This is a genomic window from Streptomyces sp. NPDC021096 (assembly GCF_040641275.1).
Lineage (GTDB): Bacteria > Actinomycetota > Actinomycetes > Streptomycetales > Streptomycetaceae > Streptomyces.
This window is the reverse complement of sequence record NZ_JBFADG010000008.1, coordinates 1-113,413: the sequence shown is the minus strand read 5'-3', so window position 1 is coordinate 113,413 and position 113,413 is coordinate 1. Positions and strand designations below refer to the sequence as shown.

The 113,413-nt window shown below is 72.4% G+C and carries 101 protein-coding genes and 1 pseudogene (1 of these 102 cut by a window edge); 62 read left to right on the top strand and 40 right to left on the bottom strand.

Annotation, left to right across the window (positions count from 1 at the left end; translation table 11 throughout):
- The 4 genes from AB0G59_RS14490 to coxB all read right to left on the bottom strand — a co-directional run.
- Positions 1-396, bottom strand: partial view of an Ig-like domain-containing protein gene (locus tag AB0G59_RS14490; RefSeq protein WP_360911427.1) — the 5' portion only. It extends 852 nt beyond the left edge of the window; only the first 396 of its 1,248 coding nucleotides appear in the window; it begins with the start codon at positions 394-396; its stop codon lies off the left edge, out of view.
- Positions 397-512: 116 nt separating this feature from the next.
- Entirely contained in the window at positions 513-911 is a 399-nt protein-coding gene (locus tag AB0G59_RS14485) for a cytochrome c oxidase subunit 4 (protein WP_071963527.1), read from the bottom strand.
- The gene (ctaD, locus tag AB0G59_RS14480) at positions 908-2,635 is read right to left on the bottom strand and encodes a cytochrome c oxidase subunit I (protein ID WP_071963526.1); all 1,728 of its coding nucleotides are present in this window, start codon (positions 2,633-2,635) and stop codon (positions 908-910) included. The genes AB0G59_RS14485 and ctaD overlap by 4 nt, the downstream gene beginning before the upstream one ends.
- On the bottom strand, positions 2,632-3,603 hold the full coding sequence (coxB, locus tag AB0G59_RS14475; protein ID WP_360911425.1) for a cytochrome c oxidase subunit II: 972 nt from the start codon (positions 3,601-3,603) through the stop codon (positions 2,632-2,634). Before coxB ends, ctaD begins: the two co-directional genes overlap by 4 nt.
- A 347-nt stretch (positions 3,604-3,950) precedes the next feature.
- Between coxB and AB0G59_RS14470 the strand changes: the two genes are divergently transcribed.
- Entirely contained in the window at positions 3,951-5,336 is a 1,386-nt protein-coding gene (locus AB0G59_RS14470) for an aminotransferase class V-fold PLP-dependent enzyme (RefSeq protein ID WP_360911423.1), read from the top strand.
- Between the two features lie 123 nt (positions 5,337-5,459).
- Here the strand turns inward: AB0G59_RS14470 and AB0G59_RS14465 are convergent, their stop codons facing one another.
- A complete protein-coding gene (locus AB0G59_RS14465; RefSeq protein ID WP_360911421.1) occupies positions 5,460-6,434 on the bottom strand; it encodes a carbohydrate kinase family protein in 975 nt (324 codons plus the stop codon).
- 167 nt (positions 6,435-6,601) lie between these two features.
- Here AB0G59_RS14465 and AB0G59_RS14460 point away from each other — a divergent pair, with 167 nt between their 5' ends.
- Both AB0G59_RS14460 and AB0G59_RS14455 read left to right on the top strand, forming a co-directional pair.
- Positions 6,602-6,814: a hypothetical protein gene (locus AB0G59_RS14460; RefSeq protein ID WP_360911419.1), complete on the top strand. Its 213-nt coding sequence runs from the start codon at positions 6,602-6,604 to the stop codon at positions 6,812-6,814.
- 123 nt (positions 6,815-6,937) lie between these two features.
- Positions 6,938-8,464 carry a hypothetical protein gene (locus AB0G59_RS14455; protein ID WP_360911417.1) on the top strand — a complete coding sequence of 509 codons (1,527 nt, stop codon included), beginning with the start codon at positions 6,938-6,940 and terminating at the stop codon, positions 8,462-8,464.
- Positions 8,465-8,529: 65 nt separating this feature from the next.
- Here the strand turns inward: AB0G59_RS14455 and erpA are convergent, their stop codons facing one another.
- A complete protein-coding gene (gene erpA / locus AB0G59_RS14450; RefSeq protein ID WP_071963520.1) occupies positions 8,530-8,886 on the bottom strand; it encodes an iron-sulfur cluster insertion protein ErpA in 357 nt (118 codons plus the stop codon).
- A gap of 246 nt (positions 8,887-9,132) precedes the next feature.
- Between erpA and nadA the strand changes: the two genes are divergently transcribed.
- Positions 9,133-10,320 carry a quinolinate synthase NadA gene (nadA, locus tag AB0G59_RS14445; RefSeq protein WP_360911415.1) on the top strand — a complete coding sequence of 396 codons (1,188 nt, stop codon included), beginning with the start codon at positions 9,133-9,135 and terminating at the stop codon, positions 10,318-10,320.
- Between the two features lie 96 nt (positions 10,321-10,416).
- On the opposite strand, the gene AB0G59_RS14440 is transcribed toward nadA, so the two are convergent.
- From AB0G59_RS14440 to AB0G59_RS14425, 4 genes are all read right to left on the bottom strand, one after another.
- On the bottom strand, positions 10,417-11,103 hold the full coding sequence (locus AB0G59_RS14440; RefSeq protein ID WP_360911413.1) for a response regulator transcription factor: 687 nt from the start codon (positions 11,101-11,103) through the stop codon (positions 10,417-10,419).
- Positions 11,100-12,398 carry a histidine kinase gene (locus AB0G59_RS14435; RefSeq protein WP_360911411.1) on the bottom strand — a complete coding sequence of 433 codons (1,299 nt, stop codon included), beginning with the start codon at positions 12,396-12,398 and terminating at the stop codon, positions 11,100-11,102. Before AB0G59_RS14435 ends, AB0G59_RS14440 begins: the two co-directional genes overlap by 4 nt.
- 96 nt (positions 12,399-12,494) lie before the next feature.
- Complete coding sequence (locus AB0G59_RS14430) at positions 12,495-12,773, bottom strand: hypothetical protein (RefSeq protein WP_071963517.1); 279 nt, start codon at positions 12,771-12,773, stop codon at positions 12,495-12,497.
- A 48-nt stretch (positions 12,774-12,821) separates the two neighbouring features.
- Positions 12,822-13,619, bottom strand: a complete 798-nt coding sequence (locus tag AB0G59_RS14425; RefSeq protein WP_177337941.1) for a PspA/IM30 family protein — start codon at positions 13,617-13,619, stop codon at positions 12,822-12,824.
- Positions 13,620-13,900: 281 nt separating this feature from the next.
- Here AB0G59_RS14425 and AB0G59_RS14420 point away from each other — a divergent pair, with 281 nt between their 5' ends.
- Entirely contained in the window at positions 13,901-14,494 is a 594-nt protein-coding gene (locus tag AB0G59_RS14420) for a DUF3043 domain-containing protein (RefSeq protein WP_360911408.1), read from the top strand.
- Positions 14,495-14,595: 101 nt separating this feature from the next.
- Complete coding sequence (locus AB0G59_RS14415) at positions 14,596-15,309, top strand: methyltransferase domain-containing protein (protein ID WP_360911567.1); 714 nt, start codon at positions 14,596-14,598, stop codon at positions 15,307-15,309.
- Between the two features lie 61 nt (positions 15,310-15,370).
- On the opposite strand, the gene AB0G59_RS14410 is transcribed toward AB0G59_RS14415, so the two are convergent.
- Entirely contained in the window at positions 15,371-15,586 is a 216-nt protein-coding gene (locus AB0G59_RS14410) for a hypothetical protein (protein ID WP_071963514.1), read from the bottom strand.
- Between the two features lie 114 nt (positions 15,587-15,700).
- Here AB0G59_RS14410 and AB0G59_RS14405 point away from each other — a divergent pair, with 114 nt between their 5' ends.
- The 4 genes from AB0G59_RS14405 to AB0G59_RS14390 all read left to right on the top strand — a co-directional run bounded on the left by AB0G59_RS14405 (position 15,701) and on the right by AB0G59_RS14390 (position 20,574).
- Positions 15,701-16,900, top strand: coding sequence for a bifunctional adenosylcobinamide kinase/adenosylcobinamide-phosphate guanylyltransferase (locus tag AB0G59_RS14405; protein ID WP_360911406.1), 1,200 nt, complete (start codon positions 15,701-15,703; stop codon positions 16,898-16,900).
- A gap of 65 nt (positions 16,901-16,965) precedes the next feature.
- A complete protein-coding gene (locus tag AB0G59_RS14400) occupies positions 16,966-18,012 on the top strand; it encodes a nicotinate-nucleotide--dimethylbenzimidazole phosphoribosyltransferase (protein ID WP_360911404.1) in 1,047 nt (348 codons plus the stop codon).
- 79 nt (positions 18,013-18,091) lie between these two features.
- On the top strand, positions 18,092-19,858 hold the full coding sequence (locus tag AB0G59_RS14395) for a phosphatidylglycerol lysyltransferase domain-containing protein (protein WP_360911402.1): 1,767 nt from the start codon (positions 18,092-18,094) through the stop codon (positions 19,856-19,858).
- A complete protein-coding gene (locus tag AB0G59_RS14390) occupies positions 19,855-20,574 on the top strand; it encodes a hypothetical protein (protein ID WP_360911400.1) in 720 nt (239 codons plus the stop codon). The genes AB0G59_RS14395 and AB0G59_RS14390 overlap by 4 nt, the downstream gene beginning before the upstream one ends.
- Here AB0G59_RS14390 and AB0G59_RS14385 read toward each other — a convergent pair.
- Positions 20,541-21,278, bottom strand: coding sequence for a hypothetical protein (locus AB0G59_RS14385; RefSeq protein ID WP_071963509.1), 738 nt, complete (start codon positions 21,276-21,278; stop codon positions 20,541-20,543). The two genes, AB0G59_RS14390 and AB0G59_RS14385, sit on opposite strands and share 34 nt — an antisense overlap.
- A gap of 71 nt (positions 21,279-21,349) precedes the next feature.
- Between AB0G59_RS14385 and AB0G59_RS14380 the strand changes: the two genes are divergently transcribed.
- The 6 genes from AB0G59_RS14380 (at position 21,350) to AB0G59_RS14355 (ending at position 29,221) form a co-directional block, all read left to right on the top strand.
- Positions 21,350-22,147, top strand: coding sequence for an adenosylcobinamide-GDP ribazoletransferase (locus AB0G59_RS14380; RefSeq protein WP_360911398.1), 798 nt, complete (start codon positions 21,350-21,352; stop codon positions 22,145-22,147).
- 140 nt (positions 22,148-22,287) lie between these two features.
- A complete protein-coding gene (locus AB0G59_RS14375; RefSeq protein ID WP_360911396.1) occupies positions 22,288-23,811 on the top strand; it encodes a leucyl aminopeptidase in 1,524 nt (507 codons plus the stop codon).
- Positions 23,812-24,090: 279 nt separating this feature from the next.
- Entirely contained in the window at positions 24,091-25,479 is a 1,389-nt protein-coding gene (lpdA, locus tag AB0G59_RS14370) for a dihydrolipoyl dehydrogenase (protein WP_360911394.1), read from the top strand.
- A 49-nt stretch (positions 25,480-25,528) separates the two neighbouring features.
- Entirely contained in the window at positions 25,529-27,304 is a 1,776-nt protein-coding gene (sucB, locus tag AB0G59_RS14365; protein WP_360911392.1) for a 2-oxoglutarate dehydrogenase, E2 component, dihydrolipoamide succinyltransferase, read from the top strand.
- Between the two features lie 135 nt (positions 27,305-27,439).
- On the top strand, positions 27,440-28,063 hold the full coding sequence (locus tag AB0G59_RS14360) for a GntR family transcriptional regulator (RefSeq protein ID WP_360911390.1): 624 nt from the start codon (positions 27,440-27,442) through the stop codon (positions 28,061-28,063).
- 192 nt (positions 28,064-28,255) lie between these two features.
- Positions 28,256-29,221 carry a WYL domain-containing protein gene (locus tag AB0G59_RS14355; protein WP_360911388.1) on the top strand — a complete coding sequence of 322 codons (966 nt, stop codon included), beginning with the start codon at positions 28,256-28,258 and terminating at the stop codon, positions 29,219-29,221.
- Here AB0G59_RS14355 and AB0G59_RS14350 read toward each other — a convergent pair.
- Positions 29,212-30,141 carry an SDR family oxidoreductase gene (locus AB0G59_RS14350; RefSeq protein ID WP_360911386.1) on the bottom strand — a complete coding sequence of 310 codons (930 nt, stop codon included), beginning with the start codon at positions 30,139-30,141 and terminating at the stop codon, positions 29,212-29,214. The genes AB0G59_RS14355 and AB0G59_RS14350 overlap by 10 nt on opposite strands.
- 186 nt (positions 30,142-30,327) lie before the next feature.
- On the opposite strand from AB0G59_RS14350, the gene AB0G59_RS14345 reads away from it, so the two are divergent.
- From AB0G59_RS14345 to AB0G59_RS14335, 3 genes are all read left to right on the top strand, one after another.
- On the top strand, positions 30,328-30,846 hold the full coding sequence (locus tag AB0G59_RS14345; RefSeq protein WP_360911565.1) for a DUF4240 domain-containing protein: 519 nt from the start codon (positions 30,328-30,330) through the stop codon (positions 30,844-30,846).
- An 11-nt stretch (positions 30,847-30,857) separates the two neighbouring features.
- Positions 30,858-31,754 carry a TIGR01777 family oxidoreductase gene (locus AB0G59_RS14340; RefSeq protein ID WP_360911384.1) on the top strand — a complete coding sequence of 299 codons (897 nt, stop codon included), beginning with the start codon at positions 30,858-30,860 and terminating at the stop codon, positions 31,752-31,754.
- A 177-nt stretch (positions 31,755-31,931) separates the two neighbouring features.
- Complete coding sequence (locus tag AB0G59_RS14335) at positions 31,932-33,251, top strand: NAD(P)/FAD-dependent oxidoreductase (RefSeq protein WP_360911382.1); 1,320 nt, start codon at positions 31,932-31,934, stop codon at positions 33,249-33,251.
- 277 nt (positions 33,252-33,528) lie between these two features.
- On the opposite strand, the gene AB0G59_RS14330 is transcribed toward AB0G59_RS14335, so the two are convergent.
- Positions 33,529-34,986 (bottom strand): regulator, encoded by a 1,458-nt coding sequence (locus AB0G59_RS14330; protein ID WP_360911380.1) that lies wholly within the window; start codon positions 34,984-34,986, stop codon positions 33,529-33,531.
- Between the two features lie 255 nt (positions 34,987-35,241).
- On the opposite strand from AB0G59_RS14330, the gene lipB reads away from it, so the two are divergent.
- The 4 genes from lipB to AB0G59_RS14310 all read left to right on the top strand — a co-directional run bounded on the left by lipB (position 35,242) and on the right by AB0G59_RS14310 (position 38,417).
- Positions 35,242-36,039: a lipoyl(octanoyl) transferase LipB gene (lipB, locus tag AB0G59_RS14325; RefSeq protein ID WP_360911378.1), complete on the top strand. Its 798-nt coding sequence runs from the start codon at positions 35,242-35,244 to the stop codon at positions 36,037-36,039.
- A 97-nt stretch (positions 36,040-36,136) separates the two neighbouring features.
- Positions 36,137-37,090, top strand: a complete 954-nt coding sequence (gene lipA / locus AB0G59_RS14320) for a lipoyl synthase (protein ID WP_071965480.1) — start codon at positions 36,137-36,139, stop codon at positions 37,088-37,090.
- A 372-nt stretch (positions 37,091-37,462) separates the two neighbouring features.
- The gene (locus AB0G59_RS14315; RefSeq protein WP_360911375.1) at positions 37,463-37,723 is read left to right on the top strand and encodes a hypothetical protein; all 261 of its coding nucleotides are present in this window, start codon (positions 37,463-37,465) and stop codon (positions 37,721-37,723) included.
- A 10-nt stretch (positions 37,724-37,733) separates the two neighbouring features.
- Positions 37,734-38,417: a DUF4191 domain-containing protein gene (locus AB0G59_RS14310; protein ID WP_071965482.1), complete on the top strand. Its 684-nt coding sequence runs from the start codon at positions 37,734-37,736 to the stop codon at positions 38,415-38,417.
- A 104-nt stretch (positions 38,418-38,521) separates the two neighbouring features.
- Here the strand turns inward: AB0G59_RS14310 and AB0G59_RS14305 are convergent, their stop codons facing one another.
- Complete coding sequence (locus AB0G59_RS14305) at positions 38,522-38,989, bottom strand: RDD family protein (RefSeq protein ID WP_360911373.1); 468 nt, start codon at positions 38,987-38,989, stop codon at positions 38,522-38,524.
- Positions 38,990-39,187: 198 nt separating this feature from the next.
- Here AB0G59_RS14305 and glnA (AB0G59_RS14300) point away from each other — a divergent pair, with 198 nt between their 5' ends.
- From glnA (AB0G59_RS14300) to AB0G59_RS14245, 12 genes are all read left to right on the top strand, one after another.
- Entirely contained in the window at positions 39,188-40,597 is a 1,410-nt protein-coding gene (gene glnA / locus AB0G59_RS14300; RefSeq protein WP_071965484.1) for a type I glutamate--ammonia ligase, read from the top strand.
- A 353-nt stretch (positions 40,598-40,950) separates the two neighbouring features.
- A complete protein-coding gene (locus AB0G59_RS14295) occupies positions 40,951-41,238 on the top strand; it encodes a MerR family transcriptional regulator (protein ID WP_360911563.1) in 288 nt (95 codons plus the stop codon).
- Between the two features lie 324 nt (positions 41,239-41,562).
- Positions 41,563-41,766 carry a cold-shock protein gene (locus AB0G59_RS14290; RefSeq protein ID WP_046930152.1) on the top strand — a complete coding sequence of 68 codons (204 nt, stop codon included), beginning with the start codon at positions 41,563-41,565 and terminating at the stop codon, positions 41,764-41,766.
- Between the two features lie 97 nt (positions 41,767-41,863).
- Entirely contained in the window at positions 41,864-42,214 is a 351-nt protein-coding gene (locus AB0G59_RS14285) for an SCO5918 family protein (RefSeq protein ID WP_360911371.1), read from the top strand.
- A gap of 196 nt (positions 42,215-42,410) precedes the next feature.
- Positions 42,411-43,412, top strand: coding sequence for a sphingomyelin phosphodiesterase (sph, locus tag AB0G59_RS14280; protein WP_360911370.1), 1,002 nt, complete (start codon positions 42,411-42,413; stop codon positions 43,410-43,412).
- Positions 43,413-43,710: 298 nt separating this feature from the next.
- Positions 43,711-44,274 (top strand): winged helix-turn-helix domain-containing protein, encoded by a 564-nt coding sequence (locus AB0G59_RS14275; protein ID WP_360911368.1) that lies wholly within the window; start codon positions 43,711-43,713, stop codon positions 44,272-44,274.
- A 140-nt stretch (positions 44,275-44,414) separates the two neighbouring features.
- Entirely contained in the window at positions 44,415-45,674 is a 1,260-nt protein-coding gene (locus AB0G59_RS14270; RefSeq protein WP_360911366.1) for a sensor domain-containing protein, read from the top strand.
- A 36-nt stretch (positions 45,675-45,710) separates the two neighbouring features.
- On the top strand, positions 45,711-46,163 hold the full coding sequence (locus tag AB0G59_RS14265) for a cupin domain-containing protein (protein ID WP_360911364.1): 453 nt from the start codon (positions 45,711-45,713) through the stop codon (positions 46,161-46,163).
- The gene (locus AB0G59_RS14260; RefSeq protein ID WP_360911362.1) at positions 46,154-46,801 is read left to right on the top strand and encodes a response regulator transcription factor; all 648 of its coding nucleotides are present in this window, start codon (positions 46,154-46,156) and stop codon (positions 46,799-46,801) included. The genes AB0G59_RS14265 and AB0G59_RS14260 overlap by 10 nt, the downstream gene beginning before the upstream one ends.
- Before the next feature lie 39 nt (positions 46,802-46,840).
- Positions 46,841-47,461, top strand: a complete 621-nt coding sequence (locus tag AB0G59_RS14255; protein ID WP_360911360.1) for a rhomboid-like protein — start codon at positions 46,841-46,843, stop codon at positions 47,459-47,461.
- Between the two features lie 48 nt (positions 47,462-47,509).
- Positions 47,510-48,319: a tyrosine-protein phosphatase gene (locus tag AB0G59_RS14250; protein ID WP_360911358.1), complete on the top strand. Its 810-nt coding sequence runs from the start codon at positions 47,510-47,512 to the stop codon at positions 48,317-48,319.
- A gap of 84 nt (positions 48,320-48,403) precedes the next feature.
- Positions 48,404-50,338, top strand: a complete 1,935-nt coding sequence (locus AB0G59_RS14245; RefSeq protein WP_360911356.1) for a hypothetical protein — start codon at positions 48,404-48,406, stop codon at positions 50,336-50,338.
- A 7-nt stretch (positions 50,339-50,345) separates the two neighbouring features.
- On the opposite strand, the gene pulA is transcribed toward AB0G59_RS14245, so the two are convergent.
- On the bottom strand, positions 50,346-52,910 hold the full coding sequence (gene pulA, locus AB0G59_RS14240) for a pullulanase-type alpha-1,6-glucosidase (protein ID WP_360911354.1): 2,565 nt from the start codon (positions 52,908-52,910) through the stop codon (positions 50,346-50,348).
- 158 nt (positions 52,911-53,068) lie between these two features.
- Positions 53,069-54,448, bottom strand: a pseudogene (locus AB0G59_RS14235) (alpha-amylase family protein); the annotation flags it as partial.
- Positions 54,449-54,770: 322 nt separating this feature from the next.
- Here AB0G59_RS14235 and AB0G59_RS14230 point away from each other — a divergent pair.
- The 6 genes from AB0G59_RS14230 to AB0G59_RS14205 all read left to right on the top strand — a co-directional run bounded on the left by AB0G59_RS14230 (position 54,771) and on the right by AB0G59_RS14205 (position 61,665).
- On the top strand, positions 54,771-56,072 hold the full coding sequence (locus tag AB0G59_RS14230; protein ID WP_360911352.1) for an extracellular solute-binding protein: 1,302 nt from the start codon (positions 54,771-54,773) through the stop codon (positions 56,070-56,072).
- Positions 56,073-56,078: 6 nt separating this feature from the next.
- On the top strand, positions 56,079-57,023 hold the full coding sequence (locus tag AB0G59_RS14225) for a sugar ABC transporter permease (RefSeq protein WP_360911350.1): 945 nt from the start codon (positions 56,079-56,081) through the stop codon (positions 57,021-57,023).
- On the top strand, positions 57,020-57,874 hold the full coding sequence (locus tag AB0G59_RS14220) for a carbohydrate ABC transporter permease (protein ID WP_360911348.1): 855 nt from the start codon (positions 57,020-57,022) through the stop codon (positions 57,872-57,874). Before AB0G59_RS14225 ends, AB0G59_RS14220 begins: the two co-directional genes overlap by 4 nt.
- Positions 57,875-57,949: 75 nt before the next feature.
- Entirely contained in the window at positions 57,950-59,599 is a 1,650-nt protein-coding gene (locus AB0G59_RS14215; protein WP_360911346.1) for a glycoside hydrolase family 13 protein, read from the top strand.
- A gap of 25 nt (positions 59,600-59,624) precedes the next feature.
- Positions 59,625-60,701, top strand: a complete 1,077-nt coding sequence (locus AB0G59_RS14210) for a LacI family DNA-binding transcriptional regulator (RefSeq protein ID WP_360911344.1) — start codon at positions 59,625-59,627, stop codon at positions 60,699-60,701.
- A 55-nt stretch (positions 60,702-60,756) separates the two neighbouring features.
- Complete coding sequence (locus AB0G59_RS14205) at positions 60,757-61,665, top strand: phosphatase PAP2 family protein (protein ID WP_360911342.1); 909 nt, start codon at positions 60,757-60,759, stop codon at positions 61,663-61,665.
- Here AB0G59_RS14205 and AB0G59_RS14200 read toward each other — a convergent pair.
- The 6 genes from AB0G59_RS14200 to AB0G59_RS14175 form a co-directional block, all read right to left on the bottom strand.
- On the bottom strand, positions 61,653-64,748 hold the full coding sequence (locus tag AB0G59_RS14200; protein ID WP_360911340.1) for a bifunctional [glutamine synthetase] adenylyltransferase/[glutamine synthetase]-adenylyl-L-tyrosine phosphorylase: 3,096 nt from the start codon (positions 64,746-64,748) through the stop codon (positions 61,653-61,655). The genes AB0G59_RS14205 and AB0G59_RS14200 overlap by 13 nt on opposite strands.
- 44 nt (positions 64,749-64,792) lie before the next feature.
- The gene (gene glnA / locus AB0G59_RS14195) at positions 64,793-66,154 is read right to left on the bottom strand and encodes a type I glutamate--ammonia ligase (protein ID WP_190111817.1); all 1,362 of its coding nucleotides are present in this window, start codon (positions 66,152-66,154) and stop codon (positions 64,793-64,795) included.
- Positions 66,155-66,415: 261 nt separating this feature from the next.
- Positions 66,416-67,810, bottom strand: a complete 1,395-nt coding sequence (locus AB0G59_RS14190; protein WP_360911338.1) for a cytochrome P450 — start codon at positions 67,808-67,810, stop codon at positions 66,416-66,418.
- Between the two features lie 235 nt (positions 67,811-68,045).
- Positions 68,046-68,528: a hypothetical protein gene (locus AB0G59_RS14185; RefSeq protein ID WP_360911336.1), complete on the bottom strand. Its 483-nt coding sequence runs from the start codon at positions 68,526-68,528 to the stop codon at positions 68,046-68,048.
- 120 nt (positions 68,529-68,648) lie between these two features.
- Positions 68,649-69,521, bottom strand: coding sequence for an alpha/beta hydrolase (locus tag AB0G59_RS14180; RefSeq protein ID WP_360911334.1), 873 nt, complete (start codon positions 69,519-69,521; stop codon positions 68,649-68,651).
- Positions 69,522-69,570: 49 nt separating this feature from the next.
- Positions 69,571-71,046: an APC family permease gene (locus AB0G59_RS14175; protein WP_360911333.1), complete on the bottom strand. Its 1,476-nt coding sequence runs from the start codon at positions 71,044-71,046 to the stop codon at positions 69,571-69,573.
- Positions 71,047-71,708: 662 nt separating this feature from the next.
- On the opposite strand from AB0G59_RS14175, the gene AB0G59_RS14170 reads away from it, so the two are divergent.
- From AB0G59_RS14170 to AB0G59_RS14160, 3 genes are all read left to right on the top strand, one after another.
- A complete protein-coding gene (locus AB0G59_RS14170; protein WP_360911331.1) occupies positions 71,709-71,903 on the top strand; it encodes a hypothetical protein in 195 nt (64 codons plus the stop codon).
- Positions 71,904-71,992: 89 nt separating this feature from the next.
- Positions 71,993-73,609 (top strand): multicopper oxidase family protein, encoded by a 1,617-nt coding sequence (locus AB0G59_RS14165; RefSeq protein ID WP_360911329.1) that lies wholly within the window; start codon positions 71,993-71,995, stop codon positions 73,607-73,609.
- 118 nt (positions 73,610-73,727) lie between these two features.
- A complete protein-coding gene (locus AB0G59_RS14160; protein ID WP_360911328.1) occupies positions 73,728-75,482 on the top strand; it encodes an NAD+ synthase in 1,755 nt (584 codons plus the stop codon).
- 168 nt (positions 75,483-75,650) lie between these two features.
- Here the strand turns inward: AB0G59_RS14160 and AB0G59_RS14155 are convergent, their stop codons facing one another.
- The 4 genes from AB0G59_RS14155 to AB0G59_RS14140 all read right to left on the bottom strand — a co-directional run bounded on the left by AB0G59_RS14155 (position 75,651) and on the right by AB0G59_RS14140 (position 79,386).
- Positions 75,651-75,863 (bottom strand): DUF2277 domain-containing protein, encoded by a 213-nt coding sequence (locus tag AB0G59_RS14155; protein WP_360911326.1) that lies wholly within the window; start codon positions 75,861-75,863, stop codon positions 75,651-75,653.
- 33 nt (positions 75,864-75,896) lie between these two features.
- On the bottom strand, positions 75,897-76,946 hold the full coding sequence (locus AB0G59_RS14150) for an endonuclease/exonuclease/phosphatase family protein (protein WP_360911324.1): 1,050 nt from the start codon (positions 76,944-76,946) through the stop codon (positions 75,897-75,899).
- Positions 76,947-77,017: 71 nt separating this feature from the next.
- Positions 77,018-77,773 carry a TetR/AcrR family transcriptional regulator C-terminal ligand-binding domain-containing protein gene (locus AB0G59_RS14145; RefSeq protein ID WP_360911322.1) on the bottom strand — a complete coding sequence of 252 codons (756 nt, stop codon included), beginning with the start codon at positions 77,771-77,773 and terminating at the stop codon, positions 77,018-77,020.
- Positions 77,770-79,386 (bottom strand): MFS transporter, encoded by a 1,617-nt coding sequence (locus AB0G59_RS14140; protein ID WP_360911320.1) that lies wholly within the window; start codon positions 79,384-79,386, stop codon positions 77,770-77,772. The genes AB0G59_RS14145 and AB0G59_RS14140 overlap by 4 nt, the downstream gene beginning before the upstream one ends.
- Before the next feature lie 172 nt (positions 79,387-79,558).
- On the opposite strand from AB0G59_RS14140, the gene panB reads away from it, so the two are divergent.
- The 3 genes from panB (at position 79,559) to AB0G59_RS14125 (ending at position 82,441) form a co-directional block, all read left to right on the top strand.
- Positions 79,559-80,428 (top strand): 3-methyl-2-oxobutanoate hydroxymethyltransferase, encoded by an 870-nt coding sequence (panB, locus tag AB0G59_RS14135; RefSeq protein ID WP_360911318.1) that lies wholly within the window; start codon positions 79,559-79,561, stop codon positions 80,426-80,428.
- A 163-nt stretch (positions 80,429-80,591) separates the two neighbouring features.
- Positions 80,592-81,620: an ATP-binding cassette domain-containing protein gene (locus tag AB0G59_RS14130; protein WP_360911316.1), complete on the top strand. Its 1,029-nt coding sequence runs from the start codon at positions 80,592-80,594 to the stop codon at positions 81,618-81,620.
- Positions 81,617-82,441 (top strand): ABC transporter permease, encoded by an 825-nt coding sequence (locus tag AB0G59_RS14125; RefSeq protein WP_360911314.1) that lies wholly within the window; start codon positions 81,617-81,619, stop codon positions 82,439-82,441. The genes AB0G59_RS14130 and AB0G59_RS14125 overlap by 4 nt, the downstream gene beginning before the upstream one ends.
- A 31-nt stretch (positions 82,442-82,472) precedes the next feature.
- On the opposite strand, the gene AB0G59_RS14120 is transcribed toward AB0G59_RS14125, so the two are convergent.
- On the bottom strand, positions 82,473-85,934 hold the full coding sequence (locus tag AB0G59_RS14120; RefSeq protein WP_360911312.1) for a BTAD domain-containing putative transcriptional regulator: 3,462 nt from the start codon (positions 85,932-85,934) through the stop codon (positions 82,473-82,475).
- Between the two features lie 126 nt (positions 85,935-86,060).
- Here AB0G59_RS14120 and AB0G59_RS14115 point away from each other — a divergent pair, with 126 nt between their 5' ends.
- Positions 86,061-86,870, top strand: a complete 810-nt coding sequence (locus AB0G59_RS14115; protein WP_360911310.1) for a site-2 protease family protein — start codon at positions 86,061-86,063, stop codon at positions 86,868-86,870.
- Between the two features lie 33 nt (positions 86,871-86,903).
- Here AB0G59_RS14115 and AB0G59_RS14110 read toward each other — a convergent pair whose 3' ends face one another.
- Positions 86,904-87,098, bottom strand: coding sequence for a hypothetical protein (locus AB0G59_RS14110; RefSeq protein WP_071962719.1), 195 nt, complete (start codon positions 87,096-87,098; stop codon positions 86,904-86,906).
- 109 nt (positions 87,099-87,207) lie between these two features.
- Positions 87,208-87,921, bottom strand: coding sequence for an NADPH-dependent F420 reductase (gene npdG, locus AB0G59_RS14105; protein ID WP_360911308.1), 714 nt, complete (start codon positions 87,919-87,921; stop codon positions 87,208-87,210).
- Positions 87,922-88,055: 134 nt separating this feature from the next.
- Here npdG and AB0G59_RS14100 point away from each other — a divergent pair, with 134 nt between their 5' ends.
- Together AB0G59_RS14100 and AB0G59_RS14095 are read left to right on the top strand one after the other, a co-directional pair.
- Complete coding sequence (locus AB0G59_RS14100) at positions 88,056-88,667, top strand: hypothetical protein (RefSeq protein WP_360911306.1); 612 nt, start codon at positions 88,056-88,058, stop codon at positions 88,665-88,667.
- A gap of 111 nt (positions 88,668-88,778) precedes the next feature.
- Positions 88,779-90,092 (top strand): MFS transporter, encoded by a 1,314-nt coding sequence (locus AB0G59_RS14095; RefSeq protein WP_360911304.1) that lies wholly within the window; start codon positions 88,779-88,781, stop codon positions 90,090-90,092.
- 46 nt (positions 90,093-90,138) lie between these two features.
- Here the strand turns inward: AB0G59_RS14095 and AB0G59_RS14090 are convergent, their stop codons facing one another.
- Positions 90,139-90,357: a hypothetical protein gene (locus AB0G59_RS14090; protein ID WP_360911302.1), complete on the bottom strand. Its 219-nt coding sequence runs from the start codon at positions 90,355-90,357 to the stop codon at positions 90,139-90,141.
- A 66-nt stretch (positions 90,358-90,423) separates the two neighbouring features.
- On the opposite strand from AB0G59_RS14090, the gene map reads away from it, so the two are divergent.
- Together map and AB0G59_RS14080 are read left to right on the top strand one after the other, a co-directional pair.
- Positions 90,424-91,281: a type I methionyl aminopeptidase gene (gene map, locus AB0G59_RS14085; protein WP_360911300.1), complete on the top strand. Its 858-nt coding sequence runs from the start codon at positions 90,424-90,426 to the stop codon at positions 91,279-91,281.
- Between the two features lie 150 nt (positions 91,282-91,431).
- Positions 91,432-92,094 (top strand): biliverdin-producing heme oxygenase, encoded by a 663-nt coding sequence (locus tag AB0G59_RS14080; protein WP_360911298.1) that lies wholly within the window; start codon positions 91,432-91,434, stop codon positions 92,092-92,094.
- A gap of 67 nt (positions 92,095-92,161) precedes the next feature.
- Here AB0G59_RS14080 and AB0G59_RS14075 read toward each other — a convergent pair whose 3' ends face one another.
- Positions 92,162-93,730, bottom strand: a complete 1,569-nt coding sequence (locus AB0G59_RS14075; RefSeq protein WP_360911296.1) for an HtaA domain-containing protein — start codon at positions 93,728-93,730, stop codon at positions 92,162-92,164.
- A gap of 133 nt (positions 93,731-93,863) precedes the next feature.
- Positions 93,864-95,276, bottom strand: a complete 1,413-nt coding sequence (locus AB0G59_RS14070) for an HtaA domain-containing protein (protein WP_360911294.1) — start codon at positions 95,274-95,276, stop codon at positions 93,864-93,866.
- A 102-nt stretch (positions 95,277-95,378) separates the two neighbouring features.
- Between AB0G59_RS14070 and AB0G59_RS14065 the strand changes: the two genes are divergently transcribed.
- From AB0G59_RS14065 to AB0G59_RS14035, 7 genes are all read left to right on the top strand, one after another.
- Entirely contained in the window at positions 95,379-96,416 is a 1,038-nt protein-coding gene (locus AB0G59_RS14065; protein ID WP_360911561.1) for an ABC transporter substrate-binding protein, read from the top strand.
- A complete protein-coding gene (locus AB0G59_RS14060) occupies positions 96,400-97,557 on the top strand; it encodes an iron ABC transporter permease (protein ID WP_360911292.1) in 1,158 nt (385 codons plus the stop codon). The genes AB0G59_RS14065 and AB0G59_RS14060 overlap by 17 nt, the downstream gene beginning before the upstream one ends.
- 121 nt (positions 97,558-97,678) lie before the next feature.
- The gene (locus AB0G59_RS14055) at positions 97,679-98,527 is read left to right on the top strand and encodes a heme ABC transporter ATP-binding protein (RefSeq protein ID WP_360911290.1); all 849 of its coding nucleotides are present in this window, start codon (positions 97,679-97,681) and stop codon (positions 98,525-98,527) included.
- A gap of 124 nt (positions 98,528-98,651) precedes the next feature.
- Positions 98,652-99,782 (top strand): iron uptake system protein EfeO, encoded by a 1,131-nt coding sequence (gene efeO, locus AB0G59_RS14050; protein ID WP_360911288.1) that lies wholly within the window; start codon positions 98,652-98,654, stop codon positions 99,780-99,782.
- An 18-nt stretch (positions 99,783-99,800) separates the two neighbouring features.
- Entirely contained in the window at positions 99,801-101,111 is a 1,311-nt protein-coding gene (gene efeB, locus AB0G59_RS14045; protein WP_360911286.1) for an iron uptake transporter deferrochelatase/peroxidase subunit, read from the top strand.
- Positions 101,112-101,148: 37 nt separating this feature from the next.
- The gene (gene efeU / locus AB0G59_RS14040) at positions 101,149-102,126 is read left to right on the top strand and encodes an iron uptake transporter permease EfeU (RefSeq protein WP_360911284.1); all 978 of its coding nucleotides are present in this window, start codon (positions 101,149-101,151) and stop codon (positions 102,124-102,126) included.
- A complete protein-coding gene (locus tag AB0G59_RS14035) occupies positions 102,113-103,009 on the top strand; it encodes a hypothetical protein (RefSeq protein WP_360911282.1) in 897 nt (298 codons plus the stop codon). The genes efeU and AB0G59_RS14035 overlap by 14 nt, the downstream gene beginning before the upstream one ends.
- Before the next feature lie 10 nt (positions 103,010-103,019).
- Here AB0G59_RS14035 and AB0G59_RS14030 read toward each other — a convergent pair whose 3' ends face one another.
- Both AB0G59_RS14030 and AB0G59_RS14025 read right to left on the bottom strand, forming a co-directional pair.
- Positions 103,020-103,748, bottom strand: coding sequence for a bifunctional DNA primase/polymerase (locus tag AB0G59_RS14030; RefSeq protein WP_360911280.1), 729 nt, complete (start codon positions 103,746-103,748; stop codon positions 103,020-103,022).
- Positions 103,749-103,869: 121 nt separating this feature from the next.
- On the bottom strand, positions 103,870-104,463 hold the full coding sequence (locus AB0G59_RS14025) for a TetR/AcrR family transcriptional regulator (RefSeq protein ID WP_360911278.1): 594 nt from the start codon (positions 104,461-104,463) through the stop codon (positions 103,870-103,872).
- 127 nt (positions 104,464-104,590) lie between these two features.
- Between AB0G59_RS14025 and AB0G59_RS14020 the strand changes: the two genes are divergently transcribed.
- Together AB0G59_RS14020 and ddaH are read left to right on the top strand one after the other, a co-directional pair.
- On the top strand, positions 104,591-104,776 hold the full coding sequence (locus tag AB0G59_RS14020) for a DUF6243 family protein (protein WP_360911276.1): 186 nt from the start codon (positions 104,591-104,593) through the stop codon (positions 104,774-104,776).
- Positions 104,777-104,901: 125 nt separating this feature from the next.
- Positions 104,902-105,723 carry a dimethylargininase gene (gene ddaH / locus AB0G59_RS14015; RefSeq protein ID WP_360911274.1) on the top strand — a complete coding sequence of 274 codons (822 nt, stop codon included), beginning with the start codon at positions 104,902-104,904 and terminating at the stop codon, positions 105,721-105,723.
- Positions 105,724-105,783: 60 nt separating this feature from the next.
- Here ddaH and AB0G59_RS14010 read toward each other — a convergent pair whose 3' ends face one another.
- The 3 genes from AB0G59_RS14010 to AB0G59_RS14000 all read right to left on the bottom strand — a co-directional run bounded on the left by AB0G59_RS14010 (position 105,784) and on the right by AB0G59_RS14000 (position 109,755).
- Positions 105,784-106,794 carry a small ribosomal subunit Rsm22 family protein gene (locus tag AB0G59_RS14010; RefSeq protein WP_360911272.1) on the bottom strand — a complete coding sequence of 337 codons (1,011 nt, stop codon included), beginning with the start codon at positions 106,792-106,794 and terminating at the stop codon, positions 105,784-105,786.
- A 10-nt stretch (positions 106,795-106,804) separates the two neighbouring features.
- Positions 106,805-108,118, bottom strand: a complete 1,314-nt coding sequence (locus AB0G59_RS14005; RefSeq protein WP_360911270.1) for a multidrug effflux MFS transporter — start codon at positions 108,116-108,118, stop codon at positions 106,805-106,807.
- Between the two features lie 152 nt (positions 108,119-108,270).
- Positions 108,271-109,755, bottom strand: a complete 1,485-nt coding sequence (locus AB0G59_RS14000) for an alkaline phosphatase D family protein (RefSeq protein WP_360911268.1) — start codon at positions 109,753-109,755, stop codon at positions 108,271-108,273.
- Positions 109,756-109,954: 199 nt separating this feature from the next.
- On the opposite strand from AB0G59_RS14000, the gene AB0G59_RS13995 reads away from it, so the two are divergent.
- Positions 109,955-110,575 (top strand): hypothetical protein, encoded by a 621-nt coding sequence (locus AB0G59_RS13995; protein WP_360911266.1) that lies wholly within the window; start codon positions 109,955-109,957, stop codon positions 110,573-110,575.
- A 9-nt stretch (positions 110,576-110,584) separates the two neighbouring features.
- Here AB0G59_RS13995 and AB0G59_RS13990 read toward each other — a convergent pair whose 3' ends face one another.
- Together AB0G59_RS13990 and AB0G59_RS13985 are read right to left on the bottom strand one after the other, a co-directional pair.
- On the bottom strand, positions 110,585-110,983 hold the full coding sequence (locus AB0G59_RS13990) for a hypothetical protein (RefSeq protein WP_360911264.1): 399 nt from the start codon (positions 110,981-110,983) through the stop codon (positions 110,585-110,587).
- Positions 110,984-111,078: 95 nt separating this feature from the next.
- On the bottom strand, positions 111,079-113,413 hold a 2,335-nt coding region (locus AB0G59_RS13985), incomplete at its 5' end, for an ALF repeat-containing protein (protein ID WP_360911262.1).

Genomic DNA, 113,413 nt, shown 5'->3' with positions numbered 1-113,413 from the left:
CGGATTGGTGTCGAAACCGATCGTGCGGCGCCCCTGGGCGCCGTCCTCGTCCTCGGTGCTGACGCGCACGGTGTAGTGAGCGCCGGCCGCGAGCGCGCCGGTGCTGTGCCAGCGGGAGCCGTCGGGGGCGAGTTCGCCCTTGACGTACCGTCCGGCGGCGTCCGTGGCGGTGACGTCCGTGATCCGGTCGCCGCCGGTCGCGGTCACCTCCAGGGGCTTGCTCGGGTCGGCCTTGCGGCCGGAATCCGCGCCGGCGAGGTTCACCTGGTCCGTGGCGTCGTAGGGCGGGTCGGCCAGCGGGTTCGACGAGCCGCCGCACGCGGTCGCCCCCAGCGCCAGGGAGACCAGCACGAGGGCGCAGAGCGGCACCGTACGGCTTCGAACTGAGTGACTCATGGTCACACCGTAGGAAGAATCGCAACACATGGCCCGTGGAGTGCCGCAAACGGGTGGAAGCACGTCGGGCCCCGCACACCGTGAGGTGTGCGGGGCCCGAACGGGAGCTGCGGGAACTACTGGTTCTGGTTCTCGCCGCGGTAGAACTCGAACACCCAGCCGAAGAGGCCGACCAGGATGACCGGGGCGGAGAAGTACATCAGCCACCAGCCGAAGCAGATGCTCATGAAGGCCAGCGCACCACCGACGGCCAGGGACAGCGGCTGCCAGCTGTGCGGGGCGAAGAAGCCCAGCTCACCGGCGTCGTCGGCGACGTCCGCGTTCTTGTCGTCCCCGGCACCGGCGTCCACCCGGCGCGCGGTGAACGCCAGGTAGTAGCCGACCATGATGCACAGGCCGAAGGCCATGAAGAGGGCGGTCGTACCGGCCGCCTCCTTCGCCCACACGCCATAGACGATCGCCATGGCGAGGATGAAGACGGAGAGCCAGATGAACATCCGGCCTTGGATCTTCACTTGCCGGCCTCCTTGCCACCCGCGAGGGCCTTGTCAGCGGCGAGGTTCTCCTCGAGCTCCAGTGCCGCGATCTCCGGGTGGTGCAGGTCGAACGCCGGGGATTCGGAACGGATGCGCGGGAGCGTGAGGAAGTTGTGCCGCGGCGGCGGGCAGGACGTCGCCCACTCCAGCGAACGGCCGTAGCCCCACGGGTCGTCGACCTCGACCTTCTTGCCGTACTTGGCGGTCTTCCACACGTTGTACATGAACGGCAGCATCGACAGACCGAGCAGGAACGAGCTGATCGTCGAGATGGTGTTCAGCGTGGTGAAGCCGTCGGCGGCGAGGTAGTCCGCGTAACGACGCGGCATGCCCTCGGCACCCAGCCAGTGCTGCACCAGGAACGTGCCGTGGAAGCCCACGAACAGCGTCCAGAAGGTGATCTTGCCCAGGCGCTCGTCCAGCATCTTGCCGGTGAACTTCGGCCACCAGAAGTGGAAGCCGGAGAACATCGCGAAGACCACGGTGCCGAAGATGACGTAGTGGAAGTGCGCGACGACGAAGTACGAGTCGGAGACGTGGAAGTCCATCGGGGGCGAGGCCAGGATGACGCCGGTCAGACCACCGAAGGTGAAGGTGATCAGGAAGCCGACGGCCCACAGCATCGGGGTCTCGAAGGACAGCGAGCCCTTCCACATGGTGCCGATCCAGTTGAAGAACTTCACACCGGTCGGTACCGCGATAAGGAAGGTCATGAAGGAGAAGAACGGCAACAGCACGCCGCCCGTCACATACATGTGGTGCGCCCACACCGTGACCGAGAGACCGGCGATGGAAATCGTCGCCGCAATCAGGCCCCAGTAACCGAACATCGGCTTCCGGGAGAACACCGGAATGACCTCGGAAATGATGCCGAAGAACGGCAGGGCGATGATGTACACCTCGGGATGGCCGAAGAACCAGAAGAGGTGCTGCCACAGCAACGCGCCGCCATTGGACGCGTCGAATACATGCGCACCGAATTTACGGTCCGCCTCCAGCGCGAAGAGCGCGGCGGCCAGCACCGGGAAGGCCAGCAGGACCAGGACACCGGTCAGCAGGACGTTCCAGGTGAAGATCGGCATGCGGAACATCGTCATGCCCGGGGCGCGCATGCAGATGATCGTGGTGATGAAGTTGACCGAGCCGAGGATCGTGCCGAAGCCGGAGAAGGCCAGACCCATGATCCACATGTCGGCGCCGACGCCCGGCGAGCGGACCGCGTCCGACAGCGGGGAGTAGGCGAACCAGCCGAAGTCGGCCGCACCCTGCGGGGTGAGGAAGCCGGCCACCGCGATCAGCGAGCCGAAGAGGTAGAGCCAGTAGGCGAACATGTTCAGCCGCGGGAACGCCACGTCGGGCGCGCCGATCTGCAGCGGCATGATCCAGTTCGCGAATCCGGCGAACAGCGGCGTCGCGAACATCAGCAGCATGATCGTGCCGTGCATCGTGAACGCCTGGTTGAACTGCTCGTTCGACATGATCTGCGTGCCGGGACGGGCCAGCTCGGCGCGCATGAGGAGCGCCATCAGGCCGCCGATGCAGAAGAACGCGAACGACGTGACCAGGTACAGCGTGCCGATCGTCTTGTGGTCAGTGGTGGTGAGCCACTTGATCACCTGATTGCCGGGCTGCTTCTGGCGTACGGGTGGTGCTGCCGTGGCTGTTGCGGCGGCGGCACCCTGGGGTTCGTTGAGGATGCTCACTTGTTCTTGGTCTCCGCGTTCTTCGCGTGATCCGTCATCGCGATACCCGCCGGCTGGTAACCGGTCTGGCCCTTGGCCGCCAGCTCCTTCAGGTGCGCCTTGTACCGCTCCGGAGAGACGACCTTGACGTTGAAGAGCATCCGCGAGTGGTCCTGGCCGCAGAGCTCGGCACACTTGCCCAGGAAGGTGCCCTCCTTGTTCGGGGTCACCGTGAAGCTGTTGGTGTGTCCCGGGATGACGTCCTGCTTCATCAGGAACGGCACCACCCAGAAGGAGTGGATGACGTCCCGCGAGGTGAGGATGAACTGCACCGTCTCACCCTTGGGCAGCCACAGGGTCGGGCCCGGGTTGCCCGTCTGCGGGTTGCGGTCACCGGGGATGCCGACCTCGTAGACACCCTCCGCGCCCTGCGGTGCCTTCTTCAGGAACCGGTCGGGGATCGCGTCGAGCTCCTTGTTCTCACGGAGCGGCTTCGCCGGAGTGGCGTTGTTGCCGTCGACGTTCTCCATGTAGTTGAACGCCCAGCTCCACTGGAAGCCCACCACGTTCACGACGTGCTGCGGCTTCTCAGGGTTGGTGAGGAGCTTGTTCTCATCGCGCGCGGTGAAGTAGAAGAGCACCGAAACGATGATGATCGGGACCACGGTGTACAGCGCCTCGATGGGCATGTTGTACCGGGTCTGGGTGGGGATCTCCACCTTGGACCTGCTGCGCCGGTGGAAGATGACGCTCCACAGGATCAGGCCCCACACCAGTACGCCCGTAGCGAGCGCAGCCGCCCACGAGCCCTGCCACAAGGAGAGGATCCGCGGCGCCTCTTCCGTGACGGGCGTCGGCATGCCGAGGCGGGGGAAGTCCTTCGATGTGCAACCGGTGGCGGTCGCCAGGACAGCGCCCGCGGCCAGCGCCTGCAGCAGCTTCCGCCGCACCGGGCGCCGCGACGAGCGGTCGGAGCCGTTGGGACTCACGTAGCGCCTTCCCGAGAGTCTCGCCCGTGCGGCCGGCTGCGGCCGTCTCGCTGGTCGGTCGCCGGCCCGCTGCGGGCAGGGGTTTGGATGTTTATGCGGACCAAACCCTACTGGACGCTATTTGGGGTCGCGCGGGGAGGGTGCCCAACGCGCCGGTCCGGTCCCCGAAGGGGTGGAATCTCGGGATCCGGCGGCTATCTGGAGGACCGTCAGGGCGGCGTGCGAGCAGGTCGCAGGGGGTGCGCCGGGGCCGTCCGGACGAAGCCGGCCGAGGGGGCGGGCGACGGACGGCGGGCACCGGGCGACGGCCCCGCCGCTCGCACGCGCGGGGGCGTTAGCGTTCGTATGTGCCCTACTTCGACGCGGCCTCCGCCGCCCCCCTGCACCCGGTCGCCCGCCAGGCGCTGCTGGCCGCCCTCGACGAGGGCTGGGCCGACCCCGCCCGGCTCTACCGGGAGGGCCGCCGGGCCCGGCTGCTGCTGGACGCCGCCCGCGAGGCCGCGGCGGAGGCGGTGGGCTGCCGCCCCGACGAGCTCGTCTTCACCCCTTCGGGGACCCGCGCCCTGCACGACGGCATCGCCGGCGCCCTGGCCGGGCGTCGCCGGGTGGGCCGCCATCTGGTGGTCTCCGCCGTGGAGCACTCCGCCGTCCTGCACTCCGCCGAGGCCCTCCAGGCGGCGGGCGGCAGCGTCACCGAGGTGCCGGTGGACCGCACCGGGCGGGTCGGGCCGGGCGCGTTCGCGGCGGCGCTGCGCCCGGACACCGCCCTGGCGGCACTGCAGTCCGCCAACCACGAGGTCGGCACCGAGCAGCCGGTCGCCGAGGTGGCCGGGGCCTGCCGGGAGGCGGACGTGCCGCTGCTGGTGGACGCCGCGCAGTCGCTGGGCTGGGGCCCGGTGCCCGGGGGCTGGTCGCTGCTGACCGCGAGCGCCCACAAGTGGGGCGGCCCGTCCGGGGTGGGCCTGCTGGCCGTGCGCAAGGGGGTGCGGTTCGCCGCCCAGGGCCCGGCGGACGAGCGGGAGTCGGGCCGCGCCCCGGGCTTCCCCGCCCTGCCCGCGATCGTCGCGGCCGCGGCCTCCCTGCGGGCGGTGCGCCAGGAGGCGGCGGCCGAGGGCGCCCGGCTGCGCGCCCTGGTGGAGCGTGTGCGCTCCCGGGTGCCGGAGCTCGTGCCGGACGTGGAGGTGGTCGGCGACCCGGTGCGGCGCCTGCCGCACCTGGTCACGTTCTCCTGCCTGTACGTGGACGGCGAGACGCTGCTGCACGCGCTGGACCGCGCGGGCTTCTCCGTCTCCTCGGGCTCCTCGTGCACGTCCAGCACCCTGAAGCCCAGTCATGTGCTGCGGGCGATGGGGGTGCTGTCGGAGGGAAACGTCCGGGTCTCCCTGCCGTGGGGAACGACGGAGGCGGACGTGGAGAGCTTCCTGGAGGTGCTGCCCGGGACCGTGCGCGCGGTGCGGGAGCAGCTGGGCGCGCCCACGGGGGCGGCTCCCGCCCCGGCCGGCACGACGCCCGAGCTGGTCGTCGACTCGCTGGGCAAGCGGTGCCCGATCCCGGTGATCGAGCTGGCGAAGGTCATCGGGGACGTGCCGGTGGGCGGCCTGGTGACGGTGCTGTCCGACGACGAGGCGGCGCGGCTCGACATTCCGGCGTGGTGCGGGATGCGGGGGCAGGAGTACGTCGGGGAGCGCCCGGCGGAGCGCGGGGTGGCGTACACGGTGCGGCGCGTGGTCTGACCCGCCGCTTCGCGGCGGGATTCGCCCACCCGCCCGCCCGATCACTGTCAACGTCATGACGTTGGCGGTAACGGGCGGGTGGGTGGGCGGAAAAAGGGGTGTGGGGGCGGAGCCCCCACGGGGTCAGGCCAGGTGGGCCTGGACCTCGGCGGCGGCCTCGTGGCCGTAGGCCTTGGTGAAGCGCTCCATGAAGTGCCCGCGCCGCAGCTCGTACTCCTGGGTGCCCAGCGTCTCGATGACCAGCGTCGCGAGCATGCAGCCGACCTGCGCCGACCGCTCCAGCGACAGCTCCCAGGTCCGGCCCGCGAGGAAGCCCGCGCGGAAGGCGTCGCCCACGCCGGTCGGGTCGACCTTGGCCTCCTCCTGGGCGCAGCCGACCTCGATCGCCGGCTCGCCGGCGCGCTCGATGCGCACGCCCTGGGCGCCCAGGGTGGTGACGCGGGTGCCGACCTTGGCCAGGATCTCCTCGCCCGTCCAGCCCGTCTTGGACTCGATGAGCGCCTTCTCGTACTCGTTGGTGAACAGGTACGTCGCGCCGTCGATCAGGACGCGGATGTCGTCGCCGTCCATGCGGGCCAGCTGCTGGGAGGGGTCGGCCGCGAAGGGGATGCCCCGGGTACGGCACTCCTCGGTGTGGCGGATCATCGCCTCGGGGTCGTCCGCGCCGATCAGCACGAGGTCCAGGCCGCCGACCCGCTCGGCCACGGGCTGCAGCTCGATCTGGCGGGCCTCGCTCATCGCGCCGGTGTAGAAGGACGCGATCTGGTTGTGGTCGGTGTCCGTGGTGCACACGAAGCGCGCGGTGTGCAGCACCTCGGAGATGTGCACGGAGGCGGTGTCGACGCCGTGCCGGTCGAGCCAGGCGCGGTAGTCGGCGAAGTCCTGGCCCGCGGCGCCGACCAGGACCGGGCGCAGCCCGAGCAGGCCCATGCCGAAGCAGATGTTGGGGCCCACGCCGCCGCGGCGCACGTCCAGCTCGTCGACGAGGAAGGAGAGGGAGACCGTGTGCAGCTGGTCCGCCACGAGCTGGTCGGCGAAGCGGCCGGGGAAGGTCATCAGATGGTCGGTGGCGATGGAGCCGGTGACAGCGATACGCACGACGGGTCTGCTCCCTGGGGGGCGAGGTGACGAGAAAGGTCGACAAGAACCACACCACGCTACCGGGTCCGGCGACTTTGCCCGAGTCCGGATCCCCATGATTGGTAGGTAAATCTACCTAATAGTAGGTCTTACCTCGTCGGCTCCCCCATGCGTACGGTGCGGGTATGCCGAAGACTGTGAAGGACGTCACTTCCACCACGGATCCGGAATCGCTGGACGAGCTGCGCAGGGACTGCGCCCGGATGGCACCGCACTGGACCGGCACCGCCGGTGAGCCCCGCCGGGGCTCAGCGACGCCGCTGTCGCTCATTCACGGCGTGGTCGTTCCCGCCGGTTCGGCACGACTGCTGGACGGGATGTCGGAGTACGGCGACTGACGGTCCCCGAAGGCACACCGAAAGAGACAGTGGAACCGCTCGCTCCTGCACTCCGTCCAAGCGGCGTCCCCTTCAGGGGGGATGCGGCAGTACACATATTGAGCGGAGCGAAGGAGCGATGCGGTGAGCAGCGAGGGCAGCACTGCGGGCGGCAGCCCCGACAAACGGCAGCGGAAGCATTCGCCGCTGGCGGTGGCATCGGTGGCGGCGGCCGTGCTGCTGGCCGGCGGCGGCGGGGCGTACTGGGCGTCCACGGCGTCGGACGGCTCCGGCGGCGGCTCCGCGGGCGCGCCCGGCGACGGTGGCTCCCCCGCGCCGCTCGTGCTGGACGACTACGGGCGTACGGCCGGCTCCGGCGACTCCTCCCGGGGCATCGCGGTGGGCGAGCCCGATCCGCACGGCGCCCGCTACCGGGCCGAGGGCAAGCTGCCCCCGGGGCCGCGGACGGCGGCCGTCCACCTGCCGGAGCGCACGGTCTCGCGCGAGCGGGTGGCGGCCCTGGCCAAGGTCCTCGACGTCCAGGGCACGCCCCGGCTGGACGGGGGCACCTGGACGGTGGGCGGCGGCCGGGACGCGGCGGGGCCCACGCTGCAGGTGGGCGAGCGCGGGCCGGGCAACTGGTCGTACTCCCGCTACGGCGTGCCCGGCGGCACCCACTGCGTGCCGAAGGGCCCGGGGACCGAGCCCGGCCCGAAGGACGAGCCGGGGCCGAAGTGCCCCTCCTTCCGTGACGGCTCCCCGGCCCCGGACCCCGCCGCGGCGCGGCCGGTGCCGGAGGAGAAGGCCAGGAGCGTCGCGGCGCCGGTGTTCAAGGCGCTCGGCCAGGACGGTGCGAAGACGGATGCGGGCAAGGTGTCCGGGGCCCTGCGGGTCGTCACCGCCGAGCCGGTGGTGGACTCGCTGCCGACGTACGGCTGGCAGACGAACCTGCAGATCGGTTCGGACGCACAGGTGGTCGGCGGCAGCGGGATGCTGGACGTGCCGAAGAAGGGCGCGACCTACCCCCTGATCACCGCCGAGCGCGCGCTCCAGGAGCTGAACAAGGGCGCCGGCACCGGCCGGGTGAGCGTCGGCGGCTGCGCGACGGCCGTGCCGTTCAAGGACGACGGGGGCACGCCCTGCCCGGGCAAGCCCGAGGGGCCGGAGCCGGTGGCGGTGACCGGCGCGGTCCTCGGACTGTCGGCGCAGTCGGTGTCCGGGCGGCAGGCGCTGGTGCCGTCGTGGCTGTTCACGGCCCGGATGCCCGGCGACAAGAGCGGGACGGTCACCGTCGCCCAGCCGGCGGTCGACCCGAAGTTCATCGCCGGGCCGTCCGCGCCCCCGGCGGGCGGCGAGCCGAGCGGGAAGCCGACGGCCACCCCGCCGGCCGCCGGGCCGGTGCAGGTGGAGTCGTACACCGCGAGCGACGACGGCAAGAAGCTCGTCCTGCACTTCTGGGGCGGGGTGTGCAGCGACTACGCCGCACAGGCGGAGCAGTCCTCGTCGGCGGTGACGGTCAAGGTCACCGGCACCGAGAAGCAGCCGGGCCGGTACTGCGTGATGATGATCAAGCGCTTCGACACGGAGGTCGCGCTGGACGAGCCGCTGGGCGAGCGCAAGGTCGTGGACCTGGCGAGCGGGAACACCGTCCGCGAGCGGCAGCAGAAGTAGCCGGGCACGCAAAAGGGCGGCATCCCCGGTCGGGGTGCCGCCCTTTTCGCAGGTCCGTACGGCGCTTAGCTGAACGAGTCGCCGCAGGCGCAGGAGCCGGTGGCGTTGGGGTTGTCGATCGTGAAGCCCTGCTTCTCGATGGTGTCGACGAAGTCGATGGAGGCGCCGCCCAGGTACGGGGCGCTCATGCGGTCGGTGACGACCTTGACACCGTCGAAGTCCTTGACGACGTCGCCGTCGAGCGAACGCTCGTCGAAGAAGAGCTGGTAGCGCAGGCCGGAGCAGCCGCCGGGCTGGACGGCGACGCGCAGGGCGAGGTCCTCACGGCCCTCCTGCTCCAGCAGGCTCTTGACCTTGGCGGCGGCGGCGTCGGACAGGAGGATGCCGTCGCTCACCGTGGTCTTCTCGTCCTGAACGGACATCTGCTTCACTCCCGGGTTTGGTGCGGACTGCTTGCCTTCGGCAGCAACCCACGGCGTCCCGGATTCATTCCGGGCCTGGTCTGCTGACTTCCGTCTTTCATGCTCGCACACCGCTCGCCCGCCCGGGAATGTGTCACATCGACGCGATGGCCATCGTCAAACTGACGTGAACCGGTTATGATAGATAGCGTCAAATTGACGACAAGGCCCGAACCGGCCGTCCGCAGAACAGAAAGGGTGCGTGTCGTGACCACCGCCCAGCCCTTGGATTTCCAGGCTCCCTCCCCTTCGCCCCTTGCTCTCCTGCTGCTCGGCCGTGAGTCCGACCCCCGGAGCGAGCGCGGCGTGGAGTGCCCCGGCGATCTGCCGGCGCCGTCCGACCCGGACCTGGTGGAGCGTGCCCGGGCGGCCAAGGCGAAGCTCGGGGACAAGGTCTTCGTGCTCGGCCACCACTACCAGCGCGACGAGGTCATCGAGTTCGCGGACGTCACCGGCGACTCCTTCAAGCTGGCCCGCGACGCGGCCGCCCGGCCGGACGCCGAGTACATCGTCTTCTGCGGTGTGCACTTCATGGCCGAGTCCGCGGACATCCTGACCACGGCCGACCAGCAGGTCGTCCTGCCGGACCTGGCCGCGGGCTGCTCGATGGCCGACATGGCCACCGCCGAGCAGGTCGCCGAGTGCTGGGACGTCCTGACCGAGGCCGGCGTGGCCGAGGTGACCGTCCCCGTCTCGTACATGAACTCCTCCGCCGACATCAAGGCCTTCACCGGCAAGCACGGCGGCACCATCTGCACCTCCTCCAACGCCGAGCGGGCGCTGAACTGGGCCTTCGAGCAGGGCGAGAAGGTCCTCTTCCTCCCCGACCAGCACCTGGGCCGCAACACGGCCGTCCGCGACATGGGGATGTCCCTGGACGACTGCGTCCTGTACAACCCCCACAAGCCGAACGGCGGGCTGACCGCCCAGGAGCTGCGCGACGCCAAGATGATCCTGTGGCGCGGGCACTGCTCGGTGCACGGCCGCTTCTCGCTCGACTCCGTCAACGACGTGCGCGAGCGCATCCCGGGCGTCAACGTCCTGGTGCACCCCGAGTGCCGGCACGAGGTCGTGGCCGCCGCCGACTACGTCGGTTCGACGGAGTACATCATCAAGACCCTCGAGGCCGCCCCGGCCGGGTCGAAGTGGGCCATCGGCACGGAGCTGAACCTGGTGCGCCGCCTGGCGAACCGTTTCGCCAGTGAGGGCAAGGAGATCGTCTTCCTCGACAAGACGGTCTGCTTCTGCTCGACCATGAACCGGATCGACCTGCCGCACCTGGTGTGGGCGCTGGAGTCCCTGGCGGACGGCAAGGTCGTCAACCGCATCGAGGTCGACCCGGAGGTGGCGAGCTTCTCGAAGCTGGCCCTGGAGCGGATGCTGGCGCTGCCGTAACCGGGGCTCCGCCCCGGACCCCGGTCCGGGGCGCCGGACGGGCTGATGCAGCCCGTCCGGCGCTCGAGGACAAGGCACAGTCGGCCCGTCCGGCGCCTACTCGTTCCCCCGCGGCCGCACCAGCCCCGATTCGTAGGCGATCACCACCAGCTGGGCCCGGTCCCTCGCCCCCAGCTTGGCCATCGCGCGGTTGACATGGGTCTTGACGGTCAGGGGGCTGACGGTCAGCCGCTCCCCTATCTCGTCGTTCGACAGCCCGCCCGCCACCTGCGCCAGCACCTCGCGTTCCCGGCCGGTGAGCGCGTCCAGCCGGGCCGCGGGACGCGCCGGGCGGTCGGCGGGCTCGCCCTGCGCCAGGAACTTCGCGATCAGTCCCTTCGTCGCCGCGGGCGACAGCAGCGCCTCCCCCGCCGCCGCGATGCGGATCGCGGCCAGCAGCTCGTCCGGCTCCGCGCCCTTGCCCAGGAAGCCGGAGGCGCCCGCGCGCAGCGACTGCACCACGTACTCGTCGACCTCGAACGTCGTCAGCATCACCACCCGCACCGCCGCCAGCGCGGGGTCCGAGCAGATCGTGCGGGTCGCGGCGAGGCCGTCGGTGCCCGGCATCCGGATGTCCATCAGCACCACGTCGGGGACGTGCGCACGGGCCAGCTCGACCGCCCGGTCGCCGTCCGCCGCCTCCGCCACCACCCTCATGTCCGGCTCCGAGTCCACCAGCACCCTGAAGGCGCTGCGCAACAGGGCCTGGTCGTCGGCGAGGAGAACGGTGATCGGCTCAGTCATGGGCCCAGCCTAGGCTCGCCCGCACCGCTCGTACGGGCCTGCAGCGGCAGCACCGCGCGCACCCGGAAGCCGGCCGTGCCCTCCCCGCGCGGGCCCGCCTCGCAGGTGCCGCCGAGGGCGACGGCGCGCTCGCGCATCCCGATCAGCCCGTGGCCGCCCGCACCGTCGGCGGGCGGGGCGGGCCGGCCGCCGCCGTTGTCCAGGACGGTCAGCTCCAGGCCGGCGGGGCCGCGCACCAGCGCCACCTCGGCCCGGGCGTCGGGGCCCGCGTGCTTGTGCACATTGGTCAGCGCCTCCTGCAGCACGCGGTAGGCCGTGAGGTCCACGGCCCCCGGCAGCGGTCCGACGACGGCGGCGGCCTCGTCGGCGCCCGTGCCGGTGCCGGGGCCGCCGGGCAGGGTGGAGGCGGCGGTGACGTCGACGCGCAGCCCCACCCGGGCGAAGCCGTCGACGAGCTGGTCGAGCACGCCGAGGCCGGGTGCCGGCTCGGTGGGGGCCTCGGGGTCGCCGTACTGCCGCAGCAGGCCCACGGTGGCGCGCAGTTCCTCCAGCGCCGAGCGGCTGGCCTGGCGGACGTGGGCGAGGGCCTGTTTGGCCTGCTCGGGGCGGCTGTCCATGATGTGCGAGGCCACGCCCGCCTGGACGTTGACGAGCGCGATGTGGTGGGCGACGACGTCGTGCAGCTCGCGGGCGATGCGCAGCCGTTCCTCGGCGACGCGGCGCCGGGCCTCCTCCTCGCGGGAGCGCTCGGCGCGCACGGCCCGCTCCTCGATCGCGGCGACGAAGGCGCGGCGGCTGCGGACGGCGTCCCCGGCGGCGCCGGCCATGCCGGTCCAGGCGAACAGCCCGAGGTTCTCCTGGGCGTACCAGGGCGGCGGGCCGAAGAGCATGACGGCGGCGGTGAGGACGGCGACGGTCACGGCGACGATGCGCCAGGCGGTGGGGCGCTCGGTGCGGGCGGCGACGGTGTAGAGGGCCACCGCGACGCTGGTGGCGATCTGGGTGCGCGGCGGGCCCCCGTCGGTGACGGTGACGGTCCCGGCGACCGTCAGGGCGCAGGTCAGGCCGAGGACGGCGCGCGGCCGGCTGCGGCGGGCCACCAGGCAGGCGCAGGCGGCCATCGAAAGTAAGAGGAAGCCGAGGCCGGGCGGCCTGCGGTCGTCGTGCGGGCCCACGTAGGAACCGGTGAGGACGAGGCCGAGGACGAGGACGGCCAGCAGGGTGTCGGCGGCGAACGGGTGGGCGAGCAGCCAGCGGTGCGGGCGGGCGAGGCCCGTGGCGGCGAGGGAGGTCATCGCGGTCCGATCGGAGGGCGGGCCGGTGCGTGGAGCGACGGCGCCCCCGTCCCGGGAGGGGACGGGGGCGCCGTCTGTGCCGAGTGTGCCGGGGGGTCAGCCCGGGATGAGGCCGTCGTCGCTGAGCATCGCGCGCACGTCGGCCAGGGAGGCGTCGGGCGCGGGCAGGATCAGTTCGGAGGGTTCCAGCGCGTCGTCGGGCAGCGGCGTGCCCAGGCGGCGCACGGCGTCCAGGAGGGCGGCCAGCGTGCGCCGGAAGCCTTCCTCGTCGCCGCTCTCCACCTCTTCGAGCAGCTCGTCGTCCAGCTTGTTGAGCTCGGTGAAGTGGCTGTCGGCCACCTTCACCTGGCCCTCCCCCATGATCCGTACGATCATGACGGTCTCCCTTGCCTCAGGGCGAGTCGTGCCTACGGGCCGATTCTGTCAGCTCTTGTCGAAGCGCGGCTGGTCCTGGGACTGCGCGGGCCGGGCCTGGCCGGCGGGGCCGCCCTCGATGGCCTGCTGCTGGCCGCTGGTGCCACCCGCCAGCTCGGCCTTCATCCGCTGCAGCTCCAGCTCCACGTCGGAGCCGCTGGAGAGGCGGTCCAGCTCGGCGGTGATGTCGTCCTTGGCCGTGCCCGTGGGGTCGTCGAGCGCGCCCGAGGCGAGCAGCTCGTCGATCGCGCCGGCGCGGGCCTGCAGCTGCGCGGTCTTGTCCTCGGCGCGCTGGATGGCCATGCCGACGTCGCCCATCTCCTCGGAGATGCCGGAGAAGGCCTCGCCGATCCGGGTCTGGGCCTGGGCGGCGGTGTAGGTCGCCTTGATGGTCTCCTTCTTCGTGCGGAAGGCGTCCACCTTGGCCTGCAGGCGCTGGGAGGCGAGCGTGAGCTTCTCCTCCTCGCCCTGGAGGGTCTGGTGCTGCGTCTCCAGGTCGCTGACCTGCTGCTGGAGCGCGGCGCGACGGGTCAGCGCCTCGCGCGCCAGGTCCTCGCGGCCCAGCGCGAGCGCCTTGCGGCCCTGCTCCTCCAGCTTGGTCGACTGGGTCTGCAGCTGGTTGAGCTGGAGCTCCAGGCGCTTGCGGGACGTCGCGACGTCGGCGACGCCGCGCCGTACCTTCTGCAGCAGCTCCAGCTGCTTCTGGTACGAGTAATCGAGGGTCTCGCGCGGATCCTCGGCCCGGTCCAGGGCCTTGTTGGCCTTCGCGCGGAAGATCATCCCCATCCGCTTCATGACACCGCTCATGGGCCTCGCGCGCCCCCTTCTGACCGACAAGATCGGGCTTCGGCTCTCAGCACATCTACAGAACCCACAGTACGGGGCCTGCTTCCATTACCGCACTGTTCGGGCCGCGATGCGCTCCTCCTCCAGGACGATCACAAGGTCGTCCTCCTCCGGCCCAAGGAGTAGATGAGGATCCAGGGAAGGTGGGGGACGCCGGCGCGGGGTACGGGGGCGCAGGCCGTTGCCGGATCGTTCCCGGGAGGGCTGGGGCAGGGGGCCGCGACCCCGTACCCTTGGGTTTCGTGTTCCGAAGCCGTTCGAAAGCGCAGGCCGCATCCACCGAGGTGACCGCGGACCAGCCCAAGCAGCCCCGTGACCCGCAGGCCCCCAAGGGCCGCCCCACCCCCAAGCGCAGCGAGGCCAACTCGCAGCGCCGCTCCCTGGCGCAGACGCCCGCCAACCGCAAGGAGGCCGCCAAGCGCCAGCGCGAGGCGCGCCGCGTCGACCTGGCCAAGCAGCGCGAGGCCCTGGCCAGCGGGGACGAGCGGTATCTGCCGGCCCGTGACAAGGGTCCGGTGCGTTCCTTCGCCCGTGACTTCGTCGACGCCCGGTACTCCGTGGCGGAGTTCTTCCTGCCGCTGGCCGTGCTGATCCTCATCCTGAGCATGGTCAACCGCGGCAAGTTCCAGTCGTACGTCCTGCTGGCGTGGCTGGTCGTGATCCTCCTGATCGTCGTCAACTCCGTCATCACGGGCATCACCCTCAAGCGTGCCCTCAAGCAGCGCTTCCCGGACGAGCCCACGCGCGGCGCGGTGCCGTACGCCCTGATGCGCACGCTGCAGATGCGCCGGCTGCGGCTGCCCAAGCCGAGGGTCAAGCGCGGGGAGAAGCCCTGAGCGCCTTCGCCTCGGGCAGCGCCTTCGCGTCGGGCTTCGGTGGTGGCGCGGAGGGGTGGCTGAGCGGGCTCGGGGGGCTGCGGAACATCGTCCGCCAGGAGCTGGTGGCCCGCCAGATCGACGAGCAGATAGCCGCCCGGTTCCCCGTCGGGCGGCGGCTGCGCGTGCTCGACGTGGGTCCCGGCCAGGGCACCCAGGCGCTGCGCCTGGCCCGGGCCGGCCATGAGGTCACCGGCCTGGAGTCCGACCCGAGGATGGTCGCGGCCCTGCGCGAGGCGCTGGCCGCCGAGCCCGAGGGCATCCAGGAGCGGGTGCGGATCATCGAGGGCGACGGCCGGGACACCGGGGCGCACTTCCTGCCGGGCGCCTTCGACATCGTCCTCTGCCACGGCGTGCTGATGTACGTGCCGGAGCCCGACCCCATGCTCGCGGGCCTGGCCCGGGTGCTGGCGCCCGGCGGTCTGCTGTCGCTGGTGGTGCGCAACGCGGACGCGCTGGCGATGCGGCCGGGGCTGTCCGGCGACTGGGACACCGCCCTCGCGGCCTTCGACTCCCCCGCCTACACCAACCGCATCGGCCTCGAGGTCCGCGCGGACCGGCTGGAGACGCTGACGGCGACGCTGGCCGGGATCGGGGCGCCGCTGCACAGCTGGTACGGCGTGCGGGTCTTCACCGACCTCGCCGGCGACGAGGAGCAGCCGCCCGCCGGTGAGGAGCTGCGGAAGCTGCTGGCCGCCGAGGACCGGGCCGGGCGCACCGACCCCTACCGCGCGGTGGCGGCGCTGCTGCACCTGTGCGGAGTACGGGGCGGATAAGAGAAGCGAAAGCCGTCGGCCCGGGACCTCGAAGGTCCCGGGCCGACGGCTTTCGCGTCGCTCAGCCCTCCGCCGCGGCGTGCAGGCTCATCGGCGCCGCGTAGATCTCGGTGTCGTCCTCGAACAGCCGCACCTGGTCCACGCCGCCCTCCAGCAGGGCCCGCCATTCCTCACCGATCCAGGACTCCGCGTCTCCCTGGGTGGTGAACTCCTCCGGCTCCACCGCGGGAGACGTCTCCGTCCCGTCGGCCTTCTCGAACCGCCACGTCCACACCATGTCCGCCTCCTGGGGCCTGCAGTGAGTGTCCGTGTCGCAGCCTAACGGCCCGTTAGCCGCGAGAAAGGGTGAGCCCCGCGCGCCTGCGGTGCGGGGACGCGAGACGATCAGTGGGTGGATCTGACTCTCCTCGGCACCGGAGCCCCCCAGGGGCTGCCGCGCCCCGGCTGCCCCTGTGCCGCCTGCGCCCTCGCCGTCGGCGGCGAGACACGGGCGGCGACCGCCCTGCTCGTCGACGGCGCCCTGCTGCTGGACCTCACCCCCGGCCCGGCGTTCGCCGCGGCCCGGGCGGGACGCTCGATCGCGGGGGTGCGCCAGGTGCTGCTCTCGCATCCGCACGACGGGCCCGCCGTGGAGTTCCCGGCCGGGCTGCCCGCGCCGGTCCGGGTGCCGGACGGGCGCGAGCTGTCGGTGATCAGCGGCCACAAGGTGCGGGCGATGGCCCTGGACGCGCCGGGCACGGGATACGAGGTGACGTCCCCCGACGGGGAGCGGCTGCTGTACCTGCCGCCGGGAGCGGCGCCGGCCGGGCTGGCCGGACTGCCCGGCCCGTACGACATGGTGCTGCTCGACGTCCTGGGCCGGCCCGACGCGCTGGCCCGGCTGCGGGAGTCCGGGGCCGCGGGGCCGACCACGGACGTCGTCGCGGTCCACCTGGACCACGACGTCCCGCCGGGCCGGGAGCTGCACCGGCGGCTGGCGGCGGCGGGTGCGCGCACGGTGCCGGACGGCACGACGCTGACCGTCGGCGACTACCACGAGGTGCCGGACGTGCCCCGGCGGACGCTGGTGGTGGGCGGGGCCCGCTCCGGCAAGTCCGTGGAGGCGGAGCGGCGCCTGGAGTCCTTCCCCGAGGTGCTCTACGTCGCCACGAGCGGGACGCGCGAGGGCGACCAGGACTGGACGGACCGCATCGTGCGGCACCGCGAGCGCCGGCCGGGATCATGGCGCACGGTCGAGACGTGCGACCTGGTGCCGCTGCTGGCGGAGGAGGGCCCGCCGCTGCTGATCGACTGCCTGGCGTTGTGGCTGACCGACGCGATGGACTCCGTCGGGGCGTGGGACGACCAGGTGTGGGCCGAGAGCGGCGAGGCGGCCCTCGCCGAGCGGGTCGCGGAGCTGGTGGCCGCGATACGCGCCACGCCGCGCACGGTCGTGGTGGTCAGCAACGAGGTCGGCTCGGGCGTCGTCCCGGCGACGGCCTCCGGCCGCCGCTTCCGTGACGAGCTGGGCCGCCTGAACGCGGCCGCGGGCGACGAGTGCGAGCACGTGCTGCTGGTGGTGGCGGGCCAGGCGCTGCCGCTGCGCGGCTGACGGGCCGGACCCCGGGCCCGGCCGCAGCCCGAACGGCCGGGCCCCCCACGGGTAATGTGTCGCGGATGAGCGGTCTGAATCTTGATGACTTCGCCTCGCTGATCGAGCGCCCCGACTCCGGCGTGCGGCGGGACGCCGAGGAACGGCGGGAGCGCCTCGGCCCGCGCCCCGGCGCGCTGGGCCGGCTCGACGAGCTGGGCGAGTGGCTCGCGGCCGCGCAGGGGGCCGTGCCGGTAAAGCCGATAGAGCGGCCCAAGGCGCTGCTCTTCGCGGGCGACCACGGGGTCGCGGCCCTGGAGGTGTCCGGCGGGCCGAAGGGCGGGGCGCTGGAGCTCGTACGGGCCGCCCTCGACGGGCGGAGCGCGGGTGCGATCCTGGCCCGCCGGTTCGGCGCGGAGCTGCGCGTGGTGGACATGTCGGTGGACTGCGACCCCGGCGAGCTGCCCCAGGACGTCACCCGGCACCGGGTGCGGCGCGGCTCGGGCCGCATCGACATCGAGGACGCGCTCGGCGCCGAGGAGGCGGAGCGGGCCTTCCGCGCCGGGATGGCCGTCGCCGACGAGGAGGCCGACTCCGGCACGGACCTGATCGTCCTGGGCGATCTGAGCGTCGGCGGCACCACGGCGGCGGGCGCCCTGATCGGCGCCCTGTGCGGCACGGACGCGTCCGTGGTCACCGGCCGGGGCGGCTTCGGCATCGACGACCTGGCCTGGATGCGCAAGTGCGCGGCGATCCGCGACGCGCTGCGCCGGGCCCGTCCGGTCCTCGGCGACCAGATGGAGCTGCTGGCCGCGGTCGGCGGCGCGGACCTGGCCGCGATGACGGGCTTCCTGCTGCAGAGCGCGGTGCGCCGCACCCCGGTGATCCTCGACGGCGTCGTCTCCGCCGCGTGCGCGCTGGTCGCCCAGCGGGTGGCCTTCCGGGCGCCCGACTGGTGGCTGGCCGGGCAGGCGAGCGGCGATCCGGCCCAGACGAAGGCACTCGACCGGATGGCGCTCAACCCTCTCCTCGACCACGGCGTCACTGTGGGCGAGGGGACAGGGTCACTGCTCGCCCTGCCATTGGTGCAGGCGGCCGCGGCCCTGGCGGCGGAGCTCCCCGAACGCTCCTGACGACACCGGCCGGGCAAGCCCGTCACCGGGTCGCGAGCGCCCGGAATTCCGCCGCACATGGGCCCCATAATCACTTTTCATGGGAGAAGTCCGCTTGACTCCGGATGAGGGCGCCCGCGGTGGTACCTGGCAGCGGCGTGCCGCGTCGTTCGCGGTGTGGTACCTGCGTGCCGTTACGTTCGTCAATCTGCTCGGCGCGGTCTGGGTGTCCTTCGGTTCGGACATCCGCCGGCACAACGTCGAGGAGTACTTCACCCCGTATCTGCTGACGGCCGGCTTCGCGCCCGCGGTGGTGTCGCTGTTCATGGCGATCACGCTGCGCCGGCGCAAGCGGGCCGCCTGGATCCTGAACCTGGTGCTGGCCGGGCTGCTCCTGCTGCTGCTGGCGTTCGTGATGTTCTTCCCGGAGTTCCGGCGGCACGCCCTGAACTGGTTCTCCCTGGTCACCACCGCCCTGTTCGTGCTGGCGCTGCTGGTGGGCCGCCGGGAGTTCTACGCCAAGGGCGACCGCTCCAACCCCAAGCTCGCCACGGCCGTCGCCGCCGGCGGACTGCTGGTCACCTCGCTGATCGCCGCCGGGCTGGTCACGGTCACCAACCAGGCCACCGACGAGCAGCGCTCCACCTTCCTGGACCGCTGGCACTACGGCGTCATGCGGCTGATCTCGATCGCCGCCGACGACACCCGCTACGCGGGCATCGCCCCGCCCGGCTGGGTCGACGTCGTCATCAACGTGATGAGCACGATCCTGCTGATCGTCGTGGCGTACGCCGCCTTCCGCTCCCGGCGCGCCACCGACCCCCTCACCGCCGGGGACGAGGCGAGGCTGCGCGAACTGCTCGACAAGTGGGGCGACCGCGACTCGCTGGGCTACTTCGCCCTGCGCCGCGAGAAGAGCGTCCTGTGGTCCCCCTCCGGCAAGGCGGCCGTCACCTACCGCGTCATCGGCGGCGTCTCCCTGGCCTCCGGCGACCCCATCGGCGACCCCGAGGCATGGCCCGGCGCCATCGAGCCCTGGCTGGCCGAGGCCCGCGAGCACGGCTGGGTCCCCGCCGTGATGGGCGCGGGCGAGGAGGCCGGCACGATTTACGCGCGGCACGGCATGGACGCCCTGGAGCTCGGCGACGAGGCGATCGTGGACACCGCCGAGTTCACCCTCGAGGGCCGCGCCATGCGCACCGTGCGCCAGGCCTACAACCGCGTCAAGCGCGCCGGGTACACCGTCCGCATCCGGCGGCACGAGGACATCCCCGAGGAGGAGATGGCCGAGCTGCTGCGCCGCGCCGACGACTGGCGCGACGGCGCGACCGAGCGCGGCTTCTCCATGGCGCTGGGCCGCCTCGGCGACCCGGACGACGGGCGCTGCGTGATGCTGGAGTGCCATGACGGCGAGGGCGATCTGCGGGCGCTGCTGAGCTTCGTCCCCTGGGGGCCCAAGGGCCTGTCGCTGGACCTGATGCGCCGTGACCGGGACTCCGAGAACGGCCTGATGGAGTTCATGGTCATCGAACTGCTCCAGCAGGCCCGGGCCCTGGGCATCACCCAGGTGTCGCTGAACTTCGCCATGTTCCGGTCCGTCTTCGAGCGCGGCTCCCGGCTGGGCGCGGGCCCGGTGCTGCGGATGTGGCGCTCGCTGCTGAGCTTTTTCTCCCGCTGGTGGCAGATCGAATCGCTCTACCGAGCAAATGCGAAATACCGCCCCATCTGGGAACCTCGTTTCATGCTGTTCGAGAAGAGCAGTGACCTGCTGCGGATCGGTATCGCCAGCGCCCGCGCCGAGGGCTTCCTGGAGGCTCCCGGCCTGCCCAAGTGGCTCAACCGCAAGCACTTGGAGAGCCGGCGATGAACCGCGCGGCGCTGCTCCGCGCCGCGCGCACCGAGTGGGGTCCGTTGTATACGGCCGTGTGGGGGACGTTCCGGCGCAGACACGCGTGGGCCATCCCCATGACGCTCTCGGCCGTCGTCCTCACCGCCGTCTTCCAGATCGTCCAGAACCAGCCCTGGGGCTTCGGGCCCGTCCAGCGGCTCGGCTCCGTCCAGGCGGAGCTGCCCTGGTGGCTGGCGCTGCTGCGGACCCCGCTGTCGCTGTTCGTCCCCGCCCTGGACCTGCCCGTGTGGGGGGCGCTGGCCCAGATCCTGATCGTCTTCGGCCTGGCCGAGGCCGCGCTGGGCATGGGGCGCACCCTGGCCGTCGCGTACGTCGCCACCCTCGCGGGGACGATGTACGCGCGGCTGGCCATCGCGGTGGGGCCCGACTCCGTCCTGGGGCTGCCCCCGGAGGCCGCGAAGATCATCGACACCGGCCCGTCGGCGGCGGTCGTCGGCCTGGCGGTGTACGTCTCCTGGCGCTACCGCGCCTGGTTCACCTGCGCCCTGGTGGTACTGGCCATGGTGGGCGAGGTCCTGGTCAAGCCCAATCTGGCCGGCAAGGAGCACATCGCCGCCGTGGCGGCCATGCTGCTGGTGTGCGGCGTGGACGAGCTGCGCAGGCGGCGCAAGCCCCGCCGTGACGCCCACCGCGAGCGCGATCAGCGGTCCGGGGCGCCGGCCAGCAGATCGTGAAGCCTGTTGCGCGCCGCCTCCCAGCGCGCGTCGTGCCGGTAGGCGCGCACCCGGGCCCGGCGGCGGGCCCGCGGCCGGTGCCGGTAGAAGCGCCGCGCCCACGGTGAGCCGGGCCGGGCCAGCCGCACCGCGCCCACGATCGCCACGAACGGCACCACCGCGCCGATCAGGGCGATCCGCGGCTTGCCCTTGGCCAGGGCGAAGAGGGCGATCAGGAAGTTGAGCAGGGTGTTGGTCACCACGATGGTGCGGTTCTGCAGCTCGTCCGGCGTCAGCTCGTTCACCCCGAACGGGGAGAAGCCCAGGAGGACCAGGGCCACGAGAGCCGCCGTCAGCACCACCATCTCGACGCTCTTGCGGCCCTGCTCGGTCCAGTACACGTCGTCCAGGTGGAGGACGAGCGCGAACTCGTCCAGCACGAGCCCCGCGCCCATGCCGAACAGCACGGCCGCGACCGCCGCCCCGAAGCCACGCTGTCCCTCGGCCACCGCGCCGAAGCCGCCGACCACCATCAGCACCACGCCGGGCACCACGTGATGGACGTGCAGCCCACCGGGCCTGATGTTGCCGAACGGGCCCTTGCCCGCCCGGATCAGCCGGGTGATGACCCGGGTGACCAGGAACGTCAGCACGAACGCGGTCAGCGCCAGCAGCAGCGGCAGCTTGCCCGGCTCGACGATGTTGCGTGTCAGCCAGTGACCCATGGCACTCCCGCTCCGCTCCGCGCTCTCCCGGCCAAAGTACTGCCCGCGGGCGGCGGGATACCCTGCCCGCGATGACCGACACGACACCCGTCCGGCCCACCGTCGGCGACGCCCTGCGCTTCGCCTTCGGCACCCTCACCGTGCTGCCCGTCCCGCTCACCCGCTGGGACCGGCGGACCGCCCGCGGCGGCATGCTCGCGGCGCCGCTGGCCGGTCTCGTGGTGGGCGGCTGCGCGGCCGCCGCCGGGCTGCTGTTCCTGCTGCTCGGCTCGGGCCCGCTGCTCGCCGCCGTGGCCTCCGTCGCGGTGCCCGCGGTCCTCACCCGCGGGCTGCACCTGGACGGACTCGCCGACGTCGCCGACGGACTGGGCAGCGGCAAGCCCGCCGAGGACGCGCTGCGCATCATGAAGCAGTCGGACATCGGCCCCTTCGGCGTCATCGCCCTCCTGCTGACCCTGCTCGGCCAGGTCGCCGCCCTCGACGAGCTGTACGCCGCAGGCTGGACGCACGGCGCCCTCGCGGCGGTCGTGGCCGCCCTCGCCGCACGCTGCGCCCTGACCCTCGCCTGCCGCTCCGGCGTCCCGGCCGCCCGCCCCGACGGGCTGGGGGCGGCCGTCGCCGGCGCCGTCCCCCGACCGGCCGCCCTGGCCGTGGCGGCGCTCGCGGCCTGCGCGGCCGCCGGCGCGGGCGCGCTCGCCGGCCCCCAGGGGGCACTGCGCTCGGGGCTCGCCGTCCTGCTCGCGCTGGCCTGCGGTGAGCTGATGCTGCGTCACTGCAGGCGCCGCTTCGGCGGGGTGACCGGCGATGTGTTCGGCGCCCTGGCGGAGACCGCCGCGACGGCCGCGCTGCTCGCCTCGGCCCTGGGCTGAGCGGCCCCGCGGGGATACGCTCTCACGTGCCCAAAGGCCCGAGCCCGGGCGGCAAGAGCGCGGCGCATACGATGCGCAGGGTGCGGCCGGCCCACCACCCATCGGCCGAAATATCAACGGAAGTAGGGACACCCACCACCGTGACTGCTCTGACTCTCAGCACTTCCAGCGCGGCGACGCTGCGCGCGGACGCCATTGTCGTCGGTGTGGCGAAGGGCCCGAAGGGTCCCGTCGTCGCCCCCGGCGCGGAAGCCGTGGACAAGGCGTTCGACGGCAAGCTGGCCACCGTCCTGGAGACCCTCGGCGCCGGTGGCGGCGAGGGCGAGGTCACCAAGCTGCCCGTCCTGTCCGGCCTCAAGGCCCCGGTCGTGCTGGCGGTCGGCCTGGGAGACCAGCCCGCCAAGGGCGACGGCTTCGCCGAGGAGACGCTGCGCCGCGCCGCCGGCACCGCCGCCCGCGCGCTGACCGGCACCAAGAAGGCCGCGTTCGCCCTGCCCGTCGAGGACGCGGAGTCCGTCGCCGCCATCGGTGAGGGCGCGCTCATGGGCGCGTACGCCTTCACCGCCTACCGCGGCAACGGTGCGGCGAAGAAGGACGCCAAGAGCGCCCCGCTCGCCGAGGCCGTGATCCTGGGCGCCAAGCCCCGCGACAAGGCGTTCAAGGCCGCCGCCGAGCGCGCCGCCGCCGTGGCCGCCGAGGTCAACCGCGCCCGCGACCTGATCAACATGCCCTCCAACGACCTCGACCCGAAGTCGTTCGCCGCCGAGGCCCAGGCCGCGGCCAAGGAGTTCGGCCTCAAGGTCGAGGTGCTGGACGAGAAGGCGCTGCTCAAGGGCGGTTACGGCGGTCTGATGGGCGTGGGCCAGGGCTCCGCCACCCCGCCGCGCCTGGTGCGTCTGGCCTACACGCACCCCAAGGCGGAGAAGACCCTCGCCCTGGTCGGCAAGGGCATCACCTACGACTCGGGCGGCATCTCGCTGAAGCCGGCCGGCCACAACGAGACCATGAAGTGCGACATGGCCGGCGCCGCCGCCGTCTTCGCCGCGGTCGTGGCCGTCGCCCGCCTGGGCCTGAAGGTCAACGTCACGGGCTGGCTGGCGCTCGCCGAGAACATGCCCTCCGGCAACGCCACCCGTCCGGGCGACGTGCTGAAGATGTACAGCGGCAAGACGGTCGAGGTGCTCAACACCGACGCCGAGGGCCGCCTGGTCCTGGCCGACGCCCTGACCCGCGCCTCCGAGGAGAACCCGGACGCGATCGTGGACGTCGCCACCCTCACGGGTGCCATGGTCCTCGCGCTCGGCAACCGCACCTTCGGCGTGATGGCCAACGACGACGCGTTCCGCACCTCGCTGTACGAGATCGCCGAGGAGGTCGGCGAGCAGGCGTGGCCGATGCCGCTCCCCGCCGAGCTGCGCAAGTCGATGGACTCCCCCGTGGCCGACCTCGCCAACATGGGTGAGCGCATGGGCGGCGGCCTGGTGGCCGGCCTCTTCCTGCAGGAGTTCGTGGGCGAGGGCATCGCCTGGGCGCACCTGGACATCGCGGGCCCGGCGTTCCACGAGAGCGCCCCGTACGGCTACACCCCCAAGGGCGGCACCGGCTCCTCGGTGCGCACCCTGGTCCGGCTGGCCGAGCGCACGGCCGACGGCGACCTCGGCTGATCCCCCGGCGGTGGCGGCGGCCCCGGGAATGACCCGGGGCCGCGCTGCGTTCGCTCTCGACGAAAACACACATTCCTACGCACTGGTAACCCTCGAAGGTGACGCATCAGTCGTCGCCGAGCCCCAGCCCGGCGTCCCGCCGTCCGTCAACAAGTGCGAAGATGTTGTCTCGGCAGGACAGGGCCCACCCATCACAGGGCCGAAGCAAAGCGGCCGTACGACAGCCGCCGACCGGTCACCGACGACCGGTCCGGCGCACCCATGCATGGAGGACGTGACGTGGCGAACGACGCCAGCACCGTTTTCGACCTAGTGATCCTCGGAGGCGGTAGCGGCGGTTACGCCGCTGCCCTGCGCGGAGCGCAGCTGGGTCTCGACGTCGCCCTGATCGAGAAGGACAAGCTGGGCGGCACCTGCCTGCACCGCGGCTGCATCCCCACCAAGGCTCTGCTGCACGCCGGCGAGATCGCCGACCAGGCTCGTGAGGCCGAGCAGTTCGGTGTCAAGGCCTCCCTCGAGGGCATCGACATCGCGGGCGTCCACAAGTACAAGGACGACGTGATCTCGGGCCTGTACAAGGGTCTGCAGGGCCTGGTCGCCTCCCGCAAGGTCACCTACGTGACCGGCGAGGGCCGCCTGTCCTCCCCGACGTCCGTCGAGGTGGGCGGCCAGACCTACACCGGCCGCCACGTCCTGCTGGCCACCGGCTCCGTGCCGAAGTCGCTGCCGGGCCTGACCATCGACGGCGACCGCGTCATCTCCTCCGACCACGCGCTGGTCCTGGACCGCGTGCCGAAGTCCGCGATCGTGCTGGGCGGCGGCGTCATCGGCGTCGAGTTCGCCTCCGCGTGGAAGTCCTTCGGCGTCGACGTCACCATCGTCGAGGCGCTTCCCCACCTCGTCCCGGTCGAGGACGAGAACAGCTCCAAGCTGCTGGAGCGCGCCTTCCGCAAGCGCGGCATCAACTTCTCCCTCGGCTCCCGCTTCTCGGGCGTGGAATACACGGCCGACGGTGTGAAGGTCTCCCTGGAGAACGGCAAGACCTTCGAGGCCGAGCTGCTGCTCGTCGCCGTGGGCCGCGGCCCGGTCTCCCAGGGCCTGGGCTACGAGGAGGCCGGGGTCGCGATGGACCGCGGCTACGTCCTGGTCGACGAGTACATGCAGACCAACGTGCCGACCATCTCGGCCGTCGGTGACCTCGTCCCGACCCTCCAGCTCGCGCACGTCGGCTTCGCCGAGGGCATCCTGGTTGCGGAGCGTCTGGCCGGTCTCAAGCCCGTGCCGGTCGACTACGACGGCGTGCCCCGCGTCACGTACTGCCACCCGGAGGTCGCTTCGGTCGGTATCACCGAGGCGAAGGCCAAGGAGCTGTACGGCGCCGACAAGGTCGTCGCTCTGAAGTACAACCTCGCGGGCAACGGCAAGAGCAAGATCCTGAAGACCGCGGGCGAGATCAAGCTCGTCCAGGTGCGGGACGGTGCCGTGGTCGGCGTCCACATGGTCGGCGACCGTATGGGTGAGCAGGTCGGCGAAGCCCAGCTGATCTACAACTGGGAGGCGCTGCCGGCCGAGGTCGCGCAGCTCATCCACGCGCACCCGACGCAGAACGAGGCTCTGGGCGAGGCCCACCTGGCCCTGGCCGGCAAGCCGCTGCACTCGCACGACTAAGTCCCGAGCGCACCACCATCCGCACTATTCGTAAGGAGCAACCGCAACCATGGCGGTTTCCGTAACCCTGCCGGCGCTCGGCGAGAGCGTGTCCGAGGGCACCGTCACCCGTTGGCTCAAGGCCGAGGGTGAGCGCGTGGAGGCCGACGAGCCGCTGCTCGAGGTCTCCACCGACAAGGTCGACACCGAAATCCCGGCCCCCGCGTCCGGCATCCTGGCCCACATCAAGGTGGCCGAGGACGAGACGGTCGAGGTCGGCGCCGAGCTGGCCATCATCGACGACGGCGCCGGTGCCCCGGTCGCCGCGCCGGCTCCGGCCGCCGCCGAGGCCCCGGCCCCCGCCGCCGCGCCCGAGGCCGCTCCGGCCCCGGTCGCCGAGGCCCCCGCAGCCCCGGCGCCCGCCGCCGAGGCTCCCGCCCCCGCAGCCGCCCCGGCCGCTGTCTCCGGCACCGACGTCGTGCTGCCCGCGCTGGGCGAGTCGGTCACCGAGGGCACCGTCACCCGCTGGCTGAAGGAGGTCGGCGAGGAGGTCTCGGAGGACGAGCCGCTGCTCGAGGTCTCCACCGACAAGGTCGACACCGAGATCCCGGCGCCCGCCTCCGGCGTGCTGCTCGAGATCGTCGTCGGTGAGGACGAGGTCGCCGAGGTCGGCGCCAAGCTCGCCGTGATCGGTGCCGCCGGCGCCGCTCCGGCCGCCGCCCCGGCTCCGGCCGCCCCGGCCCCCGCGCCGGTCCAGGAGGCCCCGGCCGCTCCGGCTCCGGTCGCCGCCCCGGCCGCCCCCGCCGCTCCGGTCGCGCCCGCCGCCCCGGCTCCGGCTCCGGTCGCCGCCCCGGCGCCGGCCGCTCCGGTCGCCCCGGCTGCTCCGGCCGCCCCGGCCCCCGCCGCCCCCGCGGCGGACGGCGCCTACGTCACCCCGCTGGTGCGCAAGCTCGCCGCCGAGTCCGGCGTCAACCTGAGCACCGTGCAGGGCACCGGCGTCGGTGGCCGCATCCGCAAGCAGGACGTCATCGCCGCGGCCGAGGCCGCCAAGGCCGCGCCGGCTCCGGCCGCCGCCGCCCCGGCTGCCGCCGCCCCGAAGGCCCCGGCCCTCGCGGCGTCCCCGCTGCGCGGTCAGACGGTCAAGATGCCGCGCATGCGCAAGGTCATCGCCGACAACATGATGAAGGCGCTGCACGGCCAGGCGCAGCTGACCTCCGTGGTCGAGGTGGACATCACCAAGATCATGCGGATGCGCAACAAGGCCAAGGACGCGTTCGCGGCGCGCGAGGGCGTCAAGCTCTCCCCGATGCCGTTCTTCGTCAAGGCCGCCGTCCAGGCGCTGAAGGCCCACCCGGTCATCAACGCCCGGATCAACGAGGACGAGAACACCATCACCTACTTCGACTCCGAGAACGTCGGCATCGCCGTCGACTCGGAGAAGGGCCTGATGACCCCGGTCATCAAGGGTGCGGGTGACCTCAACATCGCGGGCATCGCGCGCAAGACCGCGGAGCTGGCCGGCAAGGTCCGTTCCAGCAAGATCAGCCCGGACGACCTGGCCGGCGCGACCTTCACGATCAGCAACACCGGCTCGCGCGGTGCGCTGTTCGACACGGTCATCGTGCCCCCGAACCAGGTCGGCATCCTGGGTATCGGTGCGACCGTCAAGCGCCCGGTGGTCATCAACCACCCGGAGCTCGGCGAGACCATCGCGATCCGCGACATGACGTACCTGGCGCTGTCCTACGACCACCGCCTGGTGGACGGTGCCGACGCGGCCCGCTACCTGACCACGGTCAAGCAGATCCTCGAGGCCGCCGAGTTCGAGACCGAGATCGGTCTCTGACCCGAACGCCCCTGAGGTAAAGCGCTGAAGGGCGCGGCCCCGGTTCCGTACTCGTACGGGCCGGGGCCGCGCCCTTCGGCTTGCCGGGCCGGACGTCGATAATGACGTTCCCGGCAGATCCGACCAAGGAGAGAAATGACCCCGCCCGTCGTCCATTCGCTGCGCGAGCAGATCCGCGAGCACATCCTCGAGGGGATCGTCAGCGGGCGCTGGCAGCCGGGCGAGCGGATCGTGGAGCGGCGGATCGCCGCCGAGCTGCTGGTGAGCCAGACCCCGGTGCGCGAGGCGCTGCGCGAGCTGGAGTCGCTGCGGCTGATCGAGTCCGCGCCCAACAAGGGCGTGCGGGTCCGCGACCTGACCGCCGCCGACCTCAAGGAGAGCTACCCGGTCCGGGCCGGCCTGGAGCAGGTGGCCGCCGAGCTGGCCGCGGACGCCCTGGCCGAGGACGTCTCGGCGCTGGAGCGGGAGGTGGCCGCGCTCGAGGTGGCCGACCGCGCCGGAGACAGCGAGGCGCAGGCGCGCCACACGGTCGCCTTCCACCGCGAGATCGTGCGGGCCGCGGGGAACTCCGTGCTGCTGCACACCTGGGAATCCCTGGGCATCGAGGTGTGGACGACGCTGTCGATCCGCTGGCTGAGCCCGGAGCCCCGCTCCCACGCCGAGGACCACGCGGAGATCGTGCGGGCCTTCCAGCGGCGCGACCCGGCCATCGGCGAGCTCCTCAAGCGGCACGTTCTCAGCTGCGCGCCACGAATCTGACCTGCAGCCATTGATCGATCATCGATCAAAGGCGTATCGTCTGCGCCGGAGCCGCACCGCGCCGCCCTGTCCTGTGACGCGGAACGGCTCAGGGGTGACGACAGGACCCCGCGCGCTCGTCCATGCCCTGGCTCGGCACGCGGGCTCCTGTCGTCACGCCCCGTTGTCACTGCCCCCCGGCATCATGGGGTCATGCGCGCGGCCCGTCTGATCAAATTGGTGCTCCTGCTCCAGTCCCGCCCGTCGATGACCGGCACCGAGCTGGCGAGCCGGCTCGAGGTCTCGGAGCGTACGGTCGCCCGGGACGTCCTCGCGCTGTCCGAGGCCGGAGTGCCCGTCTACGCCGACCGCGGCCGCGCCGGCGGCTATCGCCTGATCGGCGGTTACCGCACCCGGCTGACCGGCCTGGGCCGGACGGAGGCGGAGGCCCTCTTCCTGTCCGGTGTGCCGTCCGCGCTGCGCGACATGGGCCTGGCGGACGTCGCCTCCGCCGCCCGGCTGAAGGTCTCCGCCGCGCTCCTGCCCGAGCTGAGCGACGCCCCCACGAACGCGGCCCAGCGCTTCCATCTGGACGCCCCCGGCTGGTGGCATCCCCACGACGCGCCCGCCCTGCTGCCCGCGATCGCGGACGCGGTCTGGGACGACCGCCGCATGGCCGCCCGCTACCGGCGCCGTGAGGGCGAGGTGGAGCGGGACCTTCAGCCGTACGGCCTGATCCTCAAGGCCGGCGTCTGGTATCTGGCGGCCCGCACCGGCGAGGACTTCCGCGTCTACCGCGTGGACCGCTTCACCGCGGTGACCGTGGGCGAGGAACGCTTCCGCCGCTCGGCCGACTTCGACCTGCCCGCCTTCTGGGAGGAGCGGGCGGCGCAGTTCGCCCGCTCGATCCTGCACGACCGCGTGGAGCTGCGCCTGACCGTCGAGGGAGCGCGCAGGCTGCCGCACGTGACCGACCGCGCGGCGGCGCGGGAGGCCCTGGCGGCGGCCGGGGAGCCGGATGCGCTCGGGCGCCTCACGCTCTCGCTGCCGGTGGAGTCGTCCGAGGTGGCGTACGAACAGCTGCTGGCGCTGGGCCCGGAGGCGGAGGTGCTGGGGCCGCCGGAGCTGCGCGAGCGGTTCGCGCGCGCGGCGGCCCGGTCCGCCGGTCTCTACCGGTAGTCCTCGGGGGTGCCGTCCGCGCCGTCGAGGACGACGTCCTGGAAGTACCCGAAGGCGTCGGGCCGGGAGCCGTCGGTGTCGGTGAAGCCGTAGACCTTGGCCAGCTGACCGCTGGAGAGGGACTGGCCGTTCCACCGGGCCCGCTCCGGGTCGGTGGCCAGGGCGACCAGGGCCCGGCCGATGTAGACCGGGGACTCGGCGACGGCGAAGTGCGGCTGGACCTTCACCGCGTCCCGCCACGTCTCCTCCGTGACCCCGAAGTGGTCGAGCATCTGCTCCGAGCGCAGGAACCCGGGGCTGAGGCAGACGGCGGTGCAGCCGTAGCCCTTGAGCTCCTCGGAGAGCCCGAAGGCCATGCGGATGGGCGCGTACTTGGCCAGGTCGTAGAAGAGGTTCTCCCGGTAGGTGCGGTTGAACTCCTCCGTGCCGTCGGTGATCTCCACGAGCAGCCCGCCCGGCCGCCTGATGAGCAGGGGCACGGCGAAGTGGCTGGTGATGGCGTGCGTGTCCGTGGAGAGCCGCAGCATCCGCAGCCCCTTCTCCAGGTCCACCTCCCACACCTTCTTCTCGAACTCGATCAGGTGATCCCCGCCCCACACGTCGTTGACGAGCACGTCCAGCCGCCCGTGGTCGCGGTCGATGCGCTCGACCAGCGCCCGGACCTGCCCGGGCTCCAGGTGGTCGGTGGGTACGGCGATGCCCGTGCCGCCCGCGGCAGTCACCAGCTCGGCGGTCTCCTCGATGGTCTCGGACCGGCCGACCTCGCTGCGATGCGCCCGCGTGGAACGCCCCGTCACATAGACGACGGCGCCCGCGGCCCCCAGTTGCACGGCCATGGCCCGCCCCGCGCCCCTCGTGGCACCCGCGACCAGCGCCACGGTCTGCGCCAGCGGCTTGTCTGCACTCTTCGATGCGGTCACGAAACATCTCCTCTTCCCCGGCGTCCCCGGTCTTCGACGACTGCCACGACGGTCGCACCGATACCGGACACCTTCTGTCGTGATTTTCCGGCGATCGCGAATCGGACTCACCGATAACAACACGGCCGCATCCGGCTCCCTGGAGGTGCGTGGCCCTGCGGCAGGGCCGATGCTGGTCCCGTGATGATGGACGAGACGGAGTTCTGGGAGCTGATCGACAGCGCACGCGAGACCGCCGAAGGAGACCCCGAGGACCAGGCCGACGCCCTGGTCGAGAAGCTGATGCAGCTCGACCCGGACGCCGTGCTCGACTTCGCCCGGCACTTCGAGGCCCGGTACAACCGCGCCTACCTCTGGGACCTGTGGGGGGCCGCGGCCGTGCTGCTGGACGGCGCGAGCGACGACGTCTTCGACTACTTCCGCTGCTGGCTGATCGGCCAGGGCAGAGAGGTCTTCGAGGGCGCGGTGCACGAACCGGACACGCTCGCGGACCTGCTGGACGACTTCGACCCGGACGTGGACGGCGACGGCGAGGACCTGGGATACGCGGCGGACGAGGCGTACGAGCAGCTGACGGGCGCCGAGACCCCCGACCTCGGCCTGCCGCCCCAGCCGTCCGAACCGCTCGGCACACCCTTCGACATGGAGTCCGAGGACGTGCTGGCCGAGCGGTTCCCGCGGCTCTGGGAACGGTTCAGGGCCTGACGGGGGGACTCATGCGCGTCGCGATCACCGGTTCGGGCGGCCTCATCGGGAGGGCGCTCGTACGTTCGCTGGAGTCCGACGGCCACCGGGTGGTGCGCCTGGTGCGCCGCCCGCCCCGCCACCCGGACGAAGTCGAGTGGGACCCCGCCCGCCAATGGGTGGACACACGACGCCTCGCCGGCTGCGAGGCGGTGGTGCACCTGGCCGGTGCCGGGGTGGGCGACCACCGCTGGACGGAGGCCTACAAGAAGGAGATCCGTGACAGCCGGGTCCTGGGCACCGCGGCGATCGCCGAGGCCGTGGCGTCGCTGGACACCCCGCCGCGCGTCCTGCTCAGTGCGAGCGCGACCGGCTTCTACGGCGACACCGGAGACCGGCCGGTGGACGAGAGCACCCCGCCCGGCGACGGCTTCCTCGCCCGGGTCTGCCAGGACTGGGAGGAGGCGACGGGCGCCGCCACGGAGGCGGGCGTACGCACCGTCCTGCTCCGCACCGGCCTGGTGGTCTCCCGCGGCGGCGGCGCCTGGGGCCGCCTCTTCCCGCTCGTCAAACTCGGCCTCGGGGGGCGGCTGGGGAGCGGACGGCAGTACTGGAGCTTCATCGCCCTGCACGACCACGTCGCCGCCCTGCGCCACCTCCTGGACTCCCCCGCCCTCTCCGGCCCGGTCAACCTCACCGCACCGCACCCCGTCACCAACCGCGAGGCCACCGAGGCGACGGGGCGCGTGCTGAAGCGCCGGACACCCTTCCCGGCGCCCGCTCCGGCGCTCAGGCTGGCACTGGGCGAGATGGCCACGGAAGTCCTGGCCAGCTGTCGTGTCCTGCCGCGGCGACTGCTGGACTCGGGCTTCGACTTCGCGTACCCGGACATCGAGAGCGCCGTACGCGCGGCGCTGGACAACAGCTGACGCACCCGCCCCCCGCTCCGGAACGGCGATGTGTGCGACCACCGTGCGACCATGCTCGCCCCGTGCGCGACTGTTATTGACCGGATTTCTCTCTACGGTCGAGGCGAACTCGCGCATCGCCGCCGCCGGTTGAGGGCATCAGGCCCCCGAGCGAGCGGACCGACCCCGGGAGGGCACGTGCTCAGCAGCGCACGCACCGCACACCACGCTGACGTCGTCATCGTGGGAGCCGGCCTCGCCGGCCTCTCTGCGGCTCACCATCTCATCAGCGCCGGGGTGACCGTCACCGTCCTGGAGGAAGCCCCGTGCCCCGGCGGGCGCATGACGACCGATGAGGTCGACGGCTTCCACCTGGACCGCACGGGCCAGTTGCTCAACACCTCGTTCCCGGAACTTCTGCGCACCCCCGGGCTGGAGGCGCTCAAGCTGCGCCCCTTCACCCCCGGGGTGCTGGTCCACACCGACGGCCGCAACCACCGCACCGGCGAACTCCGCGGGGCCAAGCGCGCGTTCACCACCGCCCGCGCCTTCGCGGCGGCCCGCGCCTCACGGAGCGCCGGCCTCGATCAAGCGCGGCTCGGCGCGGCACTGGCCCGCCTCGCCTCGCTGCCCATCGACCGGATGCTGGCCCGCCCGGACCGCCCCACGGCCGCGACCCTGAGCAGCCGGGGCCTGCCGACGCGCACGGTGGAGGGCTTCCTGCGCCCCCTCCTGGCCTCGCTCCTGTCCGACCCGGACCTCACCACGTCCAGCCGCTGCGCGGACCTGGTCCTGCGCGGCTACGCCCGCGGCCGCCTCTGCCTCCCGGCGGGCGGCGCCGGCGTCATCCCCCGCCTCCTGACGGCCCAGCTGCCGCAGGACACGGTGCGTACGGGCGTACAGGCCACGTCCGTGGGCACGACGTCCGTCGGCACGGCGGCGCACGGGCAGATCACCTGCCGCTCCGTCGTCGTGGCCACTGGCGCCCGCGCCGCCGCCGAACTGATCCCGGGCCTGCGCCTGCCGGGCTTCCACCCGGTGACGATCCTGCACCACACCACCGACGCGCCGCCCCTGCGCGACGCGTCCCTGATCCTCACCGGCGGCCGCCGGGGCCCGGTGGCGCACACCACGGTGGCCAGCGAGGTCGACCCCGACCGCGCGCCCCTGGGCAGGTGCCTGATCACGTCCACGATCCTGGGCCCGGCGGCGTCCCTGCCCACGCCCGAACTGGACCGGGCGGCCCGGGCCCAGCTGGCCCGGGTCTACAACACCCCGACCACCGCCTGGCACCTCCTGGCCGCCCACCACGACCCCGACGCGGTCCCCGCCATGCCGGCTCCCCATGACGTGCGCCGCCCGGTCCGGCTCCTGTCGGGGCTCTACGTCTGCGGCGACCACCGCGACACCAGTACGGTGCAGGGGGCCCTGTTCTCGGGTCGGCGGGCCGCGCAGGCGGTCCTGCGCGACCTGGGCATCCGCCCGGGGTACGGGGCGCAGGCGCTGCGGGCGGCGTAGCCGGCCACCCGGCACGTGAGCGGGGCGGGTGCAGGCCGGTGGTTCCGTTGTGCCCACCCTCCCCCAGCTACCGCTGGGAGGTGCCCCCAGCCCTGCGGAACGATTGCCCACAACGGGCCGGAGGGGCCGGGGCGGGGTGGGTCCTGGCAGGGGGCGTAAGGGTTATTTGCGGCGGCATGCGGGGCGCCGAATCCGGGCACCCCACCCGCCGTAAATAATCCAGCCCCCAGAAGGACCCACCCCGCCCCGGCCCCGCCCCACGAGAACGAGCCCGGCCTCAGAGCCCGGCAACCTTCTCCCGATAGGCCCGAACGGCGGCGGCATCCCGATACGGCTCCAGCCGCCGCTCGAAGTCCCGCACGTACTCCAGCGCCCGTACCGACCGCATGTCCGCCGCCTGCTGCGCCGCCTCGGCCCCCAGCAGGCACGCCTGCTCCAGCTCGCCCAGCCCCAGCCGCGCCGACGCCAGCACCACCCGGCAGAACAGCCGCGACCGCGCATACGCGGGCGACCGCAGCTGCAGCGACCGCTCCGCGTGCTGCGCAGCCGCCCGGTACTGCTGCAGATCCCGGTGGCAGTGCGCGAACTCGTCCGCGAGCTGCGCCTCGTCGAAGAACCGCGCCCAGTACGGCACGTCGTCCCCCGCCCGCGACGTCTCCAGCGCCCGCTCCGCCCGCGCCAGCGACGCCGAGCACGCCCGGACCTCGCCCAGCACCCCGTGCCCGCGCGCCTCCACCGCGTGCAGCAGCGACTGCACGACCGGCGGGGCCCCGGAGCCCACCCCCTGCTGCGCCACCCGCGCCAGCTGCACGGCCTCGCGCCCGTGCCCGAGGTAGACGGCCTGCCGGCTCATGGTGACGAGCACATAGCTGCCGTACGCCCGGTCCCCGGCGGCCTGGGCGAGCCGGAGGGCCTGCACGTAGTACCGCTGGGCGAGCCCGTGCGCGGCGATGTCGTAGGAGGTCCACCCGGCGAGCCGGGTCAGGTCCGCGGCCGCCCCGAAGAGCCGCCGCCCGGTCGTCTCCCCGTACGTGCCGCGCAGCATCGGCTCGGTCTCGTGCTCCAGATAGCGCACGAGGGCCTGCCGGGCATGCCCGCCGCCGTAGGCGTGGTCGATGGTCCGGAAGAGCTCTCCCACGGACCGCAGGGCGGCGATGTCGCCCATGGAGACCCGGCTGCCGGGGGCCCGCTCGACGAGCCGCTGGCGCGGCAGGGACACGGGCCCGCCGCGCGCCTGCAGCGGAAGGCGCGCGCCCTCGGCCGAGGGCGCGGGGCTCGCACCGCGCGCCACCCGTTCGTCCGCACGCCCGATGAGCCAGTCCCGGCTCGGCACCACGAGCCCGGCCGGAGTGAAGGCGATCTTCCGTAGCTCGGTGTGGCTGCCCGAGTCCTTGCGCCACAGGCCGCTGACGATGTCAATGGCTTCTTCCGGCGACGCGGCGAATTCCAGCCCGGCGTACACGGGGGCGCACGCGTCCAGCCCGAGGTCCTGCGCGGACAGCCGCCGCCCGAGCCGCCGGGTGAACACCTCGGCGATCAGCGCGGGGGTGGTGCCGCGCGGCTGCTGCCCGCGCAGCCACCGTGTCACCGACGTCTTGTCGTACCGCAGGTCGAGCCCGTGCTCGAGCCCGAGCTGGTCCACCCGGCGGGCCAGACCCGCATTGGAAAAGCCGGCCTCCGCGATGAGCGCAGCGAGCTGACGGTTGGGGATGCGCTGTGGGGGTCGTTCCGTCATCAGCCTGCCGGTCTCCCTGGATCTTTGTTCCTGGAACGGCGTGAACTTAGCGGCCCCCGCCGCCCCGATCGCCACCTTCGCCCCGCATTCATCCGATCGTGTGAGGACAGATCAAATGGCCCCGGAGGGTCACTCCGGGCGACGGCCGCCTGCGGGGTTGTCGAAGCCCCGCCGTACAGTGGCAAGGGCGTGACCCACGCCGGGACAGACCACGGCAGGCCGAGAGACGACCTGCCGGTTCGAGGAGGAGCTGCCGTGACTGAGCTGCGCTTTGTCCACCTGGGCTTCGGCGCCGACGCCGTCGAGTACCAGGAGGCGTGGCAGGAGCAGCGGAGGGTCCACTCGGCCCGGTTCGCGGACGAGATTCCGGACACGTGTCTGCTGCTGGAGCACCCGGCGGTCTATACGGCCGGACGGCGCACGGAGGACAGCGAGCGCCCCCTGGACGGCACCCCGGTCGTGGACGTGGACCGCGGCGGCAAGATCACCTGGCATGGCCCGGGCCAGCTCGTCAGCTACCCGATCCTCAAGCTCCCCCGCCCGGTCGACGTCATCGCGCATGTGCGCCGCCTGGAGGAGGCGCTGATCCGCACCTGCGCGGAGCTCGGTCTGGAGACGACCCGGGTGGAGGGCCGCAGCGGCGTCTGGGTGCTGGGCGACCCAGTGGACCGGCGCCCGGCGATCGGCGGCCTGAGCCTGGACTTCGACCCGAGGCTGACGGACGAGGAGTTCGATCCCCGCCTCAACGGCCCGGAGTACGCCCCGTCCAACGCCGGCCAGCGCCGCGAGGACCGCAAGCTGGCGGCCATCGGCATCCGGATCGCCAAGGGCGTCACGATGCACGGCTTCGCGATCAACTGTGACCCGGACAACACCTGGTTCGACCGCATCGTCCCCTGCGGCATCCGCGACGCCGGTGTGACCTCGCTCTCCAATGAGCTGGGCCGGAAGGTGTCCGTGGCCGAGGTGGTTCCCCTGGTGGAGAAGCATCTGCGGGAGATCCTCGAATCCGAGGAGCCCCTCCCCCGGGCCGTAGAGGCCCAGGCCAGCTGACGGCCCCGCCCTGCTGAAGGGCGGCGCCGTCAGGGCAGAGGAAATAACGGGCGTACCCTGGTGTTCGCCGAGGAATCGAAGTCATAGGGAGCCGGACGTGTCCGCTGTCGCACCCGACGGACGCAAGATGCTGCGCTTGGAGGTCCGGAACGCCCAGACCCCCATCGAGCGCAAGCCCGAGTGGATCAAGACCCGGGCGAAGATGGGCCCCGAGTACACCGAGCTGCAGGGCCTGGTGAAGCGCGAGGGCCTGCACACGGTGTGCCAGGAGGCGGGCTGTCCCAACATCTACGAGTGCTGGGAGGACCGCGAGGCCACGTTCCTCATCGGCGGCGACCAGTGCACCCGGCGCTGTGACTTCTGCCAGATCGACACCGGCAAGCCGCAGGCGCTGGACCGCGACGAGCCGCGCCGCGTGGGCGAGTCCGTCGTCGCGATGGACCTGAACTACGCCACGATCACCGGCGTCGCGCGCGACGACCTCCCGGACGGCGGCGCCTGGCTGTACGCCGAGACCGTGCGCCAGATCCACCAGCAGACCGCCGGCCGCGAGGGCGGGCACACCAAGGTCGAGCTGCTGGCCCCCGACTTCAACGCGGTGCCCGAGCTGCTGGAGGAGGTCTTCGCCTCCCGCCCCGAGGTCTTCGCCCACAACGTCGAGACGGTCCCGCGCATCTTCAAGCGGATCCGCCCGGGCTTCCGCTACGAGCGCTCGCTCGAGGTCATCACCAAGGCGCGCGCGTACGGCCTGGTGACCAAGTCCAACCTGATCCTCGGCATGGGCGAGACCCGTGAGGAGATCAGCGAGGCGCTGCAGGACCTGCACGACGCGGGCTGCGACCTGATCACGATCACCCAGTACCTGCGCCCGTCGGTGCGCCACCACCCGGTGGAGCGCTGGGTGAAGCCGCAGGAGTTCGTGGAGCTGAAGGAGGAGGCGGAGGAGATCGGCTACGCCGGTGTCATGTCCGGCCCGCTCGTCCGCTCCTCGTACCGCGCGGGACGCCTGCACCAGCAGGCGATTGAGCGGCGCAGCCGAGCTGAAGCGTAGGTTGAGGGTCCGCCCGAGGAACGAGGGCAGACCCTCGGCCGCAGCGGAAGCGAGGCGGAGCGCGACCAAAAGGGCGGAGAAGCGCGAGGCGGCGGCTTCCAGCCAGGCGGTCTGAGGCGGCCGGCACGGCCGTGACCGTCACCCGAATGGCCCTGACGCGGCCCGCACCCCCGGCGACGAGCCGGGACGGTGCGGGCCGCGTCAACGTTTCATAGGTGTTTGACCAACAGGTCATCCATTGGTAACACCGTTCAGTGACGATAGGTGTACGCACAGCAGTACGACACGGCACGAACAGCAGTGCGCCCGTACAGCCAGCACAGAGCCACACCCTCCACGCCTGACCTTTTCCGCTTCCGAGGGGACACCGACATGCAGGCCGCGCCCGGTAACGCAGTCTTGGCGACCGCCACCCGCGCCTCTTCCGCTCTGCCTTCCACGCTCTCCGTACGCCCCCCGTCCGTCACCGGCGCCCTGCGCGCACTGGAAGAACTGCTGATGCGCGGCGGCCAGCGCACGGCCCGCCGAAATGCCTGGACAGCGGTACTGGAGGACCGCCGCAGGGCCAAGGACCGCCGCGAGGCACAGCATGTGCTGGAGGCCGTGGCCGCCCCCGGTCCGCAGGCGACGTAAACTGCGCCGTATGGCGAGGAAGGAAACATCCGAGAACCCCGGGCGACTGAAGCAGATCGCCCTGACCTACAAGATGACCAAGAAGGTCGACTCGAAGGTCGGTCTTGTCGTCGCGGCTGTGGGCATTGTCACCTTCGGTGTACTCCTTGCCATCGGCTTCTGGATCGACCACCCGATTTACCTGGGCATCCTGGGCTTCCTGCTGGCGTTCCTCGCGATGGCGATCGTCTTCGGACGACGCGCCGAGCGCGCTGCCTTCGGGCAGATGGAGGGCCAGCCGGGAGCGGCCGCCGCGGTGCTGGAGAACATCCGCCGCGGTGGCTGGACGACGACTCCCGCGGTCGCGATGAACCGCAGCCAGGACGTCGTCCACCGGGCCGTCGGCAAGGCCGGCATCGTCCTGGTCGGCGAGGGCAACCCGAACCGGGTCAAGGCCCTGCTGGCCGCCGAGAAGAAGCGCATGGCGCGCATCGTCGCGGACGTGCCGGTGCACGACATCGTCGTGGGCGACGGCGAGGACCAGGTGTCGCTGAAGAAGCTGCACACCACGCTGCTGAAGCTGCCGCGGGTGCTGCCGGGCGCACAGGTGACGGCCGTGAACGACCGGCTGCGTGCGCTGGGCGACCTGATGAGCAACATGCCGATCCCGAAGGGTCCGATGCCCAAGGGCAGCCGGATGCCGAAGGGCCGCTGACCGCGAAACCCCGAACCGTACGACGAAGGGGCTGGCGGGAACCGTATGGTTCCCGCCAGCCCCTTCGTCATGCGCGTCGTCATGCGCGCCGCGCCGGAGCCGCGCTAGATCCGCACCTGGACGGCCCGGGCGAAACGGTCGTGCAGCCCGCGCGTGTCGCGGTCCCAGACCACGGCCGGCACGACGAGCAGCAGCAGGACGCTGCGCAGCAGCACCCGGGGCAGGGACAGCCGGGCGCCGTCCTCGCCGATGACCCGCAGGCCGAGCAGGCGCTTGCCGGGGGTGCAGCCGATCGTGCCGACGGTGAGCAGGCTGAGCACCAGGAAGACCAGCAGGGCCCAGTTGCCCGCTCGCTGCGGGTCACCGCCCGCGAGAAAGCCGTATGCGATCAGCATGGAGAGCGCCCAGTCGATGGCGAGGGCCCCGACGCGCCTCCCGAGCGGGGCGATGGCCCCGGGCCCGCTCTCCGGCAGCCCCAGGCGCTCGCCCCGGTGGCCGAATTCGATCCCCATGTCCTCCGCGGCCGCGCGGGGCCCGGAGAGCCATGATCCGATTGCTTGCCTGTTGTCCACCCATCAAAGGTACTGCGGCCCCATACGTTCCCCGGCGCCCGGGTCGACCCCTACCGCGCGGCGGTTAACCTCGGCGAAACAAATGGGTCATGCTTGGGAAATCCCGTCTCTCTAGGGTCGGCCGCAGCGCGCCATTGCGATACGGACCGCGCACCCAAGCAATCCCCGACCGCGTTCGGCCGGGCTAGGAGGAGTTGGATGTTCCAGAACGCCGACGAGGCCAAGAAGTTCATCAAGGATGAGGACGTCAAGTTCGTCGACGTCCGATTCTGCGACCTGCCTGGCGTGATGCAGCACTTCACGATCCCGGCCGCGGCCTTCGACCCGGACGAGGAGCTGGCGTTCGACGGCTCGTCGATCCGTGGCTTCCAGGCCATTCACGAGTCCGACATGGCGCTGCGCGCGGACCTGTCCACGGCTCGTATGGACCCGTTCCGCCGCGACAAGACGCTCAACATCAACTTCTTTATCCACGACCCGATCACGGGCGAGCAGTACAGCCGTGACCCGCGCAACATCGCCAAGAAGGCCGAGGCCTACCTCGCCTCCACCGGCATCGCGGACACCGCGTTCTTCGGCCCCGAGGCCGAGTTCTACGTCTTCGACAGCGTGCGCTTCAACACCGCCGCGAACGAGTCCTTCTACCACATCGACTCCGAGGCCGGCGCCTGGAACACCGGTGCGGTCGAGGACAACCGCGGTTACAAGGTCCGCTACAAGGGCGGCTACTTCCCGGCCCCGCCGGTCGACCACTTCGCCGACCTGCGCGCCGAGATCTCCCTCGAGCTGGACAAGGCCGGCCTGCAGGTCGAGCGCCAGCACCACGAGGTCGGCACGGCCGGCCAGGCGGAGATCAACTACAAGTTCAACACGCTGCTCGCCGCGGCCGACGACCTGATGCTCTTCAAGTACATCGTGAAGAACGTCGCCTGGCGCAACGGCAAGACCGCGACCTTCATGCCGAAGCCGATCTTCGGTGACAACGGCTCGGGCATGCACGTCCACCAGTCGCTGTGGAGCGGCGGCGAGCCCCTCTTCTACGACGAGCAGGGCTACGCGGGCCTGTCCGACACCGCCCGCTACTACATCGGCGGCATCCTCAAGCACGCCCCGTCGCTGCTGGCGTTCACCAACCCCACGGTGAACTCCTACCACCGTCTGGTCCCCGGCTTCGAGGCCCCGGTCAACCTGGTCTACTCCCAGCGCAACCGCTCCGCCGCGATGCGCATCCCGATCACGGGCTCGAACCCGAAGGCCAAGCGCGTCGAGTTCCGCGCCCCGGACCCGTCCTCCAACCCGTACCTGGCCTTCTCGGCCCTGCTGCTGGCCGGTCTGGACGGCGTCAAGAACAAGATCGAGCCGGCCGAGCCGATCGACAAGGACCTCTACGAGCTCGCCCCCGACGAGCACGCGAACGTCCCGCAGGTCCCGACCTCCCTCCCGGCCGTCCTCGAGGCCCTGGAGCAGGACAACGAGTACCTGCAGGCCGGCGGTGTCTTCACCTCCGACCTCATCGAGACCTGGATCGACTACAAGCGCACCAACGAGATCGCCCCGATCCAGCTGCGCCCGCACCCGCACGAGTTCGAGATGTACTTCGACATCTAAGGGTCACCGCGCGCCGGTCCCGGCGTGAGCGTTCCGAGCCCCGTCACCGCCCATCGGGCGGCGGCGGGGCTCGTCGCATGACGTCGACTTCGCACGGCCGGCTTCGCACCGCTCGGTTTTTACCTCGATCCTGCGGAATACCTATTTTCGCCGGCATAGACATTCCAAGTCGGCAGGACTAGAATTTCCGCCTGCTCAAGGAAGCCGTCACGCATGACCGATACGAATCCGCCGCGCACCGCGCGGCGGCACAGCGGGTTCCCTTGAGGCGCCCAGAAGAGGTGCAAGTGACCCGAGAAGCGAAGCCGGGCGTCACCGACCGGTTCGATGACGACGACTACCCCGCTTACACCATGGGACGCGCCGCCGAGATGATCGGTGCGACGCCCGCCTTCCTGCGGGCCCTGGGCGAGGCCCGGCTGATCGAGCCCCTGCGGTCCGAGGGGGGCCACCGGCGCTACTCCCGGTACCAGCTGCGCATCGCCGCCCGCGCCCGTGAGCTGGTCGACCAGGGCACCCCCATCGAGGCCGCCTGCCGCATCGTCATCCTCGAGGACCAGCTCGAGGAGGCCCTGCGGCTCAACGAGGAGCTGCGCCGGTCGGCCGGCGGGCCCGGGGGCGGGGGCGGGGGCGGCTCCTGACGCCCGGCGGCACGGCTGCTGCACCGGACGCGGGCGAATATCTATTGCCGCAACAACAGAATTCATTCGAGCGGCGCCGGGAGGATTTATCCCCCAACGGGTGACGTGAGGAAACTCGCCCGTGCTCGGCGGCCCGCTCCGTGCTACTGTCGATTTCAGTTGCAGTTGTGGTTCCCAAAGACTTCAAGTGCACTGACCGGCATTCCACGCCGGTGGGTGCACTTTTGTATTTCTGGTGTTCTTTTCCGGACGGGGCAATCATCGCGGCGACACAGGGAGCCCGCACAGTGCGGTCTCCCGGAACTGCCCCGAAGGAGATTTGACATGGCTACTGGCACCGTGAAGTGGTTCAACGCGGAAAAGGGCTTCGGCTTCATCGAGCAGGACGGCGGCGGCGCCGACGTCTTCGCCCACTACTCGAACATCGCCACCCAGGGCTTCCGTGAGCTCCAGGAGGGCCAGAAGGTGAACTTCGACGTCACGCAGGGCCAGAAGGGCCCGCAGGCGGAGAACATCGTTCCCGCCTGATCGCCGACGCGTTCACTGTGGCTGGGGCCCGCACCTCGGGGTGCGGGCCCCAGCCTCTTTGTATTTCATCGCTCCCCTCACCACCTGCGGAGGCACCATGCGTTGTGTGATCGCCCGATTCCCCTTCGATCTGGTCAAGAGCGAGGTGGAGCAGTCGATGAAGGGCGTCAAGCCGGAGCCCGTCACCGGAGCGTCCGTGACCATCGGCCGCCACACCTACCCCGTCAAGCAGGTGGGGGAAGTGATCACCCGGCAGGACCGCCGTGACTTCACCGCCGACGAGGTCACCCGGGCGCTGACGCGGCTCGGCTTCACGTGCAAGGCCGGCCAGGAGCCCGCTCCCGCCGCCCCGGCCACCCCGCTCGAGACGGCGACGGCCCTGTTCGGCACCCCGACGCGCACGTACCCGCCGGCCTCCAGCGGCCACAACGGCGGCCCCGGCCGCTGAGCGCTCCGCGCACCCGGCCCGGCCGAAGGCCCGGCCCCCATGTGGGGGCCGGGCCTTCGCTGTGGATCAAGGGTTACGGCCCCGGCTTCCTCAAGGTCATCGAACGGCCATCCGGCGCTCACGGCAGCTGAATGTGATGTGCGGGGCTCCTTCCGCACCAGCCCGTACCGGGCTCACCCCCACCAAGGGAGACACAGTGCCGTTCACGAAGAACACCGGTTCCACCCGCCTGCTCGCAGCCGCCGCCACGGCCGCTGCCGCCGCCGCGGCCCTCGTCGTGGCCGTACCGCAGTCGGCCGTGGCCGCCCCCACCGACGCGACACCGCAGTTGAAGGTGCTCAGCTACAACGCGTTCCTCATGAGCACCGATCTCTACCCGAACTGGGGCCAGGAGCACCGGGCCAAGGAGATAGCGGCCGCCGGCTTCTTCCAGGGCAACGACGTGGTGGTCCTCCAGGAGGCGTTCGACAACGCGACCTCGGACGCGCTCAAGTCCGCCGCCGCCGACCGGTACCCGTACCAGACGCCGGTCGTCGGGCGGGGCAAGGACGGCTGGGACGCCACCGGCGGGGCCTACTCCACCACCACGCCGGAGGACGGCGGTGTGACGGTCCTCAGCAAGTGGCCGGTCGTGCGCAAGGAACAGGTGATCTTCAACGACGCGTGCGGCGCCGACTGGTGGTCCAACAAGGGCTTCGCCTACGTCGTGCTGAACGTGGGCGGCGCCAAGGTGCACGTCGTGGGGACACACCTGCAGTCGACGGACAGCGGCTGCAAGGCGGGCGAGGCCGCCGCGGACCGCTCCAAGCAGCTGAAGCAGATCGACGCGTTCCTCGACGCCAAGAACATCCCGGCGAACGAGCAGGTCATGATCGCCGGTGATCTGAACGTGGACTCCCGCAGCGCCGAGTACCGGTCCATGCTCGCCGACGGCGACCTCGCCCCGGCGGACGCCCGCACCGGGCACCCGTACTCCTTCGACACCAAGGAGAACTCGATCGCGGCCTACCGCTACCCCACCGACGCCCGTGAGGACCTCGACTACGTCCTCCACCGCAACGGCCACGCCCGGCCCGCGGGCTGGCGGAACACCGTGATCGCGGAGCGGTCCGCGCCGTGGAAGGTCTCCAGCTGGGGCAAGGAGTACACGTACACCAACCTCTCCGACCACTACCCGGTGATCGCCGGGACGAGCTGATCTTTCGGTCAAAGATCCGTATTTACTGCCCAGAGGGTCTGCTGCGGCGGCGCCGGCCATGCTTCAATAGGGGGCATGGCCAGCTACCAGAACACCGCGACGGGTCGCAACGACCTCGAGCCCTTCTGGCCTTCCCGCCAGCACCACGACTTCGACCGAGTGTGTTGTCGCGCGTCCTTCGCGCAGGCCCTCTCCCTCCGCTGACACCCACGTCGAAGTCAGCCGCCGGCACCGGTTCCGGCAAAGCGGCCCGCGCCTGCACGTCCTCCCGACGTACCGCGCGAAAGAGCTGAGCTCCATGTCGAACCTCCGCACTCTGCCCTCGTCGTCCGCCGCCGGCCTCGCCGCACCCGCGGGTCATACCGTCCACCGGCACCGCTTGCGAGCCGTGGCGCCCGACGAGGTGCCCCCGGTCGCCGATCTGCTGCACCCCGGCGCGACCTGGATGCCCGCCCCGCAGCACACGCTGCCCACCCTGCCCGGCCAGCCCCCGATGATCGGCTACCTGGTCCTCGTACCGGCCGAGCGGCAGCCCTCGCCCGACGCCCTTCCCGCCGCCACCGAGGGCGACGTCCTCGTGCGCATCGACCCCGAGCAGCGGACTGCGCGCGTCGCGGGCCGGCAGCTGGACCTGACCTACCTCGAGTTCGAGCTGCTGGCCCACTTCGTCGCCCACCCGAACCGGGTGCACACCCGCGATCAGCTGGTGACGACCGTGTGGGGCTACGGACACGTCGGCGACGGACGCACCGTCGACGTCCATGTCGCCCGGCTGCGCCGCAAGATGGGTGCCGAGTACCGCTCGTCGATCGTCACCGTCCGCCGGGTCGGCTATAAGTACGCTCCCCCGGCCGGTCTGTGAAACGCCCTGGTCAGAGGGTGGTGCTAGGTACACCACGACCCTCTGGCCAGGCCCCGTGACCGATTTTGATCAATCCCGCAGACTGGTTGCGGGGACCGCGCCCGTGGCCCCGCTGAAACACACGACGCGGGAGAGGCTTGATGAAGATCCGCGATGCCCTGCTGGCCGGTGCGAGAGGGCTGTGGCTCACGCTCTACGGCCTGGTGCTGTCGGTCCTGCTCTTCACCCTCAGCGTGGTGTCGATCGTCTTCATCACGCTGGGCATAGGCCTGTTCACCACCCCCGTCGTCCTGGGCGCCGTGCGGGCCTACGCCAACCAGCACCGCGGCCTGGCCCACGCGTGGTCCGGAGTGCGCATCCCCGCGCCGTACCACCCGCTGCCCGCCCCGCGCGCCGGCGTCGTCGGCCAGGTGGAGCGGTGCGTCGCCCTCCTCAAGGACAAGGCGACCTGGCGCGATCTGCAGTGGCTGCTCGTGAACATGACCGCGGGCACGGTCCTCGCCCTCCTCCCCGCCTGTCTGCTCCTGTACGTGGTCTGGGGGCCGGTGGTGGCGCTCGGCGTCTGGAAGCCGATCGTCCGGGCCGGGGGCACGATGTGGTTCGCGTTCGTCCCCGTCTCCGACCAGTTCACCGCCAACCTCGCGGCCGTCACCGGCATCGGGTTCGGCGTGCTCGGCCTGCTGGTGAACCGGATGCTCCTGCGGGGGTACTTCCTGCTCGCCAAGCCGCTGCTGCAGCCCACCCGGGAGCGCGAACTGGCCCTGCGCGTCGACCGCCTCACCGAGACCCGCCACGAGGCCGTGGACAGCTCGGCCGCCGAACTGCGCCGCATCGAGCGGGACCTGCACGACGGGGCGCAGGCCCGGCTGGTGGCCATGGGCATGAGCCTGGGCACCATCGAGGCGCTGATCGAGAAGGACCCCGCCCAGGCCAAGAAGCTGCTGGCCGCGGCCCGGGCCGACTCCGCCGAGGCCCTCACCGAGCTCCGCGACCTCGTGCGCGGCATCCATCCGCCGGTGCTGGCCGAGCGGGGGCTCGGCGACGCCGTGCGCGCCCTCGCGCTGCGGATGCCGCTGGCCGTCGAGGCGGACGTCGAGCTGGCGGGCCGGGCCGCCGAACCGGTCGAGTCCGCGGCGTACTTCGCCATCAGCGAGGTCCTCACGAACGCGGCCAAGCACTCCGGCGCCGGGCGGGTCTGGCTGGACGTCCGCCACGCGCAGGGCGCGCTGCGGGTGTCCGTCACGGACAACGGCCGCGGCGGCGCCGATCCGGCCGCCGGCACGGGGCTGCTCGGGGTGGAGCGGCGGCTGGCACCCTTCGACGGCGTCCTGGCCGTCAACAGCCCGGCCGGCGGCCCGACCATGGTCACCATGGAGATCCCCTGCGCGCTCACCCCGTGAGGCGGGCCGCGGCGGGGCGGGTGAGAGGCTAGGGCCATGACCGAAACCTCCGAGCTCGTCACGCTCCTCGGCCTGCAACCCCACATCGAGGGCGGCTGGTTCCGCGAGACATGGCAGACGTCCGGCACCGCCGTGCCCGAGGGGTACGGCGGCCCGCGCGCGTACGCGACCGGCATCTACTTCCTGCTGCACCCCGGCGAGGTCTCCCGCTGGCACCGGGTCCGCTCGGACGAGGTGTGGCTGTACCACCGCGGCGGCCCGCTGCGGATGCGGCTGGGCGGCAGCGGGGCGGCCCCCGACGAGGCGGGCGCCGAGGAGGCCGTCCTGGGCCCGGGCGTCGAGCACGGGCAGCGGCCCCAGCTGCTGATTCCCGGCGGGGTCTGGCAGTGCGCCGAACCGGCGGGCGACGAGCCGACGCTGGTGACATGCGTGGTCGCCCCGGGCTTCGCCTACGAGGACTTCACGCTGGCGGAGGACCCGTGCGCGTAGTCCTCGCCGAAGACCTGTTCCTGCTGCGCGACGGGCTGGTCCGGCTGCTGGAGGCGTACGGCTTCGAGATCGCGGCGGCGGTCGAGAGCGGGCCGGAGCTCAGCCGGGCGCTCGCCGAACTGCGACCCGACGTGGCGGTGGTGGACGTGCGGCTGCCGCCGTCCTTCACCGACGAGGGCCTGCAGTGCGCGCTGGCCGCCCGCCGGGCCACCCCGGGCCTGCCGGTGCTGGTGCTCTCGCAGCACGTGGAGCAGCTGTACGCACGGGAGTTGCTCGCGGACGGCAGCGGCGGGATCGGCTATCTGCTCAAGGACCGGGTCTTCGACGCCGAGCAGTTCGTCGACGCCGTGCGCAGGGTCGCGGCGGGCGGCACGGCGATGGACCCGCAGGTCATCTCGCAGCTGCTGAGCAGGCGTTCGCAGGACAGGCCGATGGCCAGGCTGACGCCGCGCGAGCTGGAGGTGATGGAGCTCATGGCGCAGGGCCGTTCCAACGCGGCGATCGCGGCCCAACTGACCGTCACCGAGCGGGCGGTGGCCAAGCACACCTCCAACATCTTCGGCAAGCTCGCCCTCCCGCCGTCCGAGGACGACAACCGGCGGGTGCTGGCCGTGCTGGCCTACCTGGACCGGGGATGAGGGTGGCGCCCGCGGCGGGGCCCGGCCGATCATGGCCCGATGACTTCCGTAGTTGACCGTCTGCCCCGGCTCGCCCCCGTCTATGTCGGGGGCGTGCAGCTCGGCGCGTACGCGGTGCAGCGCCTCCTCACGCCGGCGGTGCGCGAGCGCCTGCTGCGCCACTGCTCCACCAATGTCGACAACCTGCGGGCGGGCCGCTGGGACACCCTCGCCAGCAGCGCGCTGGTGGTCGAGGCGCCGTTGGAGCTGCCGTACGCGCTGCTGCTCCTGGCGGTGCTGGGCTATACGGAGTACGCGTACGGGGCGTGGTGGGCGGCGGGCGCCTTCGCGTACGGGCACGTGGGCGCGTCGCTCCTCGTGTACGGGGGCCTGCGCGCCCTGCGCACGGGTGCGCGCACGCGCTCGGCGATCGACGTGGGCGCCAGCTACGGCTTCAACGCGATAGCGGGCGCGCTCGCCGGCGCGCTGCCCCGCGGGCACGTGCGGACCGGTGTCCACGCCGCGCTGCTGGCCCTCGCCGTCCGCCCCTACCTGCGCGGACGCGGTCGTGCGGGCTTCACGGACGCCGGACATCTGGTCGCGCTGGTGCTGGGCATGAGTCTGGGGCCGGTCCTGGCCAAGGGGCGGCGTCGCGGACTGGGCCACCGTTCTTCACAATAAAAGAGCAGGAAATGCGCTAAACAGAACAGGCACCTAGGAGACCGGCCCATGCCGCAGCAGTTCGATGCCTCGACGATCACCAATTTCCGCGACCTCGGCGGCATCGGGCTCGTCGGCAACTCCGCCGTCCGCCCCGGCCTGCTGCTGCGCTCGGGCCAGCTGGACCGGCTGGATCCGCAGGCCGACCCCTCCGTCGCCGCCCTCGGCATCCATACGGTCGTCGACCTGCGCACGGCGCACGAGCGCCGTGCGCGCCCCGACCGCCTGCCCGACGGCGCCCGGCTGATCGTCGCGGACGTCATGGCCGGCATGATCTCCGAGCGCGGCGACTCCCCGGAGGAGGAGGCCCCGGCCCGGCTGGAGACGATCCTGGGCAGCCCGGCCGCCGCCGAGGAGCACCTGGGCGGCGGCAAGGCCGAGAAGCTGATGTGCGACACCTACCGGTCGTTCGTCACCTCCGAGGCCGCCTGCCGGGCCTACCGCCTGCTGCTGACCACCCTCGCCGAGCCGGACTGCGGGCCGCTGCTCTTCCACTGCACGGCCGGCAAGGACCGCACCGGCTGGGCGGCCACGGTGATCCTGCTGCTGCTCGGCGCGGACGAGGAGGCCGTCGAGCGCGAGTATCTGGCGGTCCTCCCGGCCGTCCGCGCGGCCTTCGCCCCGATGACCGACCGCTTCACGGCCATCGGCGGCGACCCGGAGATCGCCGGGGCCATCCTGGGCGTGCGCCCCGCCTACCTCGCGGCGGCGCTGGAGGAGATGCGCCGGGTGTACGGCGACGTCGGGACGTATGTGCGCGACGGGCTCGGCATCCCCGACGAGGCCGTCGACCGCATCCGCGCCCGCTGCGTCGCCTAGCCCGCGGGGGCCGCCGCCAGCGGGCCCCGGCCGCGCCCCCACACGGGTGAAGTGACCATCACATCTTTCACTCGTTCTACGGACGTGGAGCAGCAAGCTACGGCCCCCCGGCCCTTCGCCCCGGCCCCCGTCGACGTCGAGCAGGCCGAGGCCGCGCTCATCGAGCACTACCCGCGCCTGGTCCGGCTCGGCTACCTGGTGCTGCCGCCGTCGCTGGGCCGCAACCGCCGCGTGCTGACCGCGCACGCCCTCGTCCAGCGGGCGCTGCCGCGCAACCGGTCCGGCGCCGGGCCGGCCGTGCCCTCGCCCCGCGGGGCGGGGGGCTGCCCGGACGACCCGGGGTACGCCTACGTACGGCAGCGGGTGCTGCAGGCCGCGCTGCGCGCGGGCCGGCCGCGCGGGCGGTGGCAGCCGCCCCGCCCGGGCCGGTTCCCGCCGCTGCTGCCGCAGGTGTGGGGGCTGCGGCTGTTCCCGCGCTCGGGCGGCGCCGACGAGCTCGCCCTCGATCAGGCCCTCGCCGCGCTCTCCGGCCCCGGCCGGGCCGCGTACGTGCTGCGCGAGCTGGAGCTGTCCACCGACCACGACGTACGGCGGCTGCTGTCCGCCGCCGGGGCCGAGGACCCGGACGCGGCGCTGGCCGAGGCGGACCGGGTGCACGTACCGGCCGGCAGCAGGGACGTCCCGCTGCTGGAGTCGGTGGAGTTCGACCCCTGCTCGCTGCAGGCCAGGCCCACCGATCTGATGCGGCGCCGCCAGCACACCCGCGCCGCCCTCGCGGCGGCCGCCGCGGCCGTCGTCTGCGGGACGCTCCTGGGGCTGCCGGGCGACGGCTGGGGCCCCGACGGCGCGGCCGCCCCGCCCTACGCGCGCAACGCCTCGGCCCAACAGGCCCTGGATCCCGCCCGGCTGACGGTGGCCGCCGACACGGCCTGGAAGCGCGCCGACCGCCCGGGCTTCGCCGCCTGGCCCGCGCGCGGCAACCGCACCGGCGACCGCGAGCTGCTGCGCCGGGCGCTGGCCGTCTGGGCCCGCCCGGGGACCGCGGTGCAGGTCACGGCGACGCCCGGCACCGCCGCCGGGCCGGCGGCCGGTCCCCCTCAGCTGCTGTACGCGGGCGAGGTCGACTCCGCGGTGGTCGTGCTGCTCCACGACGGCCTGCGCGTGGTGCGCTACGCCGAGGCCAGGAGCGGCGACTCCCGCTCCGCCGCGCTGGACTTCGCGCGGGCGGACGCGGCGGACATGGGCACCGCCGCGGCCCTGGTCGTCAGCCGGACCGACGGCAACGTCCGGTATCTGACGGCCCCCTGGGTGGGCGACGCCGCCGTGCGCGATCTGCTGCGCCCCACCGCCGAGGCCCGGCCGCTGCACCGCGACGCCGACGGCCTGACCGACTCCGTGCCCGGCCCGGCCGCCACCCGGGACTGCCAGGGCTGGACCGCGCTGCAGTTCGGCGACCACCTGGTCACCGACCTCGGCGAGCTCCTCCCGGCCCGGCTGACCGCCGGTGCCCCCGCCGCCCCGCACGACGTGAGCACCGGCAAGGAGCGCGCCGCCTGGGCGCACACCGCCTGCCACCTCGCCTCCGTCCGCGGTCAGGGCGTGCGGTCGGTGAACTCCTGGCAGTTCGCCACGCAGACCCTGCCGGGGTCCGCCGGGAGCGCGGAGTGGTTCTGCACCCGCGCGGAGACCTGGCGGGGCGCGGGCAGCCGGGTGCTGGCCCAGTTCCAGGCCCCCGGCACCCGGGAGGGCGCGCCGGGCGCGGTCGTCGCCCGTGCCGAGGACTCCCCCGCCTGCGGGGCCCGCGAACCGCACGTCCTGGCGGGGGCCCTGTGGAAGTCGGCCAAGGGCAACTGGTACGCCCTCGCGGCGGGCGGCGGCGACGTCACCTCCGTCGCCGCCAGCGGCGGGGTGAGCGGCAGCGCGCCCGGCCCGCTCCTGGCCGTCCCCGCGAAACAGGGCGCCCAGGCCACACTGACCGCCCGGCTCGCCGACGGCACGAGGATCACTCCCCTGCGTTGACTTACCGTCAGCTGTGCCGGAACACCGCGACCGTGCGGCCCGGCACGGTGAAGGTGCCCGTGGCCGCCGCGTACGAGGCGGACTTCACGACGGCGTCCGAGCCACCCGCCTGGAGCGGGTGCAGGGCGTAGCCGGTGCCGGCGAGCGCGGCGATCGTCTGGCTCTGTGGCTGCGGGGCGGCGTTGAGGACGACGACGAGGTCGTCCAGGCGCATGGTGATGACGCCGGGGGTCTCGCCCTTGCCCGAGAGCGGGAACGACAGGGACCGCTGGACGGCCTCGGCGGTCGGGCGGCTGAACGCCTTCTCCGTCGTGCGGATGCGCAGCAGGTCCCGGTAGGTGGCCGAGGCCGAGGTGATCGCGGAGCAGCCGGGGCGCAGGGCCGGGTCGGCCAGCAGGGCCCGGGCGTAGGGCCACTTGGCGGCGTTGTCGGCGGCCGGGGGCAGGCCGCGGCCGAAGCCGTTGCCGTCGGCGCAGTCCCAGTGGACGGCGTTGAACCAGTCGCCGCTGTCGTAGGAGTTGCGGTCGAGGGACTTCGAGCGCAGCAGGTCCGTACCGGCCTGGGAGAGGGCCGGGCCCTGGGAGAGGGCGGCGGCGGCCATGGCGAGGACCTGGGCGCGGGCCCGGTCGGCGGCGGGGGTCGAGGGCGGGAGCTTGTAGGCCAGCGCGTCGTAGAGGGCTTCGTTGTCGTGGGCGTCGGCGTAGGACAGGGCGTCGCCGGGGGCGGCGGCGTAGCCGGCGGGCGAGCCGTTGTAGTCGACGTCGGCGCCGCGGACCTCGCGGCCGGTGGAGTCGGTGAAGCGGTAGTCGGCGAGGTTGCCGGTCAGTCCCACCTTGATGAGGTCCTGGGCGTGCAGGAGGCGGGCCCGCTGCTCGTCGGGAGTGCCGTTGGCCGGTGAGGCGTTGGGGGCGGTGAACAGGCCCGAGGCGAAGCCCTGGACGCGGGGGTCCTCATCGAAGGGGCCGCCGCCGCGGATCGCGTCGCGGGAGCGGTCGGAGAAGGTGGCGATGCCGGTGCCTGCCATGTTCTTCTGCGTGGCCTGGACGAAGCGGGCGTCGCCCGCGACCTCGCCGAAGTTCCAGCCCTCGCCGTAGAGGACGACCGCCTTGCCGTCGACGCCGTCCTTGGCGGGGGTGAGGGCGTCCAGGGCCTTGCGCACGGCGAGGATGTTGGCCTTGGGGTGGTGGCCCATGAGGTCGAAGCGGAAGCCGTCGATCTTGTACTGCCTGGCCCAGGTGACGACGGAGTCGACGACGAGCTTGCCCATCATGGCGTGCTCGGGGGCGGTGTTCGCGCAGCAGGTGGAGGTGGCGACGGAGCCGTCGTCGAGGAGGCGGTGGTAGTAGCCGGGCACGATGCGGTCGAGGACGGACTTCTCGCCCTGCCCGGAGGCGGCGGTGTGGTTGTAGACGACGTCCATGACGGTCCGCAGCCCGGCGTCGCCCAGGCCCTGCACCATCCGCCGGAACTCCAGGGTGCGGCGCGGGCCGTCGGGGTCGGAGGCGTACGAGCCCTCGGGGACGGTGTAGTGCAGCGGGTCGTAGCCCCAGTTGTAGGCGTCGCGGGCGGCGGTCTTCGCGATGCAGGCCTGTTGCTGGTCGGAGTCGGCGGGCAGCGACGCCAGGTCGCAGGGCGGTACGGCCTGGTCGGCGCGCCGCTCGGGGGCGGTGGCGTAGTCGAAGACGGGGAGGAGGTGGACGTAGGAGGTGCCGGCGTCGGCGAGCTCCTTCAGGTGCCGCATGCCGGCGGAGCGGCGGTCGGTGAAGGCGAGGTAGCCGCCGGTGCCGGAGAAGTCGCGGACGTGCAGCTCCTGGATCTGCGCGTCCCGGAAGGGCACGGCCCCGGGCTTGCGCAGCCGCTGCCAGCCGGCGGGCGCGAGGGCGGGGTCGGCGAGGTCGGTGACCAGGCTGTGGGTGGAGTCGGCGGTCAGGGCGGTGGAGTACGGGTCGGTGACGCGGTTGGTGACGACCTTCCCGGCGGCCGGGGCGTGGACGGTGACGGCGTAGCGGTAGGGCTTGCCGGCCCAGTCGCGGCTGCCGGTCGCGCTCCAGACGCCGCTGGCGTCGTCGCGGCGCATGGGGACGGTGCGGCCGTCGAGTTCCAGAGCGACGCGCCGGGCGGTGGGCGCCCACACGGAGAGGGTGGGGCGGCCGTCGCGGAACGCCGGGCCGAGGGTGGCCTTGGTGGCGGCGGTGGCGTAGAGGTCGTCGAGGACGCCGGGGATCTGGACGCCGGTGGTGACGGTGCCGGTCTGCGCCAGGACTCTGCCTCTGAGTGCGGTGCGCGCCTCCGTTGCGCGGGCGTCGACGCGGAAGGCGTCGTGGGTGGCGGCCAGGCGGGGGTACTTCGCCAGGCCTCCTGGCGAGGCGGTGAGGTCGAAGGTTCCGCGGTCGTGGACGAGGCGGTGGGGCTGGGTGGGGTCGCCGAGGTTTTTGGGCCAGGCGATGGTGTGTTGGTCCAGCCATTGGACTTTGGCGTCGCTTTGGGGGGTGGGGGCCGGTTCGGCACTGGCAGTGCCTGTGGTGGGCGCTGCCAGTGCTATCACTGCCGCGAGGGCGGCGAGGCGTTTCACGGAACGGTGCTCCTTTGGCTGGGGTACGGACGTGGAGGTTGCCCCGGTCCCGCCCTTTCGCCGTTTCCCGGGGCTCCGCCCCGGACCCCGGTCCTCAAGCGCCGGACGGGCTGAAATTCAGCCCAGAAACGGTGAAAGGGCGGGGCGGGGGAAGGTCAACCGCATGTACGGGCAGACGCGTGCAGGGCCAGCGCCGTGTTCGGGGCGAGGGTGGCGGTGAAGCGGCCTGCCGCGTCGACCGGCACGCGGCGTCCGCTCTGGACGTCGCAGTAGTCGCCCGCCGGCAACGACGTCTGGAAGGTGCGGCTGAGCGCGGACGTCTCGTGGTTGAGGGCCACATAGCCCTTGTCCCCCCGCCCGAAGGCGATCGCCTGGTAGCCGTTGTCCCACCAGTCCGTCACCGCCGTGCCCCGCACGGCATTGCGGAAGGCCACCATGCCCCGGATCTCCGGCCACTTGTGCTGGCACTTCCAGCCGTCCTGCCAGCACGCCCCCACCGCGCCGTCCCGCGGCGGCCCCGCGTCACGGTCGGTGAACTCGTAGCCGGAGTGGACGTCGGGCGAGCCGTAGGGCCAGGCCAGCATGAAGACGTTGGCGAGGGTGTAGGCGGCGCCGTCCTTGTAGCTGAGGGTGTCGCCGCCGCGTTCGGTGTCGTGGTTGTCGACGAAGACGGACGCCTGGGAGGAGGGCAGGTAGCCCCAGCCCTCGCCGTAGTTCCTCAGGTAGGCCAGGCGCTCGCCGAGGAACACCCGGCGCAGGTCGCGTGCGTAGCGGAACTCCTGGACGTCGCCGTTGCGCAGGTACTCCTGCGGCTGGACGGCCTCGCCCGCGCCGAAGATGGTCTCCTGCTTCCAGTAGACGTCCGGCTTGCTCAGCTTGGCCTTGACGGCGGCGAGGTCCTCGGTCGGGATGTGCTTGGCGGCGTCGACGCGGAAGCCGTCGACGCCCAGGGACAGGAGGTCGTCGAGGTAGCGGGCGAGGGCGGTGCGGACGCGGTCGCTGCCGGTGTCGAGGTCGGCGAGCTGGACGAGTTCGCAGTTCTGGACGTCGTTGCGGCTGGTGTAGTCGGCAATGGGGGTGCGGCAGCCGTGGAAGTCGGCGTCCTTGTAGAGCCCGGGGTAGTCGTACTTCGTATACGGCGTCCCGCCCGTGCCGGTGCCCGGGGCGGCCGCCATGTGGTTGACGACGGCGTCGACGACGACCTTGACGCCGGCGCCGTGGCAGGCGGCCACCATGCCGGCGAAGGCCGCGCGGTCGCCGAGCCGGCCGGCGATGCGGTAGCCGACGGGCTGGTACGAGGTCCACCACTGCGGTCCCCGGATGTGTTCCTGGGGCGGGGAGACCTGGACGTAGCCGTAGCCGGCGGGGCCGAGGGTGTCCTTGCACTCGCGGGCGACCGAGGAGTAGTTCCACTCGAAAAGCACTGCTGTGACGTCTTTGTCGCCGGGGGCGCTCGCCCGGGCCTCGGGCGTGGAGACGGTCGCGGCGGCCACGAGGGCGAGTGCGGCGGCCAGGGTTCTCCGGGCGGTTCGGGGCATGGCGGTGGGGGCCATGGATCCTCCTGGGGTGGGGGAAGGATGCGATGCAGCCTTGAGCGGCAACGCGCCGCGCCCGTAAGGCCCCTGAGGGATGGAAGCTTCTTGCTGCAAGCTTGCCCGTACGGCAGCAAGCGCTTGCCGGTCGTGACCGTACGAGCCTCTCGTGCACCGGTCAACCCTTTGGACACGGTCCGGTTACAACCGGGAAATCTGGCGATTGCCTTCTTGCAAGGTCTTTCGCAAGAGATTTCAGCCTGTTAGCTTCCTCCTCAGCTCGGGCCGCCCTGCCCCCTCCAGGCGGCCTTCTGAAAGAGGAGTCCATATGCGAAGAGGCATATCGGTCGCCGCCGTCGTCGGCGTGCTGGCCCTGACCGCGACCGCGTGCGGCGGTGGCGGCGACAGTGGGAGCGACGGCTCCAAGGCGGCGACGGACCCGGGCAGTGTGAGCGGGACCGTCACCTGGTGGGACACCTCGGACGCCACCAACGAGGCGCCCGCGTTCAAGAAGCTGGTCGCCGCCTTCGAGGCGAAGTACCCGAAGATCAAGGTCGAGTACGTCAACGTGCCGTTCGACCAGGCGCAGCAGAAGTTCAAGACCGCCGCCTCCACCGGCAAGGGCGCACCCGACGTGCTGCGCTCGGACGTGGGCTGGACTCCCGGCTTCGCCCAGCTGGGCTATCTCAAGGACCTCACCGGCACCCCGGCGCTCGACAAGTCGGAGGACTTCCTCGAGGGCCCGCTGAAGAACGCGGCGTACCAGGGCAAGACGTACGGCGTCCCGCAGGTCACCGACACCCTCGGGCTCCTCTACAACAAGGAGCTCCTCCAGAAGGCCGGCGTCGACAAGCCGCCGGCCAGCTGGAAGGAGGTCAAGGAGGCCGCCGAGAAGATCAAGGACAAGACGGGCGCCGCCGGCATCGGGCTCAGCCCGGACAGCTACTACTCGCTGCCCTTCCTCTACGGCGAGAACAGCGACATGGTCGACGCCGGCAAGAAGAAGATCACGATCTCCAACGCCGCGTCCCGCAAGGGCATCGAGACCGCCGTCGACCTGGTCAAGTCGGGTGCCGCGCCCAAGCCTGCGGGCACGGACGGCTACAACGCCCTCAAGACGGACTTCAAGAACGGCAAGCTCGCCATGATGATCGACGGCCCCTGGGCGACCAAGGAGATCTTCGGCGGCGACGCCTACAAGTCCCGTGACAACCTGGGCATCGCGCCCGTCCCGGCCGGCTCCACCGGCACCGCCGGCGCCCCGGTCGGCGGCCACAACCTGGTGGTCTACGCGGGCTCGAAGAACTTCGACGCCTCGTACCTGTTCACGAAGTTCATGACCGAGGCCGCGCAGCAGGAGAGCGTCTCGACCGCGATCGGCGTGCTGCCGACCCGCAAGTCTGCCTACACCAAGGACGTGCTGGCCGACCCGGTGCGCAGCGCCTTCCACAGCGCGCTGGACAAGGCCCACCCGCGGCCCCCGATCCCGCAGGGCGGCGACCTGTTCACCGACTGGCTGCAGCACTACACCAAGATCCTCACGCTGAAGGAGGACCCGAAGGAGGGTCTGGACGCCACGGCCAAGGCCTGGCGGTCCGCGCTCCTCAAGGACTACGGCATCGAGGAGTAGGACCTCATGTCCACAGTCGTTTCCCGGGTCAGGCGGTCGTTCGACACCCACTGGTATGCGTGGGCGATGGTGCTGCCGGTGGTCGTGGTGCTGGCGGTGCTCGTCGGCTATCCGCTGGGCAGGGGCATCTACCTGTCCTTCACCGATGCCAACGAGGCGAACGTCGGCCGCACCATCGGCGTCAACCACATCGAGGCCACGTATCAGTTCGTCGGACTCGACAATTACTGGAAGGTGCTCTCCGGCCAGGAGGGCCACTTCTACTCCCGGCTGACCTGGACCGTCCTGTGGACCGCGTCCTGCGTCGTCCTGCACTACGCCATCGGCCTGGGCCTGGCGCTGCTGCTCAACCGCCAGGTGCGGTTCCGGGCGCTGTACCGGGTCCTGCTGATCCTGCCGTGGGCGGTGCCGGCGTTCGTCGCCACGTTCTCCTGGCGGCTGATGTTCAACGAGAAGTACGGCGTCCTCAACGCCTTCCTGACCGGTCTGGGGCTCGACCCCGTGGACTGGCTGGGCGACGCCACCCTGCAGAAGGTGTCGGCGGTCGCGGTCAACGTGTGGCTGGGCGTGCCGTTCATGATGGTGGCCATCCTCGGCGGCCTGCAGGCCATTCCGGGCGAGCTGCACGAGGCGGCCGAGATGGACGGGGCCTCCCCCTGGCAGCGGTTCCGGCACGTGACGCTGCCGGGGCTGCGGCCGGTGAGCGGGACGGTGATCCTGCTGGGCGTCATCTGGACGTTCAACATGTTCCAGGTCATCTACCTGCTCATCGGGCAGGGGGCCAGTTCGGAGAGCGAGATCCTGGTGACGTACTCCTACCGGCTCGCCTTCCAGGGCGTACGCGACTACGCGGGCTCGGCGACCTACGGCATCCTCATCCTCTCCCTGCTGCTGGTCTTCGCCGTCTTCTACCGCCGGATGCTCGCCCGACAGGAGGCCACGTCGCGATGAGTTCCACCACGCCCAAGCCGCGCGAGCGCGGACAGCGCTCGCGCGGGGCCTCCGTCGCCCTGCACACGGCGCTGATCTGCGCCTCGGCGATCGCGCTGTTCCCCGTCCTGTTCATCGTCTTCGTCTCGCTGCGCGGGCGGGACGGCTGGCAGGAGCCCACCCGCTTCGTCGGGTTCGACCTCTCCAACTACACCCACATCCTGGGCGAGACCAAGTTCCTGACCTGGTTCGCCAACTCGCTGATCGTGGCGCTGGGCGCGACCGTGCTGGGCGTGCTCATCGCGGCGACCGCCGGCTACGCCGTCTCGCGCATGCGCTTCCCCGGGCACCGGCCGCTGATGTGGACGTTCCTGGTGGTGCAGATGTTCCCGATGGCGGTGCTGATCGTGCCGCTCTACAACATCCTCGGCCAGCTGGAGCTGCTGGACTCCTACGCGGGCCTGATCATCACCTACTGCTCGGTGTCCGTGCCGTTCTGCGCGTGGATGCTCAAGGGGTACTTCGACTCGATCCCCGCCGAGATCGACGAGGCGGGCCGGGTGGACGGGCTGACCCCCTTCGGCACCTTCTGGCGGCTGATCGTGCCGCTGGCCCGGCCGGGGCTGGCCGTCACCGGCTTCTACTCCTTCATCACGGCCTGGGGCGAGGTCGCCTTCGCCAGCCAGTTCATGAGCAGCGAGGACCACTACACGCTGGCCGTGGGCCTGCAGACCTTCGTGGGCCAGCAGAAGGCCGAGTGGGGGCTGATGACGGCGGCGGCCGTGCTCATCACGATCCCGGCCGGTCTGGTGTTCTTCATCGCCCAGCGGCACCTGGTCGCCGGGCTCACCGCGGGCGGCACCAAGGGCTGACCTCCAGCCGCCGGCGTCGTTGAGCCCATCGCACGCAACGCCCCCACTACGACACTACGAGCCGATAGGAAGTACATGACCCAGGATCTCGCGCCCTCCGTCCGCCCGGCCGCCGACGCCTGCGCCGCGCGCGCCGACGGCTGGTGGCGCAGCGCCGTCATCTACCAGGTGTACGTGCGCTCGTTCGCCGACAGCGACGGCGACGGCATCGGCGACCTGCGCGGGATCCGCGAGCGGCTGCCGTACCTGGCGGACCTGGGCGTCGACGCGGTCTGGCTGACGCCGTTCTACGCCTCGCCGCAGGCGGACGGCGGCTACGACGTGGCCGACTACCGGGCCGTGGACCCGCTGTTCGGTCAGCTGTCGGACGCCGACGACCTGGTGCGGGAGGCCCACCGGCTGGGGCTGCGGGTGATCGTGGACATCGTCCCCAACCACACGTCCGAGCAGCACGCGTGGTTCAAGGCCGCGCTCGCGGACCGTTCTGGGGGGACGGCCCGCGAGCGCTACCACTTCCGTCCCGGCAAGGGCGAGCAGGGCGAACTGCCGCCGAACGACTGGGAGTCCATCTTCGGCGGCCCGGCCTGGACCCGTACGACCGGTCCGGACGGCACCCCGGGCGAGTGGTACCTGCACCTGTTCGCCCCGGAGCAGCCCGACCTCAACTGGGACAACCCCGAGGTGCGGGCCGAGTTCGACTCCGTGCTGCGGTTCTGGCTGGACCTGGGCGTGGACGGGTTCCGCATCGACGTGGCGCACGGCATGGTCAAGGCCGCGGGGCTGCCGGACATCGGCCTGAGCGAGCAGGCCAAGCTGATCGGCGCGCAGGTGCTGCCGTTCTTCGACCAGGACGGGGTGCACGAGATCCACCGCTCCTGGCGGCGGCTGCTGGACTCCTACGAGGGGCAGCGGATCGGCGTGGCGGAGGCGTGGGCGCCCACGTCCGAGCGGCTCGCGCTGTACGTGCGCCCGGACGAGCTGCACCAGGCGTTCAACTTCCAGTTCCTGACCTGCGACTGGGAGGCCGCCGCGATGCGGGAGGTCATCGACGGGTCGCTGGCGGCGACGCTGTCGGTGGGGGCGCCCACGACGTGGGTGCTCTCCAACCACGACGTGGTGCGGCACACCACCCGCTACGGCGGCGGCGACGGCGGGCTCGGCCTGCGCCGGGCCCGGGCCGCGGCGCTGCTGATGCTGGCGCTGCCCGGCTCGGCCTACGTCTACCAGGGCGAGGAGCTGGGGCTGCCGGAGGTGGTGGACCTGCCCGACGAGGTGCGCCAGGACCCGGCGTTCTTCCGGGGCGACGGCCAGGACGGCACCCGCGACGGCTGCCGGGTGCCGCTGCCGTGGTCGGGCGAGAGCGCCCCGTACGGCTTCGGGCCGGGCGGCAGCTGGCTGCCGCAGCCCGAGGCGTGGCGGGAGCTGTCGGTGGAGGCGCAGTCCGGCGACCCGCGTTCGACACTGGAGCTCTACCGCTCGGCGCTGGCGCTGCGCGAGGAGCTGCCGGGGCTGGGCGACGGGGAGATGACGTGGCTGGACGCGCCCGCGGGCGTACTGGCGTTCTCCCGGCCGGGCTTCGTGTGCACGCTGAACACGCTCGGCGACGAGGTGGCGCTGCCGGTGCCGGGCCGCCCGGTGCTGGGGAGCGTTGGGGTAGCAGACTTGGAATTCTCCGGTGGAACGGTCCGGATTCCTTCGGATACGTGCGTGTGGTGGGCAGTCTGAGATGCGACCGGTACAGTCACCTCCTGTGACCGCCCGGCTTGCCGATATCGCAGCTCAGGCGGGTGTCAGCGAAGCAACCGTCAGCCGCGTCCTCAACGGAAAGCCGGGGGTCGCCGCCTCCACCCGCCAGTCCGTGCTGGCCGCGCTCGACGTCCTCGGCTACGAACGACCGGTCCGGCTGCGGCAGCGCAGCGCGGGCCTGGTCGGGCTGATCACCCCCGAGCTGGACAACCCCATATTTCCGGCCTTCGCCCAGGTGATCGGGCAGGCGCTCACGCGCCAGGGCTACACGCCCGTCCTGGCCACGCAGACGCCGGGCGGCTCCACCGAGGACGAGCTGACGGAGATGCTCGTCGACCGCGGCGTCGCCGGCATCCTCTACGTCTCCGGGCTGCACGCCGACACCTCGGCGGACATGCAGCGCTACGAGCGGCTGCGCGCCCAGGGCGTGCCGTTCGTGCTGATCAACGGCTTCTCGCCGAAGGTGCGGGCGCCCTTCGTCTCGCCCGACGACCGGGCCGCGATGGGGCTGGCCGTCACCCATTTGGCCGCACTGGGCCACCGGCGCATCGGCCTGGCCCTGGGGCCCAAGCGGTACGTTCCGGTGCAGCGGAAGATCGAGGGCTTCCTGCTCGCCATGAAGGAGCGGCTCGGGGTGGAGGCCCCGGAGGCCGAGGCACTGATACAGCACTCGCTGTTCACCCTTGAGGGTGGTCAGGCGGCGGCCGGCGCCCTCATCGAACGGGGGTGCACGGCGGTGGTGTGCGCGAGCGACATGATGGCGCTCGGGGTGATCCGGGCGGCGCGTCAGAACGGCCTCGAAGTGCCCCGCGACATCTCGGTGGTGGGCTTCGACGACTCGCCGCTCATCGCCTTCACCGATCCGCCGCTGACGACGATCCGGCAGCCCGTGCAGTCGATGGGGCAGGCCGCGGTGGGCGCGCTGCTGGAGGAGATCGGCGGCACTCCGGCGCCGCACAGCGAGTTCGTCTTCCTGCCCGAACTCGTCGTCCGCGGCTCGACGGCGTCCGCTCCCGCGGAGCGTACGCGGGCTCGTACGGGTGCTCCCCAGGGTGGAGGGGAAGACGGCCGAAAGCGGTGAGGACCAGACCTTGGGATGATCTGCCGTCGGGCGCTTTCTGGCAGACTCTTTCCCTATGGGTGAAGCGACAGTAAGGACCCTGGAAGGCCGTTCGGCCGCTCCGCCACCCACCGAGGAGCGTGCGGCAGCGCCGTCGGCGGACCGTCGTTCCGCGCGCAGTCCGCGCCGCGTCCCACGGCGTCCTCGCCTGTGGTTCGAGGTGCTGCTGATCGCGATCAGTTACTGGACGTATTCCCTCGTCCGTAACGCCGTGCCCGAGCAGAGAGCGGCCGCGCTGCGCAACGCCGACTGGGTCTGGCAGGCCGAGCGCACCTTGCACATCGCCGTCGAGCACACCGTCAACCAAGCCGTCAATTCCGTGACGTGGCTGGTCGTGGGCATGAACTACTACTACGCCACGCTGCATTTCGTATTGACGATCGGTGTGCTCGTCTGGCTCTACCGCTGGCATCCGGGCCGCTACGCGGCGGCCCGGCTGGCGCTGTTCGCCACCACCGCCGTGGCGTTGCTCGGCTACTACCTGTATCCGCTGGCCCCACCACGGCTGATGGAGGACCTCGGCTTCGTCGACACCGTGGTGGTGCACCACACCTGGGGCTCGATGGCCTCGGGCAATCTGGCCAATGTCTCGAACCAGTACGCGGCGATGCCGTCGATGCACATCGGCTGGTCGACGTGGTGCGGTCTGACGATCGCCATGCTGGCGCGGCCGGTGTGGGCGAAGGTGGCGGGGGCGCTGTACCCGGTGGTGACGCTGGTCGTGATCGTGTCGACCGCCAACCACTTCTGGCTGGACGCGGTGGGCGGCGTGCTCTGCCTGGGCTTCGGCTTCGTCCTGTCCTTCCTCTGGTTCGGGGCGTTCCCGTACCGGCTGGCCCGCCATGTGGCGGTCCGGGACGTCCGGCGGGATGCTGGAGACGGCTCCCGTCGCCCGGGAGCCGTGGACAGCGGTCAGGCGCCGTAGAACAGCTCCTCGACCACGGCCCGGGCCCGCCGCGTGGTGCGGCGGTAGTCGTCCAGCATGTCCCCGACATGGCCCGGTTCGTAGCCGAGGTAGCGGCCGACGGCGGCCAGCTCGCGGGCGTCGCCCGGGAAGGTGTCCCCGGCACGGCCGCGGACCAGCATCACGGCGTTGCGCACGCTGGTCGCCAGGACCCACGCCTCGTCCAGGATGCGGGCGTCCTCGGTGGAGATCAGCTCCGCGGCGCAGGCCGCGGCGAGCGCGTCGCGGGTGCGGGTGGTGCGCAGTCCCGGTTCGACCCAGCCGTGGCGCATCTGCAGCAGCTGGACGGTCCACTCCACGTCCGACAGGCCGCCGCGGCCCAGCTTGGTGTGGGTGGTGGGGTCCGCGCCGCGCGGCAGCCGCTCGGACTCCATGCGGGCCTTGAGGCGGCGGATCTCGCGCACGGCGTCCTCGCCCAGGCCCTCGGCGGGGTAGCGCAGCGGGTCGACCAGGTCGATGAACCGCCGGCCCAGGTCGGGGTCGCCCGCGACGGGCTCGGCGCGCAGCAGGGCCTGGCTCTCCCACACCAGGGACCAGCGCCGGTAGTAGGCGGCGTAGGAGGCGAGGCTGCGCACGATGGGCCCGGACTTGCCCTCGGGGCGCAGGTCGGCGTCGACGAGCAGCGGCGGGTCGGTGGTGGGCAGCTGCAGCAGCCGGCGCATCTCGCCGGCGACGGCGAACGCGGCCTTGGCGGCGTCCTCGTCGGAGACTCCCTCGCGCGGCTCGTGGACGAACAGGACGTCCGCGTCGGAGCCGTAGCCCTGTTCGTGGCCGCCGAAGCGGCCCATGCCGATGACCGCGAAGCGGGTGGGCAGGGTGTCGCCCCACTCGGCGCGCACGGCCGCGCGCAGGGCGCCGGCGAGAGCGGCGGCGTTGAGGTCGGAGACGGCGTCGCCGACGGTGCGGGTGCGCTCGCCCGGGTCGCTGCCGGCGGTCTCGGCGTGGCCTCGGGAGCCGGTGCCGTGCTCGCCGTTGGCGTGGGCGCCGTCGCGGGCGTGTCCGTAGGCGCCGATGATGTCGGCTGCGGCCGTGCGGAACAGCTCGCGGCGGCGCACGCCGCGCACGGCGACGATGGCGGCCTCGGCGTCCTCGGCGCGGTTCACCGCGGCCAGGACCTCCTGTTCGAGGGCTTCGCGGCCGCGGGGGCGCAGGCCGCCGGGGTCGCCGAGGAGGGCGACGGCCTCGGGGGCGCGCAGCAGCAGGTCGGGGGCCAGGCGGCCGGCGGACAGCACCCGGGCGAGGTTCTCGGCGGCGGCGCCCTCGTCGCGCAGCAGCCGTAGGTACCAGGGGGTTCTGCCGAGGGCGTCGGAGACCTTGTGGAAGTTGAGCAGGCCGGCGTCGGGGTCGGCGGAGTCGGCGAACCAGCCGAGCAGGACGGGCAGCAGGGTGCGCTGGATGGCGGCCTTGCGGGTGACTCCGGAGGCGAGGGCCTCCAGGTGGCGCAGGGCGGCGGCGGGGTCGGCATAGCCGAGGGCCTTCAGGCGCTGGCCGGCGGCCTTGGGGCTGAGCCGGATCTCGCCGGGCTCCAGCTGGGCGACGGCGTCCAGCAGGGGGCGGTAGAAGAGCTTCTCGTGCAGCCGTCGCACCTCGCGGGCGTGCAGCTTCCACTGCCGGCCGAGCTCGGCGACGGGCTCCTTGCCGCCGGGCCACTGGTAGGTGCGGGCCAGCGAGCGGCCCAGGCGGCGCAGGTCGGTCTCGTTGTCGGGCACGAGGTGGGTGCGGCGCAGCCGGTGCAGCTGGATGTGGTGCTCCATGGCGCGCAGGAAGCGGTAGGAGGCGTCGAGGGCCTTGGCGTCCGCGCGGCCGACGTAGCCGCCCGCGGCGAGGGCGGCCAGCGCGTCGAGGGTGCCGCCGACGCGCAGGGTGGCGTCGCTGCGGCCGTGCACCAACTGCAGGAGCTGCACGGCGAACTCGACGTCGCGCAGGCCGCCGGGGCCGAGCTTGAGCTCGCGGTCGACCTGGGTGGCGGGGATGGAGGCGATGACGCGGCGGCGCATCTGCTGGACGTCGGCGACGAAGTTCTCGCGCTCGGCCGCCTGCCAGACCAGCGGGGAGAGGGCCTCCACATAGCTCTGCCCGAGGGCGAGGTCGCCGGCGACGGGCCGGGCCTTGAGGAGGGCCTGGAACTCCCAGGTCTTGGCCCAGCGCTGGTAGTAGGCCAGGTGGCTGGTCAGGGTGCGCACCAGGGGGCCGTTGCGGCCCTCGGGGCGGAGGTTGGCGTCGACGGGCCAGATGGTGCCCTCGGGGGTGACGTCGGAGCAGACGCGCATCATCCGGGACGCGAGCCGGGTGGCGGCCTGCAGGGCGGGGCCCTCGGGGGTGCCGTCCCGGGCCTCGCCCACGAAGATCACGTCCACGTCGGAGACGTAATTGAGCTCCTGGCCGCCGCACTTGCCCATGCCGATGACGGCGAGGCGGCAGGCGGCGGCGTCCGCCGGCCGCTCCTGGGCGGCGATCTCCAGTGCGGCCCGGAGCGTGGCGGTGGCCAGGTCCGCGAGCTCGGCGGCGGTCTGGGCGACGTCGATGGTGCCGCTGATGTCACGGGCCGCTATGGCCAGCAGGCAGCGGCGGTAGGCGGCGCGCAGCGCGTCGGGGGGCGTGAGCCCGGCATCCCGCCCGGCCCGGGAGCCCTCGGCGAGGGCGCGTTCGAACTCCGGGGTCGTGGGGTGGAGATCGGCGGAGTCGAAGCTGTCCAGGGCGTGCCAGTCGGCGGGGTGGCGGGCGAGGTGGTCGCCGAGCGCCTCGGAGGCGCCGAGCACGCCCAGCAGCCGGTCGCGCAGCGGCTTGGCGGTGATCAGGGTGTCGAGCAGCGCCCGGCGCTCCCCGTCGCCGCCCGCGCCCTGCGCCTCCACCAGCCGTACGAGCCCGCGCAGCGCGAGGTCGGGGTCGGCGGTGGCGCCGAGCGCGTCGAGGAGCACCGGGTCGGACCGGACGGCCGCCAGCACCGGGTCGTCCAGGTGCCGTTCGGCGGCGGCCGGGTCGGTGAAGCCGTACCGCAGCAGACGCGTGTACGTACTGCTGCGGCGCCCCTCGGGCACGGTCATCGGGCTCTCCTCGGGGCGGGGCCGGACCACTGGTCGGATACGGGTCAGAGCACCGGCAGCATCTTGCGCAGTTCGAACGCGGTGACCTCCGAGCGGTACTCCTCCCATTCCTGCTTCTTGTTGCGCAGGAAGAAGTCGAAGACGTGCTCGCCGAGGGTCTCGGCGACCAGCTCGCTGCGCTCCATCAGCTCGATGGCCTCGCCGAGGTTCTGCGGCAGCGGCTCGATGCCCATGGCGCGGCGCTCGGCGTCGGAGAGCGCCCAGACGTCGTCGTCGGCGCCGGCGGGGAGTTCGTAGCCCTCCTCGATGCCCTTCAGGCCCGCGGCGAGCAGCACCGCGTAGGTGAGGTAGGGGTTGGCGCCGGAGTCGATGGAGCGGACCTCGACGCGGGTGGAGCCGGTCTTGCCGGGCTTGTACATGGGCACGCGGATCAGCGCGGAGCGGTTGTTGTGGCCCCAGCAGATGTAGGAGGGGGCCTCGCCACCGGCGCCGGCGGTGCGCTGGGAGCCGCCCCAGATGCGCTTGTAGGAGTTGACCCACTGGTTGGTGACGGCGGAGATCTCGCCCGCGTGCTTCAGCAGGCCGGCGATGAAGGACTTGCCGACCTTGGAGAGCTGGTACTCGGCGCCCGACTCGTGGAAGGCGTTGCGGTCGCCCTCGAAGAGGGAGAGGTGGGTGTGCATGCCGGAGCCGGGGTACTCAGAGAACGGCTTGGGCATGAAGGTGGCCTGGACGCCCTGCTCGAGGGCGACCTGCTTCATCACGAGGCGGAAGGTCATGATGTTGTCGGCGGTGGAGAGCGCGTCGGCGTAGCGCAGGTCGATCTCCTGCTGGCCGGGGGCGCCCTCGTGGTGGCTGAACTCGACCGAGATGCCCATGGATTCGAGCATGGTGATGGCCTGGCGGCGGAAGTCCATGCCCACGTTCTGCGGGGTGTGGTCGAAGTAGCCGGAGGAGTCGGCGGGCACCGGGCGGGTGCCGTCGACGGGCTTGTCCTTGAGGAGGAAGAACTCGATCTCGGGGTGGGTGTAGAAGGTGAAGCCGAGGTCGGAGGTCTTGGCCAGGATGCGCTTGAGGACGTAGCGCGGGTCGGCGTAGGAGGGCGAGCCGTCGGGCATGAGGATGTCGCAGAACATCCGGGCGGTGCCGGGGGCCTCCGCGCGCCAGGGCAGGATCTGGAAGGTGCCCGGGTCGGGCTTGGCGATCATGTCGGATTCGTAGACCCGCGCGAAGCCCTCGATCGCCGAGCCGTCGAAGCCGATGCCCTCGTCGAAGGCCTGCTCGAGCTCGGCGGGCGCGACGGCCACCGACTTCAGATAGCCGAGCACGTCGGTGAACCACAGCCGCACGAAACGGATGTCGCGCTCTTCGAGGGTGCGGAGCACGAATTCCTGCTGCTTATCCATAACTGTCATCCTCGCTGGTCAGGCCGTCCGCTCCCAAGCAGCGGGCCACATCGGGGGCACATGAGCATCCCACCACACGATTTCGGCGGCGTTGCCTACGCGCGTCCGAACGTCTCGCGACGTGCGGGTGTCGCTCCACTGCCCATACTGCCTGCCGGGCCCGTGACCCGTGTACCCCATTGTGGGGCACCGCCCCGATCTTGGTCGACCTCGCCCTGCCCCGGGGCCCGGGGCAGGGCGGCGGCGAGCGCCCCCCGGCGGTCAGCGGGCGCCGGGCGCGGGGCGTGCGGTGAGCTCCAGCAGGAGCCTCCTGGGGTGCAGGACGGTGGACAGCCGGGCGGGGCGGGCGTCGCAGCCGGGGGCGGGCCGCAGCCGCCACCGGGAGACGACGGTGGCCAGGGCGAGGGTGGCCTCGGCCATGGCGAAGTGGTCGCCGATGCACTTGCGCGGGCCCCCGCCCCAGGACAGGAAGGCCCCGCGGGGCAGCGCGGCGGCGCGCTCGGGCAGCCACCGGTCGGGGTCGAAGGCCGCGGGCCTTTCGTACAGGCCCGGGTCCCGGTGCAGGCCGGCGGGGGTGATGACCACGGTGGTGCCGGGGGCGAGGCGGCGTCCGGCCAGCTCCACCTCCTTGCGGGTGATCCGGGTGAAGAGCCAGCCGGGCGGGTGCAGCCGCATCGCCTCGGTGAGCACGCGGCCGGTGAAGGGCAGCGCGGGCAGGTCGTCCCAGCGGGCGGGGCGGCCGCCGAGGACGGCGTCCACCTCGTCGTGGAGCCGCCGCTCCTCCCCCGGGTTCCGGGTCAGCTGGTGCAGGGCCCAGGACAGCGTGGCGCCGATGGACTCGGACCCGGCCATCATCATGGAGATGACCTGGTCGCGGATCTCCAGGTCGTCCGGGGCCGGCCCGCCGTCGGCGGTGCCGTCCCGGCCGCCGGCCAGGAGCACCGACAGCAGGTCGCCGGAGTCCTGGCGGCCGAGCCGTTCCTCGGCCCGGTAGTCGCCGATGATGCGGTCCACGCTGGCGAAGAGGTGCCGCCGGCAGCGCTCGTAGCGGCGGTTGCCGAGCGTGGGCAGGCGCAGCAGCGGTTCGGGGACGAACACGCGCTGCATCACCCCGCCGAGGACGGTCTCGAAGGACCGCTGTATCCCGTCGGCCGTGCCGCTGTCGATGTGCGCGGAGAACAGGGCGCGCAGCACCGAGCGCAGGGCGAACCGGTACATCAGGGGGAAGGTGTCGAGCACCTGCCCTTCCCGCCAGCCCCCGAGGAGCGTGGCGAGTTCCCCCTCCATGGCCTCGCCGTAGCCCGCCAGCCGGGTGCGGTGGAAGGCGGGCTGGATGAGCCGGCGCTGACGGCGGTGGTCCTGGTGCGGGCACGTGGCCACGCCGTTGCCCAGGATGTCCCGCAGGCGGTCGAAGAGCGGGCCGCCCTTGTCGAAGGTGCGGTCGTCGCGCAGCACCTGCCAGGCGAGCTCGGGGTGGCAGACGACGTAGGCGGGCTGGTGTCCGAGCTTGATCTGCACCAGGTCGCCGTGGCGGCGCAGGGACTCCAGGAACCCCAGCGGCTGTCGTAGCAGCTGCCAGCCGTGGCCGAGCACGGGAAGTGGTGACGGCGCCGCTCCTGCGGTGAACGCGGACGCGGACAGAACTACGTACGACATGCCCCCTCCAAGCGGTTGGTCGGCTAAGACCCATGTGGACCGATTTCCAACAAGACCCGCATCGACCCTTCGTAGGCAATCCCCACTGCGGGGCGCACGGAATCGGCGCGACGCATCGAATCCGCCCTGCACACGACAACGCTTGAGGAGTGCACGCAAGCGCCCCCGGTTTTCCCGCGCGGCAGGTTTGGGGGGTAAGTGAGGGAGACAGGGACAAAGGGAACGGAGGGGGCTGCTACGCGGGGGCCTTGAGCAGCTGCCACTCGTGGTCGGGGGCGCCGCCCTTGGGCAGCACCATCGCCAGGCCGTAGCTGCCGTCGCCGGACCTGCGGCCCACGTGCACGGCGAGCTTGTCGGCGGTGGAGTGACGGTGGCTCATCAGGGCGCGGCCGGTCCAGTTCCAGCACTGGGCACGCTCGACGGGGGTGGCGAGGCGCCGCAGGACGGGGCTGTGGCCGGCGGGGCCGAGCAGCAGGGTGAGCACGCGCGGCACGTACTCCTCGGCGTCGGCGGCGAGGGTGACGACGCCGGTCGCGGTGTCGATGTGCCATGCGTAGTGGTGCTCGGAGACCGTGTCGCGGTCCCGGACGTCGACGAAGCCCTCGGTGGCGTGGCCGCACAGGACGTAACGGGGGTCGGTCCGCCACTGGATGGCGTACTTCGCGCCCTGCTCGATCTCGCCGCCGAACGGGGTGTACTCGTGCTGCGTCGTGCTCACCTGGGTGCTCCTCGCCTGCGAAACGACCCTCCCCTTTTCCGCTGCTCCCACCCTGGCGCACCCGCACGCCGGGCACCCACCGGCGGCCGCCGACCGGGTGGTGGCGCACGGCCGTCGGGGTCAGGGGCGCAGGAAGGGCGTGGCGAGGACCGCCGCGGCGATGGCCTGCGGCCGGTCGTACATCAGCAGGTGGCCCGCGGGGGCGACGGCCTCGAAGCGGCCGTCGAGGCGGTCGGCGAGGGCGCGCTGGCGCTCCAGCCAGCGCCGCTCGAGCCAGGAGCCGGTGCCCGGCGAGGCGGCGAGGACGGTGACCGGGGCGGGCGGCAGGCCGTGGTGGGTGCGCAGGTCCTCGAGCTCGGCGGCCACGTCGCGGTAGCGGGTGTTCTCCATGAGGAGGGCGCGCGCCACGCGCCCGGTGCCGTAGGTGCGGCGGACCAGGTCCGCGGGGGCGGGGTCGTGGCGCTTGACGGAGGCGGAGCGGACGGAGAACCGGCGCAGGGCCGGGCCCAGGGCGCGGGGCAGCCCGGTGGCGGCGAGGGCCATGCCCCGCACGTGGGCGGCGGCGGTGCGCAGTTCGGGGGCGGGGACCGGGCGGGCGTCCTCCTCCACGCTGCCGTCGACCAGGACGATTCCCGCCGTGCGCTCCGGGTACAGCCGGGCGAACGCCTCGGCGTGGAACCCGGCGAGGGAGTGGCCGACGACCGTGGCCGGGGCGGGCAGGTCCAGCGCGTCGAGGACGCCCGCTATGCGGGCGGCCTCCCCGGCGGCGGTGGGCACCTCGACGGGCGGGGCGCTGAACCCCAGCCCGGGGCGGTCGAAGCGGACCACCGTGCGGTGGGGGGTGAGCAGGGGGACGACCTGGTCCCAGTCGAACCACCCCATGCCGAGCCCGGCGCTGAGCACGCACACGGGGCCGGAGCCCTCGCGCAGGACGTGCAGCGTGACCCCGCCCACCCGCAGCATCCGCCCCGGTGGCCGTTCCGTACCGCCCATGCGGTGCTCCCCCTTTTGGTCCCGCCCTCTCCCGGAGGGCACGGACAAGCTACTCGACGGTGCCCTCCTGCCGGTGTTCGGCCGCCACCCAGTGCGGCTTGCGGAACTTCAGGAACGCCAGCGGCGCGAGGAAGCCGAGGGTCAGCAGGCCGCCGCCGACCATGAGGACGTAGCGCCAGACGGGGCCGCCGCCGAACTGCTCGGGCGGTACGAAGCCGATGCACATGGCGCCGATGGAGGCCGCGAAGCCGATGCCGGCGACCAGGTGCACGGCGGGGACGCGGAAGCCGCGCGGCTGGTCGGGGCGGGTGGCGCGCAGCCGGATGACGGCGGCGAACATCAGCAGGTAGACGACGAGGTAGATCTGCGTGGTGACGACCGAGAAGATCCAGTAGGCGCTGGAGACGTCGGGGATGAAGGCGTAGAGCAGCGCGATGATCGTGGTGAGCACGCCCTGCGCCACCATGATGTTCTGCGGGACGCCGCGCTTGTTGAGCTTCTGCAGGACAGGCGGCAGGTAGCCCTCCTGCCGGGAGACCATCAGCAGGCCCTTGGAGGGCCCGGCCAGCCAGGTGAGCATGCCGCCCAGGGCCGCCGCGACGAGCAGGACGCCGACGACCTTGGTCAGCCAGCCCACGTGGAAGTGGTCGAAGAAGCCCTGGAAGGCCTGCATGACGCCGGCGGTGAGGCTGAGGTTCTCGCTCGGCATCACCCAGCTGATGGCCAGCGCGGGCAGGATGAAGATCAGCAGGACGAGGCCGGTGGCCAGGAAGACCGAGCGGGGGTACTGCCGGCCGGGCTCGCGCAGCGCGGAGACGTGCACGCCGTTCATCTCCATGCCCGCGTACGACAGGAAGTTGCCCACGATCAGCACGAGGCTGGCCAGCCCCGTCCACGGCGGCAGCACGTGCCCGCCGTCCATGGGCGCGGCGGAGGGGTTGCCCTGGGCGAGGAAGACCAGGCCGAGGGCGACGAGGACGACGCCGGGGATCAGCGTGCCGATGACCAGGCCCATGCTGGAGAGCCCGGCGACCGCCTTCGTGCCGCGCGAGGAGATCAGCACGCCGGCCCAGTAGATGACGACGATGACGATGGCGATGTAGAGGCCGTTGTCGGCGAGCGAGGGGTCGATGACGTACGCGAAGGTGCTCGCCACGTACGCCAGGAGGCTCGGGTAGTAGGCGATGGTCATCGCGAACTGGCACCACACGGCCAGGAAGCCCAGCGGCTTGGACAGCCCCTCGCTCACCCACCGGTAGACGCCGCCGGGCCAGCCGGACGCCAGCTCCGCCGAGACGAGGGCGGTCGGCAGCAGGAAGACGACGGCGGGCAGGAGGTAGAGGAAGACGGCGGCCAGTCCGTAGATGGCCATCGAGGGCGAGGGGCGCAGGTTCGCCACCGAGGCGGTCGTCATCATCGCGAGCGTCGCCCACGAGATGAACTGCGCCTGGCCGGCCCCGGGGGCGGGGGCGGCGACGGCCGCGGTGGTGGGACGTCCGTCCCTAACCTGTTCCGTGCTGGTCATGGGAGGAGAGCGTCCTTCGGGCCGTGCGTCGTCAATCGTTTTCGCCCAATGATCGGGCCTTGGCACCGCTTCGTGCACATCCGCTCGCGCGGACACCCTGCGGGGGCGATACCCCGTGGGGGTAAGGTGCGCGGAGGGTCGAGGGTCTCGGGAGGCAGACGGTGCAAGGACAGGGGGCCACCGCCTGGTGCGGCCGGCTGCTGCTGTTCGCGGCGCTGCTGCTGGGGATCGTGACCATGCACACACTCGGGCACCCGCGCGAGCACGGTGGGGGGCAGCACGGCGCGACGGCTTCGTCGGCGATGACTGCCCTGGACGGAGCGACGAACGGCGCACCGGTCCGTGCCCCGGACGGAGCGACGAACGACGCACCGGTCCATGCCCCGGGCGCGGCGAGGGACAGCGCGGCGGTCCATGCCCCGGGCCTGGCGACGAACGGCACGGCGGTGCGTGCCCCGGGCGCGGCGGCAGACAGTGCACGCGGCCACCCCCCGGGCGGAGCGGCCGTGCCGCGTCCGGACGCCGCCGCTGCCGGCTCCGCGGTCGCGCCCGCCCTTGCCGCCGCACGAGTCCCCGCCGCCGCGCCCGGCCATGACGGCGCTCACGCCTCTGCCTCTGCCTCTGCCTCTGCCTCTGCCTCTGCCTCTGACCACGGGGACGGCATGGATCCCATGTCCGTCTGCCTCGCCGTGCTCGGCGCGGGCTGGACGGTCGCGCTCCTGCTCTCCCTCGCCGCGCTGCGCCGGCCCGCCGGTGCGGACGCGCCGGCGGGGCGGGCGTGGTTCTCGCGCGCTCTGTGGCCGGTGCCGCCACCCCGGCACAAGGCCCTCGCACGGTTGTCGGTGCTGCGCGTATAGGCGGCGCGGCCCGCCGCCGCCCTCCGGCGGCGCGGGCGCGCCCGCCCTCACGCCCACGTCACAGAACCGACACCACGAGGTGTTCTGCCATGCGCACCATCACCACCACCCGCCGCGCCGTGCTCGGCGCGGGCATCGCCGTCGCCGGCGGCGGCCTGCTGGCCGCCTGCTCGAAGGACGGCGCCGGCTCCTCCGCGGCGCAGCCCACCGCCGGCTACGTCTCCCCGGACGGCAGTGAGGTCGCCGCCGCCGAGGAGAAGCGGCGCCCGGGCCCCGTACGGAACGTCAGGCTCACCGCCACCGCCGCGACGCTGGACCTCGGCGGCGGCCGTACGGTCCCGACCTGGGCGTACGGCGACGCGCTGCCCGGCAGGGAGGTCCGGCTGACCGCCGGCGACACGCTCGCCCTCACCCTCGCCAATCATCTGCCCGAGCCCACCTCCGTCCACTGGCACGGGCTGGCGCTGCGCAACGACATGGACGGCGTCCCGGATCTGACCCAGCGGAACATCAGGCCCGGGGCGTCGTACGACTACCGCTTCGCCGTCCCGCACCCGGGCACGTACTGGCTCCACCCGCACTCGGGCACCCAGCAGGACCGGGGGCTGTACGCACCGCTGATCGTGGAGGACCCGAAGGAGCCGCTGGAGTACGACAAGGAGTGGGTCGTCGTCCTGGACGACTGGGTCGACGGGATCGACGGCAGCACGCCGGACGCGGTACTCGCGGAGCTGAGCCGGGGCATGGGCGGCATGGACCACGGCGGCGGGGACCACGGCGGCATGGACCACGGCGGCGGCATGCAGCACGGCAGCGGCGGCCACGACATGTCGAAGATGTCCATGACCGCAGCCTCCCCCTCCCCCGCCCCCTCCGGCCCGCCCCGGATGCTGATGGGCGCCACGAGCGGCCTCCTCGGCGGTGACGCCGGTGACGTCGCCTATCCGCACTACCTCGTCAACGGGCGCGTACCGCAGGACCCGCAGACCTTCACCGCGAAGCCCGGCGACCGCGTCCGCATCCGCTTCATCAACGCGGGCGGCGACACCGCCTTCCGCGTGGCCCTCGGCGACCACCGCATGACCGTCACCCATACGGATGGTTTCCCCGTCGAGCATCAGCAGACGGACGCGCTCCTGCTGGGCATGGGCGAGCGGTACGACGTACTGGTGGAGGCGAAGGACGGCGTCTTCCCGCTGACCGCCCTGGCCGAGGGCAAGAAGCGCACCGCGCTGGCCGTGCTGCGGACCGGCGCCGGCGCCGCGCCCGGCGCGGACGCGCGCCCCCGGGAGCTGGACGGCACGGTGCTGACCGCCGACCGGCTGAAGGCCGGCCGCGCCGTGGCACTCGGGGACCGCCGGCCCGACCGCACGATCACGCTGCGGCTCACGGGCTCGATGGCGAAGTACGACTGGGCCGTCAATGGCAAGAAGTACACGCCCGCGCAGCGCTACGGGGTGAGCGCGGGCGAGCGGGTCCGGCTGGTGTTCGTCAACGACACCGACATGTGGCACCCGATGCACCTGCACGGCCACACCTTCGCCCTGCCCGGCGGCGGGCCCCGCAAGGACACCGCCATCGTGCTGCCGGGCAAGCGGCTGGAGGTCGACTTCGACGCCGACAACCCGGGCCTGTGGATGCTCCACTGCCACAACGTCTACCACGCGGAGGCCGGGATGATGACGGTCCTGGGCTACCGCGCCTAGCCCCGACGGGGACGCGGGGGGGGGCGGGGTCCGCGGGCCCCGCCCCCTCGCGTCCCGGGGGAGCCGTCGTGGCACCGCTCACACCACATTGCGTCAGTCAGACGATTAGACTGGCGGCGTGGCTCAACTTCGTCTCGCCCTGAACCAGATCGACTCCCGCGTCGGCGACCTCGCCCGCAACGCCGAGTCGGTCGTCCGCTGGACCCGGCACTCCGCCGAGCAGGGAGCCCATCTGGTGGCGTTCCCTGAGATGGTGCTGACGGGCTACCCCGTCGAGGACCTGGCGCTGCGCTCCTCCTTCGTGACGGCCAGCCGGGACGCGCTGCGCTCGCTCGCGGCCCGCCTCGACGCCGAAGGACTCGGGGAGCTGCCGGTGATCGTCGGCTACCTCGACCGCAGCGAGGAGGCCCGCCCCCGGCTGGGCCGGCCCGCCGGCGCCCCGCGCAACGCCGCCGCCGTGCTGCACCGCGGCGAGGCCGTGCTGACCTTCGCCAAGCACCACCTGCCCAACTACGGCGTCTTCGACGAGTTCCGGTACTTCGTGCCCGGCGAGACGCTGCCCGTGATCCGCGTCCACGGCGTGGACGTCGCCCTCGCCATCTGCGAGGACCTCTGGCAGGACGGCGGCCGCGTGCCCGCCGCCCGGTCCGCCGGCGCCGGGCTGCTGCTCTCCATCAACGCCTCCCCCTACGAGCGGGAGAAGGACGACACCCGCCTGGAGCTGGTGCGCAAGCGCGCCCAGGAGGCCGGCTGCACCACCGCGTACCTCGCGATGACCGGCGGCCAGGACGAGCTGGTCTTCGACGGCGACTCCATCGTCGTCGACCGCGACGGCCGGGTCGTCGCCCGCGCCCCGCAGTTCGAGGAGACCTGCGTGGTGCTCGACCTCGACCTGCCGCCGGCCCCGGCCGAGGTGCCCTCCGGTGTCGTGGACGACGGTCTGCGCATCGAGCACGTCACGATCTCCGCCGACCCCCTCCCCGCGTACGAGCCGCAGTTCACCGGCGGCCTCGCCGACCACCTCGGCGACGACGAGGAGGTCTACAAGGCCCTGGTGACGGGCCTGCGCGCGTACGCGGAGAAGAACGGTTTCCGCAGTGTGCTCATCGGCCTCTCCGGAGGCATCGACTCGGCGCTCGTGGCGGCCGTCGCCTGCGACGCGGTCGGCGCGGAGAACGTGTACGGCGTGGCCATGCCCTCCCGCTACTCCTCCGACCACTCCATCAGCGATGCCGAGGACCTCGCCCGGCGCACCGGCCTCAACTTCCGGACCGTGCCGATCGCGCCGATGTTCGACGCGTACATGGGGGCGCTGGGGCTGACCGGCCTCGCGGAGGAGAACCTGCAGTCGCGGCTGCGCGGCACGATGCTGATGGCGATCTCCAACCAGGAGGGCCACATCGTGCTCGCGCCGGGCAACAAGTCCGAGCTGGCCTGCGGTTACTCCACGCTCTACGGCGACTCGGTGGGCGCGTACGGCCCCATCAAGGACGTCTACAAGACCGGCATCTTCCGCCTCGCCAGGTGGCGCAACCAGGCGGCGGCCGAGCGCGGCGAGACCCCGCCGATCCCGGAGAACTCCATCACCAAGCCGCCGAGCGCCGAGCTGCGCCCCGGCCAGGTCGACACGGACTCGCTGCCGGACTACGACGTGCTCGACCGGCTCCTGGAGCTGTACGTCGACCGCGACCAGGGCCGCGACGCGATCGTCGCGGCGGGCTTCGACGCGGCGCTGGTCACGCGGGTCCTGCGGATGGTGGACCTGGCGGAGTACAAGCGCCGGCAGTACCCGCCGGGCACGAAGATCTCCGCGAAGGGCTTCGGCAAGGACCGCCGCCTGCCGATCACGAACGGCTGGCGCGAGGCCCTCTGACCCGGGGCTCCGCCCCGGACCCCGGTCCTCAATCTCCCCCAGCTACCGCTGGGAGGTGCCCCCAGACGGGCTGCAAATGCAGCCCGTCCGGCGATTGAGGACACGGCACAGCCAGCCCGTCCGGCGATTGAGGACAAGAAACGGTGAGAGGGCGGGGCAGGGGCCACTTCACTTCGGCCCGCGCACGACCAGCCCGTCCAGCAGCGTCGCCGTGGCCCCCGCCACCGCGTCCACGGCCTCGTCGAAGACGGCCTGATTGTGCGCGGCCGGCGCATGGAAACCGGACACCTTGCGCACGTACTGCAGGGCGGCCGCCCGGATGTCGTCCTCGCCCACCTCGGGCGTCATCGGCGCCCTGAGCGTCTTGATGCTGCGGCACATGTCTCCAGTGTGCCGCGCGCACCCGCCCTGGGGTCAGATCTTGACCCGGGCCGCCACCGGCAGGTGGTCGCTGCGCGTCGCGGGCAGCGTCCAGGCCGAGACCGGGTCCATGCCGCGCACCATGATCTGGTCGATCCGCGCCATCGGCATGCTCGCCGGCCAGCTGAAGCCGAAGCCGTCGCCCGCCGCGCCCTGCGCCGAGCGCAGCTGCGAGGTGATGGGGGCGAGCGAGCGGTCGTTCATGGTGCCGTTGAGGTCGCCGAGGAGGACGACCCGCTTCTCCGGCTCCTGGGCGATGGCCCGGCCCAGCGCCTCGGCGCTGTTGTCGCGCTGCCCGGCGGTGAAGCCGGCGTTGAACTTCACCCGCACCGACGGCAGGTGCGCGACGTAGACGGCGACGGGACCCTGCGGGGTCTTGACCGTGGCGCGCAGCGCGCGCACCCAGCCCAGGCGGATGTCGACGGGCTGGGCCAGCTCGAGCGGGTACTTGCTCCAGATGCCGACGGTGCCCTGCACCGAGTGGTACTTGTACGTGCCCGCCAGCGCCTTCTCGTACCGCGAGGCGTCGCTGAGCTCCTCCAGCGCCACGACGTCCGCGCCCGAGGCGGCGACGGCCTTGGCGGTGGCCGCGGGGTTGGGGTTCTCGGCGTTGACGTTGTGGGTGGCGACCGTGAAGTTGCCGCCCTTGCCGGACTTGTCGCTCAGCAGCCCGCCGAAGAGGTTGACCCAGACGACCGAGGGGAGCAGCAGGGCTATCAGGGCGGTGGCCGAGCGGCGCCACAGCGCCAGGGCGAACAGCACCGGCACCAGCAGGCCCAGCCAGGGCAGGAAGGTCTCGGTGAGGGAGCCGAGGTTGCCGACCCGGTTGGGGATGTCGGCGTGCACCAGCATCAGCAGGCCCAGCAGCACGGCGACCGCGGCGACGACCATGCCGCGCCGCCAGACGCCGCTGCCCGTCCACTGCTGCTTCCAGTCGCCCTTCTCCCGGTCCTGCCGAAGGCCCAGGAAGCGCCGGGCTCCGGAGCCGGCCCGCTCCGGCCCCGCTCCCTCGTGGCCCGTCTCCTCCATGTGTGCCTGCGGCATCGGTTGTCCTCACTGCTCCGTCTGGCTGCGTCCCCGCCACCCGACCATAGGTGATCACGGTGTCGCGGGGCTTACCCGGACACCCCTGGCGGGGGCGTCGGGGAGGAGGACGAGCGTCCGGCGGGCGGGGGTTCCTGTCGACCGGGGCGCGACGGGGGCTGTGACACAACGGGCACATTCGGGGCAGGAGCCGCGGACCGCCCTCCGGCGGGGGGCCGTACGCCCTCCAGCAGGGTGTCGACGATCCGCTCGGACAGCCCGTCCGGCAGCTCCTTCCCCTCGTGGAAGAGGGCGCGCGAGAGCATCGGGCTGACGAACAGATCGGTCAGGAGCTCGGTGTCCACGTCGGCGCGGATCTCCCCCTCGGCCATGCCGCGCCGCAGCACCGCCTCGAACGCCTCGCGCCGGGCCCTGACGACCGTTCCGTGGTACTCGGCCCACAGCCGGGGGTGCGCCTGCACCTGGGCCACGACGGTGCGCAGCACGGCGGAGGAGCGCTTGGCCAGGCCGCGTCGGCGCAGGTACTCGAGGAGGGCGACGAGGTCGTCGCGGACGGGGCCGCCGGTGGGGCGGGGGCCGTCGTCGTCCAGGGAGCGCAGCACGTCGAGCAGCAGCGCTTCCTTGCCCGCCCAGCGCCGGTAGACGGTGGCCTTGCCGACGCCCGCCCGGCGGGCTATGCCCTCCATCGACAGCTCGGCGACGGTGGCGCCGCCCTCCAGCAGGCGCAGCACGGTCTCGATGACGGTGGTGTCGACGGCGGCGCTGCGCGGCCGTCCGCGGCGCCCGTCCCGTGCCGTGGGCGTGCTGCGGGCTGCGGGGGCGTTCACTGTCCCGCTCCCGCCTGTTCCTTCTCCGCTCCCGGGCGGCCGGCGCCGGCCGGGGGGCGGGCGGCGTTCTTGGCCGGCAGGAACAGTACGGCGACGAGCGCCCCGAGCAGGGCGACGGCGGCGGCGCCGAGGACGGTGACGTGCATGGCGTGGACGAAGGCGTCCTGCGCCCGGCCCATGAGGTCCGCGCCCGCGGGGCCGAGCCGGCCGGCGACGGCGCGGGTGGCCTCGATGGACTCGCCGGCGGCGTGCCGGGCCTCCTCGCTCAGGCCGGGGACGGCCTCGAGCCGGCCGGAGACGCCGTCGCGGTAGACGGTGGAGAGCACGGAGCCGAGCACGGCCACCCCGAGGGCGCCGCCGATCTGCCGGAAGGTGTTGTTCACGGCGGAGCCGGAGCCCGCCTTCTCCCGGGGCAGCGACTGCATGATCGAGACGGTGGCGGGCGGGGTGATGTGGGCCATCGCGGCGCCCTGGAAGAGGAAGAGCACCTCCAGGACCCAGATCGGGGTGTGCACGTCGAGCAGGGCGTAGCCGGCCATGGTCGCGGCCATCACGACCATGCCGCCGGTGCACACGGCGCGGGCGCCGAAGCGCTCGACGACGAGCCGGGCGCGCGGCGCGAAGATCATCTGGGCGGCGGCCAGCGGCAGCATCAGCAGCCCGCTCTGCAGCGGGGTGAAGCCGCGGGCGCTCTGGGTGTAGAAGACCATGAAGAAGGTCACGCCCATCAGCCCGAAGAAGACCAGCGCCAGCGAGGAGACGGCGGCGGAGAAGGCCGGGTTGCGGAAGTAGCGGACGTCCATCGCGGGGTGGGTGCTGCGCCGCTCGTGCAGCACGAACAGCACGAGGACGAGGAGGCCGCCGCCGACGGTGCCGTAGACCTCGGGGACGGTGAAGTCGGCCAGCTGGCCGCCCCGGATGATGCCGTAGACCAGCAGGACGAGCCCGATGACGGACAGCAGCACGCCGAACGGGTCGAGCCGGCCGGGCCGGGGGTCCTTGGATTCGGGGACGAGCACCGCCATCGCGATCAGGGCGGCGGTGACGATCGGGAGGTTGATCAGGAAGACCGAGCCCCACCAGAAGTGGCTGAGCAGGATGCCGCCGGTGATCGGCCCTATGGCGATGGCGAGCCCCACGGCGCCGGCCCAGATGCCGATGGCCTTGGGCTGCTCCTCCCGCTCGAAGACGTTCATGATGATCGCCAGCGTGGAGGGCATCACGAAGGCCCCGCCGAAGCCCATCAGCGCGCGGTAGGCGATCAGCTCGGCGGGCGAGCCGGCCATGGCGGCGAGCGCGGAGCCGACGCCGAAGACGGTCATGCCGAAGAGCAGGACCTTCTTGCGGCCCCACCGGTCGCCGAGCAGGCCCGCGGTGAACAGCATGCCGGCGAAGACGAGCGTGTAGGCGTTGATCGCCCACGCCAGCTCGCTCTGGGTGGCCCCGAGACCGGTGGGGGCGGGGGCGGCGATCGTCTTCATCGCCACGTTGAGGACCGAGTTGCCCAGGACGACCACGAGCAGGCTGCACAGCAGCACGGCCAGGACGGCCCACCGTCTGCGGTGGACGGCCTCGGGGACCTTGCGGGGCGGCGCGGAGTCGGAGGTTGCCATGGACACCACCCTAAATTATTTCGATACGGCACCGTCTCGTATGGGCAATTCTTGACCGGCGGCGGACCGGCCGGGGGGCACTTCCGCGCCAGGACCGGGCGTGTCAGCATGGGAGGTGATCCGGGGACGCCGTCAGGGCGCCTCGAGACGACAGAACACAGGAGCCACGGCAATGACGCATGCCTTGAAGACCCCCGACAGCGGCCAGAAGAGCAACAAGGCGCTGTACGGCGGTACGAGTTCCCGTCGCATCACCGTCCGTGACATAGCCGCCGCCAAGGAGCGCGGCGAGAAGTGGCCCATGCTCACCGCCTACGACGCGATGACCGCCTCCGTCTTCGACGAGGCCGGCATCCCCGTCCTGCTGGTGGGCGACTCCATGGGCAACTGTCACCTCGGCTACGAGTCCACGGTGCCGGTCACCATGGACGAGATCACCCTCCTCTCGGCCGCCGTCGTACGGGGCACCAAGCGCGCCCTCGTCGTCGGCGACCTGCCCTTCGGCTCGTACCAGGAGGGCGCGGTCCAGGCGCTGCGCAACGCCACCCGGCTGGTGAAGGAGGCGGGTGTCGGCGCGGTCAAGCTGGAGGGCGGCGAGCGCTCGGCCCACCAGATCGAGCTGCTGGTCCAGGCCGGCATCCCGGTCATGGCGCACATCGGCCTCACCCCGCAGTCCGTCAACGCCTACGGCGGCTACCCGGTGCAGGGCCGTGGCGATGAGGCGGCGGCGCAGCTGCTGCGCGACGCCAAGGCCGTCCAGGACGCGGGCGCCTTCGCGGTCGTCCTGGAGCTGGTCCCGGCGGAGCTGGCCGCCGAGGTCACCCGCACCCTGCACATCCCGACCGTCGGCATCGGCGCGGGCGTCGAGTGCGACGCGCAGGTGCTGGTGTGGACCGACATGGCCGGCATGACGTCCGGCCGTCTGCCGCGCTTCGTCAAGCAGTACGCGCAGCTGCGCGAGGCCCTCGGCGACGCGGCGAAGTCCTTCGCCGACGACGTGGTGGGCGGCGCGTACCCGGCGGAGGAGCACTCCTTCCACTAATCCCGAGGCTCGATCGCCGGACGGGCTGAATTTCAGCCCGTCCGGCGATTGAGGACAAGAAACGGTGAAAGGGCGGGGCGGGGGCACATCCTGTCGGTGGCTTGTCGGTGATCTGTCGGCGGCTGTCGGCCCCCTGTCAGTGCCCGCTGGCACTGTTGAGGGCATGACGCGAAACGACATCCCCGAAAGCGGCGGGAACGCCGTCGAAGTACGGGGCCTGGTCAAGCACTTCGGCGAGACCAAGGCTTTGGACGGGGTCGACCTGGACGTACGCGAGGGCACCGTCCTCGGCGTCCTCGGCCCCAACGGCGCCGGCAAGACCACGCTGGTGAGATGCCTGTCCACCCTGATCCGCCCGGACGCCGGCAGCGCCCGGGTCGCCGGTTACGACGTGCTGCGCCAGCCCCGGCAGCTGCGCAGGGTCATCGGGCTGACCGGCCAGTACGCATCGGTCGACGAGAAGCTCTCCGGGCTGGAGAACCTCTACATGATCGGGCGGCTGCTCGACCTGTCCCGCAAGGACGCCCGGCGGCGGGCCGAGGAGATGCTGGAGCGCTTCTCGCTGACGGAGGCCGCCAAGCGCCCCGCCATGAACTACTCCGGCGGTATGCGCCGCCGGCTCGACCTCGCCGCCTCCATGATCGGACAGCCGGCGGTGCTCTATCTGGACGAGCCCACCACCGGCCTGGACCCGCGCACCCGCAACGAGGTGTGGGCCGAGGTCCAGCGCATGGTCGCCGAGGGCGCCACCGTGCTGCTCACCACGCAGTACATGGAAGAGGCCGAGCAGCTGGCGAACGAGCTGACCGTCATCGACCGGGGCCGGGTGATCGCCGGGGGCCGGGTCGACGAGCTGAAGGCCAAGGTCGGCGGGCGCACCCTGCAGGTCCGCCCGGCGGACCGCTCGGACCTGCCCCGGATGGTCGACGCCGTGGCCCGGGCCGGGCTGGCCGGGATCGCCGGCGCGACCGCCGACGAGGCGGAGGGCGTGGTCAACGTCCCGATCATCAGCGACGAACAGCTGACCGCCGTGGTGGGCATGCTGGGCGAGCGCGGCTTCGCCATCGCCGGCATCAGCACCCATCTGCCCAGCCTGGACGAGGTCTTCCTGGCCGTCACGGGCCAGAAGGCGTCCCTGGCGACGGCCGACGAGGAGCAGCACACCGACAAGCTCGAGGAGGTCGCGGTATGAGCGCGGCGACGGTCAGCGCGCCCGCGGCGGCGCCCGCCCACGACGGCCGGATCGGCCTGCGGGCCAATCTGCGGCACATCGGCGCGCTCGCGCGCCGCAACATGCTGCAGATCAAGCAGGACCCGGAGTCGATGTTCGACGCCGTCCTGATGCCGATCATCTTCATCCTGCTGTTCACCTACGTCTTCGGCGGCTCGATCGCCGGCAAGGGCAACGAACAGGACTACGTCAACTACCTGGTGCCAGGCCTGATGGCGATGATGGGCATGAACATCGCCATGGCGGTCGGCACGGGCATCAACGACGACTTCAAGAAGGGGGTGATGGACCGCTTCCGCACGATGCCGATAGCCCGGTCCTCCGTCCTCATCGCGAAGATCGTCGTCGAAGTCGGCCGCATGCTCATCGCGACCTCGATCCTCCTGGTCATGGGCTTCGCGATCGGCCTGACCGTCAGCACCTCGGTGCTGCACCTGCTCGCGGCGGTGGCGCTCGCCATGGTCTTCGGCGCCTCGCTGATGTGGATCTTCATTCTGCTCGGTCTGACCATGAAGACGGCACAGGCCGTCCAGGGGGTCGCCATGCTCGTCCTGATGCCCCTGCAGTTCGGCAGCTCCATCTTCGCGCCGACGACGAACATGCCGGGCTGGCTGGAGGCGTTCACGAAGTACAACCCGCTCTCCAACCTCGCCGACGCCTCCCGCCATCTGATCAACGGCGGTGCGGTGGCCCACTCGGTGTGGATGACCCTGGCCTGGTCCGCGGCCATCACGCTGGTGACGGCACCGCTGGCGGTCGCCAGGTTCCGCAAGAAGACCTGAGGTCCACACCGGGGGGCACCGGGTGCGCGCGTCAGACGAGGGCGACGGCCTCCGCCATGGAGAGCCGGCCGCCCTCGGCGTACGCGCGCTCGTAGTCATCGGCGCTCAGCGCGGCCCGCGTGCGGGCCTCCGTCCAGTCCCGCAACTCCCGCTCCGAGGAGGGAACGTGGAAGCCCCCCGGCCGCAGGGCGACGCCGGCCCCGAGCAGCCGGGCCGCCCTCAATGCGTGCTCCTCGCCGCCGAGGGCGGCGAAGGCCTGGGCGGCGTGCATCAGCTGGATGGCCATCATGTGCGGGGCGATCACACCCGCGACCGGGTCGTCGCACTTCACCAGGGCGTTGCGGATCTTCGGCAGCGCCTCCTGGGGGCGGCCCTGGAGCGTGTCGACCCAGCCGAGCAGCCCGCTGATCAGCCCCTGGAAGAGCAGCATGGCACGGCTCCCGTACTCCCCGGCGAGCTCCTCCAGCAGCTCCCTCGCCTCGGCCAGCCGCCCGGAACGCGCGACGTGGATGCCGAGCTGGAGGCGGACGAAGGTGGCGCCGTCGGCGCTGAGCCGCTCCATGCCCACGAGCGTCTCGCGCAAGGCGCGCTCGCCCTCCTCCGCGTCGATCACGCCGTCCTCCATGAGCACCTCGACGAGGCGGGCCCGCAGCATCGGCACCTGCCCGGCGGAGCCCAGTTCCTCGACGCGCTCGATGGCCTCCCGGTAGTCCGCCGCGGCGGCCGCGAACCTGCCGTACTTCTCCAGGGCCTCGCCACGCCCGGACAGCGCCTCGGCCACGCCCCAGGAGTCGCCGAGGCGGCGGAAGATCTCCAGGCTCTCGTCGGCGTCCGCGATCCCCTGGTCGATCCGGCCGGGGCTGTCGTTGAGCAGCTTGGCACGCAGCTGCAGCGCGTTGGCGAGCTCCCAGGTGTAGCCGAGCTCGCGGCAGCGGTCGACCGCGCCGTCGACGACCCCGTACAGGTCCTCGCTCGCGCCCGTCAGCAGGACCGCGTAGAACCACATCATGCCCGGCACGCGGCAGTTCTGCGGCAGACCGTCGCCGTAGGCGGCGACGATGCCGCGCAGCATGCGCTGCGTCTCGGGAGCGTTGATCATCCTCATGTCGGAGTCGGAGTGGGCCAGCGCGACCAGGCGTGCGCCGCGCCGCGCCTCCTCCAGCACGTCCGGCTCCATCGGCGGCGGCGCCTCGGTGCACGTGACGTACAGCGGCCGGGCCGGCGCGATGGGCTCCGCGAAGGGGTCCGGGCCCAGCGCGGCGGCGGCCTCCGCCCAGTGGCGGGCGTCCGCGCGGTGGTCGCGCAGCTGCCAGAACCAGCTCAGGGACAGCACGAGGCACAGCGCCTCCTGCTCGTCCCGCGCCGCGACGGCGCGCCGCAGCGCGGAGCGCAGGTTGTCGTGCTCCAGCTCCAGCCGCTCCAGCCAGGCGCGCTGCTCGGGGCCGCGCAGCAACGGGTCGCTGGTACGGGCCAGTTCACGGTGGGCGACCAGGTGCCGCCGCTCCACGGCCGCCCGCTCGCCGGCCTCGTCCAGCCGCTCGCCGGCGTACTCGCCCACGGTCTCCAGCAGCCGGTAGCGCATCTGGCCGTCGGCGGCGGGGGCGGCGACCACCAGCGACTTGTCGACGAGCGAGCCCAGCAGCGCGGCGACGTCCGCGCCGTGCACGCCCGCACCGGAATCGTCCGCGCAGACCTCTTCGGCGATCGGCAGGCCGCAGCCGCCCGAGAAGACGGACAGCCGGCGCAGCACGGCCCGTTCGGGCGCGGTCAGCAGGTCCCAGGACCAGTCGACGACCGCGCGCAGGGTCTGCTGGCGGGGCAGCACGGTGCGGCTGCCGGAGGTCAGCAGCCGGAAGCGGTCGTCCAGGCGGTCGGCGAGCCCGCGCGGGGTGAGCAGCCGCAGCCGGGCGGCGGCCAGCTCGATGGCGAGCGGCAGTCCGTCCAGGCGGCGGCAGATCTCGGCGCAGGCCGCCGGGTCGTCCTCGACCCGGAACCCGGGCAGGGCCGCCGCGCCCCGCTCGGCGAACAGCCGCAGTGCGACGGGGTCGGGCAGCGGGTCCACGGGCCGCACCAGTTCGCCGGGGACGGCGAGGGGTTCGCGGCTGGTGGCGAGCACGGTGACGCCGGGGCAGTGCGCCAGCAGCGTCTCGGCGAGGCGGGCGGCGGCGTCGATCACGTGCTCGCAGTTGTCGAGTACGAGCAGCATCCGGCGCTGCGCGCAGTGTTCGGCGAGCCGGGCCAGCGGGTCGAGCGCGGAGGGGTCCGTGGCCGCCCGCAGCCCCTCCGCGGCGGTGCCGCGCACGACGGTCTCGCGCGCCCCGAGGGCCGTCAGTACGGCCTCGGGCACGGTGCCCGCGTCGTCCACGGGCGCCAGCTCGGCGAGCCACACCCCGTCGGGCCAGGCCCCGTCCCCTTGGGCCGCCACCTCGGCGGCCTCCTGCGACAACCGCGTCTTCCCGGCCCCGCCGGGCCCCAGCAACGTCACCAGCCGATGCCGCGCCAGATCCTCCCGGATCAGCACCAGCTCGTCCTCCCGCCCGACGAAGGACGTCAGCCGCGCCCGCAGATTGCCGCGCGTGCCGTGCGGCGCGGTAGCGCCGTGGGGCGCGGGGGCGGGTGCGGGTGCGCCGTGCGGCGCGGCCGGGCCGTCCGGGCCTTGGCCCGTACCCCGCGAGGCGCCAGGCGCCGTGCCTGAGCCCTCGGGTGCCGGGACCGTGCCCGGGCTCGTGCTCGTACCCGGCGTGCCGCCCCCCGCGTCGGACGGGGCCGGATCCGGCGTCAGGAGTTCCGCGTGGAGGGCGCGGAGCTCCGGGCCGGGGTCGGTGCCGAGACGGGTGGCTATGGCGTGGCGGACGTCCTCGTAGGCGGCGAGGGCCTCGGCGGGGCGGCCGGCGGCGCGCAGGGCGCGGAGGTGGAGGGCCTGGAGGGGTTCGTCGAGGGGGTGGGCCTCGCAGAGTTCGGCCAGGGCCGGGAGGGTCTGGGCCGCCTGGCCCAGGGCCACGGCGGCGGCCAGCCGGCAGCGGCGGGCCGCGAGCCGGCGCCGCTCCAGCCGCAGGGCCGGCGCGGCGCGGCCCGGGAGGTCCGCCAGGGCGGGGCCCCGCCACAGGGCGAGGGCGTCGTCGAGAACGGCCGCCGCCTTCGCCGGGTCGCCGTCGGCCAGGGCCCGGTCGCCCTCGTCGGCGAGGCGATCGAAGCGGTGCAGGTCGACGTCGTCGGGCTCGGCGCACAGCCGGTAGCCGCCGGCGACGGAGGCCACCGCGTCGCGGCCGACGGCCCGCCGCAGCCGCCCGACGAGCGCCTGCAGGGCACCCGCCGCGTCGGCGGGCAGCGGTCCGTCGCCCCAGACCTCGTCGATCAGCGCGTCCGCGCCACGCGTCCGCCCCGGGTACAGGGCCAGCGCCGCCAGGAGCGCGCGCAGCCGGACGCCGCCGAGGGCCATGGGGAGGCCGTCGTCGGTATGGACCTGGGTGGTGCCGAGGATGCCGTAACGCACCGGCCCATTCTCCCCCGGCCCGGACCGCGCGCTACGAATTATCGATGGCGACCGAGTACGGTCGCCCGGTACATCCGTGCGCCCCGGGCGATTCCCGGCGGCCCCACCCCCCTGGAGCACTTACACATGGCAACCCAAGCGGCCCGCGGCGAAGGGCGCGTGAGCCCGGTCTTCCTCGGCCTCGTCGCCATCATGGCGGTCTCCATATGGGCGGTGTGGACCGACTTCTCGGCGAGCCCCGGTTTCGCCGTGTTCCTGTTCGTGGTCTCGACGTGGATCGTCTCGCTCTGCCTCCACGAGTACGCGCACGCGCGCACCGCCCTGCACGGCGGCGACATCACCGTGGGGGCGAAGGGCTATCTCACCCTCGATCCCCTCAAGTACACCCACGCCCTGCTGAGCATCGTGCTCCCCGTGATCTTCGTGATCATGGGCGGCATCGGCCTGCCGGGCGGTGCGGTCTTCATCGAGCAGCACCGCATCCGCAGCCGCTGGAAGCAGAGCCTGGTCTCGGCGGCGGGCCCGCTGTCGAACCTCGTCTTCGCGGGCATCATCAGCGCCCCGTTCTGGCTGGGCCTGATGGACGGCGTGCCGGACCACTTCCGCTACGCGCTCGGCTTCGTGGTCCTGCTCGAGGTCACCGCCACGATCCTCAACGCCCTGCCGATCCCGGGCCTCGACGGCTTCGGCGTGATCGAGCCCTGGCTGTCGTACAACACGCGCCGCCAGCTGGCGCCGTACGCGTGGATCGGCCTGCTGGCGGTCTTCGGCTTCCTGCAGATCGCCGCGGTGAACCACGCCTTCTTCGACATGATCGACGCGATCCTGCGCACCCTGGGCGTCACCGAGTGGGACACCTACTGGGGCCAGCAGCTCTTCCGCTTCTGGGAGGGGACGCCGGACATCCCGCCGCTGAACGCGATCGACCTCGGCTGACGGACCCGACGGATCCGACGGACGCGGCCGGCCTCAGCCGGCCGAAGCGGACTGCTCGGCGGCGCGGTCGTTCTTCGCCTTGCGCACGTAGTACCAGGCGATGTTCGACGCGACGCCGAACATCAGGATCCACACGATGCCGAGCCAGCTGCCCCGTGCGAAGGAGACGACGGCCGCCGCGACCGCGAGGGCGCAGACGGCGAGGGCGTAGAGAGCGAGGCGGGGCATGGGGGCGGCTCCTGTCCGGCATCCGGGGGCGCATGTGCGTACGATCCCGGTCATTGTCCCCCACGCCCCGGCCCGCCCGGACCCGGGCCGGTCACGGACCCGAAGTGGATCAGATGTCCGTGACGCGCAGCCCGGCGTGCGCCTTGTAGCGGCGGTTCACCGAGATGAGGTTGGCGACCAGCGACTCCACCTGGTGGGCGTTGCGCAGCCGGCCCGCGAAGACGCCGCGCATGCCGGGGATGCGGGCGGCCAGCGCCTGCACGATGTCGGTGTCGGCCCGCTTCTCGCCGAGCACCATCACATCGGTGTCGATCTCGGCGATCTCCGGGTCGGAGAGCAGCACCGCGGACAGGTGGTGGAAGGCGGCGGTCACCCGCGAGTCGGGCAGCAGCGCGGCGGCCTGCTGGGCGGCGCTGCCCTCCTCCGGCTTCAGGGCGTAGGCGCCCTGCTTGTCGAAGCCGAGGGGGTTGACGCAGTCGACGACGAGCTTGCCGGCGAGCTCCTCGCGCAGCGACTCGAGGGTCTTGGCGTGACCGTCCCACGGCACGGCGACGATCACGATGTCGCTGCGCCGGGCGCACTCGGCGTTGTCGAGGCCCTCGATGCCCAGGCCCAGCTCGTCCGCCGCGGCCCGCGCCCGCTCGGCGGCGCGGGAGCCGATGATCACCTGCTGGCCGGCCTTGGCCAGCCGGTAGGCGAGGCCGCGGCCCTGGTCGCCGGTGCCACCGAGCACGCCCACCACAAGGCCGGAAACATCGGGAAGGTCCCAAGGGTCCTTTGCGGGGGCCTTCTTCACGTCCTTCACGTCATCAGAAGTAGTCATGACAGCGATACTGTCACGCGCCTGCGGCGCCCGGCGGTGCCGGTGCGCCCGGCGCGACCGCCCCCTGCGCCCGAACGGGTGAGCAGGCGGACAACTCGGCTTGTGCCCGCGGCGGTTGGGGCAGGATGCGGCGCATGGACGCCGTACGGGTCGCGCTGCTGCGCGAAGCGCTGGCCGGAACCGAGTTGCTGCAGGCCACCCGCCGGTTCGCGGGCGCGTTGCGGGCGTCGGTGGAAGCGCACGGCGGCGGTCTGCTCCTGGTCGGGACGGCGGAGTACGAGCCCTGGCACCTGGCCGCGCACCTGGACGACGAGGCCGCCTGGTCGGGGCTGCCGGAGCTGTCCCCCACGCTGGTGCGGCACCGGGTGCCGCCCGGCGCACCCGCGCACCTGTCGGTCGGTCTCGGCCGCCTCGAGGCGGCCCGGCGCGGGGAGACGCTGCTGGTGGTGGCGGAGGGCCGGCCCGGGGAGGGGCTGCTGGAGCGGGTGCACGACGCCCGGCGCGGCGGCGCGACCGTCCTCGCGCTGGACGGCGCTCCCCCCGCCCCCCACTCCGACCTGCGCGCGCTCGCGCACGACGCGCTGAGCGTGCCGGGCGCGGCGGAGCTCGGTCTCGACACCGTCCAGCACCTGGTCAGCGCCGCCGCCGGGGAGAACGGCCGGCCGGCCCCGCGCGGGCGCCGCTTCCGCGACCGCCTCTCCCGGCTCGCCGACCAGCTGTCCGCGCCGCCACCGAACCGCTGGTGAGCGCCGGGCCGCGCCTCCGGCGGCCCTCGCCCGCACCGAATCCGGCCGAAAGCGACCTCGCGGGGAAAATCGTTTGCCCGACCGCGCCACGGGCCCGGACCATGGTGCCCCGTGACCGAGCACCATCCTCCCCCTGAAACCCGTACGAGCCGTCTGCGCGCCCTGCTGCCCGACCTGTCCCCCTGGCACTCCTCCCCCGACTTCCGCCGCATGTGGATCGCCGGGCTGGTGACGGTCTTCGGCGGCTTCCTGACCTTCATCGCGGTGCCGCTGCAGCTCAAGGAGCTGACCGGCTCGACCCTGGCGGTCGGCGCGGTCGGCGCGGTGGAGCTCGTACCGCTGATCGTCTTCGGCCTGTACGGGGGCGCGCTCGCCGACGCCCTCGACCGCCGCAAGCTGATCCTGTGGACCGAGGCCGGGCTCGGCGTCCTGAGCGGAATGCTGCTGCTCAACACCCTGCTGCCGCATCCGATGATCTGGCCCCTGTACGTGGTGGCCGCGCTCGTCAGCGCGCTGACCGGCCTGCAGCGCCCGGCCCTGCAGGCGATCGTGCCGCGGATCGTCCCCCACGAGCAGCTGCCCGCCGCGATCGCCCTGAACTCGATGCGCTGGCAGATCGGGGCCATCGCGGGCCCCTCCCTCGCCGGTGTGGTCATCGCCTTCGCCGGGCTGCAGTGGGCGTACTTCCTGGACGTCGTCTCGTTCGCCGTCTCCGTGGCGCTCGCCGTGGGGCTGGCCCCCTCCCCCGCCTCGCACGACGCGGAGAAGCCGTCGCTGCGCGGCATCCTCGAGGGCGCCCGCTACGCGTGGAGCCGCAAGGAGCTGCTCGGTACGTACGCGGTCGACATGGCGGCGATGTTCTTCGCCTACCCCACCGCGATCTTCCCGTTCCTCGCCGACGATCTGGACGCGACATGGGCGCTGGGCCTGATGTACGCGGCCGGCGCGGTCGGCTCGCTGGTGGTGAGCCTGACCAGCGGCTGGGTCTCCCGCGTCCACCGGCACGGCCGCATGGTCGTCCTGGCGGCGGCCGCCTGGGGCCTGGCCATGGCCGTGGCGGGCTGGCTGCACAACATCTGGCTCGTGCTGCTGTTCCTGGCCGTGGCCGGCGGCAGCGACATGGTGAGCGGTCTCTTCCGCTCCGCCATGTGGGACCAGACGATCCCGGACGAGCTGCGCGGCCGCCTCGCCGGCATCGAGCTGCTCTCGTACTCCGTCGGCCCCCAGCTGGGCCAGGTCCGCGCGGGCGGCATGGCCGCGCTGACCAACGTCCGCGCCTCGGTGTGGACGGGCGGCCTGGCGTGCGTGGCCTCGGTGGGGCTGCTGGCCCTCTCGCTGCCGAAGCTGATGTCGTACGACGAGCGGACGGACGAGCACGCGCTGCGGATGCGCGCGAAGCGCGCGGAGGTGGCGGAGGCGGCGTAGGCCCCGCCGGGCGGGCCGCTTTTCGGCCCGCCCGGCGCTCGAAACCTCAGGCCTTCTTGTCCCCGTCGTTCCAGCGCGGGTCCTCCCGCCACTCCTCCTCGCGCTCGCGCGCCGTCTCCATCGCGTGCGCCGCCTCCTCGCGCGAGTCGTACGGGCCCATCCGGTCGGCGGCCCGGCACTCGGGGCCCTCCTCGACCGTGCCGTGCTTGAGGCAGTAGTACCACTCACCGGGTTTGCCGGCCGTGCGCCGCTTGAACAGTGCCATCAGGTCTCCTCCAGCGTGGGTGCTCGCCCACATGGTCCCCGATGTGCGCTGGCTACACTCGCTGACATGTCTGGCCAGTCGCTTCTTGCCCCGGGGACGCTCTCCCCCGCCCGCCCCGTCCCCGCCTCGATCCCGCGGCCCGAGTACGTCGGGAAGGACGCCCCCACCCCGTACACCGGCCCCGAGGTCCAGAGCGCCGAGACGATCGAGAAGATGCGGATCGCCGGCGGCATCGCCGCGCGGGCGATGGAGGAGGCGGCCAAGCACATCGCCCCGGGCGTCACCACCGACGAGCTGGACCGCGTCGCCCACGAATACATGTGCGACCACGGCGCCTACCCCTCGACGCTCGGCTACCGCGGCTTCCCCAAGTCACTGTGCGCCTCGGTCAACGAGGTCATCTGCCACGGCATCCCGGACTCGACCGTGCTGCGCGACGGCGACATCGTGAACCTCGACGTGACCGCCTTCATCGGCGGTGTGCACGGCGACAACAACGCCACCTACCTGTGCGGCGACGTCGACGAGGAGTCGCGCCTGCTCGTCGAGCGCACCCGCGAGGCGCTGAACCGGGCGATCAAGGCGGTCAAGCCCGGGCGCCGCATCAACATCATCGGCCGGGTCATCGAGTCGTACGCCAAGCGCTTCGGCTACGGCGTCGTCCGCGACTTCACCGGTCACGGCATCAACTCGTCCTTCCACTCCGGCCTGATCGTCCCCCACTACGACAGCCCGCACCACGACACCCTCATCCAGCCCGGCATGACCTTCACGATCGAGCCGATGCTGACGCTGGGGACGTACGAGTACGACATGTGGGAGGACGGCTGGACGGTCGTCACCAAGGACCGCAAGCGGACGGCGCAGTTCGAGCACACGCTCGTCGTGACGGAGACGGGTGCGGAGATCCTGACGCTGCCGTAGGGTTTTTACCGACAGCACGTCGGGAAGCAATTGACTTAGGTAAGCCTAAGTAGAGAGGATGGGCGGGAGCGACGCGCCCCGGTGCGCGCCGTCTTGTTACCGCCCGTTTTCTCCTTTGTTTCCCGTCCCCTCGGTCACCGGAGGTCCGCCTTGGACTCGCCCGCCACGACTCCGTTCTCCACGCTGATCCGCACGGCCTCGCACGAGCAGCACACGGAAGCCGAGAACTCGTCGTTCATGAGCGACATGCTCGGTGGCCGCCTCGGCGTGAGCGCCTACCGCCGCTACACCGAGCAGCTGTGGTTCGTCTACGACGCCCTGGAGTCCGCCTCCGCGGCCCTGGCGACCGACCCGGTGGCGGGCCCGTTCATACGCCCCGAGCTGGCCCGTACCGCCCAGCTGGAGCGCGACCTGGCCCACCTCGGCGGCCCGGGGTGGCGTACGGGCCTTCGGCCGCTGCCCGCGACGGCGGCGTACGCGGCCCGGGTGAGCGAGTGCGCCCACGACTGGCCCGCCGGCTACGTCGCCCACCACTACACGCGCTACCTCGGCGACCTCTCCGGCGGCCAGATCATCCGCGGCACCGCCGAGAAGACCTGGGGCTTCGCGCGCAAGGGCGACGGCGTCCGCTTCTACGTCTTCGAGGGCATCGGCAACCCCGCCGCCTTCAAGCGCGAGTACCGCGAGCTGCTGGACGCGCTGCCGGTCGACGACCTGGAGAAGCAGCGGGTGATCGAGGAGTGCAAGCGCGCGTTCGCGCTGAACACCGCCGTCTTCCACGAGCTGGGCCGCGAATTCCCCCTCAGCGCCTGACGCCGTAGACCCGCGCCCCCCGGTGACCGTACCGGGGGGCGCGGGTGCATGTGGGGCCCTTCTTCCGTCAGCCCTGGGTGCCGCGCCGGCGACGGGTAGCGTAGACGGCGCCGCCGCCCGCCAGGACCATCGCGCCGGCCGCGCCGAGGAGAGGACCGGTGGGGGTGTTCGCCCCGGTGGAGGCGAGGCTGCCGGAGGCGCCGCCGGTGTAGGAGCCGGTGCCGCCGGTGGTGGAGCCGCCGCCGGTGGTCGAACCGCCGGTGGTGGAACCGCCACCTGTCGTGGAGCCGCCGGTGGTGGAGCTACCGGTGGACCCGCTACCGCCGGTCGTGCCGCCCGTACCCCCGGTGGGCGGGTCGGGCAGCTTGGCCTTGGCGTCGAGAGCGACGGCGAGGGTCACCGGGTCGAGGGCCTCGTCCTTCGAGTAGTAGCCGGCGAACGCCTTCGTGCCCTCCTCGGTCAGCGTCGCCGGGACCGCGGACAGCACCACCAGGCCGTCCTTGGCCTTGAGCGAGCCTTCGGTGAGCTTGAGGGTCGCGACCCGAAGGTCCTGGTGCACCGTGTTGTTGGCCGTGACGTCGGCGGTCAGCACGCCGGAGGTGCCGGTCGCCTTGACCTTGATGTCGCTGAACTTGAGGTCCAGCGCGCCTCCGTGCGCCGTGAAGTGGACGCTGCCGTTGAACGCCGCGTCGAGGCCGGCCTTGGCGTCGAACTTGCCGTTCCCCTTGGGGAAGCGGAATCCGGCGCTGTGCTCCTTGGCGTTGTCGCCGGCCTCGATCTTGCCCTTCCGCTTGGTGACGTACTGGCGGAAGGACTCCTTGACGCCCCAGTCGAGGTTGCCGTCGAGGATGGTTCCCGCGGCGGGCTCCGGCTTCGGCTTCGGGTCGGTCGTGGGGTCCGGCTTCGGGTCGGGCTTCGGGTCGGGCTTGGGGTCCGGCTTGGGGTCGGGCTTGGGGTCGCTCGCGCCCGGCTTCACCGAGACCGTGGCCGGGTCGAGGGGCTCGTTCTCCGCGTACGGCTCCACCGCCTCCCCGTCCTCCTCGTAGGAGAACGCCTTCGCACCGGCGGCCGTCAGCTTCGCGGGTATCTTCGTGAAGGTGATCGCGCCGTCTGCGCCCTCACCCATCTGCTCGGGCTTCACCTCGAGCGAGGCGATGGCGACGTCCTGCTCGGTCTTGTCCCCGCGCGTGACATCGGCGGTGATCTTGCCGGTCGCACCCTTCGTGGCGGCGTCGGTGACGACCTTGAGGTCGGAGAACTTCAGGTCGAGCAGGTAGCCGTTGCCCTTCTTGTGCGACAGGAAGCGCACACTGCCCTTGAGCGTCGTGGTGACGGCGTGTGTCGAGGGGTCGTAGTCGCCCTTGCCCTCGACGAAAGTGAAGGCGCCGTTCTTCTCGGCCTGCTTGGCACCGTCACCCAGCTCGATCTTGCCCTTCGAACGGACAACGTAGTTACGGAAGGTCTCCTTCACCCCCCACTCGAGCGAGCCGTCCTTGATGCTCTTCGCCGACGGCTGCTGCCCGTCGGTCGCGGCGGGGGCGTCCGTCGCGTACGCGGGCACGGTCAGCATCGTGGCACCAAGGGCGGTCGCCGTTGCCAGCGCGGCGAGTGCGGCGCGGCGTGCGGTGGCGGTCATCGTCTGTTCTCTCCTAGAGGGACGTGAGGTAAGTGAGACAAATGTGCGGCCTCCATGACATCAGGGAGGCGAAGCCGCGGGGAAGGTCCGGGCGGGGGTGCCGGGTGCGGAGTGCGCCACACCCGATGGGGGGTCAGGAGGGTTTCGCAGTGCGGCGCTTGCGCGCCAGGAGGTAGGCCGCCCCCGCCACCACCAGCACCCCGGCGCCTATCGACACCGCAAGCACCGGGAAGGACGAGGAAGAAGCGGAATCCGAGGAAGAGGAAGAGGACGAGGCGTTCCGCGAAGCGACCCCGGCACCGGACGACGGCGACGCCGTCGGCCCCGGCGCACTGCCCAGGTCCGGCAGCGCCGGCAGCCGCGCCCCGGCGTCGAGGGGGACGGCGAGCGAGACGGGGTCCATGTCCGCGCCCTCCCGGTACATGCCGCCGAACACCTCGGCCCCCCGGGCCGTGAGCTTCGCCGGGGCCTCGGCGACGGCGACGAGCCCGTCCTTCTCCTTGAGCCCGGAGGCGTCGAAGGAGACGAGCGGAACGTCCTTCTCCGTCCGGCCACCACCGCGCGTCACGTCCGCCGACAGCGTGCCCTTGCCGTCCTTCGCCGCCACCTTCACCCCGCCGAACGCGAGGTCGAGGTCCTTGCCGGTGAAGCGCAGGGTGCCCGCGAAGGCCGCGTCGAGCCTCGCCTCACCGGCGTCGTACGTCCCCTTCCCGGCCGGGAAGCGGAAGAGCGCGCCACCGTCCCGGGCCCCGTCGCCCAGCTTCCAGGAGCCCTGGGCGAGGGAACCGGTGACGTACTCCCGGAAGGTCCGGCGGACGCCCCAGTCGACGGCCGCACCGGTGAACTCGCCCCGGGGCTTCTCCTTCTCCTCCGGCGGGCCGGAAGGGCTCGCCGCAGGAGAAGGCGGCGCCCCGGCGCCGGCGACGACGTCGGCGGAGAGGCTGACGGGATCCAGGGCCGTGCCCTCGGTGTAGTAGCCCGCGAAGGCCTTCGCGCCCTGCGCGGTGAGCGTGGCCGGAACGTTCGCGAGGGTGACGGCCCTGCCGCCGCCGCGCAGGTCGATGCCCGCGAGGTTCAGCGCGGCGAGCGGCACCTGACGGGCCGTGGTGACCTCGCCCGTGCCCTTGGCCTTGCTCCTCATGTCGGCATAGAGGGTGCCGCTGCCGCCCGAGAGCCTGACGGCGGGGCCGCTGATGGTGAGATCGAGCTCGTGGGAGCCGTCCGGCTTGCGGTGCCCGGTGAAGTGCACCCCGCCGGAGAAGGCGGCCTCGAAGGTGCCGTCGCCGGGCCGGTAGGAGCCCTTGGCGGAATGGAAACGGAACTGACTGCCGCCGACCGTCGCCGCACCGCCCTCGAGCTGCGAACTCCCCTGCGCCACGGGCCCGGTGACATAACTCTGGAAGGAGGACTTGATGCCCCAGTCCAGCCGCCCGCCGGACACCTCGCGGGCTTCCGCCGCATGCGAGACGCCCGTGGGGAGCAAGGCCGCCAGCAACGCCCCGAAGAGCGCGACGACCGGCGCGCGGGCAGGTCTGAACGGCAGCATCAAGGACCCCTCTCGGGCGATAGCAATTTAGGTAAGGCTAACCTAAGCTATATCCGGAATCCTTTGCTATGGAAAGGCGGGCACGTGTCTCAACGCCAGTCGGTGGGCGGGGCGATACGCCTCCCGCGCCTCCCGCGCCTCCTCGGCGCCCTCGCCGCCCTGCTGGCCCTGGCCGCCGTCCTCACCGGCTGCGGCACCGGTGGCGGCACCCCGTCCGACGGGCCGGGCGGCACCGCGAGCGGCCGGCGTGCGGCGGCCGACCGCGTCGAGCCCCTGGCCGGGACGCCCACGCCCCGACTGCCCGTCACCGTGCGGTCCGCCGACGGCCGTGACGTCGACGTGCAGGCCACAGACCGGATCGTCCCACTCTCGGGCTCGATCTCCGAGGTGGTTTTCGGCCTTGGTCTGGGCGAACGTGTCGTCGCCCGCGACATCACCGCCACGTTCGAGCAGGCGCGCCGGCTGCCCGTCGTCACGCGCGGGCACGACGTCTCGGCCGAGAGCGTGCTCTCCCTCAAGCCCACGCTCGTCCTCGCCGAGGCCACCACCGGCCCCGCCGAGGCCATCGGCCAGATCCGGGCCGCGGGTGTGCCCCTCGTCGTCCTCGACCCGGCGAAGAAGCTCGACGACGTCGCCGCGCGCATCGGCAAGGTGGCCGCCGCGCTCGGCGTCCGCGACGCCGGCGACCAGCTGCGCGGGCGCACCGAACAGCGCCTGGAGGCAGCGAAGAAGGGCATCCCCGGCGGCGGCGCGAAGAAGCCGCGCGTCGCCTTCCTCTACCTGCGCGGCTCGGCGTCCGTCTACCTCCTGGGCGGGGCGGGCTCGGGTGCGGACTCGCTGATCGAGGCGGCCGGCGGCGTGGACGCGGGCAAGGAGTCCGGCCTGAAGAAGGACTTCACCCCGATCACCAGCGAGGCGCTGGCGAAGGCCGCGCCGGACGTGATTCTCGTGATGAGCAAGGGGCTGGAGTCGGTCGGCGGGGTGGACGGGTTGTTGAAGATCCCCGGCGTCGGCCAGACCCCGGCCGGCCTGGACCGCCGCGTCGCCTCCGTCGACGACGGCGTCCTGCTGAACTTCGGGCCCCGCACGGACGCGGTGCTCACCTCCCTCGTCGAGCAGATCCATGAAGGCGGCCGCTGACATGGGCCGCCGCCTGGTCAGAACCCCGGCCCCCGTGGCGGATACGGCGCCCGGCCCGCCGCCGGTGACGACCGAAGGCCCCGACGCCGGGGCCCGGCAGCGGCTCCGCCCCCGTCGCCGGGCCGCCGGCCCCCTCGCCCTGGGCATGGCCGTCGCGCTCGCCGTCCTGTGCCTGCTGTCCGCCGGACTCGGCGCGTACGACATTCCCGTCGGCGACGTGCTGGGCTCGCTGCTGCACCGCGCGGGCCTGGGCGGCGCCGCGCTCGACCGGGTCGGCGAGAGCGTGCTGTGGAACGTACGGCTGCCACGCGTGGCGCTGGCGCTGCTGGTCGGGGCCTCGCTGGGTTGCGCGGGGGCGCTGATGCAGGGCGTGTTCGGCAACCCCCTCGCCGAGCCCGGCGTCATCGGCGTCTCGTCGGGCGCGGCGGTCGGCGCGGTCGCCTCGATCGCGCTGGGGCTGAGCTTCTTCGGCAACTGGACGGTGACGGCCTGCGCGTTCGCGGGCGGGCTGGTGACCGTCCTGCTCGTCTACGCGCTCTCGCGCTCGGGCGGCCGTACGGAAGTGGTGACGCTCATCCTCACCGGCATCGCCGTGAACGCCTTCGCCGGCGCGCTCATCGGGCTGTGCGTCTTCCTCGCCGACAACGCGCAGGTCACACAGATCACCTTCTGGCAGCTGGGCTCGCTCGCCCAGGCGACCTGGCCGAAGGTGCTCGCGGTCCTGCCGTGCGCCCTGGCCGGCCTGGCCGTCGCCCCCTGGTACGCCCGCAAGCTCGACCTCCTGGCCCTCGGCGAACGCCCGGCGCGCCACCTGGGGGTGGACGTCGAGCGGCTGCGGCTCGTGCTGGTGCTGGTGGTGGCCCTGCTGACGGCGGCCGCGGTGGCCGTGGCCGGAATCATCACGTTCGTGGGCCTGCTGGTGCCGCACCTGCTGCGCATGGCGGCGGGCCCGGGGCACCGCTTCCTCGTACCGGGCAGCGCGCTGGGCGGCGCGCTGGTCCTGGTGGCCGCCGACCTCGCGGCCCGCACGGCCGCCCAGCCGGCGGAACTCCCCCTGGGAGTCCTGACGGCCCTGTTCGGCAGCCCGTTCTTCTTCTGGCTGCTGCGGCGCACGCGCCGCAAGCAAGGGGGCTGGGCATGAACACCCGCACACATCGTTCCCGACCGGCACCGGCGGGTGTCCGGCCGGGGGTCCGGGGGTTGCCCCCGGGTCAACACAGCTGGCTGCTGCGCCGCACGCGCCGCAAGCAGGGGGGCTGGGCATGATGCGCTCGTTCTTCGGTCGGCGGGCCGGGCGGGTTCCCTCCCCCGTGCCCCCCGGCACCGTCCTGGCCGAGGTCCGTGGGCTGCGGGTGCGGCTCGGGGGGCGGGTCGTGCTCGACGGGGTCGACCTGCGCGTCGCCGCGGGCGAGGTCGTGGCGCTCGTCGGGCCCAACGGGGCCGGGAAGTCCACGCTGCTCGCCGCCCTCGCCCGCGATCTGCCCGCCGAGTCCGGCGAGGTCGTACTCGACGGGCTCCCCGCCGCCGCGTGGAGCGCGGGCGAACTCGCCCTGCGCCGGGCCGTGCTGCCGCAGGCGGCCGAGCTGTCGTTCCCCTTCGCGGTCGAGGAGGTCGTACGGATGGGCCGCGCGCCCTGGGCCGGGACGGCGGCCCGGGACGAGGACGACGCGGCGGTGCGGGCCGCCATGGCCGCCACCGAGGTGGCCGGATTCGCCGCCCGCCCGTTCGCCGCGCTGTCCGGCGGCGAACGGGCCCGGGTCGCCCTGGCCCGGGTCCTCGCGCAGCGCACCCCGCTGCTGCTGCTCGACGAGCCGACGGCCGCGCTGGACCTGCGCCACCAGGAACTCGTGCTGCGCGTCTGCCGCGAGCGCGCCGCGGCCGGCGACGCGGTGGTGGTCGTCCTGCACGACCTCGGCCTGGCCGGCGCCTACGCGGACCGGGTCGCCGTCCTGCACGAGGGGCGCATAGCGGCCGAAGGGCCCCCCATTCGTGTCTATGAGCCCGAATTGCTGAGTCGTGTCTATTCGCAGCCGGTCGACGTAATTGATCATCCGCTGACGGGAGAGCCTTTGGTGATCCCGAGACGGGTGGGACGAGATTTTGCCTCGTGAGAGCAGAATCACGTACCCCCCGGGGAACAAGGTAGGCAAGGCTCAGATAAGTTAGGGCGGCCTAATTCGGCCACGTCGTTTTCGGCCACGTCCCTTCCGCTCTCCGAGCAAGCTGGAGCCCTGCATGCGAGTCCTCCGCTCCTCCGCCGTCGTCGCCGTCGCGGCCGCGGCCCTGACCGCCGTGTCCGGTTGTGCCGAGAAGTCGGACGGCAAGGACGCGGACGCCCTCAAGGTCACGGCCTCCGACGACAAGTGCGAGGTCTCGGCGAACACCATCGCCGCCGGCCACGTCAAGATCAATGTCGAGAACAAGGGCGCCAAGGTCACCGAGGTCTACGTCTACGCCCCCGGCGACCGCATTGTCACCGAGCGGGAGAACATAGGCCCCGGCACCAAGGCCGAGATCACCGCGACGATCAAGAAGGCCGGCACGTACGAAATCGCCTGCAAGCCCGGAATGAAGGGCGACGGCATCCGCCAGAAGATCACCGTCACGGGGAGCGACAAGGCGGAGAAGAGCAACCCGGAGCTGGACAAGGCGGTCGCCGAATACCGCAAGTACGTGCAGCAGCAGGCCGACGAGACGATCCCCGCCACGCAGAAGTTCGCCGACGCCGTCAAGAACGGCGACGTGGACGAGGCGAAGAAGCTCTACGCCGTCTCCCGCATCGGCTGGGAGCGCACCGAGCCCGTGGCGGAGTCCTTCGGTGACATCGACCCCAAGGTCGACGTCCGCGAGGACGGCCTGGAGAAGGACCAGAAGTGGACCGGCTGGCACAAGCTGGAGAAGTCCCTCTGGGAGGACAAGGCGATCACCGAGGACGACAAGAAGCTGGCCGACCAGCTGATGACGGACCTCAAGGACTGGCAGAAGGTCGTCGGCTCCGCCGAGATCACCCCCACCAGCATGGCCAACGGCGCCAAGGAGCTCCTCGACGAGGTGGCCACCGGCAAGGTCACCGGTGAGGAGGAGCGCTACAGCCACACCGACCTGGTCGACTTCCAGGCCAACGTCGAGGGCGCCGAGAAGTCCTACGAGCTGCTGAAGCCGGTCGCCGCCAAGAACGACGCCGCGCTCTCCAAGGAGCTGGACAAGCAGTTCGCGGAGCTGAAGAAGCTGCTCGGCGACTACCGCGAGGGCGACGGCTTCAAGGCGTACGACAGCGTCGGCAAGGACGACCGCAAGAAGCTCTCCGACGCCGTCAACGCCCTGGCCGAGCCGCTGTCCAAGCTCGCCGGCGCGGTCGCCAAGTAGCAGGGGAACGGACTTTCCATGGCTGAGGACATGCGCGAGAGCGTGACGGAAGACGACACGGCGGACGGCAAGGCGACGGAGGCGGCCGCACGGACCGCTCCCTCCCGCCGTTCCGTGATCGGCTGGGGCGGTGCCGGGCTCGCGCTCGGCGCGGTCGCGGCCGGCGGCACCGCCGCCGCCCTGCGCACGGGCGAGGACGCCGCACCGGCCGCCTCGGCCGGTGACGCGGTGCCGTTCCACGGCGCCCACCAGGCCGGCATCGCCACGGCCGTCCAGGACCGGCTGCACTTCGCCGCGTTCGACGTGACCACGACCGACCGCGCCGCGCTGGTCAAGCTGCTGCAGGAGTGGACGGCCGCCGCCGCGCGGATGACGGCCGGTCACGAGGTCGGCGAGGGCGCCTACGGCGGCCAGGAGGAGGCGCCGCCGGACGACACCGGTGAGGCGCTGGGCCTCAAGCCCTCCCGGCTGACCCTGACCTTCGGTGTGGGCCCCGGCCTGTTCGAGAAGGACGGCAAGGACCGCTTCGGGCTGAAGTCCCGGCGGCCGCAGGCCCTGGTGGACCTGCCGGCCTTCCCCGGCGACAATCTCGACGCGGCCCGCAGCGGCGGCGACCTGTGCGTCCAGGCCTGCGCCGACGACCCGCAGGTCGCGGTGCACGCGATCCGCAACCTCGCCCGCATCGGCATGGGCAAGGTCGCCATCCGCTGGTCGCAGCTGGGCTTCGGCAAGACGTCCTCGACGACCCCGGACGCCCAGACCCCGCGCAACATGATGGGCTTCAAGGACGGCACCCGGAACATCTCGGGCACCGACAAGGCCGCCCTCGACAAGCACGTGTGGGTGGGCGAGAAGGACAGTGCCGGCTGGATGACCGGCGGCTCCTACCTCGTCGCGCGTCGCATCCGGATGCACATCGAGACCTGGGACCGCACCTCGCTGGCGGAGCAGGAGGACATCTTCGGCCGCGACAAGGGCGAGGGCGCCCCCGTCGGCAAGCAGAAGGAGCGGGACGAGCCCCTCCTGAAGGCGATGAAGCCGGACTCCCACGTCCGTCTCGCCCACCCCGACAGCAACAACGGCGCCACGATCCTGCGCCGCGGCTACTCCTTCACCGACGGCACGGACGGCCTGGGCCGGCTGGACGCGGGCCTGTTCTTCCTCGCCTACCAGCGCGACGTGCGGGACGCCTTCATCCCGCTGCAGAGGAACCTGGCGCGCAACGACGCGCTGAACGAGTACATCCAGCACGTGGGTTCGGCGATCTTCGCCGTTCCGCCGGGCGTCCGGGACTCCGGCGACTGGTGGGGCAAGGCCCTGTTCGCGTGACCGGCGGACGCTGCACGCAAACGGAAGAGGAGGCCGCGTGTTCGGCAACTACCTGATCGGCCTGCGCGAGGGCCTGGAGGCCAGCCTGGTCGTCTGCATCCTCGTCGCATATCTGGTGAAGACCGGGCGCAGGGACGCCCTGCCCCCGGTCTGGCTGGGCATCGGCGTGGCCGTGTTGCTGAGCATGGGCTTCGGCGCGGTGCTGCAGTTCGGCTCGCAGACCATGACGTTCGAGGCGCAGGAGATGCTCGGCGGCTCGCTGTCGATCGTCGCGGTGTGCCTGGTGACGTGGATGGTCTTCTGGATGCGGCGCACCGCGCGGCATCTGAAGGCCGAGCTGCACGGCAAGCTCGACGCGGCGCTCGCGATGGGCACGGGTGCGCTGGTCCTCACCGCCTTCCTGGCCGTGGGCCGGGAGGGTCTGGAGACCGCGCTGTTCATCTGGGCGGCGGCGGAGGCCACCGACGACGGCGTACGGCCGCTGATCGGGGCGGTGCTGGGGCTGCTGACGGCGGTGCTGCTGGGGTGGCTGTTCTACCGGGGCGCGCTGCGCATCAACCTGGCGAAGTTCTTCACGTGGACCGGCGGCATGCTCGTCGTGGTCGCGGCGGGCGTGCTCGCGTACGGCTTCCACGACCTGCAGGAGGCCGACATCCTGCCGGGCCTGCACGACAAGGCCTTCGACATCAGCGAGCAGATCCCGGCCGACAGCTGGTACGGCACGCTGCTGAAGGGCGTGTTCAACTTCCAGCCGGACCCGACGTGGGTGCAGGTCGCGGTGTGGACCCTGTATCTGGTCCCGACCCTGGTGCTGTTCTTCGCGCCGGGCAGGCCGGGTAGGGTGGCGCCGTCCCGAGCAGTCACCAAGGAGTCCAAGCGCGATGAGACGCCGGCCGCCACGTCCAGTGTTCCCGGCTCTGGCAGCAGCTCTGACGGTGTCGTCGCTGCTGACGCTGACGGGGTGCGTGACGGTGCACGGCGAACGGGCGATCGTCCCGTCGGTGAGCAGGGCTGAGGCCCCCAAGGTCCTGAAGCGGTTCACCGAGGGCTACAACACCGCGTACCGCAAGCTCGACCCGGCCCTGGTGGACCGGGTCGAGACCGGTGCGCTGGCGGAGATAGGCCGGGCCGACCTGGTCGCCCAGCGTGCCGTGACGCCGGGCGGCAACCCCGGCTATCCCGCGCTCGCGCTCGAGGACGCGCGGTTCACGATCCCCAAGATGGCGGGCTGGCCGAAGTTCTTCGTCGCCGACACCCGCAGCAACCGGGACCGCAACCGCTGGGTCCTGGTGTTCACGCGCGCGGGGGCGAAGGAGCCCTGGAAGGCGGCCTACCTCTCGCTGCTGGGCGAGTCGAAGGTGCCGCGGTTCGCCGTGGACGGGGACGGTTACGCCGAGGCGGTGCCCGCCGTCGGCAAGGACACCCCCGACGCCAAGGGTTCGGGCTCGGGCCTCATGGCCGACCCGGGCGTCATGAGCCCGTCGTACACGGACTATCTGCGCACCGGTCAGGGCAGGACGTTCGCTGCCGGCGGGGCGACCACGCTGCTGCGGGAGGAGCGCGCCAAGCTGGCGCGGACCCCGACGTTCTGGTCGGAGTACATCGACACACCCGAGAAGGCCCCGGGCTTCCCCCCGCTGGCGCTGCGCACCCGGGACGGCGGTGCGCTGGTCTTCTTCACCGCTCACCACCGGGAGCGGCGCACCATGGTCAAGGGTGTGCGCCCGGAGGTGACCGACCCGCGGACGAAGGCGCTGCTGCGGGGGGAGCTGAAGCAGGCGGTGACGTACACGCGGATCTCGGAGTCGGCGGTGCAGGTGCCCCGGCGGGCGGCCGACGGCGGCCAGGTCGTCTTCCTCAACCGGATCGAGTCGCTGACCGCCGCCAGGGGCGAGTAGGGGTCCGGGCTCAGCGGCCGATGGGCCAGGGGTGGGCCGGCTCGTGGTCCGCGCGCTCGCCCGCGTACTGGGCGCAGGCGTCGGTGAGGGTCTCCAGCAGGGTCAGCGGGTCGGGCAGCGGGCGCTCGGGGCCGTGCAGCCAGGCGACGCCCTCGTCACCGGGGAGCCGGGAGGGCGGCAGCAGGACGTAGCTGCCGCGGCAGTGCCAGCGCAGGCCCGGATGCTCGTCCATCGTCTCGGGATGGCAGTCCAGCTCGCACGGCCACCACTCGTCCTCGTCGTCCGGGGTGCCGCGGGTGGCGGTGAAGAACAGCATGCGGTCGGGGGCGACCGTGGCCACGGGGCCGACCTCGACGCCGGCGGCGGTCAGCCGGTCCAGGGCCTGCCGGCCCGCCTCGGCGGGGACGTCGAGGACGTCGTGGGCGATGCCGGTGGCGGTGACGAAGTTGGCCTCCGGCTGGCCGCGCAGCCATTTGGCGACCTTCTCGGCGTCGGTCGTGGCGAGGGTCTGCCAGGCGAACGAGACGGGGTGGCGGCCGGGCGTGGGACAGCCGATGCGTTCACAGGAGCAGCCGTACCCGGACGGGTGCGCGGCGGGGGCCAGCGGGAAGCCGGCCGCCGCGGCGGCCAGGAGCAGCTCCTCGCGGGCTGCGGCGGTCGCCGCCCCCGCCCCCGTATCGCCGCCCGCTCCGCTCCTGGGGCGGCGCAGCCATTGGGAGAACCTGCTCTTGCGTTCCATCTATCCCCTCACTTCGACCGCGGTCTCCGGTCAATGCTGCCACCATCCTGCTCCTGGTGTGACCGCCGAACGCATCCGGGGGGTGTGAGACCGGCCGCCCCGGCGCCGCGCGCGGGGGGTCTCAGCGGGTGGCGATGCCGCGCAGGACCTGCTCCACGAGGGTGTCGGTGAACTCGTGGGTGAGCGGGCCCGAGCGCATGAGCCAGCGCTGGGCGAAGGGGCTGACGAGCATCTCGGCGGCGATCCGCAGATCGGTGTCCGCGGCGATCGTGCCGGCCTCGCGGGCCTTGTGCAGCCGGTTGACGTAGGCCTGGACGCCGGTGTCCTGCAGCCTGCTGACGAACTGCCGGGACAGCTCCGGGTCGTTCGCCCCGGCGATGGCCAGTGCGCGGTAGGGGGCCTCGAAGGAGGGGTCGTTGAATTCGTCGGCGGTCGCGCGCAGGACGAACTTCAGGTCGGCCTCGAGGTCTCCGGTGTCGGGCAGCTCGATCTCCTCGTCCCCCGCGTCGCCGATGAAGGCGTCGAGGAGGACGGCGGCCTTGGAGGGCCACCAGCGGTAGATCGTCTGCTTGCCCACGCCGGCGCGGGCCGCGATGCCCTCGATGGTGAGCTTGTCGAAGCCCACCTCGCCCACGAGTTCGAGGGCGGCGTCGAAGATCGCACGGCGCGAGCGCTCGCTGCGGCGGGTGGCGTCGGGGGTCTTGGGGTTGGCCATGCCCGGCAGTCTAGCGAGACACAGAGGCGAAACGTATCGTCTCAGGAGGTTGACAAGACGAAACGTCTCGTTCAGAGTGAAGCCATTGCGAGACGCTCCGTCTCGCTCAATCGAGAGGAGAATCCCCATGACTCGCGGCAATTCGGGCAACATGCTGGGCGTCGGCGGCACCCGCAGCAACCTCTCCCGCTCGACACTGCGCGGCGGAGGCCGCGGCGCCCGGGGGGCCGGGGCCGGCCTGGACGCGAACGCGCAGAAGCGGGAGCTGCTGCGGGCCCTGAAGGAGGGCCGGGCCGGTCGCTCCGGTGCGTAGCGCACACCCCGGTGGACGGCGGGTAAACCACCCGTACGGTTCATGCGCGAAGGTCGCGCAGGATGGACCATTTGGGCACGCACGACAACCACGTGCGTGCCCAACGCCACTGTGAGGAGCGCGACTTGCGTACAGTCCCGCGTGCATCCACCCCTCGCCGCTATCTGATGTGCCCGCCCACGTACTTCAGGGTGACGTACTCGATCAACCCCTGGATGGACCCGGGCAAGCCGGTCGACCTCTCGCTGGCCCTCGCACAGTGGGAAGAGCTCCGCGACCGCTACCGCGCCCTCGGGCACACGGTCGAGGAGCTGGCCCCCCGCCCGGACCTGCCCGACATGGTCTACGCCGCCAACGGCGCCACCGTGGTCGACGGCCGCGTCCTGGGCGCCCGCTTCGCCCACCCCGAGCGCTGGGCCGAGGCCGGGGTGCACCGCGAGTGGTTCCGCGCGCACGGCTATACGGACGTACGCGAACCGGAGCACATCAACGAGGGCGAGGGGGACTTCGCCGTCACCGCCTCCTGGCTGCTGGCCGGCCGCGGCTTCCGCAGCAGCCCGCTCTCGCACCCGGAGGCACAGGAGTACTTCGGCCGCCCGGTGATCGGCCTGGACCTGGTCGACCCGCGCTACTACCACCTGGACACGGCACTGTCCGTCCTCGACGGGGATGAGGACGACGTCATGTACTACCCCGGCGCCTTCTCGCCGGGCAGCCGGGAGGTGCTCCGCAGGCTCTTCCCCGACGCGCTGATCGCGACCGAGCAGGACGCGGCGGCGCTCGGGCTCAACGCGGTGTGCGACGGACGGCACGTGCTGCTGCCGCAGGCCGCCGTGGGCCTCTTCGAGCCCCTGCGCGCGAGGGGCTACGAACCAATCGGGATGGACCTCGGCGAACTGCTCAAGGGCGGCGGCAGCGTCAAGTGCTGCACGCAGGAGCTGCGCTGAGCCGTCCGTTGATTGTCATGCACGGGCCCGGGAGCCCCGGGTCCGTGCGTCCCGGCGTCCTCAGGAACCGGCCGGCGGCCATTCGTCGCCCCAGTCCGCGTCGCGCGCGGACCGGTAGAGGGAGCCGTGCCGCTTGCTCACCGTCTCGCGCGCCAGCCCGTCCTCAGGCGTGCACAGCTCGAGGAGGACCTGGCCCTTGCGGATCTGCGGCTTGCGGACGATCCGGGCGGGCGCCGGCGGCACCTCTTCGTCCCGTACCGCCGCCACGTACGAGAACTTCTCGTCCTCGTACGGCAGCGAACCGCCCTTGACCTGCCGGTGCAGCGAGGAGCGGCTGACCCGGGCCGAGAAGTGGCACCAGTCGCTGCCCGGCTCTATCGGGCAGGCGGCGCTGTGCGGGCAGGGCGCGACGACGCGGAAGCCGGCCGCGATCAGACGGTCGCGCGCCTCGATGATCCGCAGATAGCCCTCGGGCGTGCCCGGCTCGATCAGGACGACGGCCCGGGCGGCGCGGGCGGCCTCGTCGGTCACGGCCTGGCGGGCCGCCTCGGTGAGCTCGCCCAGCACGTACGAGACGGTGACGAGGTCCGTGCCGGAGGGGATCGCCAGACCGCTGCCGATCGTCTGCCGCTGCCACTCGGCGGTGCGCAGCGCCTGGGAGTGCGCGTCGGCGGCCAGCTCGCGGCCGAGGGCGAGCGCGGGCTCGGCCCAGTCCAGGACCGTGGTGGTGTGCCGCCCCTCCGGCCACGCGGCGGCGACCGCCCAGGTCGCGGCGCCGGTGCCGCCGCCCACGTCCACGTGCGAGGCGGGCGTGAAGGAGGGCAGGCGGTCGCGGAACGCCTCCAGCGCGGACCGCACGGCCTCGAAGGTGGCCGGCATCCGGTACGCGGCGTAGGCGACGACGTCGGAGCGGTCGCGCAGCACCGGGGTGTGGGTGGGGGTGCGCCCCCGGTAGTTGGCGATCAGGCGCTCGACGGCCTGGGTGGCCTGGCTGGGCGGCAGTCCGTCGAGGAGGCCGGCGAGGGCGGCGCGCAGGTTCTCGCCGGTCGGCGCGGGTGCGGGGGCGTGCATTGGATGGATTCTAGGCGCCCTCGGGCGCACCCGTGCGCTGCCACGGGCGGCACAGCCCGAGGAAGCAGCCCACGCCGGCCAGCGCGCAGAAGAGCTGGACGAGCGCCATCGGCACCGCGGTGTGCTCGCCGGCGATGCCCACCAGCGGTGAGGCGACGGCGCCCAGCAGGAAGGTGGAGGTGCCCAGCAGCGCGGAGGCGGAGCCGGCGGCTCCGGCGGAGCGCATCAGGGCCTGGGCGTTGGTGTTGGGCATGGCCAGGCCCATCGCGGACATCAGCACGAAGAGCCCGGCGGCGACCGGCACCAGCCCCACTTCGCCGAGGACGCCGGAGGCCATGACGAGCAGGGCGCCGGCGGCCAGGGTGATGACGCCGAGGCCGACGGCCAGGACCTTGTCCATGCTGACCCGCCCGACCAGCAGCTTGCCGTTGATCTGGCCGACGAGGACCAGGCCCACGGAATTGACGCCGAAGAGCAGGCTGAAGGTCTGCGGGGAGGCGCCGTAGATGTCCTGGACGACGAAGGGCGACGCGGCGATGTAGGCGAACAGCGCGGCGAAGACGAAGCCGCCCGAGAGCATGTAGCCGGTGAAGACGCGGTCCGCGAGCAGGCCGCGCATGGCGCGCAGGGCCGCGCCGAGGCCGCCCTCCTGACGCTGCTCGGGCGGCAGGGTCTCGTGCAGGCACCGCCAGGCGACGATCGTGAGGGCGATGCCGATGGCGGTGAGGACGACGAAGACGCCCCGCCAGTCGGTCAGTCGCAGGATCTGGCCGCCGATGAGCGGGGCGACGACGGGGGCGACGCCGGATATCAGCATGAGCGTGGAGAAGAAGCGGGCCATGGCCACGCCGTCGTAGAGGTCGCGGACGACGGCGCGGGCGATGACGATGCCCGCCGCCCCGGCCAGGCCCTGGACCAGGCGGAAGCCGATGAGCAGTGCGGCGCTGGAGGCGAACGCGCACATGGCGGTGGCCAGGACGTAGATCACCATGCCGGCGAGCAGGGGGCGGCGGCGTCCCCACTTGTCGCTCATGGGGCCGACGACGAGCTGGCCGAGCGCCATGCCCATGAGGCAGGCGGTGAGGGTGAGCTGGACGGTCGCGGCGGGGCTGTGCAGGGCGTCGGTGACCTCCGGCAGGGCCGGCAGGTACATGTCCATGGACAGGGGCGGCAGTGCCGTGAGGCCGCCGAGGGCGAGGGTGACGATCAGGCCGGTGCGGCGGGCGGCGGCGGTCGCCGGAGCGCCGGTCGCGCGGCCGTCGGCCGCCCCGGCCTCGTCGGAGCCCTCCGGGGGCTCGGTCCTCGCGAGGCCGGGGTCCGTCATGCGTCACCACTCCAGGGGATTTCTCAAACTTTCAAGTTACTCCATGGTGTCATGACCGCCCATGATCAGTGGCCCTTACATGAAGTGATGTGCGCTACTGCCGGGGCGCCCGGTGCGGGCTGGGCGCGGGCTGGGCGCGGGCTAGGCGCGGGCTAGGCGCGGCTGAATCCGGGGTCCCCGGCCTCCGAGACGAAGCGGGCGGCCGTGGTGACGGGGGCGCCGGGGGTGACGACGCCGGTCAGGGTGCGGTAGTCGGCCTGCAGCCGGGTGTCGTCGAGCGTCACGACCGCATAGCCGCGCCGGCCGTCGTAGTACTTCATGTGCGGGTTGGCGGCGAGCAGCAGGTTCCAGTCCTCCGGCCGCGCCTCGCCGTCGGACCCGCTGGAGACGGAGGTGCCGACCACCTCGACGCCGAGGGTGCGCGAGGCGGGATCGTCGAAGTCCGCCTTGATGTCCAGGGCGTAGTGCACGTGCACGTCACCGGTGAGGACGACGAGGTTCTCCACGCCCGCCGCCCCCGCTCCGGCCAGGACGCGCGAGCGGGAGGCCGGGTAGCCGTCCCAGGCGTCCATGGACAGCCGGGAGCGGGCGGCGGTGGTGTTCTTGCGCCGGCAGAAGACGACCTGCTGTACGAGGACGTTCCAGCGGGCGGTGGAGGCGCGCAGCCCCTCGAGCAGCCAGCGTTCCTGCGCCTCGCCGGTGATCGTGCGGGCGGGGTCCTCGGAGTCGGGGCCCGGGTACTTCCAGCCGTCGCCGTACGCCTGGTCGGAGCGGTACTGCCGGGTGTCGAGGATGTCGAACTGCGCCAGGCGCCCGTAGGAGAAGCGCCGGTAGAGGGACATGTCGGGGCCCACGGGCCGGTGCGCCTCGCGCAGCGGCATGTTCTCCCAGTACGCGCGGTAGGCGGCGGCGCGGCGGGCGCGGAAGGTGTCGCGGGGGTCGTCGTTCTGGGAGACGTCGCCGGCGTAGTTGTTCTCGACCTCGTGGTCGTCCCAGGTGACGAACCAGGGGTGGGCGGCGTGGGCGGCCTGCAGGTCGGGGTCGGACTTCCCCAGGGCGTAGCGCAGGCGGTAGTCCGTCAGGTTCCACGTCCAGTGGTCGAAGACCTCCGGGAGCGGGGTGTCGGTGTAGTTCCGGGCGCCGGCCCGGGCGTCGATCGCGTTCTCGTAGATGTAGTCGCCGACGAAGAAGACGGCGTCGAGGTCTTCCCGGGCGAGGTGGGCGAGGGCGGTGTAGTACCCGTCGTCGTACTGCTGGCAGGACAGCAGCCCGAAGGCGGCGCCGTCCGGGCGGGCGCCGGGGGCGGGGGCGGTGCGGGTGCGGCCGACGGCGCTGATCCACCGGCCGGTGCGGAAGCGGTACCAGTAGTCGCGGCCGGGTTCGAGGCCGCGTACGTCGAGGTGGACGCTGTGGTCGTCGGCGGCGGGGGCGGGGACGGTGCCGCTGAGGGCGAGCCGGCGGAAGGAGGCGTCGTGGGCGAGCTCCCACTGGACGTCGACGGCACCGTCGCCAGGTAAGCCGCCCCCGGGTTCGTAGGGCCGGGGGGCGAGTCTGGTCCACAGGACGACGGAGTCGGGGAGCGGGTCGCCGGAGGCGACGCCGAGGGTGAAGGGGTTTTGCGCCGGGAGGGGGGTCATGCCCACAGATTGCGCGTGGCTGGGGTGACTGTGAAGGCCCGTGGTGCCGAACGTTTCATGACGTGCGATGGCGCGCGGACGAACAGGGGGGCGCACGCTCCCAGCTCGCGCCCCCAACGTCCTTTCCCCCAGGGCTGAATGGCTGGTTCCGGGTGTAGCTTCCTCACATGCCAGGGGTATCGCCGAGGGGGGTGGCCGCATGAGCCCGGACGGAGACCCTCCACCACCGCCGCCCAATCCACCACCGCCTCCGCACCCGCCCGGCCCGCCCGACGGCCGCTTCTGGTCGCGCGTGTGGACGTACTGGGTGACCGGCGGTCTGGCCGTGGTCCTGGCCGCCGTGATCCCGGTCCTGGCCAAGGCGGGCCCCTTCGCCCCCGACCCGGACCCGCCCCCGACAACGGCACCCCCCACCGCGACCGCGCCCCCCGATGCCTCGCGGAGCCCCGCTCCCGCGCTGTCGACGACCACCCCGGTCCGCGTATCGGCGAAGGTCAACAGCGTGACGCCACTGGGCGCGGTCACCCCGACCGTCACCAAGGTGCAGGTCAACGTGACCTTCGCGGGCCTCAAGGGCAAGTCGGCCTACATCAAGTGGCACACCTACAACGACGCCACCAAGCTCACCATGAGCGAGGACAGCACCATCAGCTCCCCCGTCCTCAACTGGGACAGCACGGACTGGAAGCCGACCTTCATCGTCCCGACGCCCAGCGTCCACTGGCAGCTCCAGGTGACGGCGTACGCCCCGGACGGGACGCAGCTGGCGACGGGGCACTCGAACTTCACGTTCAATTCGTCGACGGGTACCAACTCTTAAGGCCACCGATCAGGACGACGCCACCGCGAGCCAAATGGCGAGCGGCATCAGAACGATCAGTGAAACCGCCAGCTGCAGCCACGCACCGCCGGACAAGGCGTTTTCCGGACGCTCTCCGTGAAGGGAAAGGTCGAGAAATTTCGTCCGCAGTTCCGTCCGGCGTCCGATGAAGCCCGTCACGAACACCATGACCATGGCGGTGTACAGCGAGAGCGCCACCGCGAGCGGCATATCCTTCTTCACCGCTGCGGCGAGCGCGAGGATGCCCGCCATGCCTGCGGGGGTGAGGAACATTCGGATGCGGTAACTGCGGTCCGGCATGAGCGGAAGGAAGGCGACCAGAAAGATCACCGTCGCGGCGATGGCCGCGCCCCACCAGGCGGACAAGGGAACATGGGGAGCCTGCACGTCAATTCCTTGACCCTGTGGGGCCCTCGGCGAGGGCCCCACAGTTACTCGTCACTTACCGGCTCGTGTTGTTCGCCGGGCTTTCTTTCGGAGCTCTACCAGCCCCAGTCGTTGGTAAAGATACCGATGATGGGGGAAACGGCCTCGTGGGCGATCTCCACTCCCTTTGACACCCCCTTGCTGATCGCACCGGCACCCTTCGCCAGCTGACCGACGCCGCTGGAGACGAGGCCGACGACGGTGCCGCCGACGCTGCTCATGAACTGGTCGCTGGTCCAGCCGTAGCCCGCACCCGTGAAGAGGGCGCTGGCGACACCGAACGTGACCGATGCCACTCCGAGGAAGGGCGCGGCGGGCGCCGTGATGCCGAAGAAGAGCGAACCCACCGCGAGGCCGGCCGAGGCGGTGCTCGCCCAGCTCAGGTACTTCGCGTAGTCACAGGAGAGCTGGTTCCTGCACGGGTTCTCCTCGCCGCCCCCGGAACCGTCCTTGCTGGGCGTCTTGATCTGGTCGTTGCCCGGGTTGTCGGCGGGGTCGACCTTGTTCTTGGCGTTCTCGCGGGCTTGCTCCGCCGCCTTGCGCGCGGCCTCGGCCTGCTCCTGCTGGCGCTTCTGCACCGCGATGGTGTGGGCCTCGCTCGCCGCCGCGGAGGCCGCGGAGGCGTCCTTGCCGGCGGCGATGGCCGACTGGCTGGCGCGGGCGGCCGACGCCTGGGCGCTCGCCGCGGAGGCCACGGCCTGCTCGGCGGACGCGGACGCCTGGTTGGCCGAGTAGTTGGCCTGGCGGCTGGCCTGACGGGCGGTGGCCGCCGCGTCCTTGGCCTTCTTGGCGGACGCCGCCGCGGAAGCGGCCGAGGCGTCGGCCTCCTTGGCCTTGTTCTGGGCCTCGTCGGAGTAGCCCTTGGCCTCGTTGGCCGAGTCACGGGCCTTGTCGGCCCACTTGCCGGCTTCCTTGGCGTCCTTGCGGGCCTTGGCCGCCACCTCGTAGGCGAGGGAGGCGTTCTGGTTGGCCACGGCGGCGTTGCGGGCGGCGGTGGCGATCAGCGACCGGACGGAGGCCACGTGGGTGGCGGTGTCCGCGTCCAGCTGGGCCGCCTTGTACTGGGCCCGCGTGACGAAGTCGCGCTGCATCCAGGCGGGCCCGGACAGGGCGACCTCGGCGGTGGCGGCCACGTTGGGGCCGCCGTTGTTCATGATGGTGAAGGTGTCGACGCGGTCGTCCTCCATGAGGGCTTCGCGGTAACCGGTCACCACGAAGGTGCTCAGGGCCTTGACGCTGCCGTCGCTCAGTGCCGCGTCGCCGGCCTTCTTGACGGCCTTGCCGGCGCCGTTCATGAGCTTGAGGACCTGGACGCGGTACTCCTCGGCCTGGACGTTGTAGGCGTCCTCGGTGAGGAACTTCTCCACCCGCCCGGCGTCGTCGCTCTCGAGCGTCCTCTGGGCCGCCTCCGCCAGGGCGGGACCGCCCATCTTGGCCAGGTAGAGGACCTTCTCGCGGTCGTCCAGCTGCGCGGCCTTCTTGTAGTCCGTCTTCACCCAGCTGACGACGGAGCTTTCGGTGCCGGCCAGGGCGGTCTCGGCGGACTCGCGGGTGAAGGCGCCGGTGCTCTTGAGCAGGTTGACGGCGGCCTTGCGGCCGAGCTCGGCCGTGGCCTTGGCGTCGTCGGCCGCGGCGGCCTTCGCCAGCAGTTCCTTGGTCGCCGCGTCGGTCGCGGACGCCTGGGTCCGCAGGCCGGCCGCCTCGTCGCGGTCCTCCTTGTCGGCCGCCTTGAGGGCCTCGGCCTCCTCGATGCCCTTCTGCTTGTCGGCGGCGAGCTTGGCCGCCTCCGCCTCGCGGGCGAGCTTCTCGGTCTTCTGCGCCTGCTCGACCGCGTCGGACGCCGTCTTGGCGGCCTCGATGGCCTTGTTGGCGTGCTCAGTGGCCTGGTTCGCCGCGTCCTGGGCCTTGCCGGCCTCGGCGGCGGCCTTGTCGGCGGCCGCGGCGGCCTTCTCGGCGTGGTCGGCGGCGTCGTTGGCGGCCTTGTGCGCCGCGCGCGCGGCCGTGGCGGCCTGACCGGCGAGCGACTGGGCGCGCCCGGCGGCGGCGGTCGCGGTGTTGGCCGCGCTGCGGGCGACACCGGCGGCCTCGCGGGCCCGGCGGGCCTCCGTGGTGGCCTTGCCGGCGGCGCTGCTCGCCGACGCCGAGGCGTCGGCCGCGTCCGCGGCGTTCTGCGCGGCACGCGCGGCCGCGGCGCCTGAGCGCCCGGCCTCGGCACTGGCGTCGGCGGCGTGCACCGCGGCGGCCGCGGCGGTGCGGGCGCCCTTCGCCGCATCACGGGCGGCCTCGGCGGCCCGGCGGGCCGACGCGGCCTCCCCGGCGTTGCCGGCGGTATGCCCAGCGGGCAGCGGTGGCAGCTGGAGTACGGGAAGAAGTGCACCCCGGGCATGCGGC

Coding starts and splice junctions, on each gene's coding strand:
- AB0G59_RS14310 (WP_071965482.1), top strand. CDS start 37,734: ATGGCGAGGAAGGAAACATCCGAGAACCCCGGGCGACTGAAGCAGATC.
- AB0G59_RS14270 (WP_360911366.1), top strand. CDS start 44,415: ATGAAGATCCGCGATGCCCTGCTGGCCGGTGCGAGAGGGCTGTGGCTC.
- AB0G59_RS14255 (WP_360911360.1), top strand. CDS start 46,841: ATGACTTCCGTAGTTGACCGTCTGCCCCGGCTCGCCCCCGTCTATGTC.
- AB0G59_RS14005 (WP_360911270.1), bottom strand. CDS start 108,118: ATGACGGACCCCGGCCTCGCGAGGACCGAGCCCCCGGAGGGCTCCGAC.
- AB0G59_RS14435 (WP_360911411.1), bottom strand. CDS start 12,398: ATGACCTCCCTCGCCGCCACGGGCCTCGCCCGCCCGCACCGCTGGCTG.
- AB0G59_RS14425 (WP_177337941.1), bottom strand. CDS start 13,619: ATGAGCGGTGTCATGAAGCGGATGGGGATGATCTTCCGCGCGAAGGCC.
- erpA (WP_071963520.1), bottom strand. CDS start 8,886: ATGTCCGTTCAGGACGAGAAGACCACGGTGAGCGACGGCATCCTCCTG.
- AB0G59_RS14170 (WP_360911331.1), top strand. CDS start 71,709: ATGGATCCCATGTCCGTCTGCCTCGCCGTGCTCGGCGCGGGCTGGACG.
- AB0G59_RS14295 (WP_360911563.1), top strand. CDS start 40,951: ATGGGACGCGCCGCCGAGATGATCGGTGCGACGCCCGCCTTCCTGCGG.
- AB0G59_RS14340 (WP_360911384.1), top strand. CDS start 30,858: ATGCGCGTCGCGATCACCGGTTCGGGCGGCCTCATCGGGAGGGCGCTC.
- AB0G59_RS14220 (WP_360911348.1), top strand. CDS start 57,020: ATGAGTTCCACCACGCCCAAGCCGCGCGAGCGCGGACAGCGCTCGCGC.
- AB0G59_RS14090 (WP_360911302.1), bottom strand. CDS start 90,357: ATGGCACTGTTCAAGCGGCGCACGGCCGGCAAACCCGGTGAGTGGTAC.
- AB0G59_RS14110 (WP_071962719.1), bottom strand. CDS start 87,098: ATGCCCCGCCTCGCTCTCTACGCCCTCGCCGTCTGCGCCCTCGCGGTC.
- AB0G59_RS14440 (WP_360911413.1), bottom strand. CDS start 11,103: ATGACTGAGCCGATCACCGTTCTCCTCGCCGACGACCAGGCCCTGTTG.
- AB0G59_RS14010 (WP_360911272.1), bottom strand. CDS start 106,794: ATGCACGCCCCCGCACCCGCGCCGACCGGCGAGAACCTGCGCGCCGCC.
- AB0G59_RS14265 (WP_360911364.1), top strand. CDS start 45,711: ATGACCGAAACCTCCGAGCTCGTCACGCTCCTCGGCCTGCAACCCCAC.
- AB0G59_RS14140 (WP_360911320.1), bottom strand. CDS start 79,386: ATGGCAACCTCCGACTCCGCGCCGCCCCGCAAGGTCCCCGAGGCCGTC.
- AB0G59_RS14380 (WP_360911398.1), top strand. CDS start 21,350: ATGACCGACACGACACCCGTCCGGCCCACCGTCGGCGACGCCCTGCGC.
- AB0G59_RS14430 (WP_071963517.1), bottom strand. CDS start 12,773: ATGATCGTACGGATCATGGGGGAGGGCCAGGTGAAGGTGGCCGACAGC.
- map (WP_360911300.1), top strand. CDS start 90,424: ATGTCTGGCCAGTCGCTTCTTGCCCCGGGGACGCTCTCCCCCGCCCGC.
- AB0G59_RS14030 (WP_360911280.1), bottom strand. CDS start 103,748: ATGGAACGCAAGAGCAGGTTCTCCCAATGGCTGCGCCGCCCCAGGAGC.
- AB0G59_RS14150 (WP_360911324.1), bottom strand. CDS start 76,946: ATGCCGCAGGCACACATGGAGGAGACGGGCCACGAGGGAGCGGGGCCG.
- AB0G59_RS14125 (WP_360911314.1), top strand. CDS start 81,617: ATGAGCGCGGCGACGGTCAGCGCGCCCGCGGCGGCGCCCGCCCACGAC.
- AB0G59_RS14165 (WP_360911329.1), top strand. CDS start 71,993: ATGCGCACCATCACCACCACCCGCCGCGCCGTGCTCGGCGCGGGCATC.
- AB0G59_RS14180 (WP_360911334.1), bottom strand. CDS start 69,521: ATGGGCGGTACGGAACGGCCACCGGGGCGGATGCTGCGGGTGGGCGGG.
- AB0G59_RS14215 (WP_360911346.1), top strand. CDS start 57,950: ATGACCCAGGATCTCGCGCCCTCCGTCCGCCCGGCCGCCGACGCCTGC.
- AB0G59_RS14360 (WP_360911390.1), top strand. CDS start 27,440: ATGACCCCGCCCGTCGTCCATTCGCTGCGCGAGCAGATCCGCGAGCAC.
- AB0G59_RS14275 (WP_360911368.1), top strand. CDS start 43,711: ATGTCGAACCTCCGCACTCTGCCCTCGTCGTCCGCCGCCGGCCTCGCC.
- efeB (WP_360911286.1), top strand. CDS start 99,801: ATGGCTGAGGACATGCGCGAGAGCGTGACGGAAGACGACACGGCGGAC.
- glnA (WP_071965484.1), top strand. CDS start 39,188: ATGTTCCAGAACGCCGACGAGGCCAAGAAGTTCATCAAGGATGAGGAC.
- AB0G59_RS14115 (WP_360911310.1), top strand. CDS start 86,061: ATGGCAACCCAAGCGGCCCGCGGCGAAGGGCGCGTGAGCCCGGTCTTC.
- AB0G59_RS14390 (WP_360911400.1), top strand. CDS start 19,855: ATGAACCGCGCGGCGCTGCTCCGCGCCGCGCGCACCGAGTGGGGTCCG.
- AB0G59_RS14130 (WP_360911316.1), top strand. CDS start 80,592: ATGACGCGAAACGACATCCCCGAAAGCGGCGGGAACGCCGTCGAAGTA.
- AB0G59_RS14285 (WP_360911371.1), top strand. CDS start 41,864: ATGCGTTGTGTGATCGCCCGATTCCCCTTCGATCTGGTCAAGAGCGAG.
- AB0G59_RS14410 (WP_071963514.1), bottom strand. CDS start 15,586: ATGGTGTGGACGTGGCGGTTCGAGAAGGCCGACGGGACGGAGACGTCT.
- AB0G59_RS14100 (WP_360911306.1), top strand. CDS start 88,056: ATGGACGCCGTACGGGTCGCGCTGCTGCGCGAAGCGCTGGCCGGAACC.
- efeO (WP_360911288.1), top strand. CDS start 98,652: ATGCGAGTCCTCCGCTCCTCCGCCGTCGTCGCCGTCGCGGCCGCGGCC.
- panB (WP_360911318.1), top strand. CDS start 79,559: ATGACGCATGCCTTGAAGACCCCCGACAGCGGCCAGAAGAGCAACAAG.
- AB0G59_RS14000 (WP_360911268.1), bottom strand. CDS start 109,755: ATGACCCCCCTCCCGGCGCAAAACCCCTTCACCCTCGGCGTCGCCTCC.
- AB0G59_RS13995 (WP_360911266.1), top strand. CDS start 109,955: ATGAGCCCGGACGGAGACCCTCCACCACCGCCGCCCAATCCACCACCG.
- AB0G59_RS14155 (WP_360911326.1), bottom strand. CDS start 75,863: ATGTGCCGCAGCATCAAGACGCTCAGGGCGCCGATGACGCCCGAGGTG.
- AB0G59_RS14395 (WP_360911402.1), top strand. CDS start 18,092: ATGGGAGAAGTCCGCTTGACTCCGGATGAGGGCGCCCGCGGTGGTACC.
- AB0G59_RS14385 (WP_071963509.1), bottom strand. CDS start 21,278: ATGGGTCACTGGCTGACACGCAACATCGTCGAGCCGGGCAAGCTGCCG.
- AB0G59_RS14020 (WP_360911276.1), top strand. CDS start 104,591: ATGACTCGCGGCAATTCGGGCAACATGCTGGGCGTCGGCGGCACCCGC.
- glnA (WP_190111817.1), bottom strand. CDS start 66,154: ATGGATAAGCAGCAGGAATTCGTGCTCCGCACCCTCGAAGAGCGCGAC.
- AB0G59_RS14355 (WP_360911388.1), top strand. CDS start 28,256: ATGCGCGCGGCCCGTCTGATCAAATTGGTGCTCCTGCTCCAGTCCCGC.
- AB0G59_RS14230 (WP_360911352.1), top strand. CDS start 54,771: ATGCGAAGAGGCATATCGGTCGCCGCCGTCGTCGGCGTGCTGGCCCTG.
- sucB (WP_360911392.1), top strand. CDS start 25,529: ATGGCGGTTTCCGTAACCCTGCCGGCGCTCGGCGAGAGCGTGTCCGAG.
- AB0G59_RS14075 (WP_360911296.1), bottom strand. CDS start 93,730: ATGACCGCCACCGCACGCCGCGCCGCACTCGCCGCGCTGGCAACGGCG.
- AB0G59_RS14315 (WP_360911375.1), top strand. CDS start 37,463: ATGCAGGCCGCGCCCGGTAACGCAGTCTTGGCGACCGCCACCCGCGCC.
- AB0G59_RS14460 (WP_360911419.1), top strand. CDS start 6,602: ATGCCGAAGACTGTGAAGGACGTCACTTCCACCACGGATCCGGAATCG.
- AB0G59_RS14070 (WP_360911294.1), bottom strand. CDS start 95,276: ATGCTGCCGTTCAGACCTGCCCGCGCGCCGGTCGTCGCGCTCTTCGGG.
- AB0G59_RS14025 (WP_360911278.1), bottom strand. CDS start 104,463: ATGGCCAACCCCAAGACCCCCGACGCCACCCGCCGCAGCGAGCGCTCG.
- AB0G59_RS14200 (WP_360911340.1), bottom strand. CDS start 64,748: ATGACCGTGCCCGAGGGGCGCCGCAGCAGTACGTACACGCGTCTGCTG.
- AB0G59_RS14290 (WP_046930152.1), top strand. CDS start 41,563: ATGGCTACTGGCACCGTGAAGTGGTTCAACGCGGAAAAGGGCTTCGGC.
- AB0G59_RS14345 (WP_360911565.1), top strand. CDS start 30,328: ATGGACGAGACGGAGTTCTGGGAGCTGATCGACAGCGCACGCGAGACC.
- AB0G59_RS14225 (WP_360911350.1), top strand. CDS start 56,079: ATGTCCACAGTCGTTTCCCGGGTCAGGCGGTCGTTCGACACCCACTGG.
- AB0G59_RS14055 (WP_360911290.1), top strand. CDS start 97,679: ATGATGCGCTCGTTCTTCGGTCGGCGGGCCGGGCGGGTTCCCTCCCCC.
- AB0G59_RS14175 (WP_360911333.1), bottom strand. CDS start 71,046: ATGACCAGCACGGAACAGGTTAGGGACGGACGTCCCACCACCGCGGCC.
- AB0G59_RS14250 (WP_360911358.1), top strand. CDS start 47,510: ATGCCGCAGCAGTTCGATGCCTCGACGATCACCAATTTCCGCGACCTC.
- npdG (WP_360911308.1), bottom strand. CDS start 87,921: ATGACTACTTCTGATGACGTGAAGGACGTGAAGAAGGCCCCCGCAAAG.
- AB0G59_RS14400 (WP_360911404.1), top strand. CDS start 16,966: ATGAGCGGTCTGAATCTTGATGACTTCGCCTCGCTGATCGAGCGCCCC.
- AB0G59_RS14060 (WP_360911292.1), top strand. CDS start 96,400: ATGAAGGCGGCCGCTGACATGGGCCGCCGCCTGGTCAGAACCCCGGCC.
- AB0G59_RS14205 (WP_360911342.1), top strand. CDS start 60,757: ATGGGTGAAGCGACAGTAAGGACCCTGGAAGGCCGTTCGGCCGCTCCG.
- AB0G59_RS14330 (WP_360911380.1), bottom strand. CDS start 34,986: ATGACGGAACGACCCCCACAGCGCATCCCCAACCGTCAGCTCGCTGCG.
- AB0G59_RS14190 (WP_360911338.1), bottom strand. CDS start 67,810: ATGTCGTACGTAGTTCTGTCCGCGTCCGCGTTCACCGCAGGAGCGGCG.